General features: G+C 58.9%; 95 protein-coding genes, 1 tRNA gene and 1 pseudogene (2 of these 97 running past the window's edge). 56 read left to right on the top strand and 41 right to left on the bottom strand.

The window, feature by feature from the left end; genetic code table 11:
• The 3 genes from PspR84_RS15905 to PspR84_RS29665 form a co-directional block, all read right to left on the bottom strand.
• Positions 1–411, bottom strand: partial view of a hypothetical protein gene (locus PspR84_RS15905; RefSeq protein ID WP_065873175.1) — the 5' portion only. Its footprint begins 231 nt before the window's first position; the window shows 411 of its 642 coding nt (coding positions 1–411); it begins with the start codon at positions 409–411; its stop codon lies beyond the left edge, outside the window.
• 148 nt (positions 412–559) lie between these two features.
• Positions 560–907: a chorismate mutase gene (locus PspR84_RS15900; RefSeq protein WP_058426038.1), complete on the bottom strand. Its 348-nt coding sequence runs from the start codon at positions 905–907 to the stop codon at positions 560–562.
• 88 nt (positions 908–995) lie between these two features.
• Positions 996–2,858 (bottom strand): NAD(P)-binding domain-containing protein, encoded by a 1,863-nt coding sequence (locus PspR84_RS29665; protein WP_223271419.1) that lies wholly within the window; start codon positions 2,856–2,858, stop codon positions 996–998.
• A 119-nt stretch (positions 2,859–2,977) separates the two neighbouring features.
• On the opposite strand from PspR84_RS29665, the gene PspR84_RS15885 reads away from it, so the two are divergent.
• Entirely contained in the window at positions 2,978–3,838 is an 861-nt protein-coding gene (locus tag PspR84_RS15885) for a LysR family transcriptional regulator (protein WP_160058028.1), read from the top strand.
• A 1-nt stretch (position 3,839) separates the two neighbouring features.
• Here PspR84_RS15885 and PspR84_RS15880 read toward each other — a convergent pair whose 3' ends face one another.
• Positions 3,840–5,252, bottom strand: coding sequence for an MFS transporter (locus PspR84_RS15880; protein WP_223271418.1), 1,413 nt, complete (start codon positions 5,250–5,252; stop codon positions 3,840–3,842).
• Positions 5,253–5,420: 168 nt separating this feature from the next.
• Here PspR84_RS15880 and PspR84_RS15875 point away from each other — a divergent pair, with 168 nt between their 5' ends.
• Together PspR84_RS15875 and PspR84_RS15870 are read left to right on the top strand one after the other, a co-directional pair.
• Entirely contained in the window at positions 5,421–6,278 is an 858-nt protein-coding gene (locus tag PspR84_RS15875) for an SDR family oxidoreductase (RefSeq protein ID WP_238785114.1), read from the top strand.
• Positions 6,279–6,363: 85 nt separating this feature from the next.
• Positions 6,364–6,864: a nuclear transport factor 2 family protein gene (locus PspR84_RS15870; protein ID WP_056860327.1), complete on the top strand. Its 501-nt coding sequence runs from the start codon at positions 6,364–6,366 to the stop codon at positions 6,862–6,864.
• Positions 6,865–6,924: 60 nt separating this feature from the next.
• On the opposite strand, the gene PspR84_RS15865 is transcribed toward PspR84_RS15870, so the two are convergent.
• Together PspR84_RS15865 and PspR84_RS15860 are read right to left on the bottom strand one after the other, a co-directional pair.
• Positions 6,925–8,319, bottom strand: a complete 1,395-nt coding sequence (locus tag PspR84_RS15865; protein WP_056859942.1) for a heavy metal sensor histidine kinase — start codon at positions 8,317–8,319, stop codon at positions 6,925–6,927.
• Positions 8,292–8,987, bottom strand: a complete 696-nt coding sequence (locus tag PspR84_RS15860; RefSeq protein WP_056859943.1) for a heavy metal response regulator transcription factor — start codon at positions 8,985–8,987, stop codon at positions 8,292–8,294. Before PspR84_RS15860 ends, PspR84_RS15865 begins: the two co-directional genes overlap by 28 nt.
• A 215-nt stretch (positions 8,988–9,202) precedes the next feature.
• Between PspR84_RS15860 and PspR84_RS15855 the strand changes: the two genes are divergently transcribed.
• The 4 genes from PspR84_RS15855 to PspR84_RS15840 all read left to right on the top strand — a co-directional run bounded on the left by PspR84_RS15855 (position 9,203) and on the right by PspR84_RS15840 (position 12,616).
• The gene (locus PspR84_RS15855) at positions 9,203–9,814 is read left to right on the top strand and encodes a hypothetical protein (RefSeq protein ID WP_056859944.1); all 612 of its coding nucleotides are present in this window, start codon (positions 9,203–9,205) and stop codon (positions 9,812–9,814) included.
• Positions 9,815–9,885: 71 nt separating this feature from the next.
• Positions 9,886–10,509: a cytochrome b/b6 domain-containing protein gene (locus PspR84_RS15850; RefSeq protein ID WP_056859945.1), complete on the top strand. Its 624-nt coding sequence runs from the start codon at positions 9,886–9,888 to the stop codon at positions 10,507–10,509.
• The gene (locus tag PspR84_RS15845) at positions 10,502–11,272 is read left to right on the top strand and encodes a molybdopterin-dependent oxidoreductase (protein WP_160058026.1); all 771 of its coding nucleotides are present in this window, start codon (positions 10,502–10,504) and stop codon (positions 11,270–11,272) included. Before PspR84_RS15850 ends, PspR84_RS15845 begins: the two co-directional genes overlap by 8 nt.
• A gap of 951 nt (positions 11,273–12,223) precedes the next feature.
• Positions 12,224–12,616 (top strand): RidA family protein, encoded by a 393-nt coding sequence (locus tag PspR84_RS15840; RefSeq protein ID WP_056860328.1) that lies wholly within the window; start codon positions 12,224–12,226, stop codon positions 12,614–12,616.
• Positions 12,617–12,770: 154 nt separating this feature from the next.
• Here the strand turns inward: PspR84_RS15840 and PspR84_RS15835 are convergent, their stop codons facing one another.
• From PspR84_RS15835 to PspR84_RS15825, 3 genes are all read right to left on the bottom strand, one after another.
• Complete coding sequence (locus tag PspR84_RS15835) at positions 12,771–13,712, bottom strand: AraC family transcriptional regulator (RefSeq protein WP_056859947.1); 942 nt, start codon at positions 13,710–13,712, stop codon at positions 12,771–12,773.
• A gap of 26 nt (positions 13,713–13,738) precedes the next feature.
• A complete protein-coding gene (locus tag PspR84_RS15830) occupies positions 13,739–14,572 on the bottom strand; it encodes an oxidoreductase (protein ID WP_058426034.1) in 834 nt (277 codons plus the stop codon).
• A 488-nt stretch (positions 14,573–15,060) separates the two neighbouring features.
• Positions 15,061–15,975: a LysR family transcriptional regulator gene (locus PspR84_RS15825; protein WP_016983049.1), complete on the bottom strand. Its 915-nt coding sequence runs from the start codon at positions 15,973–15,975 to the stop codon at positions 15,061–15,063.
• A gap of 270 nt (positions 15,976–16,245) precedes the next feature.
• Here PspR84_RS15825 and PspR84_RS15820 point away from each other — a divergent pair, with 270 nt between their 5' ends.
• From PspR84_RS15820 to pgm, 4 genes are all read left to right on the top strand, one after another.
• Positions 16,246–17,268 (top strand): zinc-dependent alcohol dehydrogenase family protein, encoded by a 1,023-nt coding sequence (locus PspR84_RS15820; RefSeq protein ID WP_016983050.1) that lies wholly within the window; start codon positions 16,246–16,248, stop codon positions 17,266–17,268.
• A 549-nt stretch (positions 17,269–17,817) separates the two neighbouring features.
• Positions 17,818–19,269 carry a hypothetical protein gene (locus PspR84_RS15815; RefSeq protein WP_160058024.1) on the top strand — a complete coding sequence of 484 codons (1,452 nt, stop codon included), beginning with the start codon at positions 17,818–17,820 and terminating at the stop codon, positions 19,267–19,269.
• A 49-nt stretch (positions 19,270–19,318) separates the two neighbouring features.
• On the top strand, positions 19,319–20,716 hold the full coding sequence (locus tag PspR84_RS15810) for a PLP-dependent aminotransferase family protein (protein WP_160058022.1): 1,398 nt from the start codon (positions 19,319–19,321) through the stop codon (positions 20,714–20,716).
• Positions 20,717–20,821: 105 nt separating this feature from the next.
• Positions 20,822–22,468: a phosphoglucomutase (alpha-D-glucose-1,6-bisphosphate-dependent) gene (gene pgm / locus PspR84_RS15805; RefSeq protein WP_160058020.1), complete on the top strand. Its 1,647-nt coding sequence runs from the start codon at positions 20,822–20,824 to the stop codon at positions 22,466–22,468.
• A gap of 69 nt (positions 22,469–22,537) precedes the next feature.
• Here pgm and PspR84_RS15800 read toward each other — a convergent pair whose 3' ends face one another.
• The gene (locus PspR84_RS15800) at positions 22,538–23,233 is read right to left on the bottom strand and encodes a pirin family protein (RefSeq protein ID WP_160058018.1); all 696 of its coding nucleotides are present in this window, start codon (positions 23,231–23,233) and stop codon (positions 22,538–22,540) included.
• Positions 23,234–23,512: 279 nt separating this feature from the next.
• On the opposite strand from PspR84_RS15800, the gene PspR84_RS15795 reads away from it, so the two are divergent.
• Positions 23,513–25,987, top strand: a complete 2,475-nt coding sequence (locus PspR84_RS15795; protein WP_160058016.1) for a UvrD-helicase domain-containing protein — start codon at positions 23,513–23,515, stop codon at positions 25,985–25,987.
• A gap of 50 nt (positions 25,988–26,037) precedes the next feature.
• On the opposite strand, the gene PspR84_RS15790 is transcribed toward PspR84_RS15795, so the two are convergent.
• Complete coding sequence (locus tag PspR84_RS15790) at positions 26,038–26,310, bottom strand: DUF1652 domain-containing protein (protein ID WP_038367758.1); 273 nt, start codon at positions 26,308–26,310, stop codon at positions 26,038–26,040.
• A 263-nt stretch (positions 26,311–26,573) separates the two neighbouring features.
• Between PspR84_RS15790 and PspR84_RS15785 the strand changes: the two genes are divergently transcribed.
• From PspR84_RS15785 to PspR84_RS15720, 14 genes are all read left to right on the top strand, one after another.
• Positions 26,574–27,389 (top strand): helix-turn-helix domain-containing protein, encoded by an 816-nt coding sequence (locus tag PspR84_RS15785; RefSeq protein WP_160058014.1) that lies wholly within the window; start codon positions 26,574–26,576, stop codon positions 27,387–27,389.
• 52 nt (positions 27,390–27,441) lie between these two features.
• Positions 27,442–28,848 carry an FAD-dependent oxidoreductase gene (locus tag PspR84_RS15780; RefSeq protein WP_160058012.1) on the top strand — a complete coding sequence of 469 codons (1,407 nt, stop codon included), beginning with the start codon at positions 27,442–27,444 and terminating at the stop codon, positions 28,846–28,848.
• A gap of 42 nt (positions 28,849–28,890) precedes the next feature.
• Positions 28,891–29,235, top strand: coding sequence for a cupin domain-containing protein (locus PspR84_RS15775; protein WP_160058010.1), 345 nt, complete (start codon positions 28,891–28,893; stop codon positions 29,233–29,235).
• A gap of 58 nt (positions 29,236–29,293) precedes the next feature.
• Positions 29,294–30,379 carry a polyamine ABC transporter substrate-binding protein gene (locus tag PspR84_RS15770; RefSeq protein ID WP_160058009.1) on the top strand — a complete coding sequence of 362 codons (1,086 nt, stop codon included), beginning with the start codon at positions 29,294–29,296 and terminating at the stop codon, positions 30,377–30,379.
• A gap of 456 nt (positions 30,380–30,835) precedes the next feature.
• Positions 30,836–32,302: a serralysin family metalloprotease gene (locus PspR84_RS15765; RefSeq protein ID WP_160058008.1), complete on the top strand. Its 1,467-nt coding sequence runs from the start codon at positions 30,836–30,838 to the stop codon at positions 32,300–32,302.
• Between the two features lie 93 nt (positions 32,303–32,395).
• On the top strand, positions 32,396–32,818 hold the full coding sequence (locus tag PspR84_RS15760; RefSeq protein WP_160058007.1) for an AprI/Inh family metalloprotease inhibitor: 423 nt from the start codon (positions 32,396–32,398) through the stop codon (positions 32,816–32,818).
• 209 nt (positions 32,819–33,027) lie between these two features.
• Positions 33,028–34,803: a type I secretion system permease/ATPase gene (locus tag PspR84_RS15755; protein ID WP_160058006.1), complete on the top strand. Its 1,776-nt coding sequence runs from the start codon at positions 33,028–33,030 to the stop codon at positions 34,801–34,803.
• Positions 34,800–36,149 (top strand): HlyD family type I secretion periplasmic adaptor subunit, encoded by a 1,350-nt coding sequence (locus PspR84_RS15750; RefSeq protein ID WP_160058005.1) that lies wholly within the window; start codon positions 34,800–34,802, stop codon positions 36,147–36,149. The genes PspR84_RS15755 and PspR84_RS15750 overlap by 4 nt, the downstream gene beginning before the upstream one ends.
• Positions 36,150–36,151: 2 nt before the next feature.
• The gene (locus PspR84_RS15745) at positions 36,152–37,522 is read left to right on the top strand and encodes a TolC family outer membrane protein (protein WP_160058004.1); all 1,371 of its coding nucleotides are present in this window, start codon (positions 36,152–36,154) and stop codon (positions 37,520–37,522) included.
• Positions 37,523–37,755: 233 nt separating this feature from the next.
• Positions 37,756–40,707: an autotransporter serine protease gene (locus tag PspR84_RS15740; protein ID WP_160058003.1), complete on the top strand. Its 2,952-nt coding sequence runs from the start codon at positions 37,756–37,758 to the stop codon at positions 40,705–40,707.
• Between the two features lie 61 nt (positions 40,708–40,768).
• Positions 40,769–43,846 carry an autotransporter serine protease gene (locus tag PspR84_RS15735; RefSeq protein ID WP_160058002.1) on the top strand — a complete coding sequence of 1,026 codons (3,078 nt, stop codon included), beginning with the start codon at positions 40,769–40,771 and terminating at the stop codon, positions 43,844–43,846.
• Between the two features lie 58 nt (positions 43,847–43,904).
• The gene (locus PspR84_RS15730; protein ID WP_160058001.1) at positions 43,905–45,593 is read left to right on the top strand and encodes a polyurethanase; all 1,689 of its coding nucleotides are present in this window, start codon (positions 43,905–43,907) and stop codon (positions 45,591–45,593) included.
• Between the two features lie 198 nt (positions 45,594–45,791).
• Positions 45,792–47,645: a polyurethanase gene (locus tag PspR84_RS15725; protein WP_160058000.1), complete on the top strand. Its 1,854-nt coding sequence runs from the start codon at positions 45,792–45,794 to the stop codon at positions 47,643–47,645.
• A gap of 240 nt (positions 47,646–47,885) precedes the next feature.
• Entirely contained in the window at positions 47,886–48,260 is a 375-nt protein-coding gene (locus PspR84_RS15720; RefSeq protein WP_160057999.1) for a hypothetical protein, read from the top strand.
• 112 nt (positions 48,261–48,372) lie between these two features.
• On the opposite strand, the gene PspR84_RS15715 is transcribed toward PspR84_RS15720, so the two are convergent.
• Entirely contained in the window at positions 48,373–48,597 is a 225-nt protein-coding gene (locus tag PspR84_RS15715; RefSeq protein WP_150706623.1) for a YgdI/YgdR family lipoprotein, read from the bottom strand.
• Between the two features lie 194 nt (positions 48,598–48,791).
• Between PspR84_RS15715 and PspR84_RS15710 the strand changes: the two genes are divergently transcribed.
• The 4 genes from PspR84_RS15710 (at position 48,792) to PspR84_RS15695 (ending at position 55,298) form a co-directional block, all read left to right on the top strand.
• Positions 48,792–50,444, top strand: a complete 1,653-nt coding sequence (locus tag PspR84_RS15710) for a VRR-NUC domain-containing protein (protein ID WP_160057998.1) — start codon at positions 48,792–48,794, stop codon at positions 50,442–50,444.
• The gene (locus PspR84_RS15705; RefSeq protein ID WP_160057997.1) at positions 50,441–52,759 is read left to right on the top strand and encodes an ATP-dependent DNA helicase; all 2,319 of its coding nucleotides are present in this window, start codon (positions 50,441–50,443) and stop codon (positions 52,757–52,759) included. The genes PspR84_RS15710 and PspR84_RS15705 overlap by 4 nt, the downstream gene beginning before the upstream one ends.
• Before the next feature lie 5 nt (positions 52,760–52,764).
• Positions 52,765–54,684, top strand: coding sequence for a PAS domain-containing sensor histidine kinase (locus tag PspR84_RS15700; RefSeq protein WP_160057996.1), 1,920 nt, complete (start codon positions 52,765–52,767; stop codon positions 54,682–54,684).
• Positions 54,685–54,761: 77 nt separating this feature from the next.
• Entirely contained in the window at positions 54,762–55,298 is a 537-nt protein-coding gene (locus PspR84_RS15695) for a hypothetical protein (RefSeq protein ID WP_016983364.1), read from the top strand.
• Between the two features lie 256 nt (positions 55,299–55,554).
• On the opposite strand, the gene PspR84_RS15690 is transcribed toward PspR84_RS15695, so the two are convergent.
• Positions 55,555–55,851 carry a hypothetical protein gene (locus tag PspR84_RS15690; protein ID WP_064389907.1) on the bottom strand — a complete coding sequence of 99 codons (297 nt, stop codon included), beginning with the start codon at positions 55,849–55,851 and terminating at the stop codon, positions 55,555–55,557.
• A gap of 187 nt (positions 55,852–56,038) precedes the next feature.
• Positions 56,039–57,382 carry a cation:proton antiporter gene (locus PspR84_RS15685; RefSeq protein ID WP_160057995.1) on the bottom strand — a complete coding sequence of 448 codons (1,344 nt, stop codon included), beginning with the start codon at positions 57,380–57,382 and terminating at the stop codon, positions 56,039–56,041.
• Positions 57,383–57,798: 416 nt separating this feature from the next.
• Between PspR84_RS15685 and PspR84_RS15680 the strand changes: the two genes are divergently transcribed.
• Positions 57,799–58,794 (top strand): IS110 family transposase, encoded by a 996-nt coding sequence (locus tag PspR84_RS15680; protein ID WP_160057007.1) that lies wholly within the window; start codon positions 57,799–57,801, stop codon positions 58,792–58,794.
• Positions 58,795–58,824: 30 nt separating this feature from the next.
• Here the strand turns inward: PspR84_RS15680 and PspR84_RS15675 are convergent, their stop codons facing one another.
• Positions 58,825–59,682, bottom strand: coding sequence for a glucose 1-dehydrogenase (locus PspR84_RS15675; protein ID WP_160057994.1), 858 nt, complete (start codon positions 59,680–59,682; stop codon positions 58,825–58,827).
• A gap of 212 nt (positions 59,683–59,894) precedes the next feature.
• Positions 59,895–61,049 (bottom strand): PatB family C-S lyase, encoded by a 1,155-nt coding sequence (locus tag PspR84_RS15670; RefSeq protein ID WP_160057993.1) that lies wholly within the window; start codon positions 61,047–61,049, stop codon positions 59,895–59,897.
• Positions 61,050–61,349: 300 nt separating this feature from the next.
• On the opposite strand from PspR84_RS15670, the gene fdnG reads away from it, so the two are divergent.
• From fdnG to PspR84_RS15635, 7 genes are all read left to right on the top strand, one after another.
• A complete protein-coding gene (gene fdnG / locus PspR84_RS15665) occupies positions 61,350–64,415 on the top strand; it encodes a formate dehydrogenase-N subunit alpha (RefSeq protein WP_160057992.1) in 3,066 nt (1,021 codons plus the stop codon).
• A complete protein-coding gene (fdxH, locus tag PspR84_RS15660) occupies positions 64,416–65,351 on the top strand; it encodes a formate dehydrogenase subunit beta (RefSeq protein WP_160057991.1) in 936 nt (311 codons plus the stop codon).
• Entirely contained in the window at positions 65,348–66,013 is a 666-nt protein-coding gene (locus PspR84_RS15655) for a formate dehydrogenase subunit gamma (protein ID WP_150729836.1), read from the top strand. The genes fdxH and PspR84_RS15655 overlap by 4 nt, the downstream gene beginning before the upstream one ends.
• A gap of 3 nt (positions 66,014–66,016) precedes the next feature.
• A complete protein-coding gene (gene fdhE, locus PspR84_RS15650) occupies positions 66,017–66,943 on the top strand; it encodes a formate dehydrogenase accessory protein FdhE (protein ID WP_160057990.1) in 927 nt (308 codons plus the stop codon).
• A 60-nt stretch (positions 66,944–67,003) separates the two neighbouring features.
• Positions 67,004–68,407, top strand: a complete 1,404-nt coding sequence (gene selA, locus PspR84_RS15645) for an L-seryl-tRNA(Sec) selenium transferase (protein WP_174244512.1) — start codon at positions 67,004–67,006, stop codon at positions 68,405–68,407.
• The gene (selB, locus tag PspR84_RS15640; protein ID WP_160060099.1) at positions 68,404–70,320 is read left to right on the top strand and encodes a selenocysteine-specific translation elongation factor; all 1,917 of its coding nucleotides are present in this window, start codon (positions 68,404–68,406) and stop codon (positions 70,318–70,320) included. The genes selA and selB overlap by 4 nt, the downstream gene beginning before the upstream one ends.
• A gap of 6 nt (positions 70,321–70,326) precedes the next feature.
• Positions 70,327–70,422, top strand: a tRNA-Sec gene (locus tag PspR84_RS15635).
• Between the two features lie 170 nt (positions 70,423–70,592).
• Here the strand turns inward: PspR84_RS15635 and PspR84_RS15630 are convergent.
• From PspR84_RS15630 to PspR84_RS15620, 3 genes and pseudogenes are all read right to left on the bottom strand, one after another.
• Positions 70,593–70,951, bottom strand: a pseudogene (locus tag PspR84_RS15630) (hypothetical protein).
• Positions 70,952–71,388: 437 nt separating this feature from the next.
• Positions 71,389–73,137 (bottom strand): phosphoethanolamine transferase CptA, encoded by a 1,749-nt coding sequence (locus tag PspR84_RS15625; protein ID WP_160057988.1) that lies wholly within the window; start codon positions 73,135–73,137, stop codon positions 71,389–71,391.
• Between the two features lie 211 nt (positions 73,138–73,348).
• A complete protein-coding gene (locus tag PspR84_RS15620) occupies positions 73,349–73,531 on the bottom strand; it encodes a DUF6026 family protein (RefSeq protein ID WP_016983768.1) in 183 nt (60 codons plus the stop codon).
• Between the two features lie 271 nt (positions 73,532–73,802).
• On the opposite strand from PspR84_RS15620, the gene gnd reads away from it, so the two are divergent.
• Genes gnd through PspR84_RS15605 form a run of 3 tightly spaced genes read left to right on the top strand, consistent with a single transcriptional unit; the run spans position 73,803 to position 77,121 of the window.
• Positions 73,803–74,783 carry a phosphogluconate dehydrogenase (NAD(+)-dependent, decarboxylating) gene (gene gnd / locus PspR84_RS15615; RefSeq protein WP_160057987.1) on the top strand — a complete coding sequence of 327 codons (981 nt, stop codon included), beginning with the start codon at positions 73,803–73,805 and terminating at the stop codon, positions 74,781–74,783.
• Positions 74,780–76,303, top strand: coding sequence for a glucose-6-phosphate dehydrogenase (zwf, locus tag PspR84_RS15610; RefSeq protein WP_160057986.1), 1,524 nt, complete (start codon positions 74,780–74,782; stop codon positions 76,301–76,303). Before gnd ends, zwf begins: the two co-directional genes overlap by 4 nt.
• Positions 76,300–77,121: an HAD family hydrolase gene (locus PspR84_RS15605; protein WP_160057985.1), complete on the top strand. Its 822-nt coding sequence runs from the start codon at positions 76,300–76,302 to the stop codon at positions 77,119–77,121. Before zwf ends, PspR84_RS15605 begins: the two co-directional genes overlap by 4 nt.
• A gap of 122 nt (positions 77,122–77,243) precedes the next feature.
• On the opposite strand, the gene nhaB is transcribed toward PspR84_RS15605, so the two are convergent.
• From nhaB to PspR84_RS15590, 3 genes are all read right to left on the bottom strand, one after another.
• The gene (gene nhaB, locus PspR84_RS15600) at positions 77,244–78,746 is read right to left on the bottom strand and encodes a sodium/proton antiporter NhaB (protein WP_160057984.1); all 1,503 of its coding nucleotides are present in this window, start codon (positions 78,744–78,746) and stop codon (positions 77,244–77,246) included.
• A gap of 74 nt (positions 78,747–78,820) precedes the next feature.
• On the bottom strand, positions 78,821–80,122 hold the full coding sequence (locus PspR84_RS15595; protein ID WP_160057983.1) for a hypothetical protein: 1,302 nt from the start codon (positions 80,120–80,122) through the stop codon (positions 78,821–78,823).
• Positions 80,123–80,401: 279 nt separating this feature from the next.
• Complete coding sequence (locus tag PspR84_RS15590) at positions 80,402–80,668, bottom strand: hypothetical protein (RefSeq protein WP_160057982.1); 267 nt, start codon at positions 80,666–80,668, stop codon at positions 80,402–80,404.
• Positions 80,669–81,022: 354 nt separating this feature from the next.
• On the opposite strand from PspR84_RS15590, the gene PspR84_RS15585 reads away from it, so the two are divergent.
• Positions 81,023–82,348 (top strand): sigma-54 dependent transcriptional regulator, encoded by a 1,326-nt coding sequence (locus PspR84_RS15585; RefSeq protein ID WP_160057981.1) that lies wholly within the window; start codon positions 81,023–81,025, stop codon positions 82,346–82,348.
• A gap of 99 nt (positions 82,349–82,447) precedes the next feature.
• On the opposite strand, the gene PspR84_RS15580 is transcribed toward PspR84_RS15585, so the two are convergent.
• The 9 genes from PspR84_RS15580 to PspR84_RS15540 all read right to left on the bottom strand — a co-directional run bounded on the left by PspR84_RS15580 (position 82,448) and on the right by PspR84_RS15540 (position 90,670).
• A complete protein-coding gene (locus PspR84_RS15580; protein WP_160057980.1) occupies positions 82,448–83,752 on the bottom strand; it encodes a hypothetical protein in 1,305 nt (434 codons plus the stop codon).
• A gap of 45 nt (positions 83,753–83,797) precedes the next feature.
• The gene (locus PspR84_RS15575) at positions 83,798–84,547 is read right to left on the bottom strand and encodes a hypothetical protein (protein ID WP_160057979.1); all 750 of its coding nucleotides are present in this window, start codon (positions 84,545–84,547) and stop codon (positions 83,798–83,800) included.
• A gap of 44 nt (positions 84,548–84,591) precedes the next feature.
• Positions 84,592–85,272: a C39 family peptidase gene (locus PspR84_RS15570; protein ID WP_127927862.1), complete on the bottom strand. Its 681-nt coding sequence runs from the start codon at positions 85,270–85,272 to the stop codon at positions 84,592–84,594.
• A 63-nt stretch (positions 85,273–85,335) separates the two neighbouring features.
• Complete coding sequence (locus PspR84_RS15565) at positions 85,336–86,340, bottom strand: heme utilization protein (protein ID WP_160057978.1); 1,005 nt, start codon at positions 86,338–86,340, stop codon at positions 85,336–85,338.
• Between the two features lie 73 nt (positions 86,341–86,413).
• On the bottom strand, positions 86,414–86,989 hold the full coding sequence (locus tag PspR84_RS15560) for an adhesin (protein WP_160057977.1): 576 nt from the start codon (positions 86,987–86,989) through the stop codon (positions 86,414–86,416).
• A gap of 1 nt (position 86,990) precedes the next feature.
• The gene (locus tag PspR84_RS15555; protein WP_160057976.1) at positions 86,991–87,443 is read right to left on the bottom strand and encodes a hypothetical protein; all 453 of its coding nucleotides are present in this window, start codon (positions 87,441–87,443) and stop codon (positions 86,991–86,993) included.
• A gap of 357 nt (positions 87,444–87,800) precedes the next feature.
• Entirely contained in the window at positions 87,801–88,325 is a 525-nt protein-coding gene (locus PspR84_RS15550; RefSeq protein ID WP_160057975.1) for an AAA family ATPase, read from the bottom strand.
• A complete protein-coding gene (pnuC, locus tag PspR84_RS15545; protein WP_160057974.1) occupies positions 88,322–88,885 on the bottom strand; it encodes a nicotinamide riboside transporter PnuC in 564 nt (187 codons plus the stop codon). Before pnuC ends, PspR84_RS15550 begins: the two co-directional genes overlap by 4 nt.
• A 150-nt stretch (positions 88,886–89,035) precedes the next feature.
• Positions 89,036–90,670, bottom strand: coding sequence for a methyl-accepting chemotaxis protein (locus PspR84_RS15540; protein WP_160057973.1), 1,635 nt, complete (start codon positions 90,668–90,670; stop codon positions 89,036–89,038).
• A 305-nt stretch (positions 90,671–90,975) separates the two neighbouring features.
• Here PspR84_RS15540 and PspR84_RS15535 point away from each other — a divergent pair, with 305 nt between their 5' ends.
• Positions 90,976–91,806, top strand: coding sequence for an undecaprenyl-diphosphate phosphatase (locus PspR84_RS15535; RefSeq protein WP_160057972.1), 831 nt, complete (start codon positions 90,976–90,978; stop codon positions 91,804–91,806).
• Complete coding sequence (locus tag PspR84_RS15530) at positions 91,803–92,234, top strand: DUF1294 domain-containing protein (RefSeq protein WP_160057971.1); 432 nt, start codon at positions 91,803–91,805, stop codon at positions 92,232–92,234. Before PspR84_RS15535 ends, PspR84_RS15530 begins: the two co-directional genes overlap by 4 nt.
• A 117-nt stretch (positions 92,235–92,351) precedes the next feature.
• Here PspR84_RS15530 and PspR84_RS15525 read toward each other — a convergent pair whose 3' ends face one another.
• Together PspR84_RS15525 and PspR84_RS15520 are read right to left on the bottom strand one after the other, a co-directional pair.
• Positions 92,352–92,711, bottom strand: coding sequence for an MmcQ/YjbR family DNA-binding protein (locus PspR84_RS15525; RefSeq protein WP_160057970.1), 360 nt, complete (start codon positions 92,709–92,711; stop codon positions 92,352–92,354).
• Positions 92,708–93,616, bottom strand: a complete 909-nt coding sequence (locus PspR84_RS15520; protein WP_160057969.1) for a LysR substrate-binding domain-containing protein — start codon at positions 93,614–93,616, stop codon at positions 92,708–92,710. Before PspR84_RS15520 ends, PspR84_RS15525 begins: the two co-directional genes overlap by 4 nt.
• Positions 93,617–93,743: 127 nt before the next feature.
• On the opposite strand from PspR84_RS15520, the gene PspR84_RS15515 reads away from it, so the two are divergent.
• A complete protein-coding gene (locus PspR84_RS15515) occupies positions 93,744–94,355 on the top strand; it encodes an FMN-dependent NADH-azoreductase (protein ID WP_160057968.1) in 612 nt (203 codons plus the stop codon).
• Positions 94,356–94,591: 236 nt separating this feature from the next.
• The gene (locus PspR84_RS15510; RefSeq protein WP_160057967.1) at positions 94,592–95,629 is read left to right on the top strand and encodes a dienelactone hydrolase; all 1,038 of its coding nucleotides are present in this window, start codon (positions 94,592–94,594) and stop codon (positions 95,627–95,629) included.
• Between the two features lie 120 nt (positions 95,630–95,749).
• Here the strand turns inward: PspR84_RS15510 and PspR84_RS15505 are convergent, their stop codons facing one another.
• Both PspR84_RS15505 and PspR84_RS15500 read right to left on the bottom strand, forming a co-directional pair.
• Positions 95,750–96,937: an MFS transporter gene (locus PspR84_RS15505; protein ID WP_160057966.1), complete on the bottom strand. Its 1,188-nt coding sequence runs from the start codon at positions 96,935–96,937 to the stop codon at positions 95,750–95,752.
• 279 nt (positions 96,938–97,216) lie between these two features.
• Positions 97,217–98,803: an ABC-F family ATPase gene (locus PspR84_RS15500; protein ID WP_007914779.1), complete on the bottom strand. Its 1,587-nt coding sequence runs from the start codon at positions 98,801–98,803 to the stop codon at positions 97,217–97,219.
• 379 nt (positions 98,804–99,182) lie between these two features.
• On the opposite strand from PspR84_RS15500, the gene lpxO reads away from it, so the two are divergent.
• Positions 99,183–100,082 (top strand): lipid A hydroxylase LpxO, encoded by a 900-nt coding sequence (gene lpxO / locus PspR84_RS15495; RefSeq protein WP_095118800.1) that lies wholly within the window; start codon positions 99,183–99,185, stop codon positions 100,080–100,082.
• 163 nt (positions 100,083–100,245) lie between these two features.
• Here lpxO and PspR84_RS15490 read toward each other — a convergent pair whose 3' ends face one another.
• Positions 100,246–101,112 carry a Ku protein gene (locus PspR84_RS15490; protein ID WP_160057965.1) on the bottom strand — a complete coding sequence of 289 codons (867 nt, stop codon included), beginning with the start codon at positions 101,110–101,112 and terminating at the stop codon, positions 100,246–100,248.
• 189 nt (positions 101,113–101,301) lie between these two features.
• Here PspR84_RS15490 and PspR84_RS15485 point away from each other — a divergent pair, with 189 nt between their 5' ends.
• Together PspR84_RS15485 and PspR84_RS15480 are read left to right on the top strand one after the other, a co-directional pair.
• Positions 101,302–101,622, top strand: coding sequence for a hypothetical protein (locus tag PspR84_RS15485; RefSeq protein WP_160057964.1), 321 nt, complete (start codon positions 101,302–101,304; stop codon positions 101,620–101,622).
• A gap of 52 nt (positions 101,623–101,674) precedes the next feature.
• Positions 101,675–102,829, top strand: a complete 1,155-nt coding sequence (locus tag PspR84_RS15480) for a PQQ-dependent sugar dehydrogenase (RefSeq protein WP_160057963.1) — start codon at positions 101,675–101,677, stop codon at positions 102,827–102,829.
• Positions 102,830–102,943: 114 nt separating this feature from the next.
• On the opposite strand, the gene PspR84_RS15475 is transcribed toward PspR84_RS15480, so the two are convergent.
• The gene (locus PspR84_RS15475; RefSeq protein ID WP_160057962.1) at positions 102,944–104,044 is read right to left on the bottom strand and encodes a peptidase C39 family protein; all 1,101 of its coding nucleotides are present in this window, start codon (positions 104,042–104,044) and stop codon (positions 102,944–102,946) included.
• A 92-nt stretch (positions 104,045–104,136) separates the two neighbouring features.
• Between PspR84_RS15475 and PspR84_RS15470 the strand changes: the two genes are divergently transcribed.
• From PspR84_RS15470 to nudC, 4 genes are all read left to right on the top strand, one after another.
• Positions 104,137–105,711 (top strand): RimK family protein, encoded by a 1,575-nt coding sequence (locus PspR84_RS15470; RefSeq protein WP_160057961.1) that lies wholly within the window; start codon positions 104,137–104,139, stop codon positions 105,709–105,711.
• Between the two features lie 7 nt (positions 105,712–105,718).
• Complete coding sequence (locus PspR84_RS15465) at positions 105,719–106,642, top strand: magnesium transporter CorA family protein (protein WP_110718565.1); 924 nt, start codon at positions 105,719–105,721, stop codon at positions 106,640–106,642.
• A 205-nt stretch (positions 106,643–106,847) separates the two neighbouring features.
• Positions 106,848–107,660, top strand: coding sequence for a crotonase/enoyl-CoA hydratase family protein (locus tag PspR84_RS15460; RefSeq protein WP_160057960.1), 813 nt, complete (start codon positions 106,848–106,850; stop codon positions 107,658–107,660).
• Positions 107,661–107,666: 6 nt separating this feature from the next.
• Complete coding sequence (nudC, locus tag PspR84_RS15455) at positions 107,667–108,497, top strand: NAD(+) diphosphatase (protein WP_160057959.1); 831 nt, start codon at positions 107,667–107,669, stop codon at positions 108,495–108,497.
• Here nudC and PspR84_RS15450 read toward each other — a convergent pair.
• Positions 108,465–109,244: a TSUP family transporter gene (locus tag PspR84_RS15450; RefSeq protein WP_077572779.1), complete on the bottom strand. Its 780-nt coding sequence runs from the start codon at positions 109,242–109,244 to the stop codon at positions 108,465–108,467. The two genes, nudC and PspR84_RS15450, sit on opposite strands and share 33 nt — an antisense overlap.
• Positions 109,245–109,575: 331 nt before the next feature.
• Here PspR84_RS15450 and sfnG point away from each other — a divergent pair, with 331 nt between their 5' ends.
• Both sfnG and PspR84_RS15440 read left to right on the top strand, forming a co-directional pair.
• On the top strand, positions 109,576–110,658 hold the full coding sequence (sfnG, locus tag PspR84_RS15445; RefSeq protein WP_160057958.1) for a dimethylsulfone monooxygenase SfnG: 1,083 nt from the start codon (positions 109,576–109,578) through the stop codon (positions 110,656–110,658).
• A gap of 366 nt (positions 110,659–111,024) precedes the next feature.
• The gene (locus PspR84_RS15440) at positions 111,025–112,020 is read left to right on the top strand and encodes an IS110 family transposase (RefSeq protein WP_160057007.1); all 996 of its coding nucleotides are present in this window, start codon (positions 111,025–111,027) and stop codon (positions 112,018–112,020) included.
• Positions 112,021–112,050: 30 nt separating this feature from the next.
• On the opposite strand, the gene PspR84_RS15435 is transcribed toward PspR84_RS15440, so the two are convergent.
• Together PspR84_RS15435 and PspR84_RS15430 are read right to left on the bottom strand one after the other, a co-directional pair.
• Positions 112,051–112,530 (bottom strand): nuclear transport factor 2 family protein, encoded by a 480-nt coding sequence (locus PspR84_RS15435; protein WP_038361256.1) that lies wholly within the window; start codon positions 112,528–112,530, stop codon positions 112,051–112,053.
• 55 nt (positions 112,531–112,585) lie between these two features.
• Positions 112,586–113,149 carry a TetR family transcriptional regulator gene (locus PspR84_RS15430; protein ID WP_150792674.1) on the bottom strand — a complete coding sequence of 188 codons (564 nt, stop codon included), beginning with the start codon at positions 113,147–113,149 and terminating at the stop codon, positions 112,586–112,588.
• Between the two features lie 204 nt (positions 113,150–113,353).
• Here PspR84_RS15430 and pssA point away from each other — a divergent pair, with 204 nt between their 5' ends.
• Complete coding sequence (gene pssA, locus PspR84_RS15425) at positions 113,354–114,697, top strand: CDP-diacylglycerol--serine O-phosphatidyltransferase (protein ID WP_160057957.1); 1,344 nt, start codon at positions 113,354–113,356, stop codon at positions 114,695–114,697.
• A 124-nt stretch (positions 114,698–114,821) separates the two neighbouring features.
• Here pssA and efeO read toward each other — a convergent pair whose 3' ends face one another.
• Positions 114,822–115,343 carry the 3' portion of an iron uptake system protein EfeO gene (efeO, locus tag PspR84_RS15420; RefSeq protein ID WP_160057956.1) on the bottom strand. 303 nt of this gene lie beyond the right edge of the window, so only the last 522 of its 825 coding nucleotides appear in the window; its start codon lies off the right edge, out of view; it ends in the stop codon at positions 114,822–114,824.

Genomic DNA, 115,343 nt, shown 5'->3' with positions numbered 1-115,343 from the left:
AGCGCTGGTTGTCGCCATACCATAGATCAAGCCCGCTCCCATGAACCTTCCCATTTTTTCTCCGAGGTCTTGGGCAGCTACGGCCAGTTTGGTTTGTCTATGATGTTTGGCTACCGCGCCCACTCGCCCGAAGATGACATCAGCGCCGTCAATTTTTTCCCACGTTGCTATCGCGACGATTTCATGATTTCGGCGGACCACTATAGCGAACATCGCCCGCTCCAGATCGTCTTCGAGCACCACGTTGTCTTCATAAAATTGCTGGTTCAGAAAAGGGCTCCCTAACCCCACCGTAATGGAGGGAAACCACGTCTGGAAAAAAATTATCGCTACATCGATCTCCTCGCGTTTCAGGTAATCCCATGTGTAGCCAGAGGGTAAAACAGTGAAACTGCGAATCTGATCGATCATTGGCCATTTCATGCGGTTCTGCTCGTCTTGATAGTCTAATTGCCTTTCAGGAATCGGTCGGAGAAAGGGGCTTATTCAGTCGCTTCTCTATCGAGTTGTCTGCGATCTATCAGCAATTCCCGGGCGTCTAGTGAGGGGAGGCGGCGGGTTAGACGGCGGTGTTTTCAGGTTTGAGGACAGCGCCCTCGCAGAGTCCTGGGTTATGCCTGGCCGCAAATTGTCTGTGGCGGTCGACCACTTCACCGATGACAAACTGCATCAGCTTCTGGACGAAGGCCGTATCGAGGTTGGCCTCCTGGGCGAGGGCTGTCAGACGTTCGTATTGATGCTGCTCTCTCTTCTTGTCCACCGCTGGCAATTGATGTCGGGCTTTAAGCAAGCCGACCTCATCAGTACAGCGGAACCGTTCAGCAAGCATGTGGATGAGCGCGGCGTCGATATTGTCGATGGTTTGTCTGAATGCCGAGAGTTGACGCGTGATGTCGGAATTGTCCATGGATAACCTCGTGGCAGTTGTTCTAAGGGGCTTGTCTGTACCCTTCCTTGGTCCTTCCATGATTGGACGGAGAACCTGAGCAGGCGCTTTACGCGGGATCGGGCATGTTCAACGATTCCTCCAGCCACTGCATGACTACCTTGAAAGCCGAGTCTGAATTGCGTTCATAGATCAATCCGTGGCCGTTGCCGTGAATACCCAGTGCCGGTAGATCAAGGTGGTGAATGTTGGCACCGGCATTTCGCAGGAAAGGGACAATGCTGGATGCGTAAGAAGCAAACGCTGATGTCTCACCTGTCATCAGCGCTACCGGAACGCCCTGCAATCCGGGAATTTTCAGGGTTGATGGTTCTGCTGTGCGGACTTGCTCCGCCGTCTCGCGAGGCGGATCAAAGGTCAAAGGGGCGGCGGTCAGTCCCCATTCGAGGCTGCCTATACCCGGCGTATGGCCAAATACCGGCCCCATAGGCTCCACTGCCACAATCCCTGCGATCAGGTCGGGTCGACGATCGGCGACCAACCAGCCACTGGGCCCGGAAGCGGAATGCGTAACGATGATGGCCTTACCGATTCTGTCGAGCAGTTCGGCCAGTCGGTCCGCGTCCAGGGTCTGCGAGGCCGCAAGGTCAGCCGGCATGGGGCCGTAAGCTGCAATGAAGGCGTCAAACGCTGCTTCGTCATCCGACTCAAACGGCCACTGCGTTTCTCCACCTCCCTCTGGAAAGTAAACTTCGCGGGCGCGTTCATAGGAGAACGCTGGCCCCATCGGTCCCATGATGTCGGGGTGATACGGCGATCGCCCGTGGCCGGGTCTGTCGACGCGAAAGACTACGAAGCCCGCTTCGAGGAACCGCTGCGCCCATCCCGGGCGACCATCGGGTGTATCCAGCCATTCGGTGCCCTGCAGCGTGCCGCCGTGCACCAGCACCACGGGATAGGCTTGAGTGATGTGCTCAGGGGATTCCCAGGCTACGTACATCGGACCCTTCTGGAAATTTTTACCGTTCTGGGTAACACGGGCGCCGGTCACCCAGAAGTTGCCACGCCGCGTACGTTTTATCGGTGCGCTTCGCCAGGGTTGCTGGGCATGATCGGCTGATTGGGTAAGTGTCTGCGTAGCGAAGACCGACCAGTCCTTGTGCCCGTCTCCCCGGGCAACTGCCGACGTCATTTTCGATCGCACTGCATCCGCAGCAGGCAGTTCCAGGTCCTTGAGACGGCCCGCATCAATAGCCAGATTTATATCCTTGAGGCCAAGAGACAGTTTGAAACCCGGTTCAAAGCTGTTGTTGGCGATGTTCTGCCCATACCGTTGATAACTGGGGCAGGCGAACAGGGTCTGGGTCATGAGGTTGACGAAAATCGAAGGTGTCAGTCCGTGGCGTTGAACGAGTCCGCTTGCTTCGCCCAGCGACTGGATGGCTTGAGTGATCATCATGTTGCCGGCGATTTTCGCGATACACGCGTGTTCAGGCTGATCGCCCAGATACCAGGTTTTTTTCCCGAGCAGGTCAAACAGCGGTTGAACCGTCGAGACAGCTAGCTGCGATCCGGCCGCCAGGATGTTCAACTCGCCGCTCGCGGCCACGGCGGGCACGCCGAAAACCGGTGCCGCGACCAATGCCATGCCGATTGCATCATGCATGCCCTGCAACTCGACCATGAGTGAAGGCGACAAAGTCGACATCACGACATGCACGCAGGCCTTGTCTGCATTTTCCAGAGCAGCGCTGGACAGCAGCACTTCCCTGACGGCGGCATCATCGGCCAGCAGGCTGATGACGACCTCTTGCTGAAAGGCCGAGGACGGGGATTCGAGAACGCTTACTCCTTCGAGATCCATAATCGCAGCGTGACTACGGTTCCATGCCGATACGTGATGGCCGGCCCGGATGAGCAACGGAATGATCGCTCTGGTCATGCTTCCCACACCGATAAAGCCAATCTTCATTTGCAGTCCCTCGGTTGGTGTTTCGACGAAGGTGTATGCAGAGAAGTATGTCGAGCCTGGGATTGCTACGGCACTGCCATTACTGCACTCTCACTGTTCATTTTTGTACGGGGTAGAGTATGGACTGGAGTGATGTGCGGATCTTTCTCGCGATTGCCCGCAGTGGGTCATTGGGCGCTGCTGCCAAGCTGTTGGGTGTTAGCCATCCGACCGTGGGGCGGCGCTTGCAGGTGCTTGAGCAGTCCAGTGGCCAGCCCATTTTCCTGCGTACCACCCAAGGTTTGGTACTGACCGACAGCGGAGAGAAGCTGCTCAGCCTAGCGCAGGAAATGGAGCAGAGTGCGTTGGCCATCGAAAGGCGCCTGGCGGGCGGCAGCGCCCAGCCAGAAGGTGTGTTGCGCATTTCTTGCGCTGACTGGTTTGCCTGTTATGTGCTGGCCCCCGTCCTCAGTGAACTGGGGCGACGTTACCCTCTGATTGTGCCTGAGGTTATCGCCGGGCATCGATTGTTTGACCTGGCTCGTCGCGACGCCGATATCGCGTTTCGAATCGTCCCTTTCACCGAACCCGATATTGTTCACCGCAAGCTGATCTCCCTGAGCTATGGGTTATACACGGCCGTCGGATCTGCTGATCCCGAGCCACAGGGCGAGGGGGTTGGTTTGATTACCATGAGTGTTGCCCAGTCTCATTATCCCGATGTGCAGTGGCTGCAGCAGCGTTACCCTCTGGCGCGTACCTTGTTCACCAGTAGCAGCCGCACAGTCCAGGCGCAAATGTGCACGCAGGGGCAGGGCGTTGCCGTATTGCCCCGCGCCTTGGGTGACCAATTAACGGCGCTGCGGTTGATTGATCCGCACGAGCCGCCACCGGGTCGCGACATATGGATGGGCTACCACCAGGACATGCGCCAGATGGACAGCCTTCGTGCTCTTGCCGATCTTGCTTCCATCATGATCGGCAATCAGGCATGCGGTTGACTCACTCTGCTGGGTGCATGGCCGCCGTTTGCGGATCAGTAGCAGGTTGGCGCGTCAGGGTAAGGCTCAACCCCGCGCCTACCGCCAGGCATGCTGCGATGCAGAGTATGGAGACGGTGAAAGCGTGGGTGATGGCAGCCGCGTCCGTATCCGTGCCTAGAAGGGTGTAGAAAATGCCGCCTATTATTGCCACGCTCAGTGACGTGCTGATTTGCAGGGTGGAGCTGGTAATGCCTGCAATCATGCCGGAGTATGCGGGTGCCACACGTCCTGTGATCATGCGCATCAATGTCGGAAGGGCTAATCCTTGTCCGAAACCGATCAGAAACAGAATGACGGCAAGGGGCAGCGCAGCGGGGCTGGCGGACATAGGCGTGTGCGCCACGAGCCAGGCCAAGAGCACAAATCCCAACACTTCAAGCCCCATTCCGACGGGATTGACGTATGCCCCCAGAAAACGCCTGAACTGAGGGGTGGAAAGCGGTCCCAGCAAAAATCCCGCGCCGAAAGGAAGGAAGACGAGGCCTGCATTGAGTGGGCTCGTGTGCAGCGCTCCCTGTAGATAAATGGAAAGCAGCAGGAAAAACACGCCGATCGCGTAAAAGGTGAGGGCGACGAGCAGTGCCCGGGCAAGACCGGGCGCGCGCAGTGCGGCAGGATTCAGCAACGGAGCACCTTGCGCTTGATGCAGGCGGGCTTCGTAGCGCCAGAACAGCCAGGCCAGCAGCGGCACCGCTGCAAGCGACAGCCAGGCCCACAAAGGCCAACCCGATTCACGCCCCTCGATCAGAGGAATGATCAGAGCCGCAAGCGTCACCATCGACAATAGCGTTCCGCCCAGATCCAGCTTGCTTGTCTGTGGTGCGTGGGTTTCCTTGACCACTGGAATGGCGACAAGGATGACCAGTAACGCAATCGGTAAATTCACCAGAAATATCGCCCGCCAGCCCAGGTTCATCAGGTTGAGCGATATCAATATTCCGCCAAGTGCCTGGCCGACTACCGAAGCCAGACCAAAGACCGCGCCATACAGGCTCAGTGCCAAGGGCTTTTCGGAGTCGGGGAATATCGCCTGCACTGATGCGAGTGCCTGAGGTGCCATGATGGCTGCCGTCACGCCTTGCAGCGAACGTCCGGCGATCAACACCCAGGGTGACTCGGCTACACCGCAGATCAGTGAGGCAACGGCAAAGCCAACCAGACCAACGAAGAACATTCTCATGCGGCCATAGATGTCACCCAGCCGTCCACCGGTAATCAGTGTCACGGCATAAAGCGCCGCATACGAGGAGATGATCAACTGTTCGGCGGAGGAGGCCGTGCCTAGCGATTGCTGAATTGAAGGCAGCGCTACGTTGACGATGAAAAAATCCAGCGGCGGTAAAAATGCACCGACCAACAAGATGGTGAACATCAACCAACGCCGCGGTTCCGGGGGGGCGACTTTTGTCTTAGGCATAAGGTCTCCTTCCTGGAACCCTTCGGTTCCAGAATATTCTCGATTGCAGGTCATGCTCTGAATCAGCTGACTCCAATCTAAACGATCAAACCTTCCCTTACGCCTCACATAAATGAACGGCCAATGTTCATTTATGGCAGTGCCGCTCAGCCCCTGACTCCTCTCAAAATGGCCGCACTGTGGTTCCAGTCGAGCCACACAATCGAGACTGAGGAGTCAGATATGTCAGGCAAATTCGCTAATCAGGTTGCAGTCGTCACCGGGGCATCCACAGGGATCGGGTTTGCAATTGCGCAAGGTTTGATTGCCGAGGGAGCCAAGCGTGTTTACATCACGGGTCGTTCTGCAGCCACGCTGGAGGCGGCGGTGGCGAAGCTAGGCGACAGAGTCGTAGCGGTCATTTCCGATGTCGCCAGCCAGGCTGATCTCGATAAACTCAAAGCTACAATTGAGGCGCGCGACGATCAGCTGGACTCAGTGTTTGCCAACGCGGGTATTTGCGAAAAGAACCCGCTGGGCGAGACCACCGAGGCGGCTTATTTCAACATGTTCGACATTAACGTGAAGGGGGTTTTTTTTACCGTTCAAACGTTGATGCCATTGTTGAAAAACGGTGCGTCGATCGTGTTGACGGCCTCTATCTGTTCCAGCAATGGGATGGAAGGACTGAGCCTCTACAACGCATCCAAGGCCGCAGTACGGTCCTTCGCCAGGACTTGGGCCAACGAACTCAAAGGTCGCAAGATTCGAGCGAATGTCCTGAGCCCTGGCTTCACCCGCACGCCTCTGATGGATAACGGCTTGAAGATGAGCGAGAGCGACATTGCCGCGCTGCGCCAACACGTCGAGCAGATCACTCCGCTGGGGTATATGGCCCAACCTGAAGAAATCGCCTCGTCGGCGCTGTTCCTTGCATCTGCCGATGCGAAATATGTCAACGGTGTGGAGCTGATGGTCGACGGCGGCCTGTCGCAGATCTGAACACGTGCTCAACCGTAGCGCAGCCCTCGCGGAGGGCTGCCTTCGTCGCTTATGCGAAGCCTCAGCAGGAAACCCCATCATGAACATGGAACAACTGACCGCCCGACTGGACGCCCTGGAAAGTCGCGCCGCCATCGAGTCGCTGATAAACGCCTACGCCAATGCCTTCGACCGCATCGACGCCTCGCTCCTGAGCGGTATCTGGCACGAAGAATCAACACTGGATCTACCGGGTTTTGGCCAAGCCGGAAACCGTGACGAAATCCTCGCGATGGCGCAAAACAGCTGGCGCCAGATGCCACATATGCATCACTGGATGGCCAACCCGCTGATCGATATTAAGGGTGACAGCGCGGTGGGTACGGTGGCTGCGGATTGCCTGTTTCACGACATTGAAAAAGGCCCGGTGCAAGTCAGCGGGCTGTACCACGACAGGTTTGAACGTCGGGACGGAAGATGGGCGTTCTTGTCACGTCGTTTTGAACTGCACTTTCTTACACCTTTGAAGGACTGGGTACCCGTTGCTGGCGAAGAAAAGTATGCGCCGGTCGAGCACCAGAGCCTGGGCAAGCCCTCAGACAGTTGACCTGCGCGCATGAGTTTCAGTTGGGGGCAGCGAACGACAAGCACTGTCCGCCGACGTCGTTCAAGCTCCAGGGAATGACAGCGAAAAACAGATAACCCCGGGCTTTGGCTGTTCGACACGCACGTGACCTTCATGCAGTTGCATGATTGCCACGACGATGGCGAGGCCAAGGCCGTAGGAGTCAGAGTTCTGGTGGCGAGACGCATCGCCGCGGTAAAAGCGGTCGAAGAGTTTGCCCACGGTTTCATCACTCAGCACAGGCCCTTGGTTCTTCACTTCAATGCGGGCTCCGCCGGGGGTTTCCATCACCCGGATCTGAATCTCGGTGCCCTCGTAGGCATAGCGAACGGCGTTTGCCACCAGGTTGCTCAAGGCTCTGCGCAGCAGCAAAGGGTCAGCGAGCACGTTTCCATCGCCTGTTATCTGTACGGTCATTCGCCGCTCTTCAGCCAAGCCTTCAAAATAGTCGGCAATGCGCTGCGATTCGTCATGCAGCGATAGTTGCTGGCGCTCCACCAGTGCGTGCGCTTCATCGGCGCGCGCAAGGAACAGAATGCTTTCGACGATGCGCGAGATCCGTTCGAGCTCTTCAAGGTTCGAAGCGATCAGTGCCTGATAGTCATCCTCGCTGCGGCGCTGGCGAAGGGCGACCTGGCAATGCCCCATCAGCGACCCCACCGGCGTGCGGATTTCATGGGCAAGGTCAGCGGAAAATTGCGTCAATCGTTGATAACCCCGGGCAAGACGATCGAGCATCGCGTTATAGGCGTCACTCAGCTGTTGCAGTTCAACCGGCGTATCGGAGCTGTCCATACGGCTGTGCAGACGCTCGGGTGTTATCGCTGCCGCATGCGCGGCCATCTTGCGTAACGGACGCAGCCCTCGACGCAGTACCAGGTAACCCAGCAACGCGGTGGCCAGAAACGCAAGGGCAACGGCCAGGTAGATACGTTCGCGATACGCCGCGAGCATAGCCATTTCCTTGCCCATGAGGTGCGCGGCGGTCAGGCGCACTTCACGTCCCCCCGACGTCGTGACGACGGAGGCGGCGCGCAGCATTGTTCCCGAGTCGGTCACGCCGCTACGCAGGTCACTGACGCTCAGCTTTGTATCCTGGCCGATCACGGGCAGTTCAGGCAACGTGACGTTCAGTGGATTTACCTGGATTACCGGTTGCTGTCCGGGCTCTTCAATGATGAAGATGTCGTCTTCGCTGTCGAGCATGTTCTTGAAAATCTGCGGGCTGTCGCGCAGCTTTTCGATGGCGAGCTCGTAGTGCAGCAGCTTGCGAAAATGTTCCAGGCGGCCCATGACCGCATGATCGCTGTACACCAATACCGAGGCTTTCATCGTCTGATACAGATAAACGCCTGCACCGGCCACGGCCAGCATCGCTACCATGGAAAACGCCACGGTCGATCGCAGGGTCAGAGAGGGTTGGCGTCGGGACCGCATGGCCTCACCTCGCAGACATAGCCGATACCGCGAATGGTATGGATCAGCTTGATAGGGTAGGGCTGATCGACCTTGCTGCGCAGGCGCTTGACCGCTACGTCCACCACGTTGGTATCGCTGTCAAAATTCATGTCCCAGACTTCCGAAGCGATCTGTGTCCTGGACAGCACATCGCCTGCCCGGCGCAGAAATAGATGCAGCAGGGCGAACTCCTTGTTGGTCAGCACGATCACCTGCTGCTGGCGTGTAACGCGGCGCCGGACCAGATCCAGCTCGAGGTCGGCGAGGTGGAAATGGTCGGCTTCGCGCACGACACCACGACGCAAGATGGTGCGGATGCGTAACAGCAGTTCAGTAAACGAAAAAGGTTTGACCAAGTAGTCATCGGCGCCCAGTTCCAGGCCGCGAATGCGGTCCTGCAACTGGTCGCGCGCGGTCAGGAACAGCACGGGGACGTCTTGTCTGGCGCGCAAAAGCTCGATGATCTGAAACCCGTCAATCCCGGGCAACATCACGTCCAGCACGATCAGATCGTAGGTCGTATGCAAGGCCATGTGCAGGCCGTCGGCGCCGTGCTGGGTCCAGTCGACGTTGTAACCGGACTCGCCGAGCCCCTTTTTGAGGTACTCACCTGTTTTGGTGTCATCTTCGATTAGCAGGATATGCATCGTGAGGCGCGCTCGGGTCTCTTCATGACAGGATTCAGCCCGCGACATCGGTATCTCGGCTGTGCAGTGTAACGGGATGAGCGGGCGCAGTCGGTTACATTTCTGTCATTCATGGGCAGGGCTGACGAATGACAAAAATGTCATTCGGCGGTCATCGTGACGTCCCGGTCTGCGGTCGAGGATGGCGGCACATCACCCCATGAGGAATCGTCACCATGCAACTAAAAAACGCCTTGTCTACCACATTCGGTTTGTTGATGCTCAGTGCTGCCGTCATTGCTACCGCGGCTGACATGCCGGTGATCAAACCGCTGCGTGGCACGGTGGAAAGCGTCAGCAACAATACGCTGACATTCACTGTCCGCTCCGGCGCCCAGCAGACTATCGGACTGACTGACAAGACCGGTATCAACCGGGTATCGAAGGCCAATATCGAATCGATCAAATCCGACAGCTTCATTGGCTCGGCGGCCATCCCGCAGGCCAACGGAACATTGAAGGCGCTGGAGGTGACGGTTTTTGACGCCAGCCTGAAGGGCAGCGGCGAAGGTCATTATGGCTGGCAGAACGCGGATGGCAGCACAGGCACCATGACCAACGGTACAGTGGGGAAACTGTCCAAAGCTGACGGCCGCACATTGACCGTCAACTACAAGGGTGGCGAGAAACAAATCGTCGTACCGGACGATGTGCCAATTGCCTACGTCGAGCCAGGCAAAGCCGATGAACTGGTCAAAGGTACGAAAATTGTCGTGTTCCCCGCCGCAGATGGAACCACCGCGCGCGGCATTGCAGTTGGCAAGGATGGCTTCCAGCCACCGATGTAATCACCTGAAAAGGCAGGGGCGCTGCCGCTTGGCAACGCTCCGCTACATGGCTGGTTTCGAGGGGGAAACACGTGAGACAGAAAAAGCTTCATCCCTGGCCGGTTCGCCTCACCCACTGGCTCAACGCCGCCTGCATGGTCTGCATGTTCATGAGCGGTTGGGCCATTTACAACGCCTCGCCACTGTTCGGCTTCAGGTTTCCAGTGTCGGTAACCGTGGGCGGGTGGTTGGGTGGGGCGCTGGCCTGGCACTTTGCATTCATGTGGCTGCTGCTGATCAACGGCGCAATCTATGTGCTGTATGGCGTCGTCAGTCGCCATTTCAAACGTGAGTTGCTGCCCATTGGGCTTGTCGCATTGAAGCGTGATTTTACGGACGCTTTGCGCTTCCGGCTCGTGCATGAAAAGGGTGTCTATAACGCTGTGCAGCGCCTGATGTACTGGATGGTACTGGCAGCAGGCGCACTCGTCGTCATTTCGGGTGTGGCGATCTGGAAACCCATTCAACTTCAAGAGCTGGTCGCGCTACTGGGCGGCTATGACGTCGCTCGCTACGTACATTTTGCGGCGATGGCGGTAATTGCTGCATTCGTCGTGATTCATCTTGGGTTGGTAATGCTGGTACCCAAAACCCTGCTGCCAATGATTTCAGGTGGGGTGCGGTCGCTTGATATCAGGAGAAATGGCCATGACTGAATCCAGAAAAGGAACTGTTCAGCGCGTCAGGCTTGAACCTGCGCAACAGCTTGAGTTGGAGAATATCCAGCGCCGGCATTTCCTTCGTGCCGGCTTGACCGTGGGTGCGATGTCGATGCTGACCGGCTGCAACCTGCAGGACGGCGATCAGGTTGACAAGGTCCTTTGGGCCATGTCGCGCTGGAACGATAGGGTCCAGGCATGGCTGTTCAGCGGACAGAAACTGGCGCCGACCTTCACCCGCGCGCAGATCACTACGCCATTTCCGTTCAACGCATTCTATGGCCAGGACGATATCCCTGAAGTGGACCTCGCCAGTTACTCGCTCGCCGTCTCCGGCCGGGTCGGGGACAAGGCTCCATGGACACTCGAAAGCTTGCGCAAACTGCCGCAACGTAGCGATATCACCCGTTTGATCTGTGTTGAAGGTTGGAGCGCCATAGGACAATGGGGAGGTGTACCGCTCAAAACCTTTCTGGAACACATCGGTGCCGATACCACAGCGAAATTCGTCGGTTTCAAATGTGCTGATCGCTATTACTCCAGTCTGGACATGCCGACGGCCTTGCACCCACAGACACTGCTGGCGCTGGATTACGCTGATGTCGCGTTGCCGCCCGAGTACGGCTATCCGCTGCGGGTTCGAGTACCCACCAAATTGGGCTTCAAAAACCCCAAGCATGTTGTCGAGATTTTCGTGAGCAACGACAACCCGGGCGGGTATTGGGAAGACCAGGGATACAACTGGTTCAGCGGGATCTGATGGCGCAAAAACTGAACAGCCACGCCAGGAATGCTGGCGAGACTCATGACACCAGACCTGATATGAGGCGTCCCCATGACCTATATATCTGCGGTACCGCCAGCTTCATCAGTGTTACCGACTTCAGAAAACAAGAAGCGGGCAACGACCCATAGTGCAGATTTCCAATCCCAATTGCAGGCTCAGTCCAGATCACCTGTGCAGGAGCCGGATACAACCCGCGCTCATCTGTTATCGGAATCGACCACAAACCTGTCATGCCGGCCGGAGATGCGAGCGCTGCTTCAATTGTTGCAATGGCGAAGGAACGCCGACGGTTCTTTCAGCAGACCGGGCCGATCAGTGCCAGGTACGCGAGCCAGTGGCTTGGATATTGCGGACTTCAACTTCCCTGATCGAAACATTCTGGATAGCAGTGAGATTATCAAACACACCTGCGGAAATGAGGAGGGTAGACGGCCCTACTCAAAGTCCTTTGATGAGCGAATCGTGTGTACTTTCAATGGCGAGGAAAGCGAATTCTCTTCTGATGTGATCTGCAAAGAGGGATTGAATGCGTTCGCTACCGCAGTGGCTCTTTCCCCGATAACCCTCACCTGGTTACCGATTGAGATTGTTAGAGCACCGCTACGGTCGCCTGGCGTACGGATTTTTCGCCGTCGCAAGTCCTCTTCAGTCGAGAGCCACCTTCTCGACAAGTCAATTTCAGAGTAAGGGCGTTAAACGGGCGGATCTCGATAGCTCTTTCGCCGCGGGGCTAGTATTTCTATCGAGAAAGCAGCTACGCCAATGCGCGTCTTTATTTATTAGTGGTCTGTCGTTCGCTTACTGGCCGGGGTTTCTAGAGTGGCGAATGCGGTTTTATGAGGCTGAGTCCCAGTGACCCGATTGGACGCCGTTCTGGCACGTGAGTTAGCTTTCGTATCCGTTTATATTTTGGGCTCCACAACCATGACTGATCGTCAGATCATTGTTCCAGATGGCATGAGATTGCTCTGCGAGCATGCTGGTTATGCACCAGCTGTAAAGGTAGGAAAGACTCTTTACTGCGCTGGTCAGGTAGGCCGGACGCCGGAATTATCAGTTATCGAAGACCCAGAGCAGCAGTTTTTGGCAGCTTGGGACAATCTCCGGCTCGTCTTGGAAGCCGGCGGGTGCGAATTTGAAGATGTCGTCGAAATGACAACTTATCACGTCGATATGCACCGCCACATGCCAATTTTTAGACGCGTGAAGGATAAAGTCTTTCCTCGGAGTACTTGTGCATGGACATGCATAGGTGTCGGTGAACTGGCTCGCCCCGGCCTTCTCGTGGAGATCAAATGCATCGCCGTAGAGCGATAGCTTTTCTGATAGGCCCCTGAATATACAAATCCTGGATGGGTGTTTATCTATGCGGCAGCAGATGTGACACTTCACTCGCCCGTTGTGTCGGCAGGCACGCCATCCGCACGTTCCCACGCCTACTGGCGACGGGCAAGACAGGATTGTTTGAAACTCAGTGTGATGACACGAAGGGCGACGGGGTTGTCGGTGCCGGCAACGTATAAGCCTGCTTCATCCGCGCCACCTCCGCTATTGGCGTGCGTCCGAAGAGGCGCTTGAAATCGCGGCTAAATTGCGAAGCACTTTCATAACCCACCAGAAATGCCGACTTGGCCGCTGTCAGGTCGTTACGCAGCATCAGTAATCGCGCTTGATGCAACCGCGTCGACTTGAGGTACTGCATAGGCGAGGAATCGGTCACCTTGCGAAAATGCAGATGAAAGTTAGGCACGCTCATCTGCGCTTCCTGGGCGAGGATTTCTACATCCAGATGCTCGTGGTAACAGCGGTGGATTTTGTGAATGGCGCGCGTCACCTTGCCGAACTGACCCTGCTGGGCGATAGCCGCGCGTAGGGTACCGCCTTGTTCGCCAGTGAGAATGCGGTAGTAGAGTTCGCGCAACATCGCTGGTCCGAGGATTTGCGCGTCGGTGCAGTCGCCCATGACTTCCAGAAAACGCAGGGTCGACTGGCGCAGCGGTTCGTCCATGGGCGAGGCGTACATACCCATAGGCTGAGCCACGCGGATGTTCCATACCTCATCTACCTGCTGAATCAGCTCGCCGGCCAGATTGAAATCCAGACGTATGTACACCGCCAGCATTGGCTCCGCCTCGCTAGCGTCGGTCTCCATTGTAAAAGGCACTGGCACTGACACCACCAGATAATGCTGGGCGTCATAGATGTAAATTTCATCACCCAGATAGCCGCGTTTCTGCCCCTGACAGAGGATGACGATGCCCGGCTCATATAGAACCGGGGTGCGCTTCAGCGGCCGGTTGGAACGCAGAAAACGCACATCATCCAGCGGACTCAGGTTGTAACCCTCCAGCGGTGCAAGCTGGCCCATCAACTGCACCATACGCGCAGTGCTCGGGTCCTTGGATTTCGGCATCGATTGTACGTTCTCCACTTTTATGCTCAGCCGTCCGTGGAACAGCTCAGCGCTTCCCATTGCTCAATACTCTCCGCCGTCCGCTGCAGCTTGTCACGCACCAGAGCCAGGGCGTCGCTGCCCAGCAGCAGTTGAGCCGGCGGATTAGGGCTGGTGATAATAGTCATCATGGCGCGTGCGGCTTTCTGCGGGTCGCCCAGTTGAAGGCCGCTTTTTTCCTCACGGGCTTTTCGCACCGGGTCGAAAGTCGCATCGTAGTCACTGATGCTGCGCGGCGTACGCTGCATCGAACGACCTGCCCAGTCCGTTCGGAAAGACCCCGGCGCCACGGCCGTTACAAAAATATTGAAGGGCGCAAGCTCTTTGTTCAACGTATCAGAGATGCCCTCCAGGGCAAATTTGCTGCCGCAGTAGTAAGCAATACCTGGCATGGTGATATAGCCACCCATGGACGTGATATTGAGGATACGTCCCGCCCGCCGCTGGCGAAAAAAGGGCACAAACGCCTTGGTCATCGCCACCGCGCCGAATACATTGACGTCGAACTGACGGCGCATTTCCTCCAGCGACGACTCCTCGAAAACCCCTTCGTGGCCATAACCCGCGTTGTTAACCAGCACGTCCACCGGGCCATACTGACCCTCAATAGCGGCGACGACGGCGTCGATGGCATTAAAGTGGGTAACGTCCAGCACCACGCCATGGGCTCTCTCAGGCAAGAGCGCCTGGAACGTTGCCAGAGAGGATTCGCTGCGAACAGTGCCGATCACTCGATGGCCCTGAGCGAGAGCTTCCTTAGCCAGGGCCTGGCCAAAGCCGCTACTAACGCCCGTGATAAAAATGGTTTTTTCTGCACGCATGGGGCGCACTCCTGAATATATAAGGTCAGGCTATGCTAGGGCGGAGAGTGGCTGGGAACTATGCCTGATTCGATTTTAGTATTGCCTGATTCTATCGGAGTGCTCGGTGAGCAACCTGAAATCTGCTGGCAAAAAACGAGGCCAAAGGAAGAAAAACGACGGGCTTATTTACCTGCTCTAATGTCTGCTTCGTGTCGCAAGTCGTTTTTCGGTAACGCTGATGTGCATGCGGTCTGGCCGAAGGTGTCGCACCTGCGCTCCAAGGTTTTCGCATTGGCAGTAAAGGCTGCGCGCGCAGTTAATCGCCGAACAGATCGAACATCAGGTGCCTGAACCATTTATTGACGGGGCGCGGTTGTATTTGCTGGGCCAGAATAAATTGATGGCGATTTCGGTGAGGCAACGGGACTGGCGGGCTTGCAAATGAATGGATCTCCATGCCCATGAAAAGCCAGAAATGCTCAGCTAAACAGCCTGCCAGACGAAGCCTAAAGGCTCTCAGGGTCGCCAAAAAACATCTGAATCCGCGACCGTAACCACCGCTCACCCGGGTCATTATCCTGCGACCCCCGCCACGCCATATGCAGCTCAAACGTGCGCGTCGGCAACGGCGGATCTTCCGCCCGAACGCCACCAGCCGCCGTCAGCGCCTCCGCCGTGTAATCCGGTACAGTCGCCACGATGTCGGTGCCCGCCAGCAACGTACTCAAACCGTTGAACTGCGGCACGGCCAGCACCACATGCCGTTTGCGCCCGAGTTTCTCGAGCTCTTCATCAATAAAGCCACTGAGGTCGCCGGCGAACGACACCAGTGCATGCGGACGCGCGCAGTAGTCATCCAGGCTCAGCGGCCCCGGCACGGTGTCGGCACGCAGCAGTTTTGGTGCGCTGCGACGCAGGACCTTGCGCTTGGCGTTGGCCGGCAGGTCGGTGGTGTAGCTGACTCCAATGGATATCTCGCCGGAGGCCAACAGGCCCGGCATCAATATGTAGTTGACGCGACGGATCACCAGCACGATCCCCGGGGATTCGGCGCGCAGGCGTTTGAGCAGCATCGGCAGCAGGGCGAATTCAACGTCGTCGGACAAGCCAATACGGAAAACCGAGGTGCTGGTCGCCGGGTCGAATTCGGCCGCGCGGCTGACAGCGGTTGAAATCGAATCGAGGGCCGGCGAGAGCAGGGCGAAGATTTCCACCGCGCGGGCGGACGGTTCCATGCTGCGACCGGTGCGCACGAATAGCGGGTCATCGAACAGGCTGCGCAGGCGCGAGAGCGCCGCACTGATCGCCGGTTGACCGAGAAACAGTTTTTCTGCCGCCCGGGTCACACTGCGTTCGTGCATCAATGTTTCGAATACGATCAACAGGTTCAGGTCGACACGACGCAGGTCATTACGATTCATCTGGAGTCCTGGCAGAGTCATCAAGCTTGACGAGAGCGGCCATATGAGAACAATGGCCGGCATGAATCTTACGGGGAAAGGCTGGTACTCTGCACCGGAAAATTCAGCTTAACTGAGACGGTGGCAGCAGTTTTTTCATGGATTTTGCCAATGCCGCCCCTGCTGCGGAATCAATGACAGGCATGTCGACTATTAATAGCCACTGATGGTCTTGGGTCAAAAGCCCAGATAGAGTTCATGGCATTAGAGGTTACTTTGACGAGGTTTGCGATGTCCCGCACGATCCGTTTTCACAAGTTTGGTCCGGCCGAGGTGCTCAAATGCGAAGAGCATGCGGCCGCTCAGCCAGGTCCTGGCGAAGTGCAGGTGCGCGTCGAGGCGATCGGCATCAGCTGGTACGACACCCTCTGGCGTCAGAACCTGGCCTCGTCTCAGGCGCGACTGCCTGCGGGTCTTGGTCACGAAATGGCCGGTGTGATCACCGCTGTCGGCGACGGTGTCGATGATCTGGCAGTGGGTGACAAGGTCGCCAGCTTTCCGGCCGAGAGTGCGAACGACTACCCGGTCTACGGCGAATCAATCGTGCTGCCGCGTACTGCGCTGACCCGTTATCCGGATGTGCTCAGCCCGATCGAAGCCAGCGTGCACTACACGCCGCTACTGATCGCCTATTTTGCCTACGCCGATCTGGCGCGGGTCAAGCCAGGGCAGTTCGCTCTGGTCACGGACGCCAGCCATTGCGCCGGTCCTTCGTTTGTCCAGTTGGGCAAGGCAATGGGTGTGCGGGTGATTGCCGCGACCAAAGAAGCCGAAGAGCGCGAGTACCTGCTGTCCCTTGGTGCGGAAAAGGTCATTGTCACCGAAGAGGAAGATCTGTTGATGCGAATCAACAAGATCACCGACAACCGCGGTGTCGACGTGGTGTTCGACGGCCTCGGCGGCCCGCAGATGTCGTTGCTTGGCGATGTGCTGGCGCCGCGTGGCAGCCTGGTGTTGTATGGCTTGCAGGGCGGCAATCAGACGCCGTTCCCGGCCTGTGCAGCGTTCCAGAAGAACATCCAGTTTTTCGTGCATTGCATCGGCAACTTCACCGGCAAGCCGGAACTGGGCATCACTCAGGATCACGTCGCCTTGCAACGTGCCTTGCGTGACATCAACCAGTTGACCGCCGACCGCGTGTTGCTGCCGCTGAAGACGCGTGTATTCCCGTTCAACGAGTTCGTCGAAGCGCATCGCTACATGGACGAATGCCCATGCCGCGAACGGGTCGCGCTGCAGGTCGAACCGGCGTAAGCCCTGTCATCAGAGTCCGTGGCCCCACGGACTCTCGTGCGTTTACCTTCCCTCCTGAAAAACAGAGCTCCCTGGCGCTATGCCCGGGACCGTTCAGCAACTGAACTGGTTTTTGCTCTCGATCTGTATCTTCTAATCACAATGTAAGCCCTGATAATTGAATGATTACTTTCATCTCAAGGAATGAGCCATGGCTGTGCATTCAATTTGTCCTGCGCTATATCAATCGGCTAAATCCGTTGGTTGCGCCAACTTCTGTTTAATTGTTGTAGGGCTATTCGGAAACTGCTTCTCTTTTTCTTGTACTCACTTGTCGTGGGACATTGTGGGAAGTTTCCTAGGATCGCGTCCCAAAAAAAATATCTCAACAATTACAGGGGTTTGAGGCTGCGTCTCGGCGACGGCAGGGGTTTAATCAGCTCAAGTGTTTCAAATAACTACAAACTTGTAAGTGTTAGCATTCGAACGTCTATTACTTATTGATGAATTGTCGCCTGACTGATTTTTCAGTCCGCGCGGCATGAAACTTTCGATACCGGGTAAATACCGATGAGCACGATCCATGATCAGGCAATGAACTATGTCTACCAGCAAGTATTGCAGCGTTTGCTGAGTTTCTTCTCTCGAGCAGAACGCACGGCGCTGCAGTTGCTGATCCAGCGACTGGCAGTGGCTGCCGGCGGTATGGAGAACATCGGTCATTTCAAGGTTCTGGTGAGCCAGTCAGGGTCGCGCGACAGTTGTTATACGCTGGCCCTGTTACGGGCCGCACAACTGACCATCGCTGGCCGCTCGCCCGCGACCTTTCAGTTGCGGGTCGCCAACCTGCGCTGGAACGGCAGCAGCCAGGCGTCCCTGCAAAACATGCACCGCAGCTACAGCGCGCTGTTTCTGTATGACGATCCTCGAGTCGAACTGGTGATGGTGGATCACCGCGAGGTTCTGCCGTTTGACCATCAGGCACCCATTGGCGAGGCGGGGCGTGAGGCCAACCGCATCAATTTGCTGCTGATCGGACATCGTCGAACCTGGAACGAAACGCTCGAACTATGGGATGACGCTTATCTGGCCACTGCCGAGTTCTACGGTCAGGTGGCCCGCTGGAACAATGGCGTCGATGCGATGATTGGCAGTGAATCCGTGCGCCGTCAGGGGCACTTCCTTGAGGGATTGGGGCGCGCCGCGCAGAAAGCCGCAATTGCCGGGCCGCAAGTGAGTCCTGTCGGCTTTGACATGCTGTTCCCGCTTCTCGATGGACTGGGCGGCGATTATTACCGCGAGTTTTATCCCGAAGAAGAGCGGGTAGCCTGGCGTCCCGAAGGTCAATTCGAGGCCTGTCGGCGCACCAGTTTCATCAGTATCAACGACATGATTGTCGGCAAGCTCGAAGAACGCTGGCCTTTGTTGAGCGATTTTCTCGGTTTCCAGGCTGATGAACTGACGCTTTATCAAGTTGACAACGAACATGTAGAGCCTCTGGTAGCCGCGCATCTTCGAGGCTTGCAGGCGCACTTCATCGAGGGACAGACCTACGAGGCTGGCGTCGCCGATTACCTGAAAAACTGCCTGATATCCATGCGAGAGAAACAGGTTCCCGAACCTGTTTGCGAACAGTTGCTGGCGAGTTTCGGCAATCTGCAGGAGCCCGAGTATCTGCGCAAGCAGGCAGAAAGCGCCTTGCTTGCCAATTTTGAACTGAATGAAATCCAGCTGACGTGCCTGCTGTTTTCACCGTTCATCAATGCTGGCGCCGGACTCGAGCGCTTCTTGCGCAATTGTCACCCTGGCATGTTGGTGGCGTTGCCGGATCTGCACCGGGCGATGCAGGGCCTGCATGCGCCGGAACAGGTCATGAAATGGATGACGGATGTCAGTGGACTGCCGGTCAGGTTGATTGTGCGGCTGTATGCGATGGGACCTGTTCATATGCCTGCTGCCGCTGAAACGGCCTCGCAGGACCCGGTCGTTGAATCGGCAGATGATCGATCAGCGGAGGGGTGAACGTGAGCTTCGTGCAGGGAGATGGAGCCATGCCAACGGATGCGAGCTTGTGAAAGCGGCGAGGCAGAATGACTTTGTTTATCAGGCGGTATATCGATACCTCACGCTGCTGATAGACGAGGCGGGAAGTGGCTCGGCGGTGCGTTTGCCATCACTGCGACAATTGGCGGATCGGCTCAATGTGTCGATCTCGACGGTCCAGTACGCATATTCGCTGCTGGAAAAGGAAGGCCGGGTCTATTCAATCGCCAAATCCGGATACTACGCGCAAGCGCTACACGTAACGGACTCACCCGATAGCGGCAGTGATTTGCTGGAAACCGTTTACGTCAATGCCAGGCGCCCGGGCATGTGCGTGCTGAGCGCCGATGAGCCGGCCTCTCTGCAACCGCTGGACAGTCCATTACTGATGCTGGAGCGGGAACTGCTGCGTCAATATCCGCGGCAGCCGCAAGCGCTGGTGCAACCTTGCGGAGAACTTGAACTGCGCACGGTAATGGCCGCGCGTTATACCTCGTCCACCGCCAATTACTGGCGTGCGGATGACGTCTACATCGGCGCAGATCTGCGCGGTGTCCTGGACATTCTGATTTCCGTGCTTGAGTTACGTCGCGCCACCGTGGTCGTCGAGTCGCCCTGTGACTGGGTGATCCTGCGTCTGCTGGAAGCCGCCGAGGTGCGTGTGATCGAACTGCCGTTTGTCGCTGGCGCGATTGATCTGCAGCGGCTGGAGTCGGTGCTCAAGAGTGAGCCGGTGCGTTTGATCCTGTTGTCTTCGGCGTTGAGCATGCCACGGGGCAGCCTGATACCGCTGAGCAACCAACAGGCAGTCGCGCATTTGCTCGGGCGCCATGGCACTTGGGTGCTGGAAAACGATTGTTACAGCGAACTCCACGAAGGAGGGAGCGCCCAACGATTGCGCGACTGGCTGGACCCTGATCGTCTGCTGGTGTTTTCCACGTTCGAGAAGTTCATCGGTGCCGAGGCACCTTTCGGCATATTGCTCTCACGGCAGTGGCGCAACGAGTTGCAGCGGCATTTTCTGTTGCGCGCGTTTCGCTTGTCGCCGATCCGTCAGAAGGCCGTTGCCAGGCTGTTGGCGGGTGGTCGGCTGGATCAGCATTTGTTGATCTTGAGACGAATGCTCAAGGAGCGTCGCACGCAATTGATTGAGCTGCTGCGCGAACGCCTCGGCGATGCGTTGCAGGTTGTCGAGCCCCAAGGTGGCGCGACCGTGTGGGTGCGTTCTCTGCGGCCGGTCAACATGGCGCAGGTGTTCCAGTGCCTGTTGAGGCAGCAGATCATTATTGCGCCGGGCGAACTGTTCAGCCTGCAAGGCCTGCATGCGCAGCATGTGCGGTTGAGTCCGCTGAGCCACGGCGAGCATGACCTGACCCGCGTGGTCGGCCTGCTCGGTGACGCCTTGCGCCTGGCACCCGGTGAATAACGTTAAAAAACATCGGGAGCGTCCCGGATAGATCCCATCGCACTGCGGTCAAACTGCCAGTAAACTGCGCTCTATTCCTGAACCACTCTATTTCAGAGGTTTTGCATGACACTCAGTCCTTTTGCGGGCAAACCGGCACCGGCAGAATTGTTGGTCGATATCCCGCGACTGGTAACGGCTTACTACACCGGACAGCCCGACGCCTCGATTTCCACCCAGCGTGTGGCGTTCGGTACATCCGGACACCGGGGCAGCTCGTTCGACTTGAGTTTCAACGAATGGCACGTTCTGGCCATCAGCCAGGCGATCTGCCTGTACCGCGAAGCCCAGGGCATCACCGGGCCATTGTTTGTCGGCATCGACACTCACGCACTGTCGACCCCGGCCGGGGCCAGTGCGCTGGAAGTTCTGGCCGCCAACGGTGTGACGGTGATGATCGCCGAAGGTGATGAATACACGCCGACACCGGCCATTTCCCACGCCATTCTCTGCTACAACCGTGGCCGCACCTCGGGCCTGGCGGACGGCATCGTCATCACGCCGTCGCACAACCCGCCACAAAGCGGTGGTTACAAATACAACCCAACCAACGGCGGGCCGGCTGACACCCACATCACCAAATGGATCGAAGCCAAGGCCAATGAACTGCTGGCTGCCAAACTGACCGGTGTGAAGCGCATCAGTTACGAGCAGGCGCTCAAGGCCAGCACCACGCATCGTCACGATTACCTGAACAGCTACGTAGCCGACCTGATCAACGTGATCGACTTCGACGCCATTCGTGACGCCAAACTGCGTCTGGGCGTTGATCCGCTGGGCGGAGCAGGGGTGCGTTACTGGTCGGCGATTGCCGAGCATTACCGCCTCGATCTGCAAGTGGTTAACAAGGAAGTCGACGCTACGTTCCGTTTCATGACCGTCGACTGGGATGGCCAGATTCGTATGGACCCGTCGTCCAGCCATGCGATGCAAGGCCTGATCGGCTTGAAAGAGCGTTTCGACGTTGCCTTCGCTTGCGACCCTGATCACGACCGTCATGGAATCGTGACGCCGTCCGGTGGTTTGCTCGCGCCGAACAACTATCTCGCCGTCTCGATCGATTACCTGTTTCAGAACCGCCCACAATGGCGCGCGGACGCTGGCGTGGGTAAAACCGTGGTCAGCAGCGGTCTGATCGATCGCGTGGCCAAGCGTCTGGGGCGTCGTTTGTACGAAGTTCCGGTCGGTTTCAAGTGGTTCGCCGACGGCTTGTTCGATGGCTCGTTGGGTTTCGGTGGCGAAGAGAGCGCGGGTGCATCGTTCCTGCGCAAGGACGGCGGCGTGTGGAGCACCGACAAGGACGGTCTGATCCCGGCATTGCTCGCCGCCGAAATGACCGCGCGCACCGGTCGCGATCCGAGCCAGGCCTACAAGGCATTGACCGATGAGCTGGGCGAACCGTTCTCGGTGCGCGTCGACGCCAAGGCCAATCCGGAGCAGAAAGCACTGCTAAGCAAGCTGTCACCTGACCAGGTCACCTCGACCGAACTGGCCGGCGAGAAAATCCAGAGCATTCTCAGCCATGCCCCAGGCAACGATCAGGCGATTGGTGGTCTGAAAGTGATGACTGAAAACGGTTGGTTCGCCGCGCGTCCGTCGGGCACCGAAGACATCTACAAGATCTACGCTGAAAGCTTCATCAGTGACGACCACCTCAAGCAATTGGTCGTTGAAGCGCAGACGCTGGTGGATGGCGCCATCTCCAGCAAGTGATGCTCGCAAGCGCATGATAAAAGGGGCAACCGTGATGGTTGCCCCTTTTTTTGTCTGCCCTTCAGGCGATCAAGCCAAATCCACCAAGACGATTTCACTGTCCTCAATGGCCGTGACGCTCAGCACTTGCTCATGCGCCACTGCCACACCGTCTCGAGCTTGTGCACGCAAGCCGTTGACTTCAATCACGCCGGTGGCCGGTACCAGATAGGCGCGACGGCCCTCGTCCAGGTGATATTCCGCGGTTTCACCCGCCTTGAGATTGGCCGCGACCAACCTGGCATCGGCGCGAATCCGCAGACTTTGGTCATCGCCATCCTTGCCGCTGGCCAGTGTGACAAAGCCTTCACGCTGGCCTTTCGGAAAGGGTTTGGCACCCCAAGATGGCGGGGCGCCGGTTTCCGTCGGCAGAATCCAGATCTGGAAGATCTTGCTGTCTTTCGCTTCCAGGTTGTATTCGCTGTGAGCGATGCCGGTGCCGGCGCTCATCACTTGCACATCGCCAGCCTCGGTGCGGCCCTTGTTGCCCAGGTTGTCTTGGTGAGTAATCGCACCTTCACGGACATAGGTGATGATTTCCATGTCGCGGTGCGGATGCTGCGGGAAGCCAGTGCCGGCAGCGATCACGTCATCGTTCCACACCCGCAGGTTGCCCCAGTTCATGCGCTGTGGGTCGTAGTACTCGGCGAACGAAAAGTGGTGATGGGCATCCAACCAGCCGTGATGGGCGCCGCCTAGCGAGCTGAAAGGTCTGAGTTCAAGCATGATCGTCTCCTCAAAAGGTTCGTCATGGGGTGTGAATGGTTGACACCCGACGCGACACCGGTGGTTTATGACGGCCATCATCTATCAGTTAATGATCGATAAAAAGCGTAAAAAGTGCGGCGTTATGATCGAAATTCCAGATAAGAAAGCAGCTCGAAAGCGTCTCATCTCACCTTCAGTTCATCGCCTAAACCAATGACCTGTAAGCATTTCGCTAGAACTGAACGGCAAATACAGACACCATAGCCGCAACAGCCTCACACACTGGAGCCCGTCAGCGTGACGCAACACACCCCCGATCTTCCTCCCGAACTTCGCCCCTTGGCCGAGATGCCCTGGTTCAAACGCCTGGCTGCACGCTTCTTCGGCCATGGTTTGACGCGTCTGCGCGCGCAGCACCGGGCATCGTGGCTGCACGGCCAGGCCGATGGTTTCCGCAGCGGCCACACCGCTGGCGTCGAATATGGCTTTAAGGAAGGCAAGCTGGAGGGGCTGGAAGAAGGCCGGCAGGTACTGCTGATCCGTGACAGCCGCAACACTGAGCATCGCCCGCCGAGCGTTGATAATCATCTGTTTGACGATTGGCGCCTGCCGCTAACGGCCGAGCTGAAAAAGCGCATGAAGGCCGATGTCGCGCGTTTATTGCCTGAGCATGCTCAGCCAAGCGTCGCGCAATGGAAGATGATTTTCAGCGAAACCCCCTCGACATCCGTGGTCGCCGGCGCTGGCGCGGGCAAGTCCACCACGCTGGTGCTGCGCATCCTGCTGCTCAACCACTATCTGGGCTTTGAGCTGGATTCGATGACTGTGGTGACCTTCACCCGCGAGTCGCGCAAGGATTTCATCAACAAATTGATTGAGCTGTTCGCGCTCTGGGGCCAGGCGCTGAATCTGCGCCAGGCGCGCGAACTGGTGCGTACATTCCACTCGCGCATTCTGCCGATGGTGCGCAGCTTGCCGGGATTTGAGCGCTTGCAGGCCTTTGAAAACCTCAGTCATCGAGCGCAAGGTGCTGACGAGGAGGTCGACAGTAACCCGTTCGACCTGCGCATCAACGATGCGCAACGCCAGCAACTCAACGCCTGCTATCACCGCTTGTTCAACCAGGACGAGCGTTTTCGCCAATTGATTCAGCCATTGTCTCGCGCCGGTTTGCAGCTCAAGGAGCTGGAGCGTGATCACCCGGACGTGCAGAAGCGCGTAGCGGTAACGCAGCTGGCCTCCCAGCGCGACGAAGAACTGTGCGATGCCATCGAAGATCTGTGGTTCCGTGCCGGTGCCTGGCCGATCAAGGGCATTGAGCCGAACCGGCAGAGTTTCGACATCAACGGCGCAAAATTCCATTGCCACGGCTACATTCCGAGTCTGGATGCGTGGGTAGTGTTAGGTTTCGACCCACGGGAAAACCCGCAGGTGAGCCGGCCAAATGCCAAGCTCGGCATACGCGCAGAATGGGCGGTGAAGCGCACCCTGTTCCAAGCTTTCTGTCGTAAGCCGTTGATTTGGCTTGATAGTTATGAGTCTTCAAGGCGTGTTCTAGCAACCTTGGCGGGCGATGCGAGTGCCGGGCCGGGCTTCGATTACAAGGTCAAGGGCGAGTTGGCTTCCGCTCCTTTGCTCGACTGTTTTGTCGCAGCGGCAGGCTTCATCGAGAACCTGGGCCTGGATGTGCCTGACGCCGTCAGCCGCATGAGCTTTGCCAAGGATGACCCGGACCGGTTTTTCTTTGAGGCCCTGAGTCTGTTCTGGCGGACTTTTGAAGATCATCTGCTCGATCAGAAACCGCCGGTCATGACTTACAACCGCATGTTCGCGCTGTTCAGCGAGCATTCGCCGGAGAACCTCAAGCTGTTGAGCGACGAGTTACTCAGGCCGTTGTCGCACTTGATGATCGACGAATTTCAGGACGTTTCGCCACAGATCGTCTCGTGGATTCGCGCAAGTCTGGCGGAAATCCGCAGTCGTGGCCCGGCCATGCACGTCGGGCGGGGCGCGCAGCGTTCGTCGTTGCTGTGCGTCGGTGATGACTGGCAGTCGATTTACGGCTGGCGCGGCAGTTCGCCGAGCTACTTCATGGCGTTCGACAAGGAATTCCCGTCGCCGAGCACCACGCGGGTGATGCTCAGCGATAACTACCGCAGCCACCAGCACATCATTGATGCCGCTGAACATATCGTCCGCGCCGCCCCAGCGATCCCCGGCAAAAAGGCCAAGGCCAGCGGCGCACCCAAGCCGCTGCAGCCGGTCAATGTGCTGGAGCGCGACGATCAGGCTTTGGGTCAGCGCCTCGCCGAACACTATCGTCAAGGTCATTCAATCTTGATGTTGTATCGAAAAAGCAGCGATAAGTTATTGATTGAACAGCATATTCAGTCCGTAGTTAATGTAGATTCGAGCTTGCCATACGCGGCGCGGCGCCTGAAACAACTGACCTACCACAGCGCCAAAGGCCTGCAGGCAGATGCAGTGTTCTTGCTCGGTGACTGTCAGCACCTGACCAGCTCGCCCTACAAGAACCAGGTTTATCGCATGGCAGGTTTGGGTAAATCGGGTGACAGCGAACCGTACGACAGTGCGCAAAAGGACGAGATCCTGCGCCTGGCCTACGTCGGTATTACACGGGCTGTCAGCCATTGCTACTGGTATGTCGAACCGCAGGAAGCGCAAGCGGTGAATATGCCCAGGGCGTCTGACCGGGTGGCCAAGGGTAAGCCGTTCTTCGTTGATCACCGCATCACCAAACAAACCGCATAGGCACAAAAAAGCCCACAGAAATGTGGGCTTTTTTGTTTTAAATCATAAGCTTATGCGTAACTCCTGAGAGACTCCGGAGGTACGAAAGCTTCCAGCTCATCCTCCACAGCCTCGATGATTCGCTCGACATCCGCTGCATTCATCACCGTCGCGCACGGGATGCCGGCGATGGCGATCATGGTTTCGCCACTGGCGCGATCAAACAGACGGGCGATCATGCTGCCCGGCGCGTCCATCGTCGCCTCGAAACCCATGGGATGAAAATGCCAGCGCATCAGTTGGCATGCATTGGGGAACGTGACTTTGCTTGACCCTTTATTCATGTGTTGCCCGCCTTCTTCATCGAGCGCTTCCGTTTGCTCATGTTAGGTGGGAAGAGCCTTCATTGGCTCAACCGGTGACTGACATTAAAAGTAGCATCCGGATGTGAAATTCCTGTGAGATTTTTCAGTTCATTTTGCGATTGCTTCGCATTTTTTGATGTAAGTCACGGCCTACGCAATCGTCGCCAAATGGCCACTACGGATTAGTCATTGAAGCCCGCGCCGAACTTCGGCAAGCTCGATTCTTTTGCGCCGAGCCCTTTATGTACGCCGACGACGACGGCCCAGAACAGACCCAGGCCACGGCCGCCACGGTCATGCGCTATCACCTGAGCTGGAAGCACCGTGACCTCGACAGCGTCATGGCGCTGTACCACCCGGACATCCAGTACAACGATTTCTTCCAGAACCGCGTGCTCGGCCTCGACGAGTTACGCGAATACGTGCGCGTCAGCATGCCGCGCGAATCCGACGAACTGCTTGAGCATTGCGACCGCATTCGCGTCGACGGCAACACCGCGTTCATTCAATACGAAGTGACCTTGCGCGGCGGCGACGGGCTGGTGTCGTTTCGCTCCAGCGAGGCGATCACGGTCAGGGACGGCTTGATTTGGCGGGTCAACGAATATGCCTCGCTGGTGCGCACGCAAACTGCCGGCACGGCCTCGTCAAGTCAGCGCCCGGCGGTCAGCCGCCTGGGTCTGTCGCCGCGCCAGTTGAGTTTCATGGCTGAAGACCTGCAACAGTACTTCGAAAAGCAGCAGCCGTACCTCGATCCCGAACTCGACTTGCAGCGAGTGGCAAAGGAGTGCGGTTACAGCCGCAATCAGATTTCCTATCTGCTCAATCAGGTGCTCGGGCAAAGCTTCTACCGCTATGTCAATCAGGCACGCCTGCAACATCTGCTGCGCTCCCTCGACAACGCCACGCCGCCGGTGCGCATCGATGAACTGGCGTTCGCTGCCGGTTTCAACTCGTTGTCGGCGTTCTACAGCTGTTTTCGACAGCACACTGGCCAGTCACCGAAGGCTTACGTTAAACAAATTTCTTTGCGGACACGCGCGCAAGACTTCTCCTGAGCCCGAGCACTAGGATCGACGCCATCGAAGAATTTCAGTGGCGGAGTCTTGCATGCCGGCGTGGCGCACTATCAGTTTGTGGATGGATCAACTCGATGAGCCGCTGACCGCGCGGCCCGAGCTTGAGCGGGATCTGGACGTCGATGTGGCGATCATCGGCGCCGGTTACACCGGGCTGTGGACGGCGTACTACCTGAAAAAACTCGCGCCGGGCCTCGACATTGCGATTGTCGAAGCGCAGACCGCCGGATTTGGCGCCTCTGGGCGTAATGGCGGCTGGCTGATGGGCAATCTGCTTGGCGAGGACCGTCTGCTGGCCGGGCTGTCGCCGCAGCAGCGCCGCGCTTCTTTTGATCTGCTGCACAGCATTCCCGATGAAGTGGAGATTGTCCTCGAACGCGAAGGCATTGACTGTGATTACCGCAAGGGCGGGGTGCTGTATTGCGCCGCTCGCTATCCAGAACAGGAAGCCACGCTGCGTGAATATCTGGCCAAACTGCACGCCCAGGGCCTGACCGACGACGATTACCGCTGGCTCAGCCCCGAGCAACTGGCGCAGCAGATCCGCGTGGCCAAGCCTTATGGTGGGATTTACGCGCCGCACGTGGCGACCATTCATCCGGCGAAACTGGTCCGCGGTCTGGCGCGCACCGTGCAGAACATGGGCGTGAAGATCTACGAAAACAGCCCCGTCATCCATTGGCAGTCGGGCAGTTTGCGCACCGCGAAAGCCAGCGTGCGCAGTCGCTGGATCGTGCCGGCCGTCGAAGGCTATTCGGTGACCTTGCCGCCGCTGGGCCGTTATCAATTGCCGGTACAGAGTCTGATCGTCGCCACCGAACCCTTGTCTGCCGCGACCTGGGATGAGATCGGCCTCAATCGTGGCCAAGCGTTCAGCGAATTCAGTCGTCAGGTCACTTATGGCCAGCGCAGCGCCGACAACCGCCTGATCTTCGGCGCACGCGGCGGTTATCAGTTTGCCGGCAAGTTGCGCCACAACTTCGATCTGACCCGCGATGAAGTCGAGCTGCGCCGTTATCTGTTCGGCGAACTGTTCCCGCAACTGAAAAACGTGCAGATCACCCACGCCTGGGGCGGCAATCTCGGCATGTCGCGGCACTTCAAACCGCACATGCTCTGTGATCGCGCCAATGGCGTCGCGCTGTCCGGCGGTTATGGCGGGGAGGGCGTCGGCGCCAGCAATCTCGGCGGGCGCACGCTGGCCGATCTGATTCTTGAGCGCGACACCGAATTGGCTCAGCAGCCGTGGGTGCTGCCGGACGGCGGCATTCATGCACTGCGTGCGTGGGAACCGGAGCCGTGCCGCTGGCTCGGTTACAACGCGATCATCAAAAGTTTCGTCCACGAAGACCAGACCCTGGCCAACCCGGCGACTGCGCCATGGCGGCGCAAACTTGCCAGCCAGGTCGCCGGTTTCATGGAAGGTTTCATGCACTAAGCGCCGATTTACTTGAAGAAAGCCCAAAAGACAGGTCAAACCATGAGCATTACCCAGTTTAAAAACACTGCAACCCTGCAACTGGATGAGTCCAGCCCGGTGGCCGTGCCCCTCGGCGAGCCGATCGCGGTTGCCTCGACCACCAGCGTCGAGCGCGACGACGGCGTCGAAACCGGCGTCTGGGAATGCACGCCCGGGCGCTGGCGCCGGCAGATCACCGCACAGGAGTTCTGCCATTTCATTTCCGGGCGCTGCACGTTCACCCCCGACGGTGGCGGCGAAACCCTGCACATACAAGGTGGCGACGCACTGATGTTGCCGGCCAACACGCTCGGTGTCTGGGATATCCAGGAAACCGTGCGCAAGAGCTACGTGCTGATTTTCTGATTGTTTGATCCTTTGATTGCCTGCCAACAAAAAAGAAAACCCACACAGGAATCGATCCATGATCCGCAAGACCCTCGCTCTGGCACCGCTGATGCTCGCCGTTTCCCTTGCTCAGGCAGCGGAAACGGTCAAGGTTTACAACTGGTCCGACTACATCGCGCCGGACACCACCAAGAACTTCGAGAAAGAGACCGGCGTCGGTGTCACCTATGACGTCTACGACAGCAACGAAACCCTCGACGGCAAGTTGATGACCGGCAAATCCGGTTACGACGTGGTGTTCCCGTCCAACCACTTCATGGCCCGGCAGATTCAGGGCGGGGCGCTGAAGAAACTCGACAAGAGTCAGTTGCCGAACTGGAAAAACCTCAATCCGGTGCTGCTCAAAGCCCTGCAGACCAACGACCCGAACAACGAACACGGCTTTCCGTATCTGTGGGGCAGCACCGGCATCGGCTACAACATCGCCAAAGTCAAAGCCGTGCTCGGCGACAACGCGCCGGTGGACTCCTGGGACCTGATCTTCAAGCCCGAGTACATGGAAAAGCTGCAGAAGTGCGGTGTGGCGATCCTCGACAACGGCCCGGAATTACTCCCGGCGGCGCTCAACTACCTGGGCCTGCCGCACCACAGCAAAAATCCCGAGGACTATAAAAAGGCTGAAGCGCTGCTGATGAAAGTGCGGCCTTACGTCAGTTACTTCCACTCGTCGAAATACACCAGCGACCTGGCCAACGGCGACATTTGCGTGGCGGTCGGTTTCTCCGGCGACATCCTGCAAGCCGAGAACCGTGCCAAGGAAGCGAAAAACGGTGTCGACATCGGCTACAACATTCCCAAGGAAGGCGCGGCGATCTGGTTCGACATGGTCGCCATGCCCGCCGATGCCCCGGACGAGAAGGCCGGTTATGCGTTCATGAACTACCTGCTGCGCCCGGACGTGATGGCCGGCATCAGTAACTACGTGCACTACGCCAATGGCAATGAGCAGGCCGACAGCCTGATCGACCCGGCGATCAAGAACGACACCAAGGTGTATCCGAGCCCGGAGATGATGGGCAAGCTGTTTGCGCTGGAGGCGATGCCGTTGAACATTGACCGGATTCGCACGCGGGTGTGGAACAAGATCCGGACCGGTAGCTGACTCGCTTTCCCCTTGTAGGAGCTGCCGCAGGCTGCGATCTTTTGATCTTGCTTTTGAAAGGCAAAGTCAAAAGATCGCAGTCTCGTTTCACTCGTCAACTCCTACAGTTTGGGTGAGCCATTTGGTTGATATCAATACACTGGCATCGCACTAATAAAGTGCAGCAAAGTGAGACGCGCCTAACAGAAAACAACTTACCCATATTTAATATTTAAATAGAAAATCGTCAGACAATTAGGCAAAAGCCGCGCAACTAAAACATTCTTTCACCTCCGCACGCTTTGTTTACGGCAGTTTTGCGAAACAGCCCGATTTGATCTCAAAAAAATCCTTTACGGCAGATTTCAAATTGTGTCAGGTTTCTTACGCCTTCATTGGGCGAGTGATAGGACGATCTCGCCAGAGAGAGTCCTATCGGACAAAAACTGTTCCATTGCTAAACAAGGAAGTGTGTTTATGTCGAAAGTAAAAGCGAATGCTATTGATACCGCCGAACAGGCTTTTCTGCTGTCCGCGGCGCCTCAACCACTGGCCGCAGCCAGTTCGGCGTACAACCAGATCAATAGCTTCAGCCATCAGTACGATCGTGGCGGCAACCTCACGGTCAATGGCAAACCCTCCTTCTCCGTCGACCAGGCCGCAACCCAGTTGCTGCGCGACGGCGCTGCCTACCAGGACAAGGACGGCAGCGGCAAGATCGAACTCACCTACACGTTCCTGACTTCGGTATCGTCCAGCACGATGAACAAGCACGGGATCAGCGGGTTCAGTCAGTTCAGTGCTCAACAACAAGCCCAGGCCAAGCTCGCCATGCAATCCTGGGCTGACGTGGCCAACGTGACCTTCACCGAGAAAGCCTCGGGCGGTGACGGCCACATGACCTTCGGTAACTACAGCGGTGGCCAGGATGGCGCTGCAGCGTTCGCCTATCTGCCAGGCACTGGCGCCGGTTATGACGGCACCTCGTGGTACCTGATCAACAGTGGCTACACGCAGAACAAGAACCCGGATCTGAACAACTACGGTCGTCAGACTCTGACTCACGAGATCGGCCACAGCCTGGGTCTCGCTCACCCTGGCGACTACAACGCCGGCAATGGCAACCCGACCTACAACGACGCTTCCTACGGGCAAGACACCCGCGGCTACAGCGTCATGAGCTACTGGAGCGAAAGCAACACCAATCAGAACTTCAGCAAGGGCGGTGTCGAAGCGTATTCGTCCGGCCCGCTGATGGACGATATTGCTGCCATCCAGAAGCTCTACGGTGCCAACACCACCACCCGCACCGGTGACACCACCTACGGCTTCAACTCCAACACTGGTCGCGATTTCCTCAGCGCTTCGTCGTCAAGTGACAAAGTGGTGTTCTCGGTGTGGGATGCCGGCGGCAAGGATACTCTGGACTTCTCGGGGTTCACCCAGAACCAGAAGATCAACCTCAATGACGCCTCGTTCTCCGACGTTGGCGGCCTGGTGGGCAACGTGTCCATCGCCAAGGGCGCGATCATCGAGAACGCCATCGGCGGTTCGGGTAACGATCTGCTGATCGGCAACAGCGTGGCCAACGAGCTGAAGGGCGGTGCCGGCAACGACATCCTCTACGGCGCTGGTGGTGCCGACAAACTGTGGGGCGGCGCCGGTTCGGACACCTTTGTGTTCGCGGCCAGTTCTGACTCCAAGCCGGGTGCGATCGATCAGATCCTCGATTTCGTCAGCGGTCTGGACAAAATCGACCTGACTGGCATCACCAACGGTTCCGGCCTGCACTTCGTCAGCAGCTTCACCGGTTCCGCCGGTGACGCGATTCTGACGTCGTCGGGCGGCAACAGCCTGTTGTCGGTGGACTTTTCCGGGCACGGCGTGGCGGACTTCCAGGTCAGCACCGTTGGCCAGGCAGCCACCAGCGACATCGTCGCGTGATGTAGCAGTGGAAAGCGGCGTGTGATGCGCCGCTTTCTTTGCTTGCATCGTGTTGGTCGGTAAGCAAGGCTACACGCCGGAGCGAATATTCCCATGAACAGTAAAGCTATTACCTACAAGGTGGCGGCGTGGCTTTCGGCGGCGCTCATGATGATTTCAGGAGAAACCAGTATGGCCAGCAGCCTCAGACTTGAAGAACCCTCGATGTTTGCGGGGCAATGGCAAGCGACGTTGTCTACCCGGGATGATGGTCGAGAAGCGCAAAAGCTGCAGGACAAGCCCTTGAACACTTGCCTGATCGACCTTGAATCCAATCAGACCTTGGGCAAAGGGGCCGACTGTCTCGGTGCATGGCTTGAGCAAACCCCGATCGGTTGGTTTCCCGATCCGGACGGCCTGTCGATTACTGGCAAGGAAGGCTCAAGAATCCAGTTTTTCAGCCGACAACGTGACGGGCTTTATCTGACCACTTTGAAGTCAGGTCTGGTGATTACGCTTGAGCGTGCAGCGCAATAGCCTTGATTATCCAGATGGCGACAAAGTTTTAATATAAAGCGCCAGGCTATGGTTATAAGTAACGCTGAGTGGCAACTGCACCGCATTTAATCGCTTGAGTTGTTATGAAAGTGTAAGCGGCAGACGAAAAAATCAAGTTCCGACGTTGTGCGGTTAATTAATTCGACTCTCGCCAATGAATGGCGGGAAATATTTTCCAGGAATAAACAATGAAGATGGCGAAGGCCCCAGCCACCGCGCCCTTATTCAAGGCATTGGGTGACTATAAAAGTATCCTGATCAGCGTCGGCTGCTTTACCGCGCTGATTAACGTGCTGATGCTGGTGCCTTCCATCTATATGCTTCAGGTCTATGACCGGGTGCTGTCCTCGCAGAACGAAACGACCCTGGCGATGCTGTCGCTGATGGTTGTCGGCTTCTTCGCCTTTATCGGCCTGCTGGAAGTGGTGCGCAGCTTTATCGTGATCCGCATCGGCAGTCAGTTGGAGCGCCGCTTCAACCTGCGCGTCTATCAAGCCGCGTTCGAGCGCAACCTGTTCAAAGGCGAGGGCAACGCCGGGCAGTCATTGGGTGACCTGACGCACATTCGCCAATTCGTTACGGGGCCTGCGCTGTTCGCGTTTTTCGATGCGCCGTGGTTCCCGGTCTATCTGTTCGTGATTTACCTGTTCAACGTCTGGCTCGGCGTACTCGCCACCGCGGGCGCACTGTTGCTGATCGGCTTGGCGTGCCTCAACGAATACATGACCAAAAAGCCGCTGGGCGAGGCCGCCGGTTATTCGCAGAAGTCCAGTCAGTTGGCCACCAGTCATCTACACAATGCCGAAACCATTCAGGCGATGGGCATGCTCGGTTCGCTGCGCAAACGCTGGTTCCAGGTGCACTCGCGGTTCCTCGGTCTGCAGAATCAGGCCAGCGACACCGGTGCAGTGATCAGCTCCTTGAGCAAAACCCTGCGCCTGTGCCTGCAATCGTTGGTCTTGGGGCTGGGCGCATTACTGGTGATCAAGGGTGACATGACCGCCGGGATGATGATTGCCGGTTCTATTCTGATGGGCCGCGTGCTCAGCCCTATCGACCAGTTGATCGCGGTGTGGAAGCAGTGGAGCGGGGCGAAGCTGGCTTACCGCCGTCTCGATGCGTTGTTGCAAGCGTTCCCGCCCAGCGACGACGCCATGGCGCTGCCGCCGCCGAAAGGCCAGATTACCTTCGAACAAGTCAGCGCCGGCCCACCGGGGCAACGCGCGGCTACGTTGCAGATGGTCAATTTCAATCTGAATGCCGGCGAAGTGCTCGGCGTGCTCGGTGCTTCCGGCTCCGGCAAATCGACACTGGCCCGCGTACTGGTGGGTGTCTGGCCAACCCTTGGCGGCACCGTGCGTCTCGATGGCGCCGATATTCATCGCTGGAACCGCGATGACCTTGGCCCGTACATCGGCTACCTGCCGCAAGACATCGAATTGTTCAGCGGCAGCATCGCCGAGAACATTGCCCGTTTCAGCGAGGCCGATCCGCAGAAAGTCGTCGCCGCCGCGCAACAGGCTGGCGTGCACGAAATGATCCTGCGCCTGCCACAAGGCTACGACACGCAACTGGGCGAGGATGGCAGTGGTTTGTCCGGCGGCCAGAAGCAGCGCGTGGCCCTGGCGCGTTCAATGTATGGCACGCCGAGTCTGGTGGTGCTGGACGAACCGAATTCTAACCTCGACACCGTCGGCGAAGCCGCATTGGCCAGCGCCATCGCTGCGCTTAAAGCGCAAGGCACCACAGTGGTGCTGGTGACGCATCGGTCTTCGGTACTGGCCCAGGCTGACAAGTTGCTGGTCCTCAATGACGGTCGTTTACAAGCCTTCGGCCCGAGTCAGGACGTGCTCAAGGCACTTTCCGGCCAGCAAGAACAACAACGGGAAAAAGCTGCACAGACACCGGGCGGGCTCAGCATGAGCCGACAGTATCAGCCCTCGACAAGGAATTCGGGTGTATGAGCAGCGCAAGCATGAACACTGAAAACGAAGCGAGCATGGAACACGCCTACATCACCGAACGCCCGGAGCGCGATGCGAAGTTTTTCGCGCGCATGGGCTGGATTCTGGCGATCGTCGGTGCTGGCAGCTTCTTCACCTGGGCGGCCCTGGCGCCGCTGGATCAAGGCATTCCGGTGCAGGGCACGGTCGTCGTGTCGGGCAAACGCAAAGCCGTGCAGTCGATGAGCAGCGGCGTGGTCAGCCGGATCCTGGTGCGCGAAGGCGAAATCGTCAAGCAGGGCCAGCCGCTGTTCCGCCTCGATCAGACGCAAGTCGCCGCTGACGTGCAATCGCTGCAAGCGCAGTACCGTATGGCGTGGGCCAGCCTTGCGCGTTGGCAGGCCGAGCGTGACAACCTCAAGCAAGTGACCTTTCCGGCCGAGCTGAGCAATGACCCGGATCCGCGTCTGGCACTGGTGCTGGAAGGTCAGCGCCAACTGTTCAGCAGCCGTCGCGAGGCGTACTACCGCGAGCAGGCCGGACTGCGTGCGAGCATCGAAGGCGCCACCGCGCAACTGGCCGGCATGCGTCGCGCGCGTACTGATCTGAATGCTCAGGCCAGCTCGCTGCAACAACAGTTGAGCAATCTGCAACCGCTCGCCGACAACGGCTACATCCCGCGCAACCGCTTGATGGAGTACCAGCGGCAACTGTCGCAAGTGCAGCAGCAACTGGCGGAAAACACCGGTGAAAGCGGCCGTGTGGAACAGGGCATCCTCGAGTCGCGGCTGAAGCTGCAACAGCATGCCGAGGAATACCAGAAGGAAGTTCGCACGCAACTGGCCGACGCGCAGCTGAAAAGCGTGACCCTGTCGGAGCAACTGACTTCCGCCGGTTTCGACCTGCAACACAGCGAAATCATCGCCACCGCTGACGGTGTGGCAGTCAACCTCGGCGTGCACACCGAAGGTGCCGTGGTGCGCCAGGGGGAAACGTTGCTGGAGATCGTCCCGCAAGGCACCACCCTGGAAGTGGAAGGGCACTTGCCAATCAACCTGATCGACAAAGTTGGTGCGCATTTGCCGGTGGACATCCTGTTTACCGCGTTCAACCAGAGCAAAACCCCGCGTGTACCGGGTGAAGTCAGCCTGATTTCCGCCGACCAGATGGTCGATGAGAAAACCGGCGTGCCGTACTACGTGTTGCGCAGCAGCGTCAGCGATCAGGCCATGGAAAAACTCAACGGTCTGGTGATCAAGCCCGGCATGCCGGCAGAAATGTTCGTGCGCACCGGCGAACGTTCACTCCTCAACTATCTGTTCAAACCGCTGCTCGACCGGGCCGGCTCCGCGTTGACCGAGGAATAAGGATGTTCGGCTGTATGAATAAGCTTTCCCTGCTCGGCGCGGCAATGATGCTGCTCGCGAGTCACTCAGCAGCAGCGGCCATGGGGCCGTTCGAGATCTACGAACAGGCGTTGCGCAATGACCCGGTGTTCCTCGGGGCGATCAAGGAACGTGACGCAGGCCTGGAAAACCGTGCGATTGGCCGCGCCGGCCTGCTGCCGCGCATCGGTTACACCTACAACAAGGGCCGCAACACCTCGAAAGCCACCTCTCTGGATGAGCGCGCGCGTAACCGTACCGATGAGCGCAACTACAGCAGTTACGGCTCGGCCTTGACCCTGCAGCAACCGCTGCTCGACTACGAGGCTTATGCCGCGTATCGCAAAGGTGTCGCGCAGTCGTTGTTTGCCGATGAAAATTTTCGCGGCAAGAGTCAGGAACTGCTGGTTCGCGTGCTGGATAACTACACCAAAGCGCTGTTCGCACAGGATCAGATCGACATCGCTCAAGCGAAGAAGAAGGCCTACGAGCAGCAGTTTCAGCAGAACGAGCACATGTTCAAGCAGGGCGAGGGCACGCGCACCGACATTCTTGAGGCTGAGTCGCGCTATGAACTGGCGACCGCCGAGGAGATCGAGGCGCGTAACGAACAGGATGCCGCGCTGCGGGAACTGGGTGCGCTGGTGGGCACGCCCGCGGTGGATATCGGCGATCTGGCGCCGCTGGGTCAAAACTTCGAGACCTTCGCGCTGATGCCTGCCAATTACGACACCTGGCACGAAATGGCGGTGAGCAATAACCCGAATCTGGCCTCGCAGCGCCAGGCCGTGGAAGTTGCGCGTTATGAAGTGGAACGCAATCGCGCCGGGCATTTGCCGAAAGTCAGTGCTTACGCGTCGATGCGCCAGAACGAATCGGAAAGCGGCAACACCTACAACCAACGCTACGAAACCAACACCATCGGTTTTGAAGTCAGCGTGCCGTTGTATGCCGGTGGCGGTGTCTCGGCGTCCACGCGTCAGGCCAGCCGCACCATGGAGCAGGCGGAGTACGAGCTTGATGGCAAGACGCGCGAGACGCTGATCGAACTGCGTCGGCAGTTCAGCGCCTGTTTGTCCGGGGTGAGCAAACTGCGCGCTTATCAGAAGGCGTTGACCTCGGCGGAAGCGCTGGTGGTGTCGACCAAGCAGAGCATTCTCGGCGGTGAGCGGACCAACCTCGACGCGTTGAACGCCGAGCAGCAACTGTTCACCACGCGCCGTGATCTGGCGCAGGCGCGGTACGACTATCTGATGGCCTGGACCAAGTTGCATTACTACGCCGGGACATTGAACGAGCAGGATCTGGCGCGGGTGGATGAGGCTTTTGTGGTCGCTCAACAGCCCTCACCCTAACCCTCCCGAAACGTCGGACCGCCCAGAGGGAGAGGGGACTGATCGGAGGATATTTTAGAAGTACACCGACCTGATCGAGCGGCACCGAATCCAACACCGACGGGGTATTCCAGGTCGATGAATGACGCAACACACCTCGGTCAGCTCCCTCTCCTGGGGGAGAGGGCTGGGGTGAGGGGAACAGGCAACACCGCAAAACAACCTGCATAAAACAATAAAAGTGAGTGGTGAACATGGACGTACGCATCAAGCCGATTTCGGTCGGCACCCTGCTGCTTGTGATTTCTGCAACCCAGGCTCAGGCGCAATACCTCGAAAGCGGCCAACCCGGCGATCCCGCCAGTTGGCGCAGCGCTGAATTCCTCCGCGACTGGGGCCTGAGCCGCATGCAGGCCGAGCAAGCCTACGCCGCCGGCATCACCGGCCAAGGCGTGAAAATCGGCGCGCTCGACTCCGGTTTCGATGCCGCCCACCCGGAATTCGCCACCAACCGTTATCACCCGGTACTGGCCAGCGGCAGCTACATCGACGGCTCACCGTTCAACGTCGATGGCACCATCAATCCCAACAACGACTCGCACGGCACTCACGTCGTCGGCACCATGGGCGCCTCGCGCGACGGTACCGGCATGCACGGCGTGGCGTACAACGCGCAGATCTACGTCGGCAACACCAACAAGAACGACAGCTTCCTCTTCGGCCCCAATCCAGATCCGCGCTACTTCAAAGCGGTTTACGACGCCCTTGCCGATGCCGGCGTGCGCGCGATCAACAACAGTTGGGGCAGCCAGCCACCGGACGTCAGCTATCGCACTCTGGCGGATCTGCACGCCGCTTATGCGCAGCACTGGAACAAAGGCACCTGGCTCGATGCCGCCGCCGATGTGTCCCGACGCGGTGTGATCAACGTGTTCAGCGCCGGCAACAGCGGCTATCCAAACGCCAGCGTGCGTTCCGCGCTGCCGTACTTTCAGCCGGATCTGGAAGGTCACTGGCTGGCCGTGTCGGGCCTCGATCAGAGCAATCAGCAAAAGTACAACCAGTGTGGCCTCGCCAAATACTGGTGCATCACCACGCCGGGGGCGAAGATCGACAGCACCATTCCCGGTGGCGGTTACGCGATCAAGTCCGGCACCTCGATGTCGGCGCCGCATGCGACCGGCGCGCTGGCGCTGGTGATGGAACGCTACCCGTACATGAACAATCAGCAGGCCCTCGAAGTGTTGCTGACCACCGCCACGCAACTGGATGGTTCGGTCACCGATGCGCCGACCGAGCGGGTCGGTTGGGGCGTGGCCAATCTGAACCGGGCGATGCGCGGGCCGGGGCAGTTGCTCGGTGCGTTTGATGCCAACCTGGGGGCAGAGCAGCGCGATGTCTGGAGCAATGACATCTCCGACAAGGCGCTGATTCAGCGTCAGACCGAAGATCTCGCCGAGCACAGCGCCTGGCAGCAAACACTGCAGGACAAGGGTTGGCAGAACGGCGTTGCTGCGGGCGCCAGCCAACAGGATCAGACCGATTACGCGGTCGGCACTGCCCGTGATGCAGCGGCGGCGAGTCGGGTGTATCAGGGCAGTCTGATCAAGTCCGGCGGCGGGCAGTTGATCCTCACCGGCGACAACACGTATCGCGGTGCGACCACGATCAATGGCGGTTTGCTCACGGTTAACGGCTCGCTGACGTCTGCGGTGACGGTGAATGACAGCGGCACCCTCGGCGGTACCGGGCGAATCGCCGCGCTGCTCGCTAACAGCGGCGGACGCGTGGCGCCGGGCAACTCCATCGGTACCTTGAATGTGGCCGGTGACGTGACCTTCGCACCGGGTTCGACCTACGCCGTTGAACTGTCGCCGACCAGCAGCGATCGCATCGTTGCCGGCGGCACGGCCAGCGTCAGCGGCGCCACTGTCAGCCTGTCGCTGGAAAACAGCCCGACGCTGCTCAGCACCACCGAAGCGCAAAGCCTGCTCGGTCGCCAGTACGACATCCTGCAAGCGGCCGGCGGCATTCAGGGTCAGTTTGGCGCGGTATTGCCGAACTACCTGTTTATCGGCGGCAGCCTCGACTACGCCGCCAACGCTATTCAACTGAACGTCGAACGTAACGCCACAACCTTCGCCAGCATCGGGCAAACACCGAATCAACGCTCGGTGGCGGCTGCCATCGAAGGCCTGGGCGCCGGCAACTCGGTGTACGAAAGCCTGTTGCGCTCACCCGATGCGAGTTCCGCGCAACAAGCCTTCCAGCAACTGAGTGGCGAAATCTACCCGGCATTGAGTTCGATGCTGAACAACGACAGCCGCCAATTGCGCGATGCGGTGGGCGAGCGTCTGCACGACACAACTGCTGCGCAAAGCAACGGCTGGATCAAAGCCCTCGGCGCTTGGGGCTCGACCGATTCAAGCCACGATACGGCAGGCTACAACACTTCGATCGGCGGTCTGCTGGCCGGTGTCGACGGCGCGCTGGACGAGCAGACCCGCATCGGTCTGGTCACCGGTTACAGCGATAGCTCATTGAGCATGGGCTCGGGCACGCATTCCTCGGCCAAGGTCGACAGCTATCACCTGGGCGCATACGCCGGTCGTGAAATCGGCGCCTGGCGCTTGAGCACCGGCGCGGCCTACAGCTGGCATCGCGCCGATGTGAAGCGCGACCTGCAATACGGCGACGTCAGTGGCAAACAGAAGGCCAAGGTCGATGCGGCAACCACGCAAGTGTTCGGCGAGGCGGCTTATCGCTTGCACCTGCAACCATTGGCGCTGGAGCCGTTCGCCAACCTGGCCTACGTGCATCTGGACACCGAAGGATTGACCGAGAAGGGCGACGCGGCCGCGCTGAAAAGCTCGGGCGATCAACGTGACGCGGTGCTGAGCACCCTCGGCGTGCGGGCGATCAAGACCTTCAATCTTTCGCCTGCGCAATCACTCGACGTCAGCGGCCACCTCGGCTGGCAGCACAGCCTGAGCGACATCGACTCTGAACAACATCTGCGTTTTGCCAGCGGTGGCACGCCGTATTCGGTGGAGAGCTCGGCGCTGGTGCGCGATGCCGCGCTGGTTGGAGTGCAGGCCAGCCTCGCGTTGAGCAAGGACGTACGGGTCAACCTTGATTACAACGGACAACTGGCCAGTCGCGAAAAGCTTCATGGCGTTGGCTTGAGCCTGAACTGGCAGTTCTAACCCCACGCGGAGCGTGGGAACGATCAGGATTTTTCGCAACATCACTAAGGAAGGTCGCTGGATGAATAACAACAATACCCCCGCGCAAACGGGAGGCCGCTTTGCCCTGAAAACCCTCACGCTCGCCGTGCTCTGTGCCATCGGCACAGCCCATGCCGCGCCCTTCGTGGAGAGCGGTCGCACGGGCGATCCGTCGAGTTGGCGCAGCAGCGAATTCAAGGCTGATTGGGGCCTGGGTGCCATCGGCGCGGATTACGCTTACGCCGCCGGCTATTCCGGCAAAGGCGTCAAACTCGGCATCTTCGACCAACCGGTCTATGCCGCGCACCCGGAGTTTTCCGGCAGCAACAAGGTGGTCACCCTGGTCACCAGCGGGATCCGCGAATACACCGACCCGTACATCCCGGTCAAAGCCGGCGATGCGTTCCGTTATGACGGTTCGCCTTCGGTTGGCTCCGACGGCAAACTCGGCGCCCACGGCACCCACGTTGGCGGCATCGCCGCAGGCAGTCGCGACGGCGGGCCGATGCACGGCGTGGCATTCGGGGCGCAGATCATCAGCGCCGACAACGGCGACCCGGGCCCGGAAGACGGCATCGTTCGCGGTAACGATGGCGCGGTGTACAAGGCCGGTTGGGACGCACTGATCGCCAGCGGCGCGCGGATCATCAACAACAGCTGGGGCATCGGCATCACTGACCGTTTCGACCTCGGTGGGCGCGATCCGGCGTACCCGCACTTCACCGTCAATGACGCGCAAGTGCAGTTCAACGAGATCCGCACACTGCTCGGCACCAAACCGGGCGGCGCCTATGACGGCGCAATTGCCGCCGCGCGCAGCGGCATCGTCACGATTTTCGCCGCCGGCAACGACTACAACCTCAACAACCCGGACGCCATCGCCGGCCTCGGCTATTTCGTGCCGGAAATCGCGCCGAACTGGATCACCGTCGCCGCGTTGCAGCAGAACCCGGACCAGGCCAGCGCCAACCCGTACATCATCAGTACGTTCTCTTCGCGCTGCGGCTACACCGCGAGTTTTTGCGTCTCGGCACCGGGTACGAAAATCTTCAGTTCGATCATCGAAGGCACCAACGCCGACAACCTCACCACCGGCTACAAAAACTACAACGGCACCTCGATGGCCGCGCCGCACGTCGCCGGTTCCATGGCGGTGCTGATGGAGCGCTTCCCGTACATGACCGGTGATCAAGTCGCCACGGTCTTGCGGACCACCGCCACCGACCTCGGCGCGCCGGGCATCGACGCCTTGTACGGCTGGGGCATGATCAACCTGCGCAAAGGCATCGACGGACCGTCGATGTTTGTCACCGAGCAGGACATTCCGGCGGAATTCCGCATCGACGGCGCTTACGGCTCCGGCCAGTTTGTCGCGGATCTGCCGGGCATCGGCGCGATCATCGATCAGGACAAACCGACCGAGCGCGTGTGCACCGACATCACTTGCGGCCTCGACACCTGGCGCAACGACATTTCCGGTCACGGCGGTTTGACCAAGCAAGGTCTCGGCACGCTGGTGCTGACCGGTAACAACACTTACAGCGGCCCGACCCTGGTCAATCAGGGCCGCCTGGCCATCAACGGCTCGCTGCAATCGGCGGTGACGGTGAATGACGGCGGTATCCTCGGCGGCAATGGCCATATCGGCGCGCTGTCGGTGAACAGCGGCGGTACGGTGGCGCCGGGTAACTCCATCGGCACCCTGAACGTGGCCGGTGACGTGACGTTTGCACCGGGTTCGACCTACGCCGTAGAGCTGTCGCCGACCAGCAGCGATCAGATTGTCGCGACTGGCAAAGCGGTCATTGAAGGCGCCACGGTGAGCATGTCACTGGAAAACAGCCCGACACTGCTGACCACCAACGAGGTGCAAAGCCTGCTCGGCACGCGCTACAACATCCTGCAAGCGGCGGGTGGCATTGAAGGGCGCTTCGGTCAGGTGTTGCCGGATTACGCCTTTCTCGGCGGCACGCTGGCGTACTCGGCCGATGGCATCCAGTTGGCGGTCGGGCGCAACGACGCCTCGTTCGCCAGCGTCGGTTTGACGCCAAACCAACGCGCTGTCGGTGCGGCGGCTGAACGGCTGGGCGCTGGCAATGCGCTGTTCGAAACCCTGTTGCTGTCGCCGAATGCGGCGTCGGCGCAGCAAGCCTTCCAGCAACTGTCCGGCGAAATTCATCCGGCCATTGGCACGATGCTGATCAACGACAGCCGTTACCTGCGTGAAGCGGTGGGCGAGCGTCTGCGCGAACGTGATCTGTTCAATGCCGGCGCACCGACGGATGACCGCAGCAACGCCTGGGTCAAGGTCTTGGGTTCGTGGGGCAAGAGCGATGGCGGGCATGACAATGCCGATTCCAACAGTTCTATCGGTGGCCTGCTGGCCGGTGTCGATGGTTTGATCGCTGAAGATACCCGTCTGGGTTTCGTTACCGGTTACAGCGACAGCTCGTTGAGCATGGGCAGCGGCACGCATTCGTCGGCGTCGGTCGACAGCTACCACTTTGGTGCGTACCTGGGGCATCAGATCGATGCGCTGCGTCTGACCGTCGGTGGCGCCTATAGCTGGCACCGTGTCGACGTCAAACGTGACCTGCAGTTTGGGGACGTCAGCGGAAAACAAAAAACCAAGCACGATGCCGCAACCACTCAAGTGTTCACCGAGGCCGCCTATGATCTGGGCCTGCAACCGATGAACCTGGAGCCGTTCGCCAATCTGTCTTACGTGCACCTGAACACTGAAAGCTTCACCGAAAAAGGTGACGCCGCCGCGCTGAAGGGCGGCGAGGATAACCGTGATGTGGTGCTGTCGACCCTCGGTGTGCGCGCCAAGCGCAGCTTCGCCTTGTCGGATCAGCATCAGTTGGAACTGGGCGCGAGCCTCGGCTGGCAGCACAACCTGAGCAGTGTCGACGCCGACAGCCATCTGGCCTTTGCCAACGGCAACAGCGCGTTCACCGTGCAGGGCGTGTCGATGGATCGCGACGCGGCAGTGGTCGGCGTGCGTGCGGGTCTGGCGCTCAACCGCGATGTGCGGGTGAACCTGGATTACAACGGACTGATCGGTAACAACGAGAAAGACCACGGCGTGGGTCTGACCCTCGACTGGCAGTTCTGAGGCGTGCTGGCAGCTCTGCAAAGAGCTGCCAGCCATTTGAAGGAAGAGAGAGAACAACATGGGACTGTTCGATTATAAAAATGCCGATGGCAAAGCGTTGTACAGCGACGCCATCGCACTGACGCTGTATGCCTACACGCCGACCGGCAAACCTCTGCCGGCCACCGCTTGGGCACCGGTCACGGCGACGGCACTGGGTTATCAGGGCAAGGTCGGGCCGCAGGGCACGTTCTTTGGCGAGAAGGACGGCTTTACCAGCGCCGAAGCCGAAGTGCTTGGCAAATACGACGCCGCCGGCAAACTGATCGGCATCGGCGTGGCCTTTCGTGGCACCGGTGGGCTGGGTTACAGCGACACCTTCGGCGACCTGAAAAACAATCTGCTGGCCGCCATCGGGCCGTCGGATTACGCGAGCAATTACGCGAAAAACGCCTTCGACAATCTGCTAAAGGCTGTCGCCGCGTTCGCGATTGCCAATGGCATCGCCGCCAAGGACGTGCTGATCAGTGGCCACAGCCTCGGCGGGCTCGGCGTCAACAGCGTGGCCGAGTTGAGCGCGAGCAACTGGGGCGGTTTCTTCAAGGACGCCAACTACATCACCTTCGCCTCGCCAACCCAAAGCAGCACCGGCAACAACGTGCTCAATATCGGTTACGAAAACGACCCGGTGTTCCGCGTGCTCGACGGCACCACGTTCAGCAGCGCCTCGATGGGCAAACACGACAAGCCGCACGATTCGACGACCGACAACATCGTCAATTTCAACGACAACTACGCGTCCACCGCGCAGAACCTGGTGCCGTTCAGCATCATCAATCCGCTGAACTGGTCGGCCCACAGCTCGCTGGGCTATGCCGATGGCTTGAATCGGGTGATCGATTCGAAGTTCTACAACCTGACGCATAAAGACTCGACGATCATCGTCTCCAACCTGGAAGAAGCTTCTCGCGGCAAGACCTGGGTTGAAGATCTTGGCCGCAGCGGTGAGCCGCACACCGGCAGCACCTTCATCATCGGCACGCAAAGCAACGACTGGCTCAAGGGCGGCGCGGGCAACGACTTCCTTGAAGGCCTGGGCGGCGATGACCGTTTCCGTGATGACGGCGGCTACAACATCCTGCTCGGTGGCCAGGGCCACAACACCTTCGAACTGCAAAAGCCGCTGCAGAACTTCAGCTTCGCCAACGACGGGGACGGCACGCTGTACGTGCGCGACGCCTACGGCGGCATCAGCATGACCCGCGACATCGGCGCGCTGGTGAGCAAGGAGTCGGGTTCGTGGTGGGGCAGCAAGGAAATCACCTGGGGCGTCACGGCCAAGGGTTTGACCAACGGCAACGAGCTGACCCAGTACAACCATTCACTCAGCGGCGATGGCTACGGCAATGCGCTGCACGCCACGGCTGATGGTGACTGGCTGTTCGGCCTCGGTGGCGATGACAAGCTGATCAGCGACAAGGGCGATGTGACCTTTGTCGGTGGCGCGGGCAATGACGTGATGACCGCCGTGGGTGGCAACAACACCTTCCTGTTCAGCGGCGCGTTCGGTTTCGATGCCATCAACGGCTATCAGGGCAGCGACAAACTGGTGTTCATGGGCGTCGAAGGCGCGGGGCAGGGCTACGACTACAAGCAACACGCGGCGCAGACCGGCAGCGATACCGTGCTGAAGATTGGCGACTATGCCGTGACCCTGATCGGGGTTGGAGTAGCTAACCTGTCGGACTCGGCGTTCGTGTTCGCCTAGTAATCCCTGTAGGAGTGAGCCTGCTCGCGATAGCGGTGTGTCAGACGAAGAAATGCAAACTGACACACCGCTATCGCGAGCAGGCTCACTCCTACATTAAAAGCTATTCGTAGTTTCTGAAATGCTCCGGGGCGTCCCCGTGGGGCGCCCTGGCTGTGAGCTATCTCTAACAATTCCAACAAGAGAGAGGCAATAGCAATGGGTGTGTATGACTACAAGAACTTCGGCACAGCCGATTCCAAGGCGTTGTTCAGCGATGCCATGGCGATCACGCTGTATTCCTATCACAACCTCGATAACGGCTTTGCCGCCGGTTATCAGCACAACGGTTTCGGCCTCGGGCTGCCTGCGACATTGGTCACGGCGCTGCTCGGCGGCACCGATTCGCAAGGTGTCATCCCCGGCATTCCGTGGAATCCCGACTCGGAAAAACTCGCCCTCGACGCCGTGAAACAGGCCGGCTGGACGCCGATCACGGCCTCGCAACTGGGCTATGACGGCAAGACCGATGCGCGGGGAACCTTCTTCGGCGAGAAGGCCGGTTACACCACCGCGCAAGTGGAAATCCTCGGCAAGTACGACGCCCAGGGCCATCTCACCGAACTCGGCATTGCCTTTCGCGGCACTAGCGGCCCGCGGGAAAACCTGATCCTCGACTCCATCGGCGACGTGATCAACGACCTGCTCGCCGCGTTCGGTCCCAAGGATTACGCGAAGAATTACGTCGGTGAAGCCTTCGGCAATCTGCTCAATGACGTGGTGGCATTTGCCAAGGCCAACGGCCTTAGCGGCAAGGACGTTCTCGTCAGTGGTCACAGCCTCGGTGGTCTGGCGGTCAACAGCATGGCGGATCTGAGTGGCGGCAAGTGGGGCGGTTTCTTTGCCGATTCCAACTACATCGCCTACGCCTCGCCAACCCAAAGCAGCACCGACAAAGTGCTCAACGTCGGCTACGAAAACGACCCGGTGTTCCGCGCCCTCGACGGCTCGACTTTTACCGGTGCCTCGATCGGCGTGCACGATGCACCGAAAGAGTCGGCCACCGACAACATCGTCAGCTTCAACGATCACTACGCCTCGACCGCGTGGAATCTGCTGCCGTACTCGATCCTCAACATTCCCACCTGGATCTCGCACTTGCCGACCGCTTACGGCGACGGCATGAACCGGGTGATCGACTCAAAATTCTATGACCTGACCAGCCGCGACTCGACGATCATCGTCGCCAACCTCTCGGACCCGGCGCGGGGCAACACCTGGGTGCAGGACCTCAACCGTAACGCTGAAACCCACAAGGGCAGCACGTTCATCATCGGCAGCGACGGCAATGATTTGATCCAGGGCGGCAGCGGCAACGATTATCTGGAAGGTCGCGCCGGCAATGACACCTTCCGCGATGGCGGTGGCTACAACGTCATTCTTGGCGGGCAGGGCAACAACACCCTCGATCTGCAAAGCGCGGTAAAAAACTTCGACTTCGCCAATGACGGTGCCGGCAATTTGTACGTGCGCGACGCCAACGGCGGGATCAGCATCACCCGCGACATAGGCAGCATTGTCACTAAGGAACCGGGCTTTCTCTGGGGCCTGTTCAAGGACGATGTGACCCACAGCGTCACGGCCAGCGGCTTGAAGGTCGGCAACAACGTCACTGCGTACGAGTCCAGCGTCAAAGGCACCAGCGGCGTCGATACGTTGAAGGCACATGCCGGTGGTGACTGGTTGTTCGGGCTGGACGGCAACGATCACCTGATTGGCGGCGCGGGCAATGACGTGTTTGTCGGCGGTGCCGGTAATGACCTGATGGAATCGGGGGGCGGGGCGGATACGTTTCTGTTCAACGGTGCGTTCGGGCAGGACCGGGTGGTCGGCTTCACGTCCAATGACAAACTGGTGTTTCTTGGTGTGCAGGGGGTGTTGCCGGCGGAGGATTTCCGGGCTCATGCTGCGACTGTCGGGCAGGACACGGTGCTGACGTTTGGCAATGATTCGGTGACGTTGGTCGGGGTGTCGCTTAATAGCTTGAGTGCTGACGGTGTTGTGATCGCCTGAGGTCGATGGGGCGCCGGTAAGGGCCCCTTCGCGAGCAGGCTCGCTCCCACAGGGGATTTGTAAACGACGCAGATCCAGTGTGGGAGCGAGCCTGCTCGCGAAGAACGATAACGCGGTTTAAAAAGTGACTCGATGGCCACGACCTGACTCAAACCCCTGCAAAACAGGAAATGCGGCCTAAAGCCAGCACGTGCACACACGTTCTATAGCTAGCCGCCATTGAGTACAGGAGATTCAAACGTGAAAGGTTTCAAGGGGTATGTCGGGTTTGTTGCATTGGCGCTGTGTTCGGCCAATGTCTGCGCCGATCTGCCTCAAAGTTCGATTCTGAGCCGTTACGGCATCACCACCGACCAATTGCCGAGCCCGCCGAAAACCGAGGCAGTCGAACCGGTCGAAGAGAAGAGCCGCTTTCAGATTCAGCCCGAACAACCGTTCGTGACCCTGCGTCTGGGTGACGGCAAACAGCCGCAGACCACCGGCAATCTGAGCATCGATCGCATGGCGCAACAGGATCTGGAACGCTGCCGGCGCTTGCAGGGTGAAGTGGTCAAGCGCGGTGGCACGTACATGCCGTGCGACGGTAGCCTGCCGGGTATGCCGACCTTCGAATAACACGCAATTCCTGTGTAGGAGCTGCCGAAGGCTGCGATCTTTTGAGGTTGATTTTCAAGATCCGGATCAAAAGATCGCAGCCTTCGGTAGCTCCTACAGAGTTCGCGGGGTGTCAATCTTCCTCGCGAACCGTGGCCACTTCATCGGCACGGACCTTGACCTTGGACCCGGAAATATCCTCGAACTCATAGAAGCCGTCCTTGGTTTTGGTCTTCGGCATGTCCTTGGTCAGATACTGGGTGCCGTTCTGCAGGGTGACCACCGTCGGCGTCGAGCAACCGGCCAGTGCCAGTGCGGCGGCGATGGCGAAAGGGATGCCCAGTGACTTGATTTTCATACCCACCTCTAAATCCTCATTCGATGTGATGCCGAGCATTGTCGGCCTTCTAACGCGGTTGGTGCCATCCCCGGGGGAAAAGTTCGATAGCCCGGTGAAAAAATGCCATTGATCATTTTTCGTTTGCACCGGGCGGCTCACAGCTGTTATCTGTATGCATAACCAGTACTCGTTCGCCATGGCCCAGAATTCCCGTGACTGCCAATCCCCTCGACGACCCGTTCTATTACCTTAACAACTTCCGGCAAGTGCTTGATTGGCTTGAATTTCGCTATGCCGATGTGATGAGCGAGACGGAACACGCATTCATCCGCGACTTCAACGCCTTGCCCCGCCCGAGTCAGGGGCTGCTGGTGCGGATGGTGATGCGCAAGGGCGTGCACTTTCGTGCCGGCAAACTCAATTACGTTGAGATCGGTGACATCGTCGAGGCCGCGCAACCCTTGCTGGAACAAGGCTGGATCGACGAGCACGCGCCGCTGGCCCTCGCCGAGTTGTTCGACGTGTTGCTCAAGGCCGAGATCCTGCAAGCGTTTGCAGCCTTTATCGAGCAGCCCAAGGGCCGCAAGGACGATTGGCTGCCAGTACTGGCCGAGCAGTTTGCAGACACCCGCAGCCTGCGCGACTGGGCGCCGCTGCTCGATGACCGCTTGTTCAGCCTGACCATCATGGACCTGTGCGACCGCTTGCGTCTGATGTTCTTCGGCAACCTGTATCAGGACTGGTCGGAATTCGTCCTCGCCGATCTGGGCATTTTCACCTATGAAAAAGTCGAGTTCTGCGCCGACTCGCGAGGCCTGCGCAGCCGTGAAGACGTCGACGCCTGCGTGTTCCTGCACAATTGCCAATTGCGCTTCGAGGCCGGCGAGCCGCTGCAAACCATCGCCGAGCAAGTCAATGCCTTGCACTTCGACAACCCGTGGCTGCAACGCCGGCGTGGCAAGGTGCTGTTCCAGATCGGCCAGTATTGCGAGCGCATCACCGAGTTCGCCCTGGCCCTGAGCATTTACCGCGACTGCGCCTATCCCGGCGCCCGTTTGCGCATGATTCGCGTGCTGGAACGCAGTGGCGAATACCCGTTGGCGCTGGAGCTCGCGACGCTGGCGGAACAAGCGCCGGAAAGCGCCGCCGAGCAGCAAGGCCTGCAACGGATATTGCCAAGGGTGCGGCGCAAACTCGGCGGCCCGCCGCTCAAGCGTGCCGCCGCCAGACCGGTCGAGCGTCTGGACCTGCAATTGCCGCGCAGCGATCCCGGGTTGTCCGTGGAGTTTTACGTGCAGGCGCATCTGCACGATGACGAGGGACCGGTGCATTACGTGGAAAACAGCCTGATCAACTCGCTGTTCGGCCTGTTGTGCTGGCCGGCGATTTTCGCGCCGTTGCCCGGGGCGTTCTTTCACCCGTTCCAGCGTGGCCCGGTGGACCTGCTCAACGAAGACTTCCAGCAACGCCGCGCCGAGCTGTTTGAGGCGTGTCTGAGTGAACTCGACGACGGCCGCTATGCCGCGACCATTCGCCAGCGCTTTGTCGAAAAATGGGGCATCCAGTCGCCATTCGTGTTCTGGGGTGCCATGAATGAACAACTGCTGGAGCAAGCGCTGGCCTGTCTGCCGGCCGAACACCTCAAGCATTGGTTCAACCGTTTATTGCTCGATATCAAGGCCAACCGTGCCGGCATGCCTGACCTGATCCAGTTCTGGCCGCAGCACAAAACTTACCGAATGATTGAAGTGAAAGGCCCCGGCGATCGCTTGCAGGACAACCAGCTGCGCTGGCTTGAGTTCTGTCACCAACACCAAATGCCGGTGGCCGTGTGTTATGTGCAATGGGCGGAGCAGAGCGCTTGAGCTACAGCATTGCCGTGCGCGCACTGTGCGAGTTCACCGCCAAGACCGGCGACCTCGACCTGCGCTTCACCCCATCACCCACGGCGCTGGAAGGCATCGCCGGTCATCGCACCGTAGCCTCACGGCGCAGCGAGAAATACCAAAGCGAAGTGGCACTGGAAGGCGAGTTCCGGCAATTGAAGGTCAAGGGCAGGGCGGACGGCTACGACCCGGCGCAAACCTGCCTGGAAGAAGTCAAAACCTACCGTGGCGATCTGAGCAAACAACCGGCCAATCACCGCCAGTTGCACTGGGCGCAGGCGAAGATCTACGGCTGGTTGATGTGCCGCAAACTCAAGCTGGAACAGATCAATCTGGCGTTGGTGTACTTCGATATCGTCAGCGAGAAGGAAACCTGTCTGGTCGAAGCGTTCAACGCAGATGCGTTGAAAGGGTTTTTCGAACAGCAATGCACACTGTTCCTGCAATGGGCGGAACAGGAAATGGCCCATCGCGAAGCGCGCAATCTGGCCGCGCAACAACTGGCGTTTCCCCATGCCGATTTTCGTCCGGGTCAGCGGCATCTGGCCGAGTCGGTGTTCAAGGCTGTCAGCACCGGGCGCTGCCTGATGGCCCAGGCACCGACCGGCATCGGCAAAACCCTTGGCACGCTGTTCCCGATGCTCAAAGCCCTGGCGCCGCAGCAACTGGACAAGGTGTTCTTCCTCACCGCCAAGACACCGGGGCGCAAACTGGCGCTGGATGCCAGTCAGGTGTTGTTCGACCAGTCGCCAGCCTTGCCCTTGCGGGTGTTGGAAATGGTCGCCCGCGACAAGGCCTGCGAACACCCGGACAAAGCGTGCCACGGCGAGTCCTGTCCGTTGGCCCAAGGCTTTTATGATCGCTTGCCCGCCGCCCGTGAAGCGGCCAGTCGACTCCAGTTGCTCGATCAAGTGGCCATGCGCGAGGTCGCCGCGCAACATGCGGTGTGCCCGTATTATCTGAGTCAGGAGATGGCCCGTTGGGTGGACGTGGTCATCGCTGACTACAACTATTACTTCGACTTCAGCGCCATGCTCTTCGGTCTCGCCCAGCTCAACCAATGGAAAGTCGCGGTACTGGCGGACGAGGCGCACAACCTCGTCGAGCGGGGCCGGCAGATGTACAGCGCCAGTCTCGATCAGTTCACCTTGGGCAGCGTGCGCAAAACCGCGCCGGCGGCGCTGAAAAACTCCCTGCAACGGATCAACCGTGAATGGAACGCCCTGCATGCGCCGCAACTGGCGGCCTATCAGGCTTACGACAAGGCTCCGGAAAAACTCCTGCAAGCGATTTCGCTGTGTTGCGCCGCGATTGGCGATTACCTCAATGACCATCCGCAGGGTCTCGACAGTGCCTTGCAGAATTTCTACTTCGACCTGCTGCAGTTCGCCCGGGTGGCGGAGCTGTATGACGAGCATTACCTTTTCGACATCAGCAAGCGTGACCTCGAGCGTAAAAAGCCGCTGTCGCAGTTGTGCCTGCGCAACGTGGTGCCGGCCGCGTTCATCGGCCCACGCCTGAAAGCGGCGCGCAGCAGCGTGCTGTTCTCCGCCACCCTCAGCCCGCGCCACTATTACGCTGACTTGCTCGGTACGCCCGCCGATACCGTGTGGATCGATGTCGAATCGCCGTTTTGCGCCGAACAATTGCAGGTGCAGATCGTCAGCCGCATCTCGACGCGCTTCAACCATCGTCAGGCGTCGCTGGAGCCGATCGTCGAATTGATCGCGCGGCAGTTCAGCGAGCGCCCGGGCAACTATCTGGCGTTTTTCAGCAGCTTCGATTATCTGCAACAAGTGGCGTCGTTACTCGCCGAGCGCTATCCGCACATCACCCTCTGGCAGCAATCGCGGGGAATGCTCGAAGGCGCACGACAGGCCTTTCTCGATCAGTTCACCGCCCACAGCCAAGGCGTCGGCTTTGCCGTGTTGGGTGGGGCATTCGGTGAGGGCATCGATTTACCCGGTGCGCGGCTGATCGGCGCGTTCATTGCCACACTGGGGCTGGCGCAGTTCAATCCCGTCAACGAACAACTGAAATACCGCATGGCGGCGATCTTCGGCGCCGGTTACGACTACACCTACCTGTACCCCGGCGTGCAGAAAGTGGTGCAGGCCGCCGGGCGGGTCATCCGTACCCGCGAGGATCGCGGCGTGGTGATGCTGATTGACGATCGCTTCGCCGAGAGCCGGATCAAACAACTGCTGCCGCGTTGGTGGGCAATCAATCATGAGTCGGCCGCTTCCCAATTCGCCGGATTGACGCATACTTCCGATCATGACAATGGCTGGTGAGTGTGATGAGCGAGAAAAACAAGACCGCGGCGATCGAAGAGATGCGTTTTCGTCTGCTGATCGATGCGGTGGTCGACTATGCGATCTACATGATCGATCCCGACGGCATTATCACCAGTTGGAACTCCGGCGCCAAACGCTTCAAGGGCTACGAAGAAGCGGAAATCCTCGGCGAACATTTCTCCCGCTTTTATACCGCTGACGACCGCGCCGCCGGTCTGCCGCAACGGGCGCTTGATACGGCGATCCGTGAAGGGCGTTTCGAAGGCGAGGGCTGGCGGGTGCGCAAGGACGGCACCAACTTCTGGTCGCACGTGGTGATCGATCCGATCATTGATCCCAGCGGCAAGTTGCTCGGTTTCGCCAAGATCACCCGCGACCTGACCGACCGCAAAATGGCCGAGGAAACCCTCAAGCAAAGCGAACAGCAATTCCGCTTGCTGGTGCAGGGCGTCACCGATTACGCGATCTACATGCTCAGCCCCGAAGGTCGGGTCAGCAACTGGAACCAGGGCGCCCAGCGGATCAAGGGCTATCTGCCGGCAGAAATCATCGGCCAGCACTTTTCGATCTTTTACACCCCCGAAGACCGCGAACTCGGCGAGCCGCAACGGGCGCTGGAAATCGCCACCCGCGAGGGCCGCTTCGAGAACAAGAGCTGGCGCATGCGCAAGGACGGCACGCGGTTTCTCGCTCATGTGGTGGTCGATGCGATTCGTGGTGACACCGGCACATTGCTCGGTTTTGCCAAGATCACCCGCGACATCACCGAAGCCCACCAGGCGCAACAGGCGCTGGAGAAAACCCGTGAAGCGCTGTTCCAGGCGCAGAAGATGCAGGCCATCGGTCAGCTCAGCGGTGGCATCGCCCATGACTTCAATAATCTGCTGACGGTGATTCTCGGTAATCTGGAAATCGTGCAAAAGCGCATGGGCGACGATGCGAAAATCAGCCGCCTGCTGGAAAACGCCACTCAGGGCGCACTGCGCGGTGTGTCACTGACCCAGCGCATGCTGGCCTTCGCCCGCCGTCAGGAACTGAAAACCGAGTCGGTCGATATTGCGCAACTGGTCCAGGGCATTACTGGGTTGTTGCGCAGCTCCCTCGGTCCGGGTATCCGCATCGACACACGGTTTCCCGAAGATCTGGAGCCGGTGCTGGCGGACACCAATCAGCTGGAACTGGCCTTGCTCAACCTGGCAACCAACGCCCGCGACGCCATGCCCGACGGTGGCGCGGTGAGCATCACTGCTGAACCGCAAGTGGTGCTCGAACTGGGGCATTCGGATCTGCCGGCGGGGCGTTATGTTTGTCTCAGTGTGATCGATACCGGCGAGGGCATGGACGAGCACACCCTGGCCTCGGCCAGAGATCCGTTTTTCACCACCAAAGGCCTGGGCAAGGGCACCGGGCTGGGCTTGTCGATGGTCCACGGTTTTATGGAGCAACTCGGGGGGCGCTTCATTCTCAAGAGTGAAAAGGCCCAGGGCACCACGGCCGAACTGTGGATCCCGGTGGCCGTCGAGGGCATGATCAGCAAGCCGCTGCTTCCGCCCGCCGAACCGGTGACGGTGCCACGACTCAGCGTGTTGGTGGTGGATGACGATTCGCTGGTGTTGACCAGTACCAGCCTGCTGCTTGAAGACCTCGGCCATCGGGTGGTCAGTGCGACGTCCGGGGCACGGGCGCTGGCATTGTTCGATCAGGGTGAAGTCATCGACCTGATGATCACCGACATGGCCATGCCGCAGATGAGTGGCGCGCAACTGGCCCATGCGGTGCGTCTGCTCAAACCGGATCTGCCAATTATCCTGGCCACCGGTTACGCCGAGCGTCTGGAAGGTTTCGCCGCGCAACTGCCACGCCTGCCCAAGCCGTTCACGCAAATGAATCTGGTGGCGATCATTGCTCAATCGATGAAGTGAGGCGCCGGTCAATCCGGCTGAACTTGCGCGCCAACGGGGGCTTCTAAACATTTTCCCCACCCCGGAGCCTGCGTCTTTTGTCTCGCATACTGACTGAGCCAACCGCTGAAGAAACCCTGACCGAACATGACGCCAAGATGTTCGGCTCGCCCAAGGAACGGCTGGATTTCTATCGGCGGGAGATCCAGTACGAAACCAGCATCCTCGCCAACCGCACCGATGCCTATCTGGCGGCGCAGTCGTTTCTGGTGATTGCCTTTGCGTCCTGCATGGCCAATCTCAACCCGGAGTGGGGCAAGTTATTTACGTTGGTGGTGCCGCCGTTTCTCGCCTTGCTCGGACTGCTCAGCTCGCTGAACGCCTGGCCGGGGATTCGCGCGGCGTACGACATCATCGATCACTGGCATTTCAAACAGAGCCACTTGCTGCACAGCGAGCCGCTGATGGGCCTGGCGTATGACGAATCGCCGCTGTTCAGCGAAATGGAGTCGAGCCACAAGGGTTATCGCAAGTCGCTGCTGTTTTCGGTGCGTACGCCTTGGATCTTTGCGACGTTTTGGGTGTTGTTGGGGAGTTATGCGGTGTTTATTCAGGTGACCAATCCGGGGGGATGACTGGTCAGTCTTCACGTAAAAGCCCGGCTCATGTAGCCGGGCTTTTTCATTTTGGCTGGATTTTGTGGTGCACTTCAGATCGATCCCCCTCACCCCAGCCCTCTCCCCCAAAGGGGGCGAGGGGGAAGGGAGCAGATCTTCGTCGTGGTCAAAATCTGCGTTCAACTCGGTATCTCAAGTCGGTGTACCTCAACCAATTCACCGCGGTCAGTTCCCTCTCCCTCCGGGAGAGGGCTAGGGTGAGGGGCTGTCTGGCTCACTCCACCGTCTCAAGCTCTCGACGCAACGCCACCGAGTTCTGCGACGACATCGGGATCGGCGGAAAATCCTCGTTCAACACGCACAAATGATCGATGGCATCTTCAAACATCGAATCGGCTTTCTTGCGCAGCGCGCGATAGCGCTCAAACTGTTCGATGTCCAGATCCTTAACGTCAAGCAGCGCATTGGCCGCGCGGTTGAGGGTGTGGGCGTTATCGAACAATTGACGATTGCGTTCCAGAGCCAGTGCTCTGCAAGCCTTGATTTGTGCCGGAGTCGAGCATTCTTTCATGACCGTAACCTTATTCTTCAAGGATTCCTTCAACAGGCTTAAACGCCGCAGTGGAACCGAACCTGCCGGGCCCCGCCGGATGCATCTGGCGAGGGGTTATGCTTGTGACTGCCAGCGATTACCCCGCGATCCATTTTTTTACAGAAAGAAGTTCGATCAATTTCCTGATGAAAACTGTAATCAATAATCAGGTTTTTTGTTTTTTACGCTGTTCGTAGCGGGCGAGGATCGGTTGCGTGCTGATGCCGTGGACCAAGATGCTTAATGCCACCACCGACAGGGTCAGGTCGGTACACACGCTGGCCACCGTGTCGGTCAGCCCATGATTCAAGGCATAAAACAGATAGAACAGGCTGCCGATCCCGCGAATGCCAAACCAGCCGATCAATAGCCGTTGCCGTCCTTCCATCAGTGCGCCCCAAGGCATCAGCGTGACGCAGGCCGGGCGGATCAGGCAGAACAGCACGCCGCCGACCAGCAACGCCCGCCAATCCCAGTGCGCCACCAGCACCACGCCGAGCAGGGTCACCAGAAACACTTCCATGGCGCGTTCGACCAGACTGCCGAACGACAACATATCGCCCATCATGATCCCGGCGGCGACCTGGCTGCTTTCCAGGCGTTCGGTGTCACCGTGCACCGCGTGTTGCGGTTCGACGTTCTGATGGCCGACTACCGGTTGCACCAGATGCTCGGCGGGCGGTTGGCTGGCGCCGGTAGATTTGACTTCAACCTGACGCAAGCCCAAACCAGCGGCGAACACCGAGAGAAAGCCATAGCCGCCAATCGCCTCGGCGATGACGTAGGCCAGGGCAATCAGCGACAACGCCAGATAATCATTGGGGCTGAGCGTGCTGTCGTCATTGTGGATACGCAGCGATAAAGTCACGCGGCCAATACCGCGCCCCATCCAGTATCCAGTGAGCAATCCGGCGGGCACCGCCCACAATAAACTGCGCAAGACCCAGCCCTGCCAGTCGGCTGCAGAACCGTCGCCGTGGATCAGCAACAAGCCGAGAATCACAAAAGGAAAGGCCACCCCGTCATTGAGCCCAGCCTCACCGGACAGGCCGAAACGCACACTGTCGACATCTCGGGCATCGTTGACCTGCACCAGCGCCGCCAGCACCGGGTCGGTCGGCGCCAGAATCGCGCCAATCAACAGTGACGGCCCCCACGGCAAGCTCAAGCCAAAGTGCAGCAGCAGACAAACGCCGGCGATGGTCAGCACCATCACCGGCCCGGCCAGACCAAAGGCGATCCGCCAACGCTTGTCGCGCAGGGGTAAACGCAATTTCAAACCGCAGACGAACAGGGAAAACAGCACCGCGACTTCCGTTAGATGCTCCATCCACAGGGAGGCATTTTCCAGGGACAGTTTCAGCAAGTCGAGGCCGCTGGGGCCGATGCCGATCCCCAGCAACAGACAAACGGCCGAGGTGGTGACCGGCATCCAGCGCAGGTACGACGAGGTCAGTGCCAGGGTCAGCAGCACGGCGCCGAGCACCGCTACCCACACGATAAAACTCATGATGTGCCGCCCTCAGTGATTAATGACGGCCGCCTGCAGAGACCCTTTCGCTTCTGACGCCGCCACTGTAGGAGCTGCCGCAGACTGCGATCCTTTGACCTTGTTTTTAACATCGAAATCAAAAGATCGCAGCCTGCGGCAGCTCCTTGTATGTTGCCCTCACACCAGTCAATTGAGATCTAAGCTCGCTGGTGCGGACATACGAAGATGTGTTTCTGGGGGAGACCGATCGCTCCTAAAGGCAGGACTTGCTCCTGACCTTGTCTGTAGAGAGGTCCCCCCGCCTCATTGCCCACCACGAAGAGTATCGAGAAGCCGACAAGTCGGACTTCGCATTACAAGGTTGCAGTGGCATGAAGTTCGAGGTCAGGGGAACCAGGATGCATTTCTAACCCAGTTCACTCGGAGTTGAAAGCATGAGCATGCATGTCGGTTTGGATGTGGGGTCTCGCACGACCGCCATGGGCTGGCGCAACGACGGCCGTTTTGCAGGGGCCTGCAACATCGACCAAACACCCGCCGGGCGCAAAGCAGCGGTCAACAGGTTGCTCGAGCTCAAGCCTTTATCCGTAGTGATGGAGGCCACCGGCATCTATTACCTGGATTTGGCCATGGAGCTCACCGCGGCGGGTTTGCCCGTTTCGGTTATCAACCCGAAGAGCTTTCATAACTTTGCCAAGCTGATGCTGAAAAACAGCAAAACCGATGCGATCGATGCCCAGTTGCTAGCCGAATACGGCGAACGCATGAGCCCAAAATTGTGGACGCCGCCCACGACCATACAGTTGGAACTGCGGGCTATCGGAAGGCATATCAATCGTTTGACGTGTCATCGCACCCGAGCCAAGAACGAGCTGCATGCGCTGAAAGCTACTCAAACAACCGTGAAAATGCTGATTGAAGACGAAGAAGAAGCCATTGAAGCTTTTGACAAGCGAATCGAGCGTTTCAGGCTCGCAGGTCGGGCGCTGATCGACAACTGCCCGACGCTAAGCGCCCAGTTTGGGCACATGATCGCAGCGCCGGGCATGGGCGAAATTTCAGTATTTGCGGCACTGGCTGAATTGACGACCTTGCCAGTGACACTTAAGTCCGCGCAGGTCAGCCGACATGCAGGACTCGATGTGCGGCTTACGCAATCAGGTACCAGCATCGATAAACCTGGGCGGATAAGTAAGGGCGGAAACACCTACCTACGTTCAGCGATGTACATGCCAGCGCTGACTGCCATACGTTGCGACAGCAACGTGAAAGCCTTTTACGAAGCGTTGATCGGGCGAGGGAAGAGAAAGATGCAGGCTATCGTCGCCGTCATGCGCAAATACCTGACCGGCTTGTGGGCCTGCATGCGAGCCGGCGAAGATTTCAATACGGCCAAGCTTTTTTGCGCAAAAGATCTCGCAAAAGCTTGACCGTGAACAGAGTATCTACAGTGCGTTTACTCAAAGCATCGGTTTGCCACCGGTGACGCCATAGCGCTGGCCGGTGATGTAACTGGCTTCGTCCGAGGCCAGCAGCACGTAGATCGGCGCGACTTCCACTGGTTGGCCGGGGCGGCCGAGCGGGGTGTTGCCGCCGAAGTTCTGCACTTCTTCATCGGGCATGGTCGAGACGATCAGCGGCGTCCAGATCGGCCCCGGTGCCACGCAGTTCACGCGGATTTCCTTGGGCCCGAGCATCTGCGCCAGGCCGCCGGTGAAATTGGCGATCGCGCCTTTGGTGGTGGCGTAGGCGAGCAGGGTGGGCTTGGGCACGTCCGAGTTGACCGAACTGGTATTGATAATCGACGAGCCGGCGCGCATGTGTTTGATCGCCGCCTGACACAGGCGGAAGATCGCGGTGATGTTGACGTCGAAGGTCATCACCCACTCCTCGTCGGGGATTTCCTCGAAGTTTTCGTGAGTCATCTGGAATGCGGCGTTGTTGACCAGCACGTCGATGCGGCCAAAGCGTTCGACGGTCTTGTCGACCAAGGCCTGGCACTGGGCCTTTTGTGCGATATCGCCCGGTAGCAGCAAGCACTGACGCCCGGCCTGTTCAACCCAGCGCGCGGTTTCCTTGGCGTCTTCGTGTTCATTCAGATAGGCGACCGCAACGTCGGCGCCTTCCCGGGCGAATGCGATGGCCACGGCGCGGCCGATACCGCTGTCGGCGCCGGTGATCAGGGCGATCTTGCCGGCCAGTCGCCCGGAACCGACATAGCTTTGCTCACCGCAATCGGGATAGGGCTCCATTTTGCGCTGCGAACCGGGAACGGCTTGGGCTTGTGCGGGGAAGGGTGGTTTTGGATAGTCGGTCATCGCGGGTCTCCGAGGTCTCAGGGCTGGTATGGGTGGTTGACCCGGGGTGTTTGCCGTGAGTTCGATCGGATTTCCAACGAAGATTTTGCGTGAACATACATTCCCTGTAGGAGTGAGCCTGCTCGCGATAGCGGTATTTCAGTCAACAATGATGTTGAATGTCAGGACGCTATCGCGAGCAGGCTCACTCCTACACGGGGGATGTGGTGCTCTTAAATGTTGCGCTGAGTCAGGGCGCGCTCCATCCGGGCGATGCCTTCTTCCAGTAACGAGCGCGGGCAGCCGAAGTTCAGGCGCACGAACTGCTTATGTTGATCGCCGAAGTCCAGACCGGCGCTGAGGCCCACCTTGCCCTGCTCAAGGAAGAACTGCTGCGGGTTGTCCAGATCCAGCGCCGAGCAATCCAGCCAGGCCAGATACGTGCCCTGCGGTACGTTGATGCTCACGCCCGGCAGGCGGCTGCGCACCGCTTCCACCAACCAGTCACGGTTGGCCTGCAGATAGGTTTTCAACTCGGCCAGCCATGGCGCACCTTCGCTGTAAGCGACGCGGGTGGCTTCCATGCCCAGCGGGTTGACGCTGTCGACCATGCCGCAGCGGGCATGATTGACGCGTTCGCGCAGCGCGGCGTTCTGGATGATCATGAACGAAGTCTTCAAGCCGGCGATGTTGTAGGCCTTGCTCGCCGACATCAGGGTGATGGTGCGCTCGGCGATCTCCGTGCTCAGCGACGCCGTCGGAATATGCACGCGACCGTCGAAGCACAGCTCGGCGTGGATTTCGTCGGAGATGATCCAGGCGTCCTGCGCCGCGCAGATATCGGCCACGGCTTGCAGCTCTTCACGGCCGAAGACCTTGCCGATCGGGTTGTGCGGGTTGCTCAGCAACAGCGCGCCGCCACCGTTCAGCGACTCACGCAGCACGTCGAGCGGCGTCAGGTAAGTACCGTCGGCCTGTGCGACGAATTCCAGCTCAACCTTGTTCAACCCCCAGTGCCCCGGCGCATGGCGCAGCGGCGGATAGTTCGGCACTTGCACCACGACGTTCTGTTGTGGCTGCACCAGCGCTTTCAAAGCCATGTTGAAACCGGACTCGACGCCCGGCAGGAAGATCAGCTCTTGCGGTTTGACCTTCCAGGAAAACTTGTTCCAGAGGTCGGCGACGATGGCTTCACGCAGGTTCTCCTGCGCCACGCTGTAGCCCACCAACGGGTGCAGCAAGCGTTGCTGCAGCGCCTCGATCACCACCGGCGGCGCGGCGAAATCCATATCAGCGACCCACATCGGCAACACGTCGGCCGAATAGCGGCTCCACTTGGTGCTGCCGGTGTTGTGGCGGTCGAATACCTGATCAAAATCGAAAGTCATGCGCGGTCTCGTGAAGGCGGGATTGGTCCTGCGGGCATGATAAACCTACAACCCGTGTAGGAGCTGCCGAAGGCTGCGATCTTTTGATTTTGTTTTTAAAGAGCAACATCAAAAGATCGCAGCCTTCGGCAGCTCCTACACAGATTCGTGTATTGCCCGACAAACGGCCGACGGTCGGTTTTCACACAGATCGTATGGTCATTGTCTACAGTGAAAAGGTCGGCACGCGTTTGCCGCAACCGTGATTGTCCAGATAAAACCCGGCACCAGTACCGGGTTCCACCTGATCAGGAGTGCACGATGGATCTCAGCCGTCGTCAGTTCTTCAAGGTCGCCGGTATCGGCCTTGCAGGCTCGAGCCTGGGCGCGTTGGGCATGGCCCCGACGCAAGCCTTCGCCGAGCAGGTGCGCCACTTCAAGCTTGCCCACACCCATGAAACCCGCAACACCTGCCCGTATTGCTCGGTCGGTTGCGGTTTGATCATGTACAGCCAGGGCGATACCGCGAAGAACGTAGCGCAAAGCATCATTCACATCGAGGGCGACGCCGACCACCCGGTAAACCGCGGCACCCTCTGCCCGAAAGGCGCAGGCCTGCTCGACTTCATTCACAGCCCCGGCCGCTTGCTCTACCCGCAAACGCGCAAGCCGGGCAGCAGTGAATGGACGCGGATCAGTTGGGACGAAGCGCTCGACCGCATCGTCGACCTGATGAAAGCCGACCGCGACGCCAACTTCATCGAGAAAAATGCCAACGGGCAAACGGTGAATCGCTGGCTGAGCACCGGTTTTCTCGCCGCATCGGCGGCGTCCAACGAAGCCGGTTACATCACCCAGAAGGTGATTCGCAGTCTCGGCATGCTGGGGTTCGATAACCAGGCGCGTGTCTGACACGGCCCGACGGTGGCAAGTCTTGCCCCGACGTACGGCCGTGGTGCCATGACCAATACCTGGACCGATATCGCCAACGCGAATCTGATCCTGGTGATGGGTGGCAACGCAGCAGAAGCGCATCCGTGCGGCTTCAAATGGGTGACCGAGGCCAAAGCGCACAACGCTGCGCGGCTGATCGTGGTTGATCCGCGTTTTACCCGGACCGCTTCGGTGGCCGACTACTACGCGCCGATCCGCACGGGCACCGACATCGCCTTCATGGGCGGCCTGATCAATTACCTGCTGACCGAGGACAAAATCCAGCACGAATACGTGCGCAATTACACCGACGTGTCGTTCATCGTCAAAGCAGGCTACGGCTTCGAAGACGGCATCTTCAGCGGTTACGACGTCGCCAAGCGCAGCTACACCGACAAATCCGGCTGGGGTTACGAGCTGGGTGAGGACGGCTTCGCCAAAGTCGACCCGACCCTGCAAGACCCGCACTGCGTCTATCAATTGATGAAGCAGCATTACAGCCGCTACAACATCGACCTCGCCAGCCAGATCTGCGGCATGCCGGTCGATGCGATGCAGAAAATCTGGGAAGAGATCGCCACTTGCTCGACCCCGGGCAAGACCATGACGATTCTCTACGCCCTCGGCTGGACCCAACACTCGATCGGCGCGCAGATCATTCGCAGCGCGGCGATGGTGCAACTGCTGCTGGGCAACGTCGGCATGCCCGGTGGCGGCGTCAACGCCTTGCGCGGTCACTCGAACATTCAGGGCCTGACCGATCTTGGCTTGCTCTCCAATGCACTGCCGGGCTATCTGACCTTGGGTCAGGACAGCGAGCAGGACTACAACGCCTTCATCCATAAACGCACGCAAGTGCCACTGCGGCCGGGACAACTGTCGTACTGGCAGAACTACAGCAAATTCCACGTCAGCCTGATGAAGTCGTGGTACGGCGCCAACGCCACCGTCGAAAACAATTGGTGCTACGACCATTTGCCGAAGCTCGACATCCCCAACTACGACGTCCTGAAGATGTTCGACCTGATGAGCCAGGGCAAGGTCAACGGCTACTTCTGCCAAGGCTTCAACCCGATCGCTGCGCTGCCGGACAAGAACCGCGTGATGGGCGCACTGGCCAAGCTGAAATGGCTGGTGGTGATGGATCCGCTGGCCACCGAAACCTCGGAGTTCTGGCACAACGTCGGGCCGTACAACGATGTCAAAACCGACGAAATCCAGACCGAAGTCATTCGCCTGCCGACCACGTGTTTTGCCGAAGAGGACGGTTCGCTGGTCAACAGCAGCCGCTGGCTGCAATGGCACTGGAAAGGCGCCGACGGCCCGGGCGAAGCGCAGACCGACATTCGCATCATGAGCGAATTGTTCCTGCGCTTGCGCAAGCGCTATCAGGCCGAGGGCGGCAAATTCCCTGATCCACTGCTGAAACTGACGTGGCCATACAAGATCCCCGACGAGCCTTCGCCGGAAGAACTGGCCAAGGAAATCAACGGCAGCGCCGTGGCTGATTTCACCGATGCCACTGGCGTCGCGGTCAAGGCCGGCTCGCAACTGGCCGGGTTTGGTTTGCTCAAGGATGACGGCAGCACCGCGTCCGGTTGCTGGATCTTCGCCGGCAGCTGGACCGAGGCCGGCAACCAGATGGCCCGCCGCGACAACAGCGATCCGTTCGGCATGCACCAGCATCTGGGCTGGGCGTGGGCCTGGCCGGCCAACCGGCGGATTCTCTACAACCGTGCTTCGGCGGATGTCGCTGGCAAGCCGTGGGACCCGAAAAAGCGTCTGGTCTGGTGGAATGGCAAGGCCTGGGGCGGCACCGATGTGCCGGACTACAAGGCCGATGTACCGCCGGAAGCCGGGATGAACCCGTTCATCATGAACCCCGAAGGCGTGGCGCGGTTCTTCGCCGTCGACAAGATGAACGAGGGGCCATTCCCCGAGCACTACGAGCCGTTCGAAACGCCGATCGGCATCAACCCGCTGCACCCGCAGAACAAGAAAGCCACCAGCAACCCGGCGGCGCGGATCTTCGATTCGGTCTGGGAAACCCTCGGCGAGGCCAAGGACTTCCCGTACGCCGGTACCAGTTACCGGCTCACCGAGCATTTCCACTTCTGGAGCAAGCACTGCAAGTTGAACGCAATTGCCCAACCCGAGCAGTTCGTGGAAATCGGCGAAGTGCTGGCGAAAGAGAAGGGCATTGCTGCCGGAGATCGGGTGCGGGTCAGTTGCAAACGCGGCTTTATCGAGGCGGTGGCGGTGGTGACAAAAAGGATCCGGCCGCTGCAGGTCAACGGCCAGGTCGTGCATCAGATCGGCATCCCGCTGCACTGGGGTTTCACCGGCCTGACGCGTCACGGTTACCTGACCAACACCCTGGTGCCGTTCCTCGGCGATGGCAACACCCAGACCCCGGAATCCAAGTCATTCCTGGTCAACGTGGAGAAACTATAGATGGCCAGCCAAGACATCATTGCCCGCTCGGCCACCACCACGGTGCCGCCGTCGGTGAGGAATCAGGAGGCGGTGGCCAAGCTGATCGACACCACCAAATGCATCGGCTGCAAAGCCTGCCAGGTCGCCTGCTCGGAATGGAACGAGCTGCGCGACGAGGTCGGCCACAACCACGGCACCTACGACAACCCGCAAGACCTGAGCGCGGAAACCTGGACGTTGATGCGCTTCACCGAGCACGAAACCGACGCCGGCAATCTCGAATGGTTGATCCGCAAGGACGGCTGCATGCACTGCGCCGAGCCCGGTTGTCTGGCGGCGTGCCCAAGCCCCGGCGCGATCATCAAGCACGCCAACGGCATCGTCGATTTCGATCAGGATCACTGCATCGGTTGCGGTTATTGCATCACCGGTTGCCCGTTCAACATTCCGCGTATTTCGCAGAAGGATCACAAGGCCTACAAGTGCACCTTGTGTTCGGATCGCGTGGCGGTAGGGCTGGAACCGGCCTGCGTGAAAACCTGCCCGACCGGCGCCATCGTCTTCGGCACCAAGGAAGACATGAAGGAACACGCTGCCGAACGCATTGTCGACCTGAAAAGCCGTGGCTTCGAGAATGCAGGTCTGTATGACCCGGCAGGTGTTGGCGGTACGCACGTGATGTACGTGTTGCACCACGCCGACACGCCAACCATCTACGCCAACCTGCCGCAGGATCCGGCAATCAGTCCGTTGGTGGGCTTGTGGAAAGGCATCAGCAAACCTCTGGGCCTGCTGGCCATGGGCGCGGCGGTGTTGGCCGGGTTCTTCCATTACGTGCGCATCGGCCCGAACCGGGTTGAAGAGGATGAGCATCCGGCGCCACCCGACACCTCGGTGCATGTCGTCGATCCGGCGGTGCACACCTTCGATCCACGCGGCGAGGACCGGTCATGAGCAACAAGACGATCCTGCGTTACACCGCCAACCAGCGCACCAATCACTGGCTGGTGGCGATCCTGTTTTTCATGGCCGGGCTGTCCGGGCTGGCGTTGTTTCATCCGTCGCTGTTCTGGCTGAGCAATCTGTTCGGCGGCGGGCCGTGGACGCGAATTCTGCACCCGTACATGGGCATCGCCATGTTCGTGTTGTTCCTTGGCTTGGTGTTCAGCTTCTGGCGCAGCAATTTCTTCATCGCCAATGACCGGCGGTGGCTGCGACGGATCAATCGGGTGATGGTCAACGACGAGGAAAGCGTGCCGCCGGTGGGTAAATATAACGCCGGGCAAAAGCTGCTTTTCTGGACTTTACTGCTGTGCATGCTCGGTTTGCTGTTCACCGGGCTGGTGATCTGGCGCGCCTGGTTCAGTGCGTATTTCGGCATCACCGTGATTCGCTGGGCGATGCTCCTGCATGCGCTGGCCGGGTTCATTCTGGTGCTGAGCATCATCATTCACATCTACGCCGGGCTGTGGATCAAGGGTTCGGTGGACGCGATGATGCATGGCTGGGTCAGTCGCGCCTGGGCGAAGAAACACCATGAACTGTGGTATCGCGACATCACCCGCGATGAGCGTCAACCAGACGCGCCGGAGCGACCGATCACCAAAAAGGGCTGACTTTTGCCAACCATTCTGGAACCCGGGGAAATCGAAGCGGCGGCCAGTTCGCCGCCGTTTCTGTATCTACCGCCTTCGAATCTGTTTGCGCTGCGGGCTGATCGACTGGAGCAACTGGCCGAGGGGCATGCGCTGGCCGAGTATCTGCGGCTGATTGCCGGATTGTGCCGGGTGCAGCAGCAGGTGTTTGACGATCCGCCGCTGACGGCTCCGTTTGATCAGCAACGGATCGAGGCTTGTCAGCAACATGGTTTGCCGCCGTTTGCGGCTGATACCTTGGTGCGCGAAGAGGGCTGGCAGGCTTATCTCGAAGCTTTGCTGCAGCGTTATGAACCTGATGAACAGCCCGCCGTCATTGAGGCGCTGACAACGTTGCGGGTCGCCAGTCCCGGCCAGTTACGTGCATGGGCCGTGGCGTTGGTCAGTGGCCAATACTCAATGGTGCCGGCGCAACTGGTGCCGTTTCTTGGCGCGGCGCTGCAAGTGGCGTGGAGTCACTGGCTGCTCAGCGCGCCGGACCTGAAACTCAAACCCGGCGACAGCCTCAGCCAATGCCCGGCCTGCGGTTCACCGGCGATGGCCGGGGTGATCCGCCATCGCGGCAAGCACAACGGTTTGCGTTATCTGGTCTGCTCGCTGTGTACCTGTGAATGGCATGTGGTGCGGGTCAAGTGTGTGTATTGCGAGTCGAGCAAGGGCCTTGATTATCTGAGCCTTGAGGATGATCGCCACGCCGCCAATCAGGCGCCGTTAAGGGCGGAGGTCTGTCCGGGTTGTAACAGTTATCTGAAACTGGTGTATCTGGAAAACGATGCCGATGCTGAGGCGTTGTCGGCGGATCTCGGCAGTTTGTTGCTGGACATGCGCCTGGCGCAGGACGGTTATCAGCGCTTGGCGCCTAATCTATTACTGGCCCCCGGAGACGAATGACTACAACGTCTACACTCTTGTTTTTCACTGCGGGGCGCAGTGAACTGTCTCCAGGAGTGGCTGATGTCCCTGCGGTTACCTTCCATTGATGGTTTGTTGCGTCACCCGGCATGTGTGCCTTTGCTTGAGCGTCACGGGCGTGAGTGGTTGCTGGCGAGTTTGCGGCAATTGCTCGATGAACTGCGGCCCAGCGTGTTGAACGGGCAATTATCAGCCGTCGAAATCAGCCCCGAAGTACTCGCCGGCCGTGTCGGGGAACGCTTGGCCCAGCAACAACGCAGCAACGTACGCCGAGTCTTCAACCTCACCGGCACCGTCCTGCACACCAACCTCGGCCGCGCCTTGTTGCCGGACGAAGCCATCGATGCGGTGCAAATGGCTGCGCGTTATCCGCTCAATCTGGAATTCGATCTGGCCAGTGGCAAACGCGGCGATCGCGATGACCTGATCGAAGGCCTGATCCGCGAACTGACCGGCGCCGAAGCCGTCACGGTGGTCAACAACAATGCCGCCGCCGTGCTGCTGACGCTGAACAGTCTGGGCGCGCGCAAGGAAGGCATCATTTCCCGTGGCGAGCTGATCGAAATCGGCGGCGCCTTCCGCATTCCCGACATCATGGCCCGCGCTGGCGTGCGCCTGCACGAAGTGGGCACGACCAATCGCACCCATGCTCGTGACTATGAAGCGGCGATCAGCCCACGCAGCGGTTTGATCATGCGTGTGCATGCGAGCAACTACAGCATCGAAGGTTTTACCGCTCGGGTGCCGACGGCTGAGCTGGCCGACTTGGCGCATCGACATGGCTTGCCGTCGCTGGAGGATCTGGGCAGCGGCAGTCTGTTGGATCTGACTCGTTGGGGGTTGCCGGCAGAGCCGACGGTGCGTCAGGCGCTGCTGGATGGCGCCGATATCGTCACTTTCAGTGGCGACAAGTTGCTTGGCGGCCCGCAGGCCGGGTTGATCGTCGGGCGTAAAGAGCTGATCGCAAAGATCAAGAAGAACCCGCTGAAACGCGCGCTGCGGGTGGACAAATTGACCTTGGCGGCGCTGGAGGCGGTGCTGGGGTTGTACCGCGATCCGGATCGCCTCGCAGAACGTCTGCCGAGTTTGCGTCTGCTGACCCGTCCGCAAGCTGACATCTTCATCCAGGCTTCACGGTTGCAACCGGCGTTGGCTGAAGTCTTGGGTTCGCTGTGGCAGGTCAGCGCAGTTGACGCCTTGGGCATGATCGGCAGCGGCAGCCAACCGGTGGCGCGTTTGCCGAGTGCGGCGCTGTGCATACGTCCGCAGGTGTCGAAGCGTTTGCGCGGTCGCTTTCTGCTTAATCTGGAAGCGGCGCTGCGCGCCTTGCCGATCCCGGTGCTTGGTCGTATCGATGACGATGCGCTGTGGCTCGATCTGCGCCAGCTCGACGATGAACCGGCATGGCTCGCGCAGTTGCCGCAGTTGCAGGTCGAACCGTGATCGTCGGCACGGCAGGGCACATCGACCACGGCAAGACTTCGCTACTGCAAGCCCTGACCGGACAAACTGGCGACCGTCGCCCGCAGGAGCGCGAGCGGGGGATGACCATCGACCTTGGCTATCTCTATGCCGAACTTGAACCCGGCGCCGGCTTGACCGGGTTTATCGACGTGCCCGGCCACGAGAAATTCACCCACAACATGCTCGCCGGCGCACAGGGCATTGATCTGGTGTTGCTGGTGGTCGCCGCAGATGACGGCGTGATGCCGCAGACCCGCGAGCATCTGGCGATTGTCGAATTGCTCGGCATTCCGCGCGCTTTGGTGGCGATCAGCAAATGCGACCGGGCCGAGGCGGGCAGGGTGGAAGAGGTGCAGCGGCAGGTGCTGGACCTGCTCGCTCCGGGGCCGTTTGACGAGGCGCCGATCCTAACCGTGTCGAGCCTGAGCGGGCAGGGCGTTGATGGGTTACGCCAGTTGTTGCTACAGACGCAAAGTGAAGTGCATGAACGCAGCCGTGAAGGTGGTTTTCGCCTGGCCATCGACCGCGCGTTCAGCGTCGCCGGCGCGGGGATTGTGGTCACCGGCACGGCGTTGTCGGGCGCGGTGGCCATCGGCGACAAACTCAGCCTCGGGCCATCCGGGAAAACCGTGCGAGTGCGCGGCTTGCATGCGCAGAATCAGCCCGCCGAACAGGCCTTCGCCGGCCAGCGAGTGGCGTTGAACCTGACCGGCGAACGCCTCGAACTGGCGCAGATCCATCGCGGCCAGTGGCTGCTGAGCGAATGGCTACACGCGCCGACGCAACGGGTCGATATCGACTTTCATCTATTGCCCGGTGAACGCACCTTCGAACACTTTCACCCGGTGCATGTGCACCTCGGCACGCAAGATGTCGTCGCTCGGGTGGCCTTGCTCGAAGGGCCGCGCTTGAGTGCCGGTGAGCGCATGTTTGCGCAACTGCTGATCAATGCGCCGGTGCACGCGGTGAAGGGCGATCGGCTGATCCTGCGCGACCAGAGCGCGCAACGCACCTTGGGCGGCGGACAGGTGCTTGACCCGTTCGCCCCGGCGCGACAACGTCGCAGCCCCGAACGTCTCGCGCAACTGCGCGCCTTGGTTTCGGGCGACGAGTTCGAACAGGTCCTGCCCGTGTTGCTCAACTACAGCGCGGGCGGCCTCGATCCGCTGAGGCTCGAACGTCAGTTCAATCGCCCGTGCGCAACCTGGTCGTTAGCGGAAAACGTGCGCCTGATCGACACCCGCCAAGGCCCGCTGCTGTTCAATGTGCAACGCTGGGCGCAATTGAAATTCACCCTGTTGGAACAACTGGCGCAGTTCCATGAACTGGAGCCCGACCAGATGGGCCCGGACCGCGATCGCTTGCGGCGCTTCAGTGGGTTGGCGCTGGAGCGTGCGACGTTTGTCAGTTTGCTGGATGAATTGCTCACGGCCGGATCGATTCAGGCGAGCGGGCCGTGGCTGCATTTGCCGGATCATCAGGTGCGTCTGAATGCCGAGGACGAAAGCCTCTGGCTGGAATTACAAACGTTGTTCGAACAGGCCGGTTTCGACCCGCCGTGGGTGCGCGACATCGCGAAAATGCTCGGCCAGGACGACGCCGTGGTACGCCTGCTGCTGCGCAAACTGGCCCGGCTAGGTCTGATGCATCAAGTGGTGCGCGACCTGTTCTTGAGTGATGTGCAACTGCGCCAAATGGCCGAAGTGCTGGTCAACCTCGCCAAGGAAAATCCGCAGATCCAGGTGACAACCTTTCGCGATGCGCTAGGCTTGGGACGCAAACGCTGCATTCAGTATCTGGAATATTTCGACCGCGTCGGCCTGACCCGACGCCTCGGCGAATCCCGCCAGATCCGCCCCGACAACGCGCTGGCCAACGCCTGCGCACAATGAGTTCAAGGAAGGCAATCGCGCCCGGTGGCGCGGCCGGGCTTCAAACCCGGTTGGGGACGGCATCCGTTCCCGGGCAGGTTCGACTCCGGCTGCCTTCCGCCAGTTTTTCCTTCGGATCTCCCCGATCCAGTGTGGGAGCGAGCAGGCTCGCTCCCGCAAATTCGGCGGTGGAACCGCGCCCGCGTGAGCGACACGAATCCCTGTGGGAGCGAGCCTGCTCGCGAAGGCGTCGGCACTGCCGGCGCCTTACTCGGAGTCTGTCGCGAGGCCCGCTACTGCGGCAACTCCAGATTATCCATCACCGATTCACCGCCAGCTCGCCGAGCATGATCAACTGCGCGATCCCCAACAGCGTCCTGCGCTGCGATGCCGGTATCAGATGGGCGAAGTCATGGGCGATGGTTCTGTCTGAGGCGAGTGTTTCGCTGGCATCGGCCAGCAGTTCCTCGTTTTTGAAGTCTGCGGTGACGGCGTACATCCTGCGGGTCTTGCGTGGCGGTGGCGTGGAGCCGGGTGGGCAGAGGTAGTGATCGAGCGCGCGCTCGGCGGCGTCGTTGAGCTTTTTTGAATCGAGGGATTCGTAGGGGGAGGCGAGGTCGGTTTCGGGCGGGTTGGGTGTTGGTTTGATCATGGTAAAGCTCCTTGAGATGTGGAGCCGTCATCCATCGCTGCTAAACGGATAGGGTGGCGGCTGTACGCGGGTTAGCAGACCAGGCTCAAGGATCCCGGCGCACCGAAGTGCCCCACGCAAAGCCGCCATAACGTAATGGCGGGACTCGCGAGCCTTGAAAATTGCCGAGCTGCTAAACCCGATCGCTGATTCGTCAGCGACCGACTCACAATAGAACCCGCCCCCAAGGCGCACAAGCCGGCGGATTCTGGCGTAGCTGTAGGCAAAGGCGCAAGAATTTGTAGCCTCAGAGACGTGTCTGGAGGTGTCTTTTAAACATTCCAGTTTAAAACGCGAAAAGTCGCGCGAATCTCTGGGGGAAAGGTGGTCTGTCCCTGATAACGCACTTCGCTTGCGGTGGACATGAAAAAAGGGGCCGTTTCCGGCCCCTTCTGGTTTTACTGCTGCGCGACACCCGCCGGTGCTGCGTCGGGCTTTTTCGGCTTCATCAAACTGAAGTCGATCAGCGCGCGCTGTTCAGTCTGGTACGGATCGCCGATCAGCAATGGCCGCGCCTTGAAGCTGTCGCTGACCAGACTCTTGCTGTGGTCGAGTTCATCGAAGCTCAATCCGGCGAGGTCGGCCCAGGTGTGGATCAGGTGCGAGCTGCTGTAGGGGCGATCGAGATCACCGGCGAAGTTCCAGTCATGGTTGGCTTTCCACTTCGGTGATGCCCAGGCCATGAACGGGATGGTGTACATCGGCGCGGTCGGTTTGTTTTCGTTGCGGCCCAGGGTCTTGTGGCCCACCGAGTCGAACACGTCTTCACCGTGGTCGGAGAGGTACAGCAGGAAGCCGTTCGGATCGGATTTGGCGTAGTCCTTGATCAGGCTCGACACGACGAAGTCGTTGTACAGCACGGCGTTGTCGTAGCTGTTGTAGGTCGGTACCTGATCATCACGCACACCCGGTGGCACGCCGTTTCGATCCTGAAACTTGTCGAACGTCGGCGGATAGCGGTACTGGTAGCTCATGTGCGTGCCGAGCAAATGCACGACGATCAGCTTGCGCGGTGCCGCGTCAGCCAGCGCCTTGTTGAACGGCTCGATCACGTCGCCATCGTATTGCGCGGCGTTCTGGTTGCGGTTGTTGTTCAGGTACACCTGCTCGTCGGCCTGCTCGGAGAAGGTCGTGAGCATGGTGTTGCGCTTGGTCATGGTCTGCTGGTTGGTGATCCAGAAGGTTTTGTAACCGGCCTGTTTCATCATGCTGACCAGCGACGGCGTCGACAGGTACAGATCCGGATGCTCTTCGTCAGCGAAGGTCAGGACCTGCTGCAGCGCCTCGATTGTGTACGGACGTGGAGTGACGACGTTGTCGAACACTGCCAGTTGATCCTTGAGCTTGTCCAGTTCCGGCGTGGTGTTGCGCTGATAGCCGTAGAGGCTCATGCGCTGACGGTTGGTCGATTCGCCGATCACCAGCACAAGGGTCTTCGGTTGATCGGCCGAGGCGTCCTGAAGGTTTTTCAGCGGCGGGATCTTGCTGACGTTGTGCAGCATGCCCTGCATGTCGGCGAGGGTTTCCTGGTAACGGTGGTAGGCCACGACCATCTGCCATGGCACGGCCGGCTCAATGCGGGTTTCGAATTTTTCGAAGCCTTGGGCGAAGGTGCCCATGCGCAGCGTTTGTTTGACCAGCGGATAGCCGATTACGGCAATCAGAATTGCCATTGCTGCGACGAATGCGCGGCCACGGGGCATGTACACCGGGCGCAGACGCGTCCACAGGAAGTAAGCGAAGGCGGTGTGTGCGAGGAACGCCGGCACCATCCACCAGGCAAAGTACTGGGTCATGTACTCGCCGGCTTCAGAGATGTTCGACTCGAACATGATGAAGATGACGCTCTGGGAGAATTCCTGCTCATAGATGAAGAAATAACCCAGGCTGGCCATCGAGCAGGCCCACAGCACCAAGCCAATGATGGCGGCGAGCAGTTTGGTGCGCTTGGGGAACAGCAACATCGGTGCCAGCCAGATCGCGCTCATGACGAACGCCTGACGGAACCCGGTGAAGCCGGAGGTACCAGTCAGTTGGATCAGCAGTTGGGTGATACCCGAGAAGTACCAGAAGAATACAAACAGCCAGAGAAAACCGGCCCAGTCGAAACCTGTCGCAGTCGTTTTGCTGCGTTTGAACAATGCCATTCGGCGCTCCAGCTCACTCGTTACAACCACCGCCGGAACATCCATGAAACCGACGAACGAAAGCCGTACGCGCAGGTACGGCCAGAATGGGGCGGAGTATTACGAAGAGAATGTGAAAAGTTTGTTAGTTGCCGCTTTTTGGCTTTCGCCCGGCGGGCAGGGGTGCATCATGTCGGGAACAGCGGCGGCCGTTCCCGAATCAGGCGGGGGATCAGGCGTGGGGGTGACGCTGAACGACCGGCAAAGGTTGCGGTTGCGCACCTTGGGTCAAGAGGCGCAGCTGCGCCAGTTCCTGCTTCAACTGGTCACGTTCGTCTTTCAACTGACGCAATTCATCGCGACGGATTGTCACGTACAGGGTTTGTGGCGGCATTGCTGTGTGTACTGTGCCCATTGCTCACCTCGCAAATGGCGTGCATCAAATGTAAGGCCCCCGCTCTGGGGTGCTGACTTACTATCGGCGCCGATTTTGATTTCTTTTGCCTGGGAATGGAACTTTTTTATTTTTCAGGGTCGGTGTGTCTTCTGCATGATTCGGGGCGTTATCAGTCTGGATCGGGCACAATGCCCGGAAACTTCATCGCAACGCTCTGGACTAACCTCCATCAGTCGCGTTGGGCTATAACCAATGACACACATTTATTTGTAGTAAGGAGCATCAGCACATGCAACTCGGGATTATTGGACTGGGCCGCATGGGCGGCAATATTGCGCGACGTCTGATGCTCAACGGTCACACCACCGTTGTTTACGACCGCAATACCGCTTTCATCGATAACCTGGTCGCCGAGGGCTCCACCGGCGTCGCCGACTTGCCGGCACTGGTTGCCGGCCTTGCCAAGCCGCGTGCGGTCTGGGTCATGTTGCCGGCCGGCGCGCCAACCGAAGACACCATCAACACCCTGAGCGCTTTGCTCGAAGCCGGCGATACCATCATCGACGGCGGCAACACCAACTATAAGGATGATATCCGCCGGGCCAGGACCCTGGCCGAAAAGGGCCTGCACTACATCGACGTCGGCACCTCCGGAGGCGTTTGGGGCCTGGAGCGCGGCTATTGCATGATGATCGGCGGCGACGCTGAAACCGTGCAGCGCCTCGATCCGCTGTTCGCCGCACTGGCACCGGGCATGGGTGACATCCCGCGCACCAAGGATCGCAAGTCCGACGACCACCGCGCCGAACACGGCTACATCCACGCCGGTCCCGCCGGTGCCGGTCACTTTGTGAAGATGATTCACAACGGTATCGAGTACGGCATGATGGCCGCGTTCGCCGAGGGCTTCGACATCCTCAAGACCAAGTCCAGCGAGCGCCTGCCGGAAGATCAGCGTTTTGATCTGAACGTGGCCGATATCGCTGAAGTGTGGCGTCGTGGCAGCGTGGTGTCGTCGTGGTTGCTCGATCTGACCGCCGATGCGCTGGCCAGCGATCCGAAGCTTGACGGCTACTCCGGCTCTGTTGCGGACAGCGGCGAAGGTCAATGGACCATCGAGGCGGCCATGGAACAAGCGGTGCCGGTACCGGTGCTGTCGAACTCGCTGTTCTCGCGCTACCGCTCGCGCGGTCAGGGCACCTTTGGCGACAAGATTCTTTCGGCCCAGCGCTTCGGCTTCGGCGGCCACGTGGAGACACCGAAGAAATGACCCATACGATCCGCAGAAAATCCAAGGCAGAACCCGCACCACCGACCACGCTGTTTTTGTTCGGTGCCCACGGCGACCTGGTCAAGCGCTTGCTGATGCCGGCGCTGTACAACCTCAGTCGCGACGGCTTGCTTGACGAAAATCTGCGGATCGTCGGCGTTGACCACAACGCCATTACCGATGAAGCCTTCGCGCAGAAGCTCGAAGACTTCATCCGTACCGAAGTGGCGGCCAAGGTCGGCAAGGGCGATCAGATGCTTGATCCGGTCTTGTGGGCCAAGCTCGCCAAAGGTATCAGCTACGTCCAGGGCGACTTCCTCGACGACAGCACTTATTCCGCGCTGGCGGCGAAGATCGCCGACAGCGGCACTGGCAATGCGGTGTTCTACCTGGCCACCGCGCCGCGTTTCTTCAGTGAAGTGGTGCGCCGACTGGGCGCCGCGAAACTGCTCGAAGAAACCCCGGAAGCGTTCAGAAGGGTGGTGATCGAGAAGCCGTTCGGCTCCGATCTGCAAACCGCCGAAGCGCTGAACGCCTGTTTGCTCAAGGTGATGTCCGAGAAGCAGATCTATCGGATCGACCATTATCTGGGCAAGGAAACCGTGCAGAACATTCTGGTCAGCCGGTTCTCCAACAGCCTCTTCGAAGCGTTCTGGAACAACCATTACATCGACCACGTGCAGATCACCGCCGCGGAAACCGTCGGTGTCGAAACCCGTGGCAGTTTTTACGAACACACCGGTGCACTGCGCGACATGGTGCCCAATCACCTGTTCCAGTTGCTCGCCATGGTTGCCATGGAACCACCGGCGGCATTCGGCGCGGATGCGGTTCGCGGCGAGAAGGCCAAAGTGATTGGCGCGATTCGTCCGTGGACCACTGAAGAGGCGCGGGCCAACTCGGTGCGCGGTCAGTACAGTGCCGGCGAAGTCGACGGCAAAGCGCTGAACGGCTATCGCCAAGAGCCTAACGTTTCGCCTGACAGCAGCACCGAAACCTACGTCGCGCTGAAAGTGATGATCGACAACTGGCGTTGGGTCGGCGTGCCGTTCTACCTGCGCACCGGCAAGCGTATGAGTGTGCGCGACACCGAGATCGTCATCTGCTTCAAACCGGCGCCGTACGCGCAGTTCCGTGACACTGAAGTCGACGAATTACAGCCGACGTACCTGCGTATCCAGATCCAGCCCAACGAAGGCATGTGGTTCGACCTGCTGGCCAAGCGGCCGGGGCCGGCGTTGAACATGGCCAACATCGAACTGGGTTTTGCTTACAAAGACTTTTTCGAGATGCAGCCGTCGACCGGTTACGAAACCCTGATCTACGACTGCCTGACCGGCGATCAGACGCTGTTCCAGCGTGCCGACAACATCGAGAACGGTTGGCGCGCCGTGCAACCGTTCCTCGACGCCTGGCAACAGGACGCCAGCGTGCAGACTTATGCCGCTGGTGAAGACGGTCCGCAAGCCGCCGAAGATCTGCTGACTCGCGATGGTCGCGTCTGGCATGGCCTCGGATGAGTGACGTGCCGAAACAACCTGTGCGTTTTCTGCTCAGCGACATGGACGGCACACTGTTGCTGCCGGATCACACGCTGAGTCAGCGCACCATTGACGCGGTGCGTGCGCTGCGTGAGGCCGGCGTGCTGTTCAGTCTCGCCACCGGGCGACCGCCGAAAGCCATGCTGCAGCAGATCGAAGCCTTGGGCGTTGATTTGCCGACGGCAGCGTTCAATGGCGGCACGATCGTCAATCCGGACGGCAGTTTGCTGGTTGCACATTATCTGCCGGCCACCACCGCGCTCATTGCGCTGGCAACGTTTGCCGATCAACCGGACGTGGAAATCTGGGTGTTCAGCGGCGGCGACTGGCTGCTCAAGGATCCGCACGGGCCGATGGTGCCGCGAGAACAGCATGGCCTCGGTTATCCGCCGGTTGTGGTCGAGAGTTTCGAACCGTATCTGGAGCGCATCGACAAGATCGTGGCCACCAGCAACAACACTGAACTGTTGATCGAACTGGAGGCGCGACTGTTGCCCAAGGTTAACGGCATGGCGCAAGTATCGCGTTCCCAACCCGTGTATCTCGACGTGACCGCGCTGGAAGCCAACAAAGGCACCGCACTGGCGACCCTGGCCGAGCATCTCGGTATCCCGCTGGAGCAGACGGCGGCCATCGGCGATGGCGGCAACGACCCGGCAATGTTCCATTGCGCAGGCTTGTCGATCGCCATGGGCCAAGCGGAGGAGGCAGTAAAACGTCAAGCCGACGTGGTTACCGCGCCCAACACCGAAGACGGCGTGGCCCAAGCGATCAAAAAATACATCCTCCCTCACTGACACCCCATAACCAAATGTGGGAGCGAGCCTGTTCGCGAAAGCGGTGCGTCATTCAACGAATCTGTTGTCTGACACTCCCTCTTCGCGAGCAAGCTCGCTCCCACAGGTTTATTCTGTGCTTGTCAGAGCCAGTAGCTGACGGCATACCAGCCCAACAACCCCATCACGAAGGTGTACGGCAACGCCATCCACACCATCCGCCCGTACGACAAGCGCACCAGCGGCGCAATCGCCGAAGTCAGCAGGAACAGAAACGCAGCCTGACCATTCGGCGTCGCCACGCTTGGCAGGTTGGTGCCGGTGTTGATCGCGATTGCCAGTGTCTCGAAATGCTCGCGGCTCATGTGCCCGGCGAGGAACGCCTGTTTCACTTCGGTGATGTAGATCGTGGCGACAAACACGTTGTCACTGATCGCCGACAACAGGCCGTTGGCAATAAACAGCATGCCCGGTTGTTGCTCGACGGGCAGCGCCAGCACCCACTGGATCAACGGCGCGAACAGCTGCTGATCATGAATCACCGCGACCACCGCAAAAAACACCACCAGCAATGCGGTGAACGGCATGGCGTCCTTGAATGCACTGCCCAGACGATGCTCGTCGGTGATGCCGGTAAACGCGGTGATCAACACAATCACCATCAAACCAATCAGGCCGACTTCAGCGATGTGAAAGGCCAGGCAGCCGATCAGGATCAATGCCGCCGCGCCTTGCACCAGCAGCGCAGCGCGTTGGCGAGCTGTGCGCTCGGCGTTGTCTTCGGCGGCGTAGTTGGCCAGCACGGCGCGAACGTTGTCCGGCAGCAGCGTGCCGTAACCGAACCAACGCAGTTTCTCCAGCAGCACACAGGTGACCAGACCCGCTGCCAGCACTGGCAACGAAACCGGTGCAACCTTGGTGAAAAACTCGCCGAAGTGCCAGCCCATTTCATGGCCGATCAGCAGGTTCTGCGGCTCGCCCACCAGTGTGCACACGCCACCCAGAGCCGTACCGACAGCGCCGTGCATCAACAGACTGCGCAGGAAGGCGCGGAATTGTTCCAGGTCGTCGTGATGCAGTATCGGCAGATTCTGGTCGTCGCCAAACTCGCTGTCCTGGCGCGGATCATTGCCGGACGCGACGCGGTGATAGACGGAATAGAAACCGACCGCCGCACTGATTATCACAGCGGTCACTGTCAGAGCATCGAGAAACGCCGACAGAAACGCCGAAAGAAAGCAGAACATCAACGCCAGCGCCGCTTTTGAACGCACTCCCAGCAGCAGCCGCGAGAACAGAAACAGCAGCAGGTCTTTCATGAAATAGATGCCCGCCACCATGAACATCAGCAGCAGGATCACCGGGAAGTTGTGCACCAGCTCATCGTAAAGTGCCTGCGGTGTAGTCATCTTCAACAGTAGCGCTTCGATCAACAACAAGCCGCCGGGCATCAGCGGATAGCACTTGAGCGCCATCGCCAGGGTGAAGATGAATTCGATCACCAGCAGCCAGCCGGCCGCGACCGGGCCAACCGTGAACAGCACCAGCGCATTGAGGATCAGAAAACCGACGATGGTCGCCTTGTACCAGCGTGGCGATTGCCCGAGAAAATTGTGCGCGAACGCCTGGGCCATTGAACCGGACATCGGTTGCTCCTTGTTTTATCGAAGCGCGCAAGTTGCCGGATGCGTTACGGAAGATCAAGTACAGTCCGTGTTTTTCAATGGTTCAGGTAACGCGCGACCATCGCTCGGTAGTTGCCATCCAGCGAATAACCGCCGACAAGGATCGCGTCATCCGCCTGCAGAGCCAGCGAATTAGCCGTGTCGAGGCTGCGCCCCAAACGCGTGCGCAACCAGCCTTTGCCGTCGCCGAAGCTGTGGTCCAGGCAGCCATCACTCAAGTATCGCGCAACGATAAAATCCGCCTCGATTCCACCAATGGTTGCACCGACCGCGATAATGCGGCCGTCCGCCATGCGCTGCGCGGCGCTCCATTGGCAGCCACTGGGGCCGATTTCCAATAATTGTGGCTGGCCGCCATGGTTGTGCAGGTTGGGGCGACCGTTTGTGTGCGGGCTGAATGCCAGACAGCGAATCGGGTCGCGACTGCTGCCGAAACAGTGCAGTGCATCTGAGGTTTCAATCACCTGACTGACCTGAGCACTTTTACCGTGCGCCTTGAAGGCCATGAAGCCGTCCACGGCGAAACGCTCGTCGAGGCGGCCGTCGGGCAGGTAGCGCGCCAACAGACCTTCCTGCGGAAAGTCGATGGAACCTGCCACCACAATCCGCCCGTCCTTTTGCAGTATCAGGCTGCTGAGCCAGGTATTGAGCAGCAAGTGGCGAATCATCACAAAGCCACGGCCATTAAAGGTTTCATCGAGGCGGCCATCGGGCTTGAGGCGAATCAGCATGCCGGCATGGTCGGCGAGTTCGAAGTGGTGATTGGCGATCAGCAGAATATGCCCGTCGTCCTGCACGACGAAGTCGCAGGCTTCGGCGCCCGATACGCCCGGCGGTAGCCAGCTGTCGCGGCTGCCCATGGACAAATCACCCGCCAGGCGCACCACCTGGCGACCATTGTCACCGAAGCGCAGATCCGGTTTGCCCTGTGCATCGAACAAGGCCAGCGCCGGTAGGGTGCGATGAGTGTTTTCATAGTGCAGGCCGGCGAGCAGGATGCGCCCGTCGGGCAGTGCCTGGACTTTGCCGGCGGTGGCTTCGAAGCCAGGGGCGAAGGCATCGATCACGCTGCCTTGAACACCGAAGGACAGATCGGCGGAGCCATCGGCGAGCATGCGGGCCAGTCCGAATCGGCTGCCGGCGGTGACGCCGACTTTCGCTGCGACGAGAATGCGACCCAGGGCATCGACGGCGACATCCTCCGTCAGGCTCGACACGCTGCGAGCGAAATACACTTGGGCAACGCCAGTCCCGGCAAATGTCCTGTCGAGTTGACCGGTCCGGTTCAATAACGTCGTTGATAACGCCGGGAGCGTAAAAGTGTTCAGAGTGGACATGCACGCATCTCCTTGCGAGTTGACCCGTACCGGGAACCGGGCGGGTAACTGCATGAGCGAAACATTCAATCCCTGAACCGGGAGAAGTACAACTGGAAGAACTAACAGGTGGAGGGTCGCACTGTGCCAGAACAGTGTCTTTTTGAACCAATAGCAAGCCGCCCAAGCAGTTAAGCCTGAACACCTTGGAAATAGTTGTACAAAAGTACGAAGGGTTAAAAAGAAAACAACTAATAGAAGAGGGCGGATGACCTGAATGTCATCCGCATTACCCGGTTGTTAGTGTGGCATCGACCAGGATTGCAGGCTGTGACCTTCTTCGCTGAGTTCAGCGCGAGCCTGCTGCAGCAGTTGCTCGAGTTGCGCGGGATCGGAGTAGGCGCTGCTTGGGATCTGTTTGCGACCGATACTGTTATTAGTCCGGTCAATCACGGTCAGGCTCAGTTCGCCATTGCCGTCTTGTGGCGCCCAGGCCACGCACTGGAAAGGTTTGAACGCGTGGTTGGCAATCAGAAGAGCTTCGTTGATACGGAGCGGGGCGGTCATGGATTTTTCTCTCTGTCGTGCCCAATCAAGTGATGTGCCGTCGGTTGGGCTTACCGTGCGGCTGGTACTTGTACTGATGCACCGAACCCGCAGGCAGGTCACACATGAAACAAAGAAATTTCAACTTTCTTTCATGGAGTTGCTTTATAGACAGGTTTTTGGAAGCTCCCTGAAAGGTTAAGGCTGGAATTAGTCGATAGCTTACTAACAACTTCTCTTCTTATAACGTGTTTGCTTGTACGCCTATAAGCAATCGATACAAGGCCCTGTCAAAATCTTGCTAATGTTACAGTCGGGTCTGCCAAATGACTGTTTTTACAATCATTTCTAATAATTTGGCGCCAAGGAACAGTCATGAGCGAAGCGCCTGCGTTACGACGTTTATTGGTGGTCGATCCCTGCGACGATTGCCACCGCTTATTGCCCGGATTACGCGCCGTAGGTTGGGATGTTGATAGCTGCACCCTGGAAAATGCCGCTGACCGCAGTTGTGATGTCGGCCTGCTGCGCTTGCAGCCGTTTCACCTCGAACGTCCCGAAGCCGTCAAGGAACTGATCAGTCGCAGCGGCACCGAATGGATCGCGGTGCTCAATCAGGAAGTCCTGCGTTTACAAAACGTCGGTGATTTCGTCTGTGAATGGTTCTTCGATTTCCACACCTTGCCCTTCGACGTATCACGGGTGCAGGTCACCCTTGGCCGGGCATTCGGCATGGCTCGTTTGCGCGGACAAGGCACGATTCATGTGGATCAGCCCGAACATGAACTGCTCGGCGACAGCAAACCGATCCGCGAACTGCGCAAATTACTGAGCAAACTGGCACCCACGGAATCGCCGGTATTGATCCGCGGTGAAAGTGGCACCGGTAAAGAACTGGTTGCGCGCACGCTGCATCGACAATCCCAGCGTCACAGTAAACCGTTTGTGGCAATCAATTGCGGGGCGATTCCCGAGCACCTGATTCAGTCCGAGCTGTTCGGCCACGAGAAAGGCGCGTTTACCGGCGCCCATCAGCGCAAGGTCGGGCGCATCGAAGCGGCCAATGGCGGCACGCTGTTTCTCGATGAAATCGGTGATCTGCCGCTGGAATTGCAAGCCAATCTGCTGCGTTTCCTGCAAGAAAGGCACATTGAACGTGTCGGTGGCAGTCAGCCGATCCCGGTCGATGTGCGCGTTCTGGCGGCGACCCACGTCGACCTCGAAGCGGCCATCGAGAAGAAGCGATTTCGCGAAGATTTGTATTACCGGCTAAACGTCCTGCAAGTGGTCACTGCGCCTTTGCGCGAACGCCACGGCGATCTATCGATGTTGGCCAACCACTTTTCCCATTTCTACAGCCATGAAACCGGCCGGCGCCCACGCAGTTTCAGCGAAGATGCGCTGATTGCCATGGGCAAACATGACTGGCCGGGCAACGTCCGTGAACTGGCCAACCGTGTGCGGCGCGGGCTGGTGTTGGCCGAAGGCCGGCAGATCGAGGCCCGAGACCTGGGGCTGATCAGCCAGCACTCGATCGCTACCCCCATGGGCACGCTGGAAGATTACAAGACCCGCGCCGAGCGCCAGGCACTTTGCGATGTGTTGAACCGGCACAGCGACAACCTGAGTGTGGCGGCCAAAGTCCTTGGCGTGTCCCGGCCGACGTTTTATCGCCTGCTGCATAAACACCAGATTCGCTAGATACCTGAAGATCAAAAGATCGCAGCCTTCGGCAGCTCCTACAGGGATTACACAAATCCGATGTAGGAGCTGCCGAAGGCTGCGATCTTTTGCTTTTGCCTAGAAGTAATACGGGAATTTCAGACTGAAGGAAAAGTCCGGTGCATCATCCGTCATGCCGATGGACAAGTTGGGTACGATGGTCAGGTTGTCGGTGGCCGCAATGGTCATGCCGACGTTGAAGTAACCGGCGTTGGCGTCGCTGGACACCACCGATTCCCAATCCCCGCCATCCTGTTTCAGCTTGCTCTTGCGTTGCACCAGATCAGACACCGAGAACGACATACTCATCTTCTCGTTCAGCGCAAACGCAATACCGGCGCCGATCTGGAAGCTGTCGCCGATCTTTACCTTGCCCGGGTTTTTCTGGTTGACCGTCGAACTGATGTCGTCAAACGACTCCTCCAGGTTGTGGGTGTAGGACAGGCTGCCGAACAGCACGGCCGGGTCGAACGTCTTGACCAGCGAGATGCCCGGTGTGATCGACCAGACGCCGTTGCCGGTGGGCAGGGTGTCAGGTACAAACAGATTGGAGTTGGCATCGGTCTGGCGTAGTTTGATCCCGAACGGATCTTTGCCGGTTGGCGCCTTGACCCGCAGTGTGACTACCGCGTCCGGCGTATTGACCGACTCGTCCAGGAACTTGTAAGCGATGCCGAAGTTGACGTCGCCAATGGTTGGATCCTTGGTGACGGTTTCTTCTGTGGTGACACCCGCCGCGCCCTCATTGCCGCCGCCCGACTGATAAGTCGATTCGCGATACACCACGGGCACGTTCAGGTCGAACTGCCAGCGATTATCGAAGTTGTAGCGCCCCGTCAGGTCGAGTGTCCAGGTATCGGCCTTGATCCGGTCGAGGTTGATGTTGCCGAGAAAGATCGAATCGAGTGCCAGGAAGCCATTGAGAATCAGCTGGCGGGTGTCATAGCGCGAGTAGGTGATGCCGGTTTCGACGCTGAACTTGCCGCCGCCGAAGAAGCCGCTGGCCTCGTCGTACAGGTTGGAAACGCTCTGCGCCGGTTGCGAATCGTCCGCCAGCGACTGCCCGTAAGAAGCGCCACTGCCCCCGGCGGCGCCTCCTGATGCTGCTGCCGCACCGGTGCCGGTGGCGACGCGATTGCCTTTCATGTCCGATGGCGATTTGGCCAGACGTTTTGGTGGTGGGGCGGCGGGTTGTTCTTCAACCTGGCGGACTCGTTGTTCGAGAACCGCCAGGGCCTTTTGTTGTACTTCGTATCGTTGTTTCAGCTCCAGAAGTTCCTGTTTCAGGGCCTCTACATCTGCGTCGGGTGCTGCTTGCAGCATCGCCGCAGGGAGAAGAGCGCTCAAACACACTGCGGCACGCAGTGATACTGATCGATACATGAATAAGCCGTCCCTTTAAGCCCAATGATCGAGACTCAGCGTAGTTCAATATCCAATACTGCGTAGGGCCCCGAGTTGAGTCAGGTTGCAATCCAGTGCGCCGGCGCTTCTGCCGTTATTATTGAGTACGACGTTAAGTTGAGTCAGGTTGTTGACCACATTGGCACTCCCGAGCAGACGGGTGTTTTGCAGGAGACCGCTCGAAGCGACCTGTTGCAGTGCCGTGCCTTGATTGCCGCTGGCTTGTATCGCCATTTGCACGCCACCCGTACCGGTTGCCGACACTGCGACATTGCCGGCGGCATTACTGCCGGAAATAGTCTGGCCGGCCATCAGGGCTTGGCCCTGTACGGGGGCGAGTGCTGGCGCCTGATTGGCTTCCTTGACGTTAATGGCGACGTTGTTGTTCGCCGTGTTGCCGTCACCCGCCGCGCGTACGCTCTGCGTCACGCCCGACGATGAGTTAAGGCCGGCACCGCCGATAATCGATCCCGTGCCCTGTTGCGGCGTATTGCCGTTGCCCATCTCCTTGATGGTCGACACGTAAAATTCCGGTTTGATGGTGGTCTGTTGCACCTGCATTGATGCAGACGCCCCGATCAGATCGCCACTGGCGTTGCGCCAGGTACTGCTCATGACAATGCCGAAGCTGATAATTCGCCCCGGCATCACATAACGACCACGCAACTCGGCGAGCTCCTGGTCCTTGATTTCTATGGGTTTGAATCCTGCATTGGCATAGCCTGACGCACTCGCTGCCAGGCAGGCGGCGGCCAGCCAGTATGAGGTTTTCATCTGCTGCTCCCGGGACATCCAGTCCCATTTTCTATAATCGGCGATTAAAAGAAGTCGCTCTGAATGAACCCGAAATCCATCAATTCAGCATCTTTGACCGGGTTGAAACCATCCAGCTTGTTCTTGGCCGTCAAGGGCACCGGAGGGCTGCGCAAGGCGTTGGCCTTGTCATATCCGGGACCGACGATCGCGAAGACAATGCCGTTCCAACCTTTGACAAAGTCATCATGTTTGTAGCGTTTATGGCCGAGCACCGGGTCTCCGATGTAAACCCAATCCTTGTCCGAACGCTGCAACACGACGAAATGCTTGTAGCCGCGAATTTCCATCAGTACCACCACCGGGATGGTTACCGCTTCGAGCTTTTCCGGTGGAATCTTGTAACCCCTGGCGCGCATGCCGATGCTTTCTATGTAGCGCTTCATGTCCAGCATGGAAAAACCTTGAGTACGAACAAGGTCCTGGTCAGCGTTGACCAGCATGCCTTTGATGATGTGCTCCTCATCGACGTCGAGCCAATAGGCTTGGCGTAATACCGTTGCCAGTGCAGCGGCGCCGCAGCTGAAATCGGTTTTCTGTTCGACGATGTCGGCAAACTTGCGCTCACGGATGCTCTGCACGTTTTTGTAGACGAGCGTGCCACCCGGCAGGGCAGCGACGGGCATCTGACCGGCCTGAGTCAGGCCACAGACGAAAAGCAGAGCGAGGAGGGCCGTCTTACGCATGATCGATACGCCTTTGCGGACTGAGGAAAAGCCCCGTTTCCGGGGCTTTCGTTTCGATCGCGATTACAGGCAGGCTCTGCAGCCAGCAGCGATGGACAGCGAGTTGCTTTGTTGGTTGCCCACACCAGACGAGACGTTGGCTCCGCCGTTGCCGGAGAAGTTGTTCATCGAGTTGGTCATGTTGGCATTGTTGACCACAGGGGCTTTCCAGCCGTCTTTGGTCATCACTTGCTGAGTGGTTACGCCAGCGAGGCCAAAGGTACCGACGGCTTCGAATTTGGCTTTCTGGTCATCGTTGCCACCGTGGCCGCCGCCACGATTGCCATAACCGCCGTGGTGGTCATCATCTTCGATGGTTGCAGTGCCTTTGGCTTTGAACACGCCAGCGGCCGCGTAGGTGCCGGTGAGGGTGTCGGTTTTGTAGGTCTGCACGCCTTTGTTGTCTACAACCAGGCCGGTGGAGGACTGATTGGCGGCTGCGGCGGCAGTGGCTACACGGCCACCGGATACGGCGATCGCCAGGTTGTTTTTCTGCTGGTTGAAGTTGCCGGCAGAGACGTTGATGCCGATGTTGCCGGAACCATTGTTGCCTGCATTGTTGAGAGTGGCGTTATTGAAGGTGGACGAGTTTTTCACGTAGTTGTTGTTGTTGACTTGAGTTGCACTCGAGGCAGCAACAGCGGTGCCGAAGATGAAGCTTTCGTCGGCAGTAGCCAGGGCGGCGGCGTTGTCTTGTTGGTTGCCGTCGCCGGCTGCAACGTTGGCGCCCATGTTGCCATTGGAGCCATTAAGCGAGTCGCTGGCGTTGGCGTTGTTGAGGGTGCCCTGGTTTTTCACCACGTTGCCGTCACTGTTTTGCGCGTCGAGTACAGCGGCGCCGGCGCCTGCGGTGATCTGCAGCAGTTGTTCAAGATTTGGACCTTGTGGCTGGCCGTGACCGTTGCCGTGTCCATTGCCATGCCCGTTACCATGACCGTTGTTGTCATCACGACCGCCTGCCTGTGCTGCGATTGCCATCACTGCTGCAAGTGCGAAAACCAGTGGTTTGAGAGCCATTGTAGGTTTCATGGTGTTTCTCCATCGTGCTTATTAGTTGGTTAAGTGTTGGTACTTTCTAATTGCACTGCTTTTGTTGTTTGGGTCAGTCAGCGACCCGGATGCTCAGGGTGTTAGCCATACGGTTCCCCACCCCGGCACTCTGGTTCACCTGAATTACCCCGCGGCTGCCGGTGAAGGCCTGATCACTTGTCGTGACCTGGCGACTGCCGGGTGAGGTACCAGTTGCTCCTGAGCTCGGTAAAAGCGCCACGTTCTGTTGTGAAAGGGCACTGTCGTCAACGCTCTGCGGGGCAGCACTGATGCTGACGCGCGTGACGTTGGCCATCTGGTTGTTGGCCCCGGCACCCTGGTTCACGCCCAGGATCCCGTTGCCATTGCTGAAAGAGGTGCCGCCGATGGTTGCGCTGGCGTCCATCGAGCGCGAGGCAGGTGTATCGATTTTCTGCATAACGCTGGTAGTGGCGTGGGACTCGGTGCCGATCGCCACAGCCTTGACGTTGGTCTGCTGCATTTGATCGCCAGCGGCCTGGTTGACGTTGAAATTGCCGCGGTACTGAACCCCGGAATCTTGAATGTTGGCCTTGTTCACTGAACCAGGATCAGCAGCCATGGCAGTGGTGCAACCGAGCAGGGCAAGCAGAAGGAGTGAACGATTCATCTCATTGGCCTCCGGCCATGCGGGTCAGGGGGGCAAGGCCGGAACTCATGGCGCGGTTGATCGTGCCGGAAATCGCGCCACCGGAACCGCCGCCGTGTCCTGCGCTCATGCCGGGCATGCCATTGGGATTGGTGACGGTATTGAGGCCTGGCAGATTGCTGCCGGCCTGGACATTGTTGACGGTGCGGAACGCGCTGCCGCTGGCGACACCGGCGAAGTCGCCGTCGCTCAATTCGGTGCTGTTCATGGTGGAGTTGATGCGTGCGGACGGATTGGCATTGACGGTGGTCGGGTAGGGGTCTTTGCCGCCATTGCGACCAATCGGGATCGGCTGGACATCGCGGTTGAGGACGATGATGCCATTGCCTTCTGCGTGGACATTGAAACTGAGCAATGTGCTGGCTGCTGATCCGATCAGCAGAAGGCAGGTCAAACCTTTTTGGATATTCCCCACGGCTGCAATTCCTTCTTCAGTGGGCTGGCCCGAGTCAGCGTTGTGAAGAAGAGAGCGAAAGCTGTGCCGCTTTTTAAATGTTGTTTGGTTTCAGATGCTTGCAAAAATCAGCCGCGCAGCTGATACGCACACTGTTTCAGGATTGATACACGCGTGCGCGCGCCGACCTGTCTATTGGCTGAACAAAGCTCTGGAACGAGGGTTTGCGACGATGTGTTTCAACCGTGAAACAACGGCGATGACAAAACAGTGAACAGTGCTGAGACGGGCACTTTGCACCTCACGGAGTGTTTCAGGATTGGACACTTTGCCCCCAAAACAGGGGGAATCTTTGGGGAAACTGACCCGTTGGCCGGGTCACTCCGCCAGCAGTTGCTCGACGGCGGCAAAAGCCTGTCGTTGGCGTTCGGCCCAATTGCCCTGAATGATCAGAAAGCGCTGATGGTGGGTTTCCAGCCAGTTTTGCGTGGACTGGTAAAACGCCAGACGCTCGTCCAGATCCGGTTGGCAGCGCTGACCGTCATCGGTCCAGTCGATCTGTTCTGGCGAGAGTAAAAGGTGCAGGTCGTAATGCCGCCCCAACAATTCCGATTCCAGCCAGTCCGGGCAGTCGCCGAACAGCGTCTGACTCCACAGCATATTGCTCAGCAAATGGGTGTCGAGAATCAGCAGCGGCGGCTGTTGCGCCCGTGCCTGGTCTTCCCAATGCAGCTGACCGCGAGCGATTTCGGGGATGTCAGCCAGGCAGGTGTCACGGGGATTGAGTTCGATAAAGCGGCGCACGTACTCATCCACGCGCACACCGCCAAAGCGTTGTTGCAGGCCCGCCGCCAGCCAGCTCTTGCCGGTGGATTCGGGCCCGGTCAGGACCACGACCTTCATGTGCGCAACGCCGGATCGGCGCGCCATTCGCGAAAGCCTTGAATTGCCAGCAGGGTGAACAGAGCGTACAGCGCAGCGGTGAGGTACAGCCCTTTATAGATGAACAGGCCGACAAAAATCACATCGAGCACGAACCACAACGCCCAGCATTGCAGGCGTTTCTGCGCCATCCACAATTGCGCGACCAGGCTGAAACCGGTCAGCGCCGCATCCAGCCACGGTTGCGCGGCGTCGGTCCAATGGGCCATGGCCGCGCCGAGCAAGACACTGCCGACAGCGCCAACGCTGAGGCCGAGCAAAAGTGACCGATGATCGAGGCGAGTGACCTCGCGGCCGTCATGCATCGTCCCGGCGCGGGTCCATTGCCACCAGCCATAGACTTGCAGCGCGGCGTAAATCACTTGCAGCAACATGTCCGAGTACAACTTCACTTCAAAGAAGATCCAGCTGTAGAGCAACACCATGACCAGCCCGATCGGCCAGCACCACGGATTCTGTTTGACCGTCAGCCAGACGGCGATCACACCGAGGGCGGCGGCAAACAGTTCAAGCCCGGACATGGGGGTTCCTTGGGGAAATAAAAAGAAGGGGGCGGATTGTACCCAAAAACGTGTAGGAGTGAGCCTGCTCGCGATAGCGGTGTGTCAGCGAAATTTATAGTGGCTACACACCGCTATCGCGAGCAGGCTCACTCCTACAGGGGGGGGTGTCTAGACGCGGAACTGGCGCAGCAGGGCGTTGAGTTGTTCGCTCAACTGGCCAAGTTTCAGGCTGGCCGCACTCGACTGCTCGGCCGCGATCGCCGTGCTGTGCGAGAGGCCAGCAGCCTGCGTCACGTTCTGATTGATGTCCTCGACTACGTGGGCCTGTTGCAACGTAGCGCTGGCAATCGAGGCATTCAGGCCGTTGAGATTGCGCAATGCCTGGCCAATGGCGTTCAGACTGGCGCCGGCCAGCCCGGCTTGCTCGATGGTCAATTGCGACGCCTTGCTGCTGTCGCCGATCACCTTTACGGCGGCTTCGGAATGGTTCTGCAGGCGCTCGATCATCGACTGGATTTCCGCTGTCGACTTCTGCGTCCGCTGCGCCAGCAGGCGTACTTCATCGGCCACCACGGCAAACCCGCGACCTTGCTCACCGGCCCGCGCCGCTTCGATCGCGGCGTTGAGCGCGAGCAGGTTGGTCTGCTCGGCAATCGAGCGGATCACTTCCAGTACGCTGCCGATCTGGGTGCTTTCGGCAGCCAGGGTGCGAATCACTTCGACCGCTTGATCAATGGTCCCGGACAGCTTGTCGATCTGCTGCAAGCTGCCATCGATGTTGATCTGGCCCTGTTGCGCTTGCGCTTCGGCGTCACGCATTTCGGCGGCGGCGTGCTCGGCGTTCTTCGCCACATCTTGCACGCCGTAGGTCACTTCGTTGATCGCCGTGGCCACCAGTTCCATCTGTTGCGATTGCTGCTGGCTGCGTTGCTGGGCCTGCGATGCATCGTTGCCCAGTTCACTGGACGACTGGCCCAAAGCGCTGGCCGACACCTGCAAATCGCCGATCACCCGGCGCAGTTTGGCGGTAAAGGCGTTGAAGTGATGCGCCAGTTCAGTGACCTCATCCTTGCCATGGGTATCGAGGCTGCGCGTCAGGTCGCTTTCGCCACTGGCAATGTTGGCCATGGCGTTCACGGTTTCCTGCAACGGGCGGACGATGCTGCGCGCGATCAGGATCACCAGCAGTGCCATGATCAGCGCAATCGCCAAGCCGATGACCGAAGCCTTGATCATTTGGCCCTGGAATTCGGCCTGGACGTCGTCGACGTAAACCCCGGAGCCGAGCACCCAGCCCCAAGGCTCGAACAGTTTGACGTAGGAGGTCTTGGCCACCGGCTCGCTGGCGCCCGGTTTCGGCCAACGGTAATCGACCATGCCGGCGCCTTTGGCCTTGGCGATGGCAACCATTTCGTTGAACACCGCAAAGCCGTCCGGATCGCGGATCGCCGAGAGGTTCTGGCCTTCCAGTTTGGGGTTGGTCGGGTGCATGACCATCACGGGCGTGAGATCGTTGATCCAGAAGTAATCGCTCTGGTCGTAGCGCAGACCACGAATGGCGGTGAGGGCCTGTTTCTGCGCGGCATCTTTTGTCAGCGTGCCGGCGGTTTCAAGGTCGTGGTAATAGGTCAGCAGGCCGCTGGCGGTCTGCACCACGTGTTGGGTTTTCTGGGCTTTGGCATGATAGAGATCGTCGTGGATCTGCTTGAGCATCAACACGCCCAAGGTCAGCAACATGACCACCGCCACAATCAAGATGAGCCACAAGCGTCGGCTGATCGACACACTGCGCAAGCTGTTCATAACGCTGTCACTCCGGATTCTTTTTCTTGTAATAAACGACCGCCAGCATCCAACCACGATTTCGTGAGCGGGCATACGCGACCCAAGTCGTATAACGCGGCAGCGCTATTAAGGCTTGTCTGTTAGGATTTCGGCCCCGCGCGTGAAAACCTGAATCCAAATTGATATTTCACGGAATTTTGACCGTTTCGTGTGGATCCTGTGCGCGCGGAATCGGTACAGCCATAACCAGCTACGCTGATCGCAGTGAACGCTAGAAAAATACTATCGGGGCATGCCGACGCGCATCGCTCTTTGGGGGATTGATGGATCTTTGGACGGCCTTGCAGGCACTGATACTAGGAGTTGTAGAAGGGCTGACGGAGTTTTTGCCCATTTCCAGTACCGGACACCAGATCATCGTTGCCGACTTGCTCGATTTCGGCGGCGAACGGGCCATGGCGTTCAATATCATCATCCAGCTCGGCGCGATCCTCGCGGTGGTCTGGGAGTTTCGACGCAAGATTCTTGATGTGGTCATCGGTTTGCCGACGCAGCCGAGCGCACGGCGTTTTACCGCCAACCTGCTGATCGCGTTTCTGCCCGCGGTGGTGTTGGGTGTGATCTTTGCCGACCTGATCCACGAATACCTGTTCAACCCGATCACCGTTGCGACAGCACTGGTGGTGGGCGGCATCATCATGTTGTGGGCGGAAAAGCGTCAGCATGAAGTGCACGCCGAAACGGTCGACGAGATCACCTGGAAAGATGCCTTGAAGGTCGGCTTCGCCCAGTGTCTGGCGATGATCCCCGGCACCTCGCGGTCCGGCTCGACGATTATTGGCGGGTTGCTGTTCGGTCTGTCGCGCAAGACCGCCACCGAGTTCTCGTTCTTCCTCGCGATGCCGACCATGGTGGGTGCGGCGGTTTACTCGGGCTACAAATACCGCGACCTGTTTGTGCCGGCGGACTTCCCAGTGTTTGCCATCGGTTTTGTCACGGCGTTCATCTTCGCCATGATCGCCGTGCGCGGTTTGCTCAAGTTCATCGCCAGCCACAGCTATGCGGCGTTCGCCTGGTATCGGATCGTGTTTGGCCTGGTGATTCTGGCGACGTGGCAGTTTGGCTGGATCGATTGGGCAGCGGCCAAACCATGAGTGATTCCCGCGCACGCCGGCCGGATGGTCGACCTTCGGGCGGCAACAATATCCAGCATCTGAAGCTGAAACTGCTGGTTCTGCTGATCGTCTGCGCGCTGCCGCTGTTCGGCTCTGTATCGATGTGGCTGCGCGGGATTTCGCTGGTGCCGTTGGCAGCCTATGGGGTTGTCAGCGTGCTGGCGTTCTTCATGTATTGGGCCGACAAGCGCAAGGCGCGCACCGATGCCTGGCGCACCCCGGAGAACATCCTGCATGCCGTGGAACTGGCCGGCGGCTGGCCGGGCGCGTTGATTGCCCAGCAGGTGTTCCGGCACAAGACGCGCAAGGTCTCGTTTCAGATCCTGTTCTGGGTGATTGTCGTGTTGCACCAAGTGTTCTGGATCGACCAGCTGTTTCTCGGCTCGAATCTGCTGACACTGTTCTGAATACACCGCAATTCCCTATGTAGGAGTGAGCCTGCTCGCGATAGCGGAGTGTCAGTTGGAATTTCTTTGACTGACACTCCGCTATCGCGAGCAGGCTCACTCCTACAGGGATTGGGGTTAGAGCAATAATCCCACCTGGGTTTTCTTTGGCAACTTGCCCACCACCAACTGATGCGAACGCTGCAACAACCCGCGCAATTCCTCGGCACCCAGCGGGTAGGGCGGGTGCATGATGATCCACTGCGCCCGCGCCAGATATGGCGCCGGGTGAATGCCGGGGCGGTCGCAATGGCCGAGAAACAGATCCTTGTCGACCTTGAATGCCAACGAATCCCCACGGAGCCCCTGCAAGGCAAACATCTTGTTGCCGGCAATCGAAAACACCCGCACACCACCCCACTTGTAATCTTCCCGAGCGCCCGGCAGTTCCAGGCAGAACGCCGCGACGTCGGTTTCACTCATTTTTCCCTTGCTCATAACAACCGCTCCCCACAGGCATTGAACGACTCGACCAGATGATCAATCCACGCGCGCACCGCCGGCATGACCCCGCGTCGATGCGGATACACCGCTTGCAACCAGCCGCCGGGTAGCGACCACTCTGGCAGCAACTGCACCAGGGTGCCGTTTCTCAGTTCCTCTTCGCAGTACATCATCGGCAGCAAAGTGAAACCCTGACCCGCCAGTACGCAGGCTTTGCGCACAATAAAGTCATCGATGCCCAGGCGCGCTTCCATGTTCAACTCGAAGCTTTCACCCTGTTGATCAAGCAAGCGCACATGCACCATGCGATCGGCCTCCAGAGCGCCGAGCACCGGCAGATTTTTCAGGTCTTGCGGATGGTTGATCGATTGGTCCTGTACAAAATCCGGACTGGCAACCACGACCATTTGCGCCTGACGCAAGCGGCGGGTCACCAGCAACGGATCTTCGTCACCGTGCTCGCGCACACGCAATGCGACATCAAAGCCTTCGCCAACCAGATCGACCCGGCGATTGAGCAAGACGACTTCCAGTTGCACCTGAGGAAATTTGCCGAGGAACTCGCTGATGACCCACGGCAACATTTCCCGTGCCAGCCCGGTAGGGCAGGAGACCCGCAGGCGGCCACGCGGCTCGCTGGACATGCTCGCCACCGCTTCATCGGCCATCTCCGCCTCAAGCAACATCGCCTGACAATGACGCAGATAGCGCTCACCCACCGCCGTGAGGTTGAGTTGCCGGGTGGTGCGTTGCAGCAAACGCGCGCCAAGGCGCTCTTCCAGTTCGGCAATACGCCGCGACAGCCGTGACTTGGGAATGCCCAACAAACGCCCGGCCGCGGCAAAACCGCCGGCCTCGACAACTTTGGCGAAGTAGTAGAGATCGTTGAGGTCTTGCATAGGGAAATCCAACTGTTCTATCAGTGGGACAAACTATCGCATTTCAGGCGGCTAATCATCCATTGGTTTCTTGCGTAGGATTGTCTCCATTCCGTCGCCACCGGCGATTCATTCCAGGAGATTCCACATGAAACTGCTGCATATCGATTCGAGCATTCTGGGCGACAACTCGGCCTCCCGTCAGTTGAGCGGCGAAGTCGTCAAAGCCTGGCAGGCCGCCGATCCAAGCGCCGTGGTGACCTACCGTGACCTGGCCGCCGATGCCATCAGCCACTTCTCGTCGACCACGCTGGTCGCCGCCGGTACCACCGCTGAACTGCGCAATGCCGCACAACAGCACGAAGCCGAACTGAGCGCTTCAACTTTGGCCGAATTCATCGCTGCCGACGCCGTCGTCATCGCCGCACCGATGTACAACTTCACTGTGCCGACCCAACTGAAAGCGTGGATCGATCGCGTTGCAGTTGCCGGTCAGACCTTCCGTTACACCGAAGCCGGCCCTGAAGGCCTGTGCGGTGGCAAGAAAGTGGTGATCGTTTCCACCTCGGGTGGCATCCACGCTGGCCAGGCCAGCGGCATCGCTCACGAAGAGTATCTGAAGCTGGTGCTGGGCTTCCTCGGCATCACCGACATCGAAATCGTCCGTGCCGAAGGCCTGGCGTATGGCGACGAAGTGCGCAACAACGCCATGACTGCTGCTCAAGCGAAGATCAGCGAGCAACTGTTCGCCGCTGCGTAAGGCTTGCGTAAAGAACAGCTGTTGTTCAGGTAATACTCAAAAAACTCTGTATTCTGGTTCCGCAAGGGGCGAATACGGAGTTTTTTGTTTCTGGCTGTTACATAATCTGGCCCGGGTTATGCAGTCACACAATCAGCGTCTGAGTGCATTGTCGTACCGAAATACCGAATCCCCGGCGTTTCAGGCCCGCAACGCAACGGAACTTTCGATTGAGTCACAACAGGGTGGAGCATCCCATGATGCGTCTTTGTGCAACGTTACTGATTTGCCTGCTTGGCAGCTTTAACACAGTGCACGCTGCGCCTGGGCGACACCCGGTGTGGAGCGTCGGCTACCACGAGATGAACTTCCTCGATCCGCTGGACCTGCAACCGATGCGCGCCATCGCCTTCTATCCTTCCAGCGACCGCGAACACATGAGTCTGCTCGAGGGTTACTCCGTCGAGGCTGGCGAAGACACCAAAGTTGCCATCGGCCGCTTTCCGATGCTGATGCTTTCCCACGGCAACACCGGCACGCCGCTGGCGCTGCACGATCTCGCGACCTCGCTGGCACGCAAAGGCTTTGTGGTGGTGGCGGTGATTCATCCCGGCGACAACTCCAAAGACCACAGCCGACTCGGCACCCTGAGCAATCTCTACGGGCGGCCGATCCAGATTTCCGAAGCCATCACCGCAACCCTGGGCGACCGTATGCTCGCGCCGTATGTCAACGCGGATCAGGTCGGGGTGATCGGTTATTCAGCGGGCGGCGAGACGGCGTTGATCCTGTCGGGCGCGCAACCGGATCTCGATCGTCTGCGTCGTTATTGTCAGGAGCGTCCGGATGATCGTGATGCCTGCAATACGCAAGGTGAGCTGATCGTTGATCGCGATGACCTGCAACCGGTGGCCGATCCGCGTGTTCACGCTTTGCTGTTGATGGCGCCGCTGAGCCTCAAGTTCGGTCGTCACACCCTGGCTGACGTGCATGTGCCGGTGCTGCTCTACAGCGGTGATGGCGACAAACTGGTGGCCTTCGACAAAAACGCGGCAGCGCTGGCGCGCAAACTGCCGACCGCGCCGGATTTCAAATTACTGGCCGGGGCAGGGCACTTCGTCTTTATGGCACCGTGTAATGAAGAGCAGATTCGCGCCATGCCGGCGTTGTGTACCGATGCGGATGGCGTGGATCGCGAGGATATTCACCGCAATCTGATCTCCGAAGCCGGACGGTTTTTCTCCCATGCCTTGGGCAAACCGACCCGGGCGGGCATGCAAACCGCGGATCAATAACCCCGCAAATCCCCTGTAGGAGTGAGCCTGCTCGCGATAGCGGTGTGTCAGTCGACATTTCCTTTTCTGATACACCGCTATCGCGAGCAGGCTCACTCCTACAGGGGATCGCGGCGAACTTCAGGAAATCGCCCGGCGCTGGAGCAGCAACGTCAGCCCCAGCCCGATCACCGACAACAGCGCCGCACTGAAGAATATCCACGAATAGCCCAGATTCAGCGCCACCGCGCCCATCAGCGGCCCGGCAATCGCCAGCGCCAGATCGAAGAACACCGCATAAGCGCCCAAACCAGATCCTCGGCTGGAGCTGGGCACCTGTTTGATCGCCTCGACACCCAGCGCCGGATAGACCAGCGACAGGCCAAACCCCGCCAGCCCTGCGCCGATCAAAGCGAATGCGGTGGAGGGGGCCAGCCACAACATCACCAGGCCCACGGTTTCGATGGTCATGCAGGCGATCGCCGATTTGAAGCCGCCAAAGCGACTGATCGCCGAGATAAACATCAGCCGTGACAGGATGAAGCACACGCCGAACACGGTCAGGCAGTACGCCGCGCCGGTCCAGCCACGGTTCAGGTAATACAAGGTGATGAACGTGGTCAGCGTGCCGTAGCCGATCGAGGCCAGGGTCAGGCTGGCGCCATACGGGGCGATTCGCCCGAACACCGCCCAGAACGGCAGGCGTTCGCCACGGATCACCGGCACCGACGGCTTGTTGCGAATCAGCAGCAGTGCACCGGCCGCCAGCACGGCCAACGCGATGCCGAGGCTGGTGAAGCCGTATTCGGCGACCATCACCACCCCTAATGGCGCACCAATGGCAATCGCGCCATAGGAAGCGATGCCGTTCCAGCCAATCGATTTTGCGGTGTGTTCGACGCCGACCTGGCCCATGCACCAACTGATGGTGCCGACGCCGATCAGCCCTTGTGCGATGCCGAGCAGCAAGCGGCCGATAATCAGAATGATCAGGCTGGTCAGCGCAAAGTCCTGTAGCAGCGTAGATACCAGCGTCAGCAAGCCGCTGAGGACAATCCCCCACAAACCATAAATGATCGCCCGCTTAGTCCCGATCGTATCCGACATACGCCCGGCCATTGGCCGGCTGAGCAGGGTGGCCAGGTACTGCGAGCCGATCACCAGCCCGGCAACCACCGCGCTGAAACCCAGTTGTTCATGCACATAACCGGGCAACACCGCGATCGGCAGACCGATGCAGAGGAAGGCAATAAAGGTGTAGAACACGATGGAAACGATCTGCAGGGTGATCGCCATGGAGCTTTGCGGTGGCAGTTGCTGCGCAGACATGAGGACTCGTTCGCGGGCGGCGGTGGGAGAGTTCGCATCATGGCTTGGGTGTCAGATAAAAGAAAGCAGGCTAACTACTTTCCCCGAGGATTGATGTAGCGGCTGATGGCCCCTTCGCGAGCAGGCTCGCTCCCACCTTTGGAATGCATTCCCTTGTGGGAGCGAGCCTGCTCGCGAAGGTAGCCGCACCCGCAAATCCCTCACCTTGGAATGCAAAAAGCCCCGTCACATGGACAGGGCTTTAGCTTGAAGCTAACAGCTCAACACTTGAAGCTGCTTTTAGAACACTACACCCTGACTACGCAGGTAGTCATCGTAAGTGCCGCTGAAGTCAGTCACGCCATCCGGGCTCAGCTCGATGATGCGCGTGGCCAGGGACGATACGAACTCACGGTCGTGGCTGACGAAGATCAGCGTGCCCGGGTAGTTTTCCAGCGCCAGGTTTAGTGCCTCGATCGATTCCATGTCCAAGTGGTTGGTCGGTTCGTCCATGATCAGCACGTTCGGCTTTTGCAGGATCAGCTTGCCGAACAGCATGCGACCTTGCTCACCACCGGAAATCACTTTGACCGACTTGAGGATCTCGTCGTTGGAGAACAGCATGCGGCCCAACGTGCCGCGAATCATCTGCTCGCCCTGAGTCCACTGACCCATCCAGTCGAACAGGGTGACGTCGTCTTCGAAGTCGTGCGCGTGGTCCTGGGCGTAGTAGCCCAGTTCCGCGGCGTCGGTCCACTTGATGCTGCCGGCGTCCGGGGTCAGTTCGTTGACCAGGGTGCGCAGCAGGGTGGTTTTGCCGATACCGTTCGGGCCGATGATCGCCACGCGCTCGCCGGCTTCGACCTGAAAGCTGAAGTCTTTGAACAGTGGTTTGCCGTCGAAGCCTTTGGCCATTTTTTCGACGATGACCGCCTGGCGGTGCAGCTTTTTGTTCTGGTCAAAGCGGATGAACGGGCTCACGCGGCTCGAAGGCTTGACCTCGGCCAGCTGGATCTTGTCGATCGCCTTGGCGCGGGAGGTGGCCTGCTTGGCTTTCGAGGCGTTGGCCGAGAAGCGGCTGACGAACGATTGCAGCTCGGAAATCTGCGCTTTCTTCTTGGCGTTGTCCGACAGCAGTTGCTCGCGGGACTGGGTCGCCACGGTCATGTACTCGTCGTAGTTGCCCGGGAACAGACGCAGCTCGCCGTAATCCAGGTCAGCCATGTGCGTGCACACGCTGTTCAGGAAGTGACGGTCGTGAGAGATGATGATCATCAGGCTGTTGCGCTGGGTCAGCACGTTTTCCAGCCAGCGGATGGTGTTGATGTCCAGGTGGTTGGTCGGTTCGTCGAGCAACAGCACTTCCGGATCGGAGAACAGCGCCTGCGCCAGCAATACGCGCAGTTTCCAGCCCGGGGAAACTTCGCTCATCGGGCCGAAGTGCTGCTCGATGCCGATACCCAGACCCAGCAACAGCTCACCGGCGCGGGATTCGGCGGTGTAGCCGTCCATCTCGGCGAATTCGGTTTCCAGCTCGGCCACGGCCATGCCGTCTTCTTCGCTCATTTCCGGCAGCGAGTAGATGCGATCGCGCTCGGCCTTGACCTTCCACAGCTCTTCATGACCCATGATCACCGTATCGATCACGGTGAATTCTTCGTAAGCGAACTGGTCCTGGCGCAATTTACCCAGACGCACGTTCGGCTCGAGCATGACCTGACCGCCGGACGGATCGAGGTCACCGCCGAGGATTTTCATGAAGGTCGACTTGCCGCAACCGTTGGCGCCGATCAGGCCGTAGCGGTTGCCCGCGCCGAATTTGACCGAAACGTTTTCGAAGAGCGGCTTGGCGCCGAACTGCATCGTGATGTTAGCTGTAGAAATCAAGAGTTATTCCTGCGAAGCATTCTTAAAAAGCGAGGGTGCGGCTGCAGCGCTTGGCCCGAGTCAAAGTGCGCTGAAGCGGGAGAGTCCCGTCATCAACCAAGGGGGGCGCGTAAAGTTTGGCGGCGATTGTACTGGTCTGGCTCTTTAAACGATAGGGCGATCACGCCACGATCGCCGATTGGCATGATCGCGGGACAGTTTTTCACAGTTGAAGATTCACTATCGGTTACAAACTGTGGCTAAAATGCCACCTTTCACCGAGCGTCCGGTTACGGCGCGGGCCAAGGACGTGCCATTTGTATTCAGACCACTGCATAAGACGTTGAGCCTCAGGCCGCACGGCGCGCAGTTTGTTCACTTCTGACATGTGACGATTTCCGTGAAACTCATCATTGCTGCTATTTATGTCATTTCCATTGCATACGTTCATTTGCGTGGGCGAGTGCGCCACAAGCTTGGTCGACAACTGAGTGACCATTCGACGTTTCTCGCGCCGATCAACTGCTTCCTTTATCTGTTCTCGAAAAAGCCGAACAAACCATACCTGGATCCTAGCGAGTTTCCTGACTTGAGCCCGTTGCAGGCGCACTGGGAAGAAATCCGCGAAGAAGGGCAGAATTTGCTGCGTGCCGGCGAGATCAAGCGTTCCAACCAGTACGACGATGTCGGTTTCAACTCGTTCTTCAAAAGCGGCTGGAAGCGTTTTTATCTGAAGTGGTACGGCGAGAGCCATCCGTCGGCGATGAAGCTGTGTCCGCGCACCACCGAGTTGGTGCAGAGCATCGGTTCGATCAAGGCCGCGATGTTTGCCGAGCTGCCACCGGGTTCGAAGCTGGTGCGTCACCGCGACCCGTATGCCGGTTCCTATCGCTATCACCTGGGCCTGGACACGCCGAACGATGCCGGCTGTTATATCAACGTCGACGGTGAGAGCTACCACTGGCGTGACGGCGAAGCGGTGATGTTCGACGAGACCTTTATCCATTACGCCGAAAACACCACCGACAAGAACCGCATCATCCTGTTCTGCGACATTGAACGACCGATGAAGTACCGCTGGGCGGCGGCGTTCAACAGCTGGTTCAGCCGTACCGTCATGTCGGCGGCAGGAGCGCCGAATGATGCTGGTGATCGGACCGGTGGCATCAACCGCTTGTTTACCCGGATCTACAAGATTCGTCTGCGTGGTAAAGAGCTGAAAAAGCGTAACCGTAAGCGCTATTACATGGAAAAGTGGGCGATCTTCGGTGGTTTGCTGGCGATCTTCATTCTGATCTGATCAATGTGGTGAATTAACTTACGCCTTCGCGAGCAAGCTCGCTCCCACAATGGAATTGGGTGAATGCGCATTTAGCACTCGACTCAGAACCCTGTGGGAGCGAGCTTGCTCGCGAAGACTCTCTCAAATACAACCTGTCAGTTGCCTGACGATCCTTGGATTGTCATTCTCCGGAGGCCTTCTTGGTCCTCTTGGCTGGCGCTGCCTTGGTCGCGGCTTTCGCTTTCGGTTTAGCCGCCGCTTTCCCGCCCAGACTGCGTTTAAGCAGCTCGGTCAAGTCGATCACATCAGCAGTTTTGCGCTCTTCCTCGCCACCCACCGTTTCAACATCCTCGATTTTGCCTTCATGGGCCTTTTTCTCGACCAGGGCCATGATCTTGTCTTCGAACTCATCCTTGTAGTCTTCGGGTTTCCAGTCCGCGCTCATGTCCTGCACCAGCCGTTTGGCCATGTCCAGTTCACCCTTGGCCAACTGCGGCTTGGTCACTTCGCTGCCCAGTTCCAGCTCGTCGAGGCCACGTACCTCCTGCGGCCAACGCAGTTTCACCAGCACCAGCGCCGACTCCAGTGGCATCAACGCAGCCAGGTATTGGCGCGTATGCAGCACTACGCGGGCGAGGGCGACTTTATTGGTTTTGCTCAGGGTTTCGCGCAGTAGCGCGTAGACCTTGCCACCGCGTTTGTCGGGTGCCAGGTAGTAGGGCGTGTCGATGTTTTGCAGGGGAATCTGTTCGGCGTCGACAAAGGAAAAGATGTCGATGGTCTGCGTTGAAACAGGGTGCGCCGAGCGGATTTCCTCTTCGCTGAGCACCACATAGCGGCCTTTTTCATAAGCAACACCTTTGACGATATTCTCCTTGGTGACTTCCTTGCCGGTAACCTTGTTGACCCGTTTATAACCCACTGGGTCCATGCTGCGGCTGTCGAGCCAATCGAAATCCACACCCTGCGACGAGGTCGCCGAGACCAGTGCGACAGGGATGTGAACCAGTCCGAAACTGATCGCGCCTTTCCAGATTGCCCGAGCCATGGTGAGTTCTCCGAGTGATGATCGGATGACCTGCGGCTGTGACTGAAAGTTTCCCCGGAATGCGCGGGTTTCCAGGGACTCGGTCAAGCCGTGTTACATGTTGTTTAAGGCATGCGGGTTAACAAATCCGAACCCTGAGCGTAGCGTGGACTCGAAGGCTCTATCCTTGGCCCATCGAGAGGCAGCGTCATGAACCGAATTCTGCTTGGCATCGTCGTCCTGACCCTCAGTGGCGGTCTGGTTCATGCCGACGTCCTGTTGGCGCAAAGCCCTACCGGCAACAGCAACAACCCCTACAACAGCCCGATACGCCGGGCTAACCCCAACAGCATGCAGGGCACCCAGCCCAGCGCTCCACCCATTCGGGGGCCGAACACTGTGCCGACGCCACGTCAGCCTACGGTCGAGAACCGAGGCATCGGCAACGGCCAGCCGATCCGCTCGGTGCCGAGCTCGCCGCCCACATTTATCCCCAATCCACCTTCGCGCAGCGGAGGCAGCAACCGTTGAGCGGCAGGACTGAGCTTCTGTCGACCCTTCAAGCGAACAAAAGGAATCGTGCATGTTGCGTAAAACCCTTCTAGCCACACTGTGTGCCGGTGCGCTGCTCAGTGCACCGGCCTTTGCCGCCGCCCCCAAAGAGCTGCAAAGCGAACAGGGCACCCTCGAAGTCACGACCATCACCGCTGGCCTTGAGCATCCGTGGGCGCTGGCGTTTCTGCCGGATCGCCAAGGCATGCTGGTCACCGAACGTCCGGGCAATCTGCGCGTGGTCGCGGCCGACGGCAAACTATCGGCGCCGATTTCCGGTGTGCCGCAGGTCTGGGCCAAGGGGCAGGGCGGTTTGCTGGATGTCGCGTTGTCGCCGGATTTCAAACAGGATCGGCTGGTCTATCTGTCCTATGCCGAAGGGGGTGGGGTCGGCGACAAGGCGGGCACCGCCGTCGGGCGTGGGCGGCTCTCGGATGACTTGAAGACACTGAAGGATTTCAAAGTGATCTTCCGTCAGGAACCGAAGCTTTCGGTTGGCAACCATTTCGGCTCGCGGCTGGTGTTTGATCGCGACGGTTATTTGTTCATTACTCTGGGCGAAAACAACGACCGGCCGACCGCACAGGATCTCGACAAGCTGCAAGGCAAGGTTGCGCGTATCTACCCGGACGGCAAGGTGCCGGATGACAACCCCTTTGTCGGTCAGTCTGGCGTACGGCCGGAGATCTGGGCCTACGGCCTGCGTAACCCGCAGGGCGCGGCACTCAATCCTTGGACAGGCACGTTGTGGGAAAACGAACACGGCCCGCGCGGTGGCGATGAGGTCAACATCATCGAACGCGGCAAGAACTACGGCTGGCCGCTGGCGACCCACGGCATCAATTACTCGATGCAGCCGATCCCGGAAGCCCAGGGTAAAACGGCCGAAGGCACCGTTGCACCGCACCATGTCTGGGAGAAATCGCCGGGCGTCACCGGAATGGCGTTTTACGATGCCGATCGCTTTAAACCGTGGCAACACAACGCGTTTATCGGCGCGCTGGTGACTCAGGAACTGATTCGTATGCAGTTCGATGGCGACAAGGTTGTGCACGAGGAGCGCTTGCTGGGCGAACTCAAGCAGCGGATTCGCGATGTGCGACAAGGTCCGGATGGTTATTTGTATGTGCTGACGGATGAGGAGAAGGGTTCGTTGTACAAAGTCGGCCTGAAGTCCACACCTTGACGGGTATTCCCCTGTAGGAGCTGTCGAGTGCAACGAGGCTGCGATCTTTTGATCTTGATTCTCAGAATCAAGATCAAAAGATCGCAGCCTTTGGCAGCTCCTGCATGTGGACGCTTACGTTTCGCGGGAATACAGCACCACCGCCGCACGCAGTTTGCCCCGGCCAAACCGGCACATTTTCTCGAATTCGCCATGGCTGACCGGCACATGCTGGCAATCCATTGGCTGTCGATGCTGGCTATGGTCGACATCCGGGTCGTGCAGGTAAACGAAATCTTCGTCGCAGTCGGTCACGATTACCCAGTGCGGCGACTTGGATCGCGTCAGTCGATAGCTGCTGATCAACAACAGCGGCTGTCCACCGGCATCCAGCAGTCGCGGCAGGTCCAGAGACGCACCGATCAAACACTCAACATCGGTCTCCTGCAATTGCCCCGTGAACTCTTCGTGTACCAGGCGCATGACGTCTTTTTTATGCGCATCCCGCACACCGTCGAGAAACAATGGCCCGGCCAGGCTTAGTTGCAAACCCACCTTGTAGCCTCGACGCCACGCCGCCAACGCCAATCCCTGCGGGCTGCACCCGCCATGGCCGGAGGTCATGAACACCGTGGTCGCTTCCCGCCAGATCTGCAGTTCTTCTCCACGCTCCAGTAAACGTTCCGATTGCAGAGCACCCATGGCCATCAGCAGGCACGCCGGGCCACAGGTGAAATCAGTGGTTTGTCGGTAGTAGGGCACTTTGATGCTGCGCGAATCACGATGCTGGACGATGCGTTTCTCCAGGCGCAGCGCATCGGCGTGGTCTTCGTAGTAATCGTGAATCAGCGCAAAACGCCGGTAGCCACTACGTTCGTACAGCGCGATGGCCGCAGGATTGTCGGTGCGTACCTCCAGACGCAGGTACGCACAGTCGTGCTCCAGCGCCATCGCTTCAATGCGTTGCAGCAGTTGCTTGCTCAGGCCCGTGCCTCGCGCCTCAACCGCGATCGCGATGGAATACAGCCGCGCGAGCGAAGTACCGCGATGAAACAACACCAACGCATAACCCAGCAGTTGGCCGTCGCACTCGGCCACCAGCAACTGCCCGTGAGCACGAGTGATCATCCATTGAAAACTGCGACTGGTGAGCCGGTCCGTGGTGAAACATTGCTTTTCCAGTGCCAGCAGCGCCGGCAAGTCTTCAACTATCGCCAAACGAAAAACAGCCTTCATATGACCACCGTAAAAGTTGCGTAACGAAACGAGACTTTCGAAAAACTTCGTGCTTAATAGAAAAGGTCTTGTTCTCCAACGGATCAATCTCTATGTCAGCGGTACAGGGTCATTGGCGCGAAGTATCCGAGCAAAGTTTGCCGGCGGCAACTTATTTAAGTTCGGCGGTTAAGGCATCCAGTCAAGTGTTGATAATTGTCGAGCGCAAGGAAGACTGGGCCTCCTATTTTCCCAGTGAAGACATCCTGACGGCGCAGGAATATCTCGAGCACAGCTGCGACAGCGAGCCGGGCAAGCGCGTGCAGGTGATCAATCTGTGCCGCAGCTACAAGTACCTTGGCCATGGCTATTACTGCTCGCTGCTGGCCGAAGCCCGCGGGCATAAGGTGATTCCTTCGGTGCGTACCATTAGCGAGCTGACGAAAAAATCACTTTACGGCCTGGCGCTGGACGATCTCGATAAAACCCTGGAGAAAGCCCTCAGTCATCATCTCTACAGTGATACCGAAGGCTTTACTCTGACCCTGTATTTTGGCCGAACACATATCGAGCCATTACAGGATCTGGCCCGGCAGTTGTTTGAAGTATTTCCCTGTCCGATCCTGTTAGTTGAGTTTCGCCGAACTAACGGCTGGCACATCGAAGGTATAAAGTCCGGCGCCTTGCACAAGTTGCGCGATGATCAGGAAGATCAGTTCGCCAATGCGCTGGACGGTTTCAGTCGCAAAGTCTGGCGAGTGCCGCGCTCGCCGCAAGTGGCGCGCTACGACTTGGCGATACTGCACGATCCGCAGGAGGCGTTACCGCCATCCAACGCCAAGGCACTGGCGAATTTTGTCCGGGTCGGCAAGGGCATGGGTATCGATGTTGAACTGATTGAACGAAAGGATTATGCGCGCCTGGCCGAGTACGACGGCTTGCTGATCCGCGAGACCACCAGCGTCGACAACCACACTTATCGCTTCGCCAAGAAGGCCGAGAGCGAAGGTCTGGTGGTAATGGACGACCCGACATCGATTCTGCGCTGCACCAACAAGGTCTACCTGACCGATCTGCTCAACAGTCATCAACTGGGCATGCCCGCCACCGAAATTCTCTACAAGGAGCGACCCGAAGACTTCGAGCGCGTGGGCGAGCGCCTCGGCTTTCCGCTGGTATTGAAAATCCCCGACGGTTGTTTTTCCCGTGGCGTGATCAAGGTCGAAAGCCAGCAGGCTTTGCTCGTAGCCACCGCCGAACTGTTCGAACACTCGGTGTTGCTGCTGGCTCAGGAGTTTTTCTACACCGAATACGACTGGCGCATCGGCGTACTCAACCGCAAACCGATCTTCGCCTGCCAATACTTCATGTCCAAGGGCCACTGGCAAATCTATAACCACAAGGCCAAAGGTCAGGATGTCAACGGCGAATGCCGGACCATGGCGATCCACGAGGCGCCGCGTGCGGTGGTGGAGTTAGCGGTGAAGACCGCCAATCTGATCGGCGACGGCCTCTACGGTGTCGATCTGAAGCAGGCCGGCGACAAGGTGGTGGTAATCGAAGTCAACGACAACCCCAACCTCGACGCCGGTATTGAAGACGCTTATTTGCACGACGATCTGTATTCACTGGTGCTGGAAGAATTCGTGCGTCGTCTGGAACTCAAGCGTCGCGGTCAGGCCTGGTGAGGCGCCGATGATCAACAGCTTCGCACTGAGCCACGGCGCCTTGCAGCGGGTCGAGCGACTGGACGCCGAGGTCATGCTGTTCAGCAACCCGGATGCCGCCGAGCGCGACTTGCTGCACAGTCATTTCAAGGTCGACGAGCATGCACTGGCGTCAGCGCTGGACCCGGACGAGGTGTCACGCATCGAGTTCCATCCGGACCATCTGTTCCTGATCTGGAAGCGCCCGGAAAACTATTCCGGCGGTGGCAGTCTGGCGTTTGAAGTGTCGTCGTGCGGATTGCTGTTCGCCCCGGGACAACTACTGGTGATCGCCACCGACGACACGCCGCTGCACGGCCTCGGCACCCGCCAGCCGCTGAATACGCCGCTGGATGTCTTGCTCGACCTGCTGTTCAACAACATCCACCACTACCTCGGGCACCTGAAGGTGATCAAACTGGTCGCCCGCGAGCTGCAGCAGAAATTCAATGCATCGATGCAGAACCAGCACTTGGTGCAGATGTTCAACCTCAGCGAAAGCCTGATCTATTACATCAACGCGCTGCACAGCAACGGCGCGGTCCTTACACGCTTGCGTAATCATGCCGAGAAGCAGCATTTCGGCAGTGAGGCGATCGGCCTGATCGACGACCTGATCATCGAAAACAACCAGTGCTATAAGCAGGCGGAAATCTACTCCACAGTATTTTCCGGGCTGATCGATGCGCGTGGCAATCTGATGAACAACAGCATGAACAACCTCCTGCGCAAGCTGACGTTGATCAACGTGGTGTTTCTGCCGTTGAACCTGATTGCCAGTATTGGCGGGATGTCGGAGTTCAGCATGATGACGGCGGGGACGCCGTGGTGGGTTTCCTATCCGCTGTTTCTGGCGGCGATGTTGTTGGGGGCGGGGGGGATGTTGTTTGGGCTGCGGCGTTTGGCCAGATGATTTGTAGTGCCTGATCGGACGCTTTCGCGAGCAGGCTCGCTCCCACATTTTGAAATGCATTCCCCCCTGTGGGAGCGAGCCTGCTCGCGAAGAGGTCAGTACAGGCAAAGTAAAACTCAGGACAGTCCCGCATTTGGCCGAACCGCCACTGTGATGCCTTGTTATAGTTCGGGCCTCATTTTCAGCCCGGTAAAGGATCACTGCCATGACTCAATACTCCGCCTTCAGCGTCGAACTGGCCGACAACATCGCCCATGTGCAGATCAATCGCCCGGAAAAGATCAATTCGATGAACGCGGCGTTCTGGAGCGAGATCGTCGAGATCTTCCAGTGGATCGACGACACCGACGAAGTGCGCGTGGTTGTGCTCAGTGGCAACGGTAAGCACTTTTCCTCGGGCATCGACCTGATGATGCTCGCCGGCGTGGCCAATGAATTGGGCAAGGACGTTGGCCGCAATGCGCGCCTGCTGCGGCGCAAGATCCTCACCCTGCAAGCCTCGTTCAACGCCGTCGACAACTGCCGCAAACCGGTCATCGCGGCCATTCAAGGTTATTGCCTGGGTGGCGCCATCGATCTGATCGCCGCGTGCGATATGCGCTACGCCGCTGAAGACGCGCAATTCTCGATCAAGGAAATCGATATCGGCATGGCCGCCGATGTTGGCACTTTGCAACGGTTGCCACGGATCATCGGTGACGGCATGCTGCGTGAACTGGCTTACACCGGTCGCACTTTCGGCGCTGATGAGGCGCGCAGCATTGGCCTGGTCAACCGCGTCTACAGCGACAAGGACGCGCTGCTCGAAGGCGTGTTGGACATCGCTCGCGAGATCGCTTCGAAATCGCCGATCGCGGTTACCGGCACCAAGGAAATGATCAGCTACATGCGCGACCATCGCATCGACGACGGTCTCGAATACGTTGCCACCTGGAACGCCGCCATGTTGCAATCCACTGACTTGCGCGTGGCCATGGCCGCCCATATGAGCAAACAGAAACCCGAATTTCTGGACTGAGAAACCATGACATCTCGCTGGACCACTGCAGTACTGGACACCGATCAACCCGGCGGCTGGGCCGTGGCGCGCAGCCCGGAAGGCTTTTTGTTCGATGACAACGGCGCGCTGTTCCCTCGGGAATGGCTCAAGCGTCAGGACCTGTCAGTTCTCGCCGAGCACGGCATTGGCCATCTCGATGGCGAGCCGGTGTACCTGTTGGAGTTGCGCAGTGCCGGTGAGGTGCCGGGTTGCAACTGGAAAGGCCTGCGGGCGTTCATGCTCGATGGCGAGCACACGATCTACAAAGTGCTCGGTTACGCCGCGCAGATCGGCACTTGGGCTCGCGAACACCGCTTCTGCGGCAACTGCGGGCAGGCGATGACGCAGGTGCCGCGCGAGCGGGCGATGTATTGCCAGCCGTGCGACCTGCGCAGTTATCCGCGGATTTCACCGAGCATGATCGTGCTGATCACTCGGGGCGACGAGATTCTGTTGGCGCGCTCGCCGCGATTCGTCACCGGGGTCTACAGCACGCTGGCCGGATTCGCCGAGCCGGGTGAGTCGGCCGAGGATTGCCTGATTCGGGAAGTGCGTGAAGAAGTGCAGATCGAGGTGAAGAACATTCAGTATCTGGGCAGCCAGTGCTGGCCGTTCCCGCACTCGATGATGCTCGGCTTCCATGCCGAATACGCCGGTGGCGAGATTGTCTGTCAGGAAGACGAGATCGAAGACGCCCAGTGGTTCAACGTGCACGATCTGCCGCCGTTGCCGGCGTCCAAGTCGATTGCCCGTTACTTGATCGATGTCTACGTGGCGCGGCGCTTAGGCCACGCTGAACCAGTGCTGCCAGGCTAGGCGCACGGTCAAACCCAGTACCACGGTGATGAACACCGGGCGAATGAATTTGGCGCCACCGCTGATCGCGGTGCGCGCGCCAAAGAACGCGCCGACCATCACCGACAGGCCCATGCTCAGGCCGATGATCCAGTCCACCTGCCCGGAAAACACGAACACCGACAGCGCCGCAATGTTGCTGACGAAGTTCATGCTGCGCGCCACACCGCTGGCCTTGACCAAGTCGATCGGGTAGAGCAGCAGGCTGCTCACCGTCCAGAATGCGCCCGTGCCGGGACCGGCCACGCCGTCATAGAAACCGAGGCTGAAGCCTTGGGTCGATTGCCATTTCTTCTTGATCGGAGCGTCGCTGTCCAGCGGCGCTTTTGGCGTACCGCCGAACAACAGGTACAGACCGCAAGCGAAGACGATTACCGGAAGCATCTTGTTCAGCCATTCTGCTGGCAGGTAATGAGCGACGACAGCGCCAGTCAGTGCGCCGATCAAAGTGCCGACAATCGCATGCGTCCACTGCCTTGGGTGGAACAGCTTGCGGCGGTAGAAGGTGAAACTGGCGGTGGCCGAACCGAAGGTCGAACTCAACTTGTTGGTGCCCAACACCAGATGCGGTGGCAGGCCAGCGGTCAACAGCGCAGGGGTGGTCAACAGACCGCCACCGCCGGCGATGGCGTCGATGAAACCGGCAATGAAAGCGACAAGGGCCAGAATGGCCAGGGTGGTGAGGTCAACGCTGAGTTCGAAAGGCATGGAATCGGCTTATTCGGCAGGGCGCAGATTTGGCTGCGGGGAGGGCGGTCATGTTACCTGTATCCAACTGTTGCGGCGACCCGTCTGACGCCTTCGCGAGCAGGCTCGCTCCCACATTTTGAAATGCATTCCACCCTGTGGGAGCCTGCTCGCGAAGGCGGCTTTCCAGCCACTGCAAAATCTACTGTTGCCCACTCAACATCCAGCCAACAAATCTCTCCTCTACAAAACATCTATTCAACGCCGAACACCAATAAAACCAGGCATTTCAACCCTGGCACGCTTGCTGCTCTACCACTCCCATCTCCGCAAATGTCCCGAGGACACGCCAATGAGTCAGCAAGCCGTGAAATTTGCCTACTGGGTGCCGAACGTCAGCGGTGGGCTGGTGGTCAGCAAGATTGAACAACGCACCGACTGGGGCATCGACTACAACCGCAAACTGGCGCAGATCGCTGAAGCGGCCGGGTTCGAATACGCGCTGACGCAGATCCGCTTCACCGCCGGTTATGGTGCGGAGTTCCAGCACGAGTCCGTCGCATTCAGCCACGCCTTGCTCGCGGCCACCAGCAAACTCAAAGTGATCGCGGCGATCCTGCCCGGTCCTTGGCAACCAGCGCTGGCGGCCAAACAACTGGCGACGATCGATCAACTCACCAACGGCCGCATCGCGGTGAACATCGTCAGTGGCTGGTTCAAGGGCGAATTCCAGGCCATCGGCGAGCATTGGCTGGAGCACGACGAGCGTTATCGTCGTTCCGAAGAGTTCATCCGCTCACTGCGAGGCGTGTGGAGTGAGGACAACTTCACCTTTCGCGGCGACTTCTACCGCTTCGACAATTACAGTCTGAAACCGAAGCCGCTGGGCCGTCCGGAGATCTTTCAGGGCGGCAGTTCCCGTGCGGCGCGAGACATGGCGGCGCGGGTTTCGGACTGGTATTTCACCAATGGCAACAGCGTCGAGGGGATCAAGGCGCAGGTTGACGATATTCGTCAGAAAGCGGCGACGAATAATCATTCGGTGAAAGTTGGCGTCAACGCTTTTGTCATCGCCCGTGATACCGAAGAAGAGGCGCGGGCGGTACTTGCGCAGATCATCGATCAGGCGGATCCGGAAGCGGTAAACGCCTTTGGCGATGCGGCGAAACAAGCGGGCCGGGCATCGCCGGAGGGTGAGGGCAACTGGGCGAAATCGACGTTCGAGGATCTGGTGCAGTACAACGATGGCTTCAAGACCAATCTGATTGGTACGCCGCTGCAGATTGCCGAGCGGATTGTCGCGTTGAAGGCGGTGGGGGTGGATCTGGTGCTGGCTGGGTTTCTGCACTTTCAGGAAGAGGTGGAATATTTCGGGCGGCGGGTGTTGCCGCTGGTGCGCGAACTGGAGGCCGAGAAGACCGCCGCTGTCGCCTGAACCCCACAAATCCCCTGTAGGAGCTGCCGAAGGCTGCGATCTTTTGATTTTGTTTTTTAGGATCAAGATCAAAAGATCGCAGCCTTCGGCAGCTCCTTGTATGTTGCCCTCACACCAGTCAATTGAGATCTAAGCTCGCTGGTGCGGACATACGAAGATGTGTTTCTGGGGGAGACCGATCGCTCCTAAAGGCAGGACTTGCTCCTGACCTTGTCTGTAGAGAGGTCCCCCCGCCTCATTGCCCACCACGAAGAGTATCGAGAAGCCGACAAGTCGGACTTCGCATTACAAGGTTGCAGTGGCATGAAGTTCGAGGTCAGGGGAACCAGGATGCATTTCTAACCCAGTTCACTCGGAGTTGAAAGCATGAGCATGCATGTCGGTTTGGATGTGGGGTCTCGCACGACCGCCATGGGCTGGCGCAACGACGGCCGTTTTGCAGGGGCCTGCAACATCGACCAAACACCCGCCGGGCGCAAAGCAGCGGTCAACAGGTTGCTCGAGCTCAAGCCTTTATCCGTAGTGATGGAGGCCACCGGCATCTATTACCTGGATTTGGCCATGGAGCTCACCGCGGCGGGTTTGCCCGTTTCGGTTATCAACCCGAAGAGCTTTCATAACTTTGCCAAGCTGATGCTGAAAAACAGCAAAACCGATGCGATCGATGCCCAGTTGCTAGCCGAATACGGCGAACGCATGAGCCCAAAATTGTGGACGCCGCCCACGACCATACAGTTGGAACTGCGGGCTATCGGAAGGCATATCAATCGTTTGACGTGTCATCGCACCCGAGCCAAGAACGAGCTGCATGCGCTGAAAGCTACTCAAACAACCGTGAAAATGCTGATTGAAGACGAAGAAGAAGCCATTGAAGCTTTTGACAAGCGAATCGAGCGTTTCAGGCTCGCAGGTCGGGCGCTGATCGACAACTGCCCGACGCTAAGCGCCCAGTTTGGGCACATGATCGCAGCGCCGGGCATGGGCGAAATTTCAGTATTTGCGGCACTGGCTGAATTGACGACCTTGCCAGTGACACTTAAGTCCGCGCAGGTCAGCCGACATGCAGGACTCGATGTGCGGCTTACGCAATCAGGTACCAGCATCGATAAACCTGGGCGGATAAGTAAGGGCGGAAACACCTACCTACGTTCAGCGATGTACATGCCAGCGCTGACTGCCATACGTTGCGACAGCAACGTGAAAGCCTTTTACGAAGCGTTGATCGGGCGAGGGAAGAGAAAGATGCAGGCTATCGTCGCCGTCATGCGCAAATACCTGACCGGCTTGTGGGCCTGCATGCGAGCCGGCGAAGATTTCAATACGGCCAAGCTTTTTTGCGCAAAAGATCTCGCAAAAGCTTGACCGTGAACAGAGTATCTACAGGGTCGATTGTTACAGACCGAGGTCGGACAGGCTTGGATGATCATCCGGGCGCCGGCCCAGTGGCCAGTGGAACTTGCGTTCGCTCTCTTTGATCGGCATGTCGTTGATGCACGCATAGCGCTGGAACATCAGGCCTTGCTCGTCGAATTCCCAGTTTTCATTGCCGTAAGAGCGGAACCAGTTACCCGAATCATCGTGCCATTCATAGGCGTAGCGCACGGCGATGCGGGTATCCGAGTAGGCCCAGAGCTCCTTGATCAAGCGGTAGTCCAGTTCTTTCGCCCATTTACGGGTGAGGAAGGCCTTGGCTTCTTCGCGATTGTTGGCGAACTCGGCGCGGTTACGCCACTTGGTGTCGAGGGTGTAGGCCAGCGATACCCGTTCCGGGTCGCGGGAGTTCCAGCCATCCTCGGCCAAACGAACTTTTTCGATCGCCGATTCACGGTTGAAGGGCGGCAATGGCGGACGTACCTGGGCTGCAGTAGACATGTTCAGTCTCCCGATCTAATTAATAATTGAACAACAAGTCCGGCTTATTAAGGCGTTACAGGTCCAATAACTTTCGCGCCATGCATTGCGCATTATCGGCGGCACTGTGATCACCCATCACAAGCGCTACGGTAATGGCACCGTCAATCAGGATCAGCAGCTGTCTGGCCAGCAGTTGCGGATCTTCGGCGCCATGTTCGGTACACAGCTCGCACACGTAGTCGAGCAGCTTCTGTTTGTGTTCTTTGGCGACCAGGCGCACCGGGTCCTGTGGATCGCCGGTTTCGCCGCTGGTGTTGATGAATGCGCAGCCACGAAAGCCTTCGGAGGCGAACCAGCTCTTGAGCACGGTGAACAGGTTGAGCAGGCGATCGGCCGGGGTTTCGGCCTGATCGACGGCGCTCCTGTACCAATGCATCCAGCGCACGTCACGGCGTTGCAGGGCGGCGACGGTCAGCGCGTCCTTGTCGGCAAAGTAACGGTAGATACTTTTTCTGGAGACGCCGGCGGTTTTCACCAGAAGATCCATGCTGGTGGCAGCGATGCCACTTTTGTAGATCAGCTTTTCGGTGACATCCAGAATGATGTCTCGTGTGTCGTTGCTAGTGATTTCGTTCATGTGGCGAACAGTAGAACGATTGTTCTCCTTTGGCAATGGTTTTTTAGGATCAAAAGATCGCAGCCTTCGGCAGCTCCTACATTGGCCCGTGTAGGAGCTGCCGAAGGCTGCGATCTTTTGATCTCTTTACGGGCACTAACAAGACCCGAAGGATGCGATGGTGTAAGCTCTCGGGTTCTTCGGATTCGACCCATTGCGAGCCCTATGCCGTTGCTTTTCAAACGTTCCCTGCTGCCTAAACTGCGCAGCTTTCCGCTGACCGCCGAGGCCGTGACCATTCTGTCCGGCGCCGCCGAGTTCCGTCGTTGCCTGCTGGAAAAAATCGCCACGGCGACCCAGCGCATCTACATCGTCGCGCTGTATCTGCAGCAAGACGAAGCCGGTCAGGAAATCCTCGATGCTCTCCACGCGGCCAAGCTTAAGCGCCCCGAGCTGGAAATCGCCGTGGTCGTCGATTGGTTGCGTGCCCAGCGCGGGCTGATCGGCGCCGGAAAGCAGCCGGGCAACTCGGCGTGGTATCAGGAAATGACCCGCACGCACCAGAGCGAAGTGCCGGTGTACGGCGTGCCGGTGCAGACCCGCGAGTTGTTTGGTGTGCTGCATTTGAAAGGCTTCGTGATCGACGACTGCGTGGTCTACAGCGGCGCGAGCCTGAACAACGTTTACCTGCACAAGTTCGACAAGTACCGTTTCGACCGTTATCACGTCCTGCAAAGTCGCGAACTGGCCGATTCGATGCATCACTTGGTCAAGCACGGCCTGATCGAATCGAAAGCGGTGCATCGCCTCGATCTGCCAAACCTGCCGACTACGCGTAGCCTGCGCAACGACATCGGCGATCTGCGCAGCCGTCTCAAATACGCGACGTACGATACCGCCACCGGCAGCACGGCCAGAGAAGGCCTGTCAGTCACTCCGTTGCTCGGCGTCGGCAAGAACAACCCGTTGAACCGGGCGATTCTTGAGTTGATCGCCAGCGCGCAAAAGCAACTGACCATCTGCACGCCATACTTCAATCTGCCGCTGGGCGTGATCCGTGAGATCAACCGCGCGCTGGCCCGTGGCGTGAAGATCGATATCGTCGTCGGCGACAAGACCGCCAACGACTTCTATATCCCGCCGAGCGAGCCGTTCAAGGTGATCGCGGCGCTACCGTATCTGTACGAGATCAGCCTGCGCCGCTTTGCCAAACGGCACCAGCGCAATATCGACAGTGGTCAGTTGAACCTGCACTTGTGGCGTGATGGCGACAATACCTATCACCTCAAGGGCATGTGGATCGATCAGCGCTATACGTTGCTGACCGGCAACAACCTGAATCCACGGGCATTTCGCCTGGATCTGGAGAATGCGTTGTTGATCGATGACCCGAAGGGCGAATGGCTGGAGCCGCGGGCGAAGGAGCTGGAAGAGATTTTCCGGCATACCACGCGGATCGACGGCTTTCAGACTCTGGAGACGCTGCCGGAATACCCGGCCGGGGTGGCCAGGTTTCTCAAGCGCGTGAGTCGGGTGCGGATTGAGCGGTTGCTCTACCGGATCCTGTAAGGCTTAACATTTGTGGCGGTCATACAACCGCTATCGCGAGCAGGCTCACTCCTACAGGGGAACGCATTCCTAATGTAGGAGTGAGCCTGCTCGCGATAGGGCTTCAACAGGCGCTACAAAAAAATCAGTTGAGACCCAACTTGCCACGCAACGTGGACAGGTCCTCAGCCAAAGTATTCACCGGCCCAACCAGCGCTTTACGGTCGTTATCCTTCACCTTGTCATAAGTCTCGAAACCACCATCCTTGGTTTTGTACTTGGCCAGAATCTTGTCGACCGTGGCAAAGTTCTTGTCGACCTTCGCGACGAAAGCCTTGTCCTGCTTCTCGATCTGCGGACGGAACAGATCAACGATTTTCTTCGCGCCGTCAATGTTGCCCTGGAAGTCATACAGGTCGGTGTGGCTGTAGCGATCTTCTTCGCCGGAGATCTTGGTGGCGGCCACTTCTTCCAGCAGCGCAGCAGCACCGCCGACGACTTTCTCCGGCGGGAAAGTCAGGCCGGCCACGCGAGTCTGCAGGTCTTTGACGTCGCTGTTGAGCTTGTCCGCCAACTCGTTCAGGCCTGCGGTGCTTTTCTCCGAGAACAGCGAGTATTCGATGCGGTGGAAACCGGTGAAGTCATCCGCTTTCACGCCTTTCTCGTG

Origin of the sequence: Pseudomonas sp. R84, assembly GCF_009834515.1 — a bacterium.
Taxonomy (GTDB): Bacteria; Pseudomonadota; Gammaproteobacteria; order Pseudomonadales; family Pseudomonadaceae; genus Aquipseudomonas.
The sequence above is the reverse complement of the archived record's forward strand: the minus strand, read 5'-3'. Positions and strand labels throughout refer to the sequence as shown.

Coding starts and splice junctions, on each gene's coding strand:
- PspR84_RS15900 (WP_058426038.1), bottom strand. CDS start 907: ATGGACAATTCCGACATCACGCGTCAACTCTCGGCATTCAGACAAACC.
- PspR84_RS29665 (WP_223271419.1), bottom strand. CDS start 2,858: ATGAAGATTGGCTTTATCGGTGTGGGAAGCATGACCAGAGCGATCATT.
- PspR84_RS15885 (WP_160058028.1), top strand. CDS start 2,978: ATGGACTGGAGTGATGTGCGGATCTTTCTCGCGATTGCCCGCAGTGGG.
- PspR84_RS15880 (WP_223271418.1), bottom strand. CDS start 5,252: ATGTTCACCATCTTGTTGGTCGGTGCATTTTTACCGCCGCTGGATTTT.
- PspR84_RS15875 (WP_238785114.1), top strand. CDS start 5,421: ATGTTCATTTATGGCAGTGCCGCTCAGCCCCTGACTCCTCTCAAAATG.
- PspR84_RS15870 (WP_056860327.1), top strand. CDS start 6,364: ATGGAACAACTGACCGCCCGACTGGACGCCCTGGAAAGTCGCGCCGCC.
- PspR84_RS15865 (WP_056859942.1), bottom strand. CDS start 8,319: ATGCGGTCCCGACGCCAACCCTCTCTGACCCTGCGATCGACCGTGGCG.
- PspR84_RS15860 (WP_056859943.1), bottom strand. CDS start 8,987: ATGCATATCCTGCTAATCGAAGATGACACCAAAACAGGTGAGTACCTC.
- PspR84_RS15855 (WP_056859944.1), top strand. CDS start 9,203: ATGCAACTAAAAAACGCCTTGTCTACCACATTCGGTTTGTTGATGCTC.
- PspR84_RS15845 (WP_160058026.1), top strand. CDS start 10,502: ATGACTGAATCCAGAAAAGGAACTGTTCAGCGCGTCAGGCTTGAACCT.
- PspR84_RS15840 (WP_056860328.1), top strand. CDS start 12,224: ATGACTGATCGTCAGATCATTGTTCCAGATGGCATGAGATTGCTCTGC.
- PspR84_RS15835 (WP_056859947.1), bottom strand. CDS start 13,712: ATGCCGAAATCCAAGGACCCGAGCACTGCGCGTATGGTGCAGTTGATG.
- PspR84_RS15830 (WP_058426034.1), bottom strand. CDS start 14,572: ATGCGTGCAGAAAAAACCATTTTTATCACGGGCGTTAGTAGCGGCTTT.
- PspR84_RS15825 (WP_016983049.1), bottom strand. CDS start 15,975: ATGAATCGTAATGACCTGCGTCGTGTCGACCTGAACCTGTTGATCGTA.
- PspR84_RS15820 (WP_016983050.1), top strand. CDS start 16,246: ATGTCCCGCACGATCCGTTTTCACAAGTTTGGTCCGGCCGAGGTGCTC.
- PspR84_RS15815 (WP_160058024.1), top strand. CDS start 17,818: ATGAGCACGATCCATGATCAGGCAATGAACTATGTCTACCAGCAAGTA.
- pgm (WP_160058020.1), top strand. CDS start 20,822: ATGACACTCAGTCCTTTTGCGGGCAAACCGGCACCGGCAGAATTGTTG.
- PspR84_RS15800 (WP_160058018.1), bottom strand. CDS start 23,233: ATGCTTGAACTCAGACCTTTCAGCTCGCTAGGCGGCGCCCATCACGGC.
- PspR84_RS15790 (WP_038367758.1), bottom strand. CDS start 26,310: ATGAATAAAGGGTCAAGCAAAGTCACGTTCCCCAATGCATGCCAACTG.
- PspR84_RS15785 (WP_160058014.1), top strand. CDS start 26,574: ATGTACGCCGACGACGACGGCCCAGAACAGACCCAGGCCACGGCCGCC.
- PspR84_RS15780 (WP_160058012.1), top strand. CDS start 27,442: ATGCCGGCGTGGCGCACTATCAGTTTGTGGATGGATCAACTCGATGAG.
- PspR84_RS15775 (WP_160058010.1), top strand. CDS start 28,891: ATGAGCATTACCCAGTTTAAAAACACTGCAACCCTGCAACTGGATGAG.
- PspR84_RS15770 (WP_160058009.1), top strand. CDS start 29,294: ATGATCCGCAAGACCCTCGCTCTGGCACCGCTGATGCTCGCCGTTTCC.
- PspR84_RS15765 (WP_160058008.1), top strand. CDS start 30,836: ATGTCGAAAGTAAAAGCGAATGCTATTGATACCGCCGAACAGGCTTTT.
- PspR84_RS15760 (WP_160058007.1), top strand. CDS start 32,396: ATGAACAGTAAAGCTATTACCTACAAGGTGGCGGCGTGGCTTTCGGCG.
- PspR84_RS15755 (WP_160058006.1), top strand. CDS start 33,028: ATGAAGATGGCGAAGGCCCCAGCCACCGCGCCCTTATTCAAGGCATTG.
- PspR84_RS15750 (WP_160058005.1), top strand. CDS start 34,800: ATGAGCAGCGCAAGCATGAACACTGAAAACGAAGCGAGCATGGAACAC.
- PspR84_RS15745 (WP_160058004.1), top strand. CDS start 36,152: ATGTTCGGCTGTATGAATAAGCTTTCCCTGCTCGGCGCGGCAATGATG.
- PspR84_RS15740 (WP_160058003.1), top strand. CDS start 37,756: ATGGACGTACGCATCAAGCCGATTTCGGTCGGCACCCTGCTGCTTGTG.
- PspR84_RS15735 (WP_160058002.1), top strand. CDS start 40,769: ATGAATAACAACAATACCCCCGCGCAAACGGGAGGCCGCTTTGCCCTG.
- PspR84_RS15730 (WP_160058001.1), top strand. CDS start 43,905: ATGGGACTGTTCGATTATAAAAATGCCGATGGCAAAGCGTTGTACAGC.
- PspR84_RS15725 (WP_160058000.1), top strand. CDS start 45,792: ATGGGTGTGTATGACTACAAGAACTTCGGCACAGCCGATTCCAAGGCG.
- PspR84_RS15715 (WP_150706623.1), bottom strand. CDS start 48,597: ATGAAAATCAAGTCACTGGGCATCCCTTTCGCCATCGCCGCCGCACTG.
- PspR84_RS15700 (WP_160057996.1), top strand. CDS start 52,765: ATGAGCGAGAAAAACAAGACCGCGGCGATCGAAGAGATGCGTTTTCGT.
- PspR84_RS15690 (WP_064389907.1), bottom strand. CDS start 55,851: ATGAAAGAATGCTCGACTCCGGCACAAATCAAGGCTTGCAGAGCACTG.
- PspR84_RS15685 (WP_160057995.1), bottom strand. CDS start 57,382: ATGAGTTTTATCGTGTGGGTAGCGGTGCTCGGCGCCGTGCTGCTGACC.
- PspR84_RS15680 (WP_160057007.1), top strand. CDS start 57,799: ATGAGCATGCATGTCGGTTTGGATGTGGGGTCTCGCACGACCGCCATG.
- PspR84_RS15675 (WP_160057994.1), bottom strand. CDS start 59,682: ATGACCGACTATCCAAAACCACCCTTCCCCGCACAAGCCCAAGCCGTT.
- PspR84_RS15670 (WP_160057993.1), bottom strand. CDS start 61,049: ATGACTTTCGATTTTGATCAGGTATTCGACCGCCACAACACCGGCAGC.
- fdxH (WP_160057991.1), top strand. CDS start 64,416: ATGGCCAGCCAAGACATCATTGCCCGCTCGGCCACCACCACGGTGCCG.
- PspR84_RS15655 (WP_150729836.1), top strand. CDS start 65,348: ATGAGCAACAAGACGATCCTGCGTTACACCGCCAACCAGCGCACCAAT.
- PspR84_RS15625 (WP_160057988.1), bottom strand. CDS start 73,137: ATGGCATTGTTCAAACGCAGCAAAACGACTGCGACAGGTTTCGACTGG.
- PspR84_RS15620 (WP_016983768.1), bottom strand. CDS start 73,531: ATGGGCACAGTACACACAGCAATGCCGCCACAAACCCTGTACGTGACA.
- gnd (WP_160057987.1), top strand. CDS start 73,803: ATGCAACTCGGGATTATTGGACTGGGCCGCATGGGCGGCAATATTGCG.
- zwf (WP_160057986.1), top strand. CDS start 74,780: ATGACCCATACGATCCGCAGAAAATCCAAGGCAGAACCCGCACCACCG.
- PspR84_RS15605 (WP_160057985.1), top strand. CDS start 76,300: ATGAGTGACGTGCCGAAACAACCTGTGCGTTTTCTGCTCAGCGACATG.
- nhaB (WP_160057984.1), bottom strand. CDS start 78,746: ATGTCCGGTTCAATGGCCCAGGCGTTCGCGCACAATTTTCTCGGGCAA.
- PspR84_RS15595 (WP_160057983.1), bottom strand. CDS start 80,122: ATGTCCACTCTGAACACTTTTACGCTCCCGGCGTTATCAACGACGTTA.
- PspR84_RS15590 (WP_160057982.1), bottom strand. CDS start 80,668: ATGACCGCCCCGCTCCGTATCAACGAAGCTCTTCTGATTGCCAACCAC.
- PspR84_RS15585 (WP_160057981.1), top strand. CDS start 81,023: ATGAGCGAAGCGCCTGCGTTACGACGTTTATTGGTGGTCGATCCCTGC.
- PspR84_RS15580 (WP_160057980.1), bottom strand. CDS start 83,752: ATGTATCGATCAGTATCACTGCGTGCCGCAGTGTGTTTGAGCGCTCTT.
- PspR84_RS15575 (WP_160057979.1), bottom strand. CDS start 84,547: ATGAAAACCTCATACTGGCTGGCCGCCGCCTGCCTGGCAGCGAGTGCG.
- PspR84_RS15570 (WP_127927862.1), bottom strand. CDS start 85,272: ATGCGTAAGACGGCCCTCCTCGCTCTGCTTTTCGTCTGTGGCCTGACT.
- PspR84_RS15565 (WP_160057978.1), bottom strand. CDS start 86,340: ATGAAACCTACAATGGCTCTCAAACCACTGGTTTTCGCACTTGCAGCA.
- PspR84_RS15560 (WP_160057977.1), bottom strand. CDS start 86,989: ATGAATCGTTCACTCCTTCTGCTTGCCCTGCTCGGTTGCACCACTGCC.
- PspR84_RS15550 (WP_160057975.1), bottom strand. CDS start 88,325: ATGAAGGTCGTGGTCCTGACCGGGCCCGAATCCACCGGCAAGAGCTGG.
- pnuC (WP_160057974.1), bottom strand. CDS start 88,885: ATGTCCGGGCTTGAACTGTTTGCCGCCGCCCTCGGTGTGATCGCCGTC.
- PspR84_RS15540 (WP_160057973.1), bottom strand. CDS start 90,670: ATGAACAGCTTGCGCAGTGTGTCGATCAGCCGACGCTTGTGGCTCATC.
- PspR84_RS15535 (WP_160057972.1), top strand. CDS start 90,976: ATGGATCTTTGGACGGCCTTGCAGGCACTGATACTAGGAGTTGTAGAA.
- PspR84_RS15530 (WP_160057971.1), top strand. CDS start 91,803: ATGAGTGATTCCCGCGCACGCCGGCCGGATGGTCGACCTTCGGGCGGC.
- PspR84_RS15525 (WP_160057970.1), bottom strand. CDS start 92,711: ATGAGCAAGGGAAAAATGAGTGAAACCGACGTCGCGGCGTTCTGCCTG.
- PspR84_RS15520 (WP_160057969.1), bottom strand. CDS start 93,616: ATGCAAGACCTCAACGATCTCTACTACTTCGCCAAAGTTGTCGAGGCC.
- PspR84_RS15515 (WP_160057968.1), top strand. CDS start 93,744: ATGAAACTGCTGCATATCGATTCGAGCATTCTGGGCGACAACTCGGCC.
- PspR84_RS15510 (WP_160057967.1), top strand. CDS start 94,592: ATGATGCGTCTTTGTGCAACGTTACTGATTTGCCTGCTTGGCAGCTTT.
- PspR84_RS15505 (WP_160057966.1), bottom strand. CDS start 96,937: ATGTCTGCGCAGCAACTGCCACCGCAAAGCTCCATGGCGATCACCCTG.
- PspR84_RS15490 (WP_160057965.1), bottom strand. CDS start 101,112: ATGGCTCGGGCAATCTGGAAAGGCGCGATCAGTTTCGGACTGGTTCAC.
- PspR84_RS15485 (WP_160057964.1), top strand. CDS start 101,302: ATGAACCGAATTCTGCTTGGCATCGTCGTCCTGACCCTCAGTGGCGGT.
- PspR84_RS15480 (WP_160057963.1), top strand. CDS start 101,675: ATGTTGCGTAAAACCCTTCTAGCCACACTGTGTGCCGGTGCGCTGCTC.
- PspR84_RS15475 (WP_160057962.1), bottom strand. CDS start 104,044: ATGAAGGCTGTTTTTCGTTTGGCGATAGTTGAAGACTTGCCGGCGCTG.
- PspR84_RS15470 (WP_160057961.1), top strand. CDS start 104,137: ATGTCAGCGGTACAGGGTCATTGGCGCGAAGTATCCGAGCAAAGTTTG.
- PspR84_RS15465 (WP_110718565.1), top strand. CDS start 105,719: ATGATCAACAGCTTCGCACTGAGCCACGGCGCCTTGCAGCGGGTCGAG.
- PspR84_RS15460 (WP_160057960.1), top strand. CDS start 106,848: ATGACTCAATACTCCGCCTTCAGCGTCGAACTGGCCGACAACATCGCC.
- nudC (WP_160057959.1), top strand. CDS start 107,667: ATGACATCTCGCTGGACCACTGCAGTACTGGACACCGATCAACCCGGC.
- PspR84_RS15450 (WP_077572779.1), bottom strand. CDS start 109,244: ATGCCTTTCGAACTCAGCGTTGACCTCACCACCCTGGCCATTCTGGCC.
- sfnG (WP_160057958.1), top strand. CDS start 109,576: ATGAGTCAGCAAGCCGTGAAATTTGCCTACTGGGTGCCGAACGTCAGC.
- PspR84_RS15440 (WP_160057007.1), top strand. CDS start 111,025: ATGAGCATGCATGTCGGTTTGGATGTGGGGTCTCGCACGACCGCCATG.
- PspR84_RS15435 (WP_038361256.1), bottom strand. CDS start 112,530: ATGTCTACTGCAGCCCAGGTACGTCCGCCATTGCCGCCCTTCAACCGT.
- PspR84_RS15430 (WP_150792674.1), bottom strand. CDS start 113,149: ATGAACGAAATCACTAGCAACGACACACGAGACATCATTCTGGATGTC.
- pssA (WP_160057957.1), top strand. CDS start 113,354: ATGCCGTTGCTTTTCAAACGTTCCCTGCTGCCTAAACTGCGCAGCTTT.